This window comes from Kitasatospora sp. NPDC057965 (assembly GCF_042887135.1).
Classification (GTDB): Bacteria; Actinomycetota; Actinomycetes; order Streptomycetales; family Streptomycetaceae; genus Kitasatospora.
Genome location: NZ_JBHVPZ010000008.1, coordinates 1 through 113,104, shown reverse-complemented (window position 1 = coordinate 113,104; position 113,104 = coordinate 1). Strand labels below are relative to the sequence as shown.

101 protein-coding genes and 1 pseudogene (1 of these 102 cut by a window edge) are annotated in these 113,104 nt (G+C 71.7%); 39 read left to right on the top strand and 63 right to left on the bottom strand.

What is annotated here, in order from left to right:
• On the bottom strand, positions 1–518 hold the start of the coding sequence (locus ACFVVU_RS12735) for a prolyl oligopeptidase family serine peptidase (RefSeq protein WP_387789687.1). 1,660 nt of this gene lie to the left of the window's left edge; only the first 518 of its 2,178 coding nucleotides appear in the window; its start codon is at positions 516–518; the stop codon falls past the left edge of the window.
• Positions 519–744: 226 nt separating this feature from the next.
• On the opposite strand from ACFVVU_RS12735, the gene ACFVVU_RS12730 reads away from it, so the two are divergent.
• From ACFVVU_RS12730 to ACFVVU_RS12710, 5 genes are all read left to right on the top strand, one after another.
• A complete protein-coding gene (locus ACFVVU_RS12730; protein WP_344344199.1) occupies positions 745–939 on the top strand; it encodes a DUF2304 family protein in 195 nt (64 codons plus the stop codon).
• Between the two features lie 50 nt (positions 940–989).
• Entirely contained in the window at positions 990–1,925 is a 936-nt protein-coding gene (mshB, locus tag ACFVVU_RS12725) for an N-acetyl-1-D-myo-inositol-2-amino-2-deoxy-alpha-D-glucopyranoside deacetylase (RefSeq protein WP_387789685.1), read from the top strand.
• Positions 1,922–2,383: a DUF6113 family protein gene (locus ACFVVU_RS12720; RefSeq protein ID WP_380687678.1), complete on the top strand. Its 462-nt coding sequence runs from the start codon at positions 1,922–1,924 to the stop codon at positions 2,381–2,383. The genes mshB and ACFVVU_RS12720 overlap by 4 nt, the downstream gene beginning before the upstream one ends.
• Before the next feature lie 236 nt (positions 2,384–2,619).
• On the top strand, positions 2,620–4,836 hold the full coding sequence (locus tag ACFVVU_RS12715) for a hypothetical protein (protein ID WP_387789682.1): 2,217 nt from the start codon (positions 2,620–2,622) through the stop codon (positions 4,834–4,836).
• Positions 4,837–4,951: 115 nt separating this feature from the next.
• Positions 4,952–6,670: an ABC transporter family substrate-binding protein gene (locus ACFVVU_RS12710; protein WP_380683166.1), complete on the top strand. Its 1,719-nt coding sequence runs from the start codon at positions 4,952–4,954 to the stop codon at positions 6,668–6,670.
• A 74-nt stretch (positions 6,671–6,744) separates the two neighbouring features.
• Here the strand turns inward: ACFVVU_RS12710 and ACFVVU_RS12705 are convergent, their stop codons facing one another.
• From ACFVVU_RS12705 to typA, 16 genes are all read right to left on the bottom strand, one after another.
• Positions 6,745–7,764, bottom strand: coding sequence for an ABC transporter ATP-binding protein (locus ACFVVU_RS12705; protein ID WP_380714711.1), 1,020 nt, complete (start codon positions 7,762–7,764; stop codon positions 6,745–6,747).
• The gene (locus tag ACFVVU_RS12700; RefSeq protein ID WP_380684659.1) at positions 7,757–8,851 is read right to left on the bottom strand and encodes an ABC transporter ATP-binding protein; all 1,095 of its coding nucleotides are present in this window, start codon (positions 8,849–8,851) and stop codon (positions 7,757–7,759) included. Before ACFVVU_RS12700 ends, ACFVVU_RS12705 begins: the two co-directional genes overlap by 8 nt.
• 15 nt (positions 8,852–8,866) lie before the next feature.
• Entirely contained in the window at positions 8,867–9,823 is a 957-nt protein-coding gene (locus ACFVVU_RS12695) for an ABC transporter permease (RefSeq protein ID WP_387789679.1), read from the bottom strand.
• Positions 9,816–10,760 (bottom strand): ABC transporter permease, encoded by a 945-nt coding sequence (locus tag ACFVVU_RS12690; protein WP_355370008.1) that lies wholly within the window; start codon positions 10,758–10,760, stop codon positions 9,816–9,818. The genes ACFVVU_RS12695 and ACFVVU_RS12690 overlap by 8 nt, the downstream gene beginning before the upstream one ends.
• A 93-nt stretch (positions 10,761–10,853) precedes the next feature.
• Positions 10,854–12,500 carry an ABC transporter substrate-binding protein gene (locus ACFVVU_RS12685; RefSeq protein WP_387789677.1) on the bottom strand — a complete coding sequence of 549 codons (1,647 nt, stop codon included), beginning with the start codon at positions 12,498–12,500 and terminating at the stop codon, positions 10,854–10,856.
• A 430-nt stretch (positions 12,501–12,930) separates the two neighbouring features.
• The gene (locus ACFVVU_RS12680) at positions 12,931–14,058 is read right to left on the bottom strand and encodes an ABC transporter ATP-binding protein (protein WP_387789675.1); all 1,128 of its coding nucleotides are present in this window, start codon (positions 14,056–14,058) and stop codon (positions 12,931–12,933) included.
• Complete coding sequence (locus tag ACFVVU_RS12675; protein ID WP_380684655.1) at positions 14,048–15,100, bottom strand: ABC transporter ATP-binding protein; 1,053 nt, start codon at positions 15,098–15,100, stop codon at positions 14,048–14,050. The genes ACFVVU_RS12680 and ACFVVU_RS12675 overlap by 11 nt, the downstream gene beginning before the upstream one ends.
• Positions 15,101–15,116: 16 nt before the next feature.
• On the bottom strand, positions 15,117–16,031 hold the full coding sequence (locus ACFVVU_RS12670; RefSeq protein ID WP_380684662.1) for an ABC transporter permease: 915 nt from the start codon (positions 16,029–16,031) through the stop codon (positions 15,117–15,119).
• Between the two features lie 76 nt (positions 16,032–16,107).
• Positions 16,108–17,034, bottom strand: a complete 927-nt coding sequence (locus ACFVVU_RS12665) for an ABC transporter permease (protein ID WP_380684654.1) — start codon at positions 17,032–17,034, stop codon at positions 16,108–16,110.
• 94 nt (positions 17,035–17,128) lie between these two features.
• Positions 17,129–18,757, bottom strand: a complete 1,629-nt coding sequence (locus ACFVVU_RS12660; protein WP_380684653.1) for an ABC transporter substrate-binding protein — start codon at positions 18,755–18,757, stop codon at positions 17,129–17,131.
• Positions 18,758–18,954: 197 nt separating this feature from the next.
• Positions 18,955–19,971, bottom strand: a complete 1,017-nt coding sequence (locus ACFVVU_RS12655; RefSeq protein WP_380714710.1) for an ABC transporter ATP-binding protein — start codon at positions 19,969–19,971, stop codon at positions 18,955–18,957.
• Positions 19,964–21,013, bottom strand: a complete 1,050-nt coding sequence (locus ACFVVU_RS12650; RefSeq protein WP_380683164.1) for an ABC transporter ATP-binding protein — start codon at positions 21,011–21,013, stop codon at positions 19,964–19,966. Before ACFVVU_RS12650 ends, ACFVVU_RS12655 begins: the two co-directional genes overlap by 8 nt.
• Before the next feature lie 19 nt (positions 21,014–21,032).
• On the bottom strand, positions 21,033–21,971 hold the full coding sequence (locus ACFVVU_RS12645) for an ABC transporter permease (protein WP_380683163.1): 939 nt from the start codon (positions 21,969–21,971) through the stop codon (positions 21,033–21,035).
• Complete coding sequence (locus ACFVVU_RS12640; protein WP_350546867.1) at positions 21,964–22,908, bottom strand: ABC transporter permease; 945 nt, start codon at positions 22,906–22,908, stop codon at positions 21,964–21,966. The genes ACFVVU_RS12645 and ACFVVU_RS12640 overlap by 8 nt, the downstream gene beginning before the upstream one ends.
• Positions 22,909–22,999: 91 nt before the next feature.
• The gene (locus tag ACFVVU_RS12635; protein WP_380683162.1) at positions 23,000–24,634 is read right to left on the bottom strand and encodes an ABC transporter substrate-binding protein; all 1,635 of its coding nucleotides are present in this window, start codon (positions 24,632–24,634) and stop codon (positions 23,000–23,002) included.
• A 439-nt stretch (positions 24,635–25,073) separates the two neighbouring features.
• Positions 25,074–26,978 carry a translational GTPase TypA gene (gene typA, locus ACFVVU_RS12630; RefSeq protein WP_380683161.1) on the bottom strand — a complete coding sequence of 635 codons (1,905 nt, stop codon included), beginning with the start codon at positions 26,976–26,978 and terminating at the stop codon, positions 25,074–25,076.
• A gap of 254 nt (positions 26,979–27,232) precedes the next feature.
• Between typA and ACFVVU_RS12625 the strand changes: the two genes are divergently transcribed.
• Complete coding sequence (locus ACFVVU_RS12625; RefSeq protein WP_387789670.1) at positions 27,233–28,369, top strand: hypothetical protein; 1,137 nt, start codon at positions 27,233–27,235, stop codon at positions 28,367–28,369.
• Here ACFVVU_RS12625 and ACFVVU_RS12620 read toward each other — a convergent pair.
• The 8 genes from ACFVVU_RS12620 to ACFVVU_RS12585 form a co-directional block, all read right to left on the bottom strand.
• Entirely contained in the window at positions 28,366–30,102 is a 1,737-nt protein-coding gene (locus tag ACFVVU_RS12620) for an ABC transporter family substrate-binding protein (RefSeq protein ID WP_387789668.1), read from the bottom strand. The two genes, ACFVVU_RS12625 and ACFVVU_RS12620, sit on opposite strands and share 4 nt — an antisense overlap.
• Before the next feature lie 94 nt (positions 30,103–30,196).
• Positions 30,197–32,800: a SpoIIE family protein phosphatase gene (locus tag ACFVVU_RS12615; protein WP_380683158.1), complete on the bottom strand. Its 2,604-nt coding sequence runs from the start codon at positions 32,798–32,800 to the stop codon at positions 30,197–30,199.
• A gap of 233 nt (positions 32,801–33,033) precedes the next feature.
• A complete protein-coding gene (locus ACFVVU_RS12610) occupies positions 33,034–35,835 on the bottom strand; it encodes a SpoIIE family protein phosphatase (protein WP_387789666.1) in 2,802 nt (933 codons plus the stop codon).
• A 253-nt stretch (positions 35,836–36,088) separates the two neighbouring features.
• A complete protein-coding gene (locus ACFVVU_RS12605) occupies positions 36,089–36,526 on the bottom strand; it encodes a (deoxy)nucleoside triphosphate pyrophosphohydrolase (protein WP_380683826.1) in 438 nt (145 codons plus the stop codon).
• 25 nt (positions 36,527–36,551) lie between these two features.
• On the bottom strand, positions 36,552–36,734 hold the full coding sequence (locus ACFVVU_RS12600) for an SPOR domain-containing protein (protein ID WP_380683828.1): 183 nt from the start codon (positions 36,732–36,734) through the stop codon (positions 36,552–36,554).
• 18 nt (positions 36,735–36,752) lie between these two features.
• A complete protein-coding gene (locus ACFVVU_RS12595) occupies positions 36,753–38,219 on the bottom strand; it encodes a DUF4190 domain-containing protein (protein WP_387789663.1) in 1,467 nt (488 codons plus the stop codon).
• A gap of 189 nt (positions 38,220–38,408) precedes the next feature.
• The gene (locus tag ACFVVU_RS12590; protein ID WP_387789661.1) at positions 38,409–39,224 is read right to left on the bottom strand and encodes a methyltransferase domain-containing protein; all 816 of its coding nucleotides are present in this window, start codon (positions 39,222–39,224) and stop codon (positions 38,409–38,411) included.
• A gap of 171 nt (positions 39,225–39,395) precedes the next feature.
• Positions 39,396–40,775, bottom strand: coding sequence for a hypothetical protein (locus ACFVVU_RS12585; RefSeq protein WP_387789659.1), 1,380 nt, complete (start codon positions 40,773–40,775; stop codon positions 39,396–39,398).
• 175 nt (positions 40,776–40,950) lie between these two features.
• Here ACFVVU_RS12585 and ACFVVU_RS12580 point away from each other — a divergent pair.
• Positions 40,951–42,092: pseudogene (locus ACFVVU_RS12580) on the top strand (dihydrofolate reductase family protein).
• A 101-nt stretch (positions 42,093–42,193) separates the two neighbouring features.
• Positions 42,194–42,850 (top strand): HAD-IA family hydrolase, encoded by a 657-nt coding sequence (locus ACFVVU_RS12575; RefSeq protein WP_387789657.1) that lies wholly within the window; start codon positions 42,194–42,196, stop codon positions 42,848–42,850.
• 151 nt (positions 42,851–43,001) lie between these two features.
• On the opposite strand, the gene ACFVVU_RS12570 is transcribed toward ACFVVU_RS12575, so the two are convergent.
• From ACFVVU_RS12570 to ACFVVU_RS12555, 4 genes are all read right to left on the bottom strand, one after another.
• Positions 43,002–43,256, bottom strand: a complete 255-nt coding sequence (locus ACFVVU_RS12570; protein WP_387789655.1) for a Txe/YoeB family addiction module toxin — start codon at positions 43,254–43,256, stop codon at positions 43,002–43,004.
• On the bottom strand, positions 43,253–43,534 hold the full coding sequence (locus ACFVVU_RS12565) for a type II toxin-antitoxin system Phd/YefM family antitoxin (protein WP_380669374.1): 282 nt from the start codon (positions 43,532–43,534) through the stop codon (positions 43,253–43,255). The genes ACFVVU_RS12570 and ACFVVU_RS12565 overlap by 4 nt, the downstream gene beginning before the upstream one ends.
• Positions 43,535–43,829: 295 nt before the next feature.
• Complete coding sequence (locus ACFVVU_RS12560; protein WP_387789653.1) at positions 43,830–44,990, bottom strand: tyrosine-type recombinase/integrase; 1,161 nt, start codon at positions 44,988–44,990, stop codon at positions 43,830–43,832.
• Positions 44,991–45,038: 48 nt separating this feature from the next.
• Positions 45,039–45,614, bottom strand: a complete 576-nt coding sequence (locus tag ACFVVU_RS12555; RefSeq protein WP_387789651.1) for a hypothetical protein — start codon at positions 45,612–45,614, stop codon at positions 45,039–45,041.
• A 187-nt stretch (positions 45,615–45,801) separates the two neighbouring features.
• Between ACFVVU_RS12555 and ACFVVU_RS12550 the strand changes: the two genes are divergently transcribed.
• From ACFVVU_RS12550 to ACFVVU_RS12530, 5 genes are all read left to right on the top strand, one after another.
• A complete protein-coding gene (locus tag ACFVVU_RS12550; RefSeq protein WP_184935819.1) occupies positions 45,802–45,957 on the top strand; it encodes a helix-turn-helix domain-containing protein in 156 nt (51 codons plus the stop codon).
• A gap of 2 nt (positions 45,958–45,959) precedes the next feature.
• Positions 45,960–46,523, top strand: a complete 564-nt coding sequence (locus tag ACFVVU_RS12545) for a hypothetical protein (RefSeq protein WP_387789649.1) — start codon at positions 45,960–45,962, stop codon at positions 46,521–46,523.
• Between the two features lie 339 nt (positions 46,524–46,862).
• Positions 46,863–47,198, top strand: a complete 336-nt coding sequence (locus ACFVVU_RS12540; protein WP_387789647.1) for a helix-turn-helix domain-containing protein — start codon at positions 46,863–46,865, stop codon at positions 47,196–47,198.
• Positions 47,195–47,641, top strand: coding sequence for a hypothetical protein (locus ACFVVU_RS12535; RefSeq protein WP_387789646.1), 447 nt, complete (start codon positions 47,195–47,197; stop codon positions 47,639–47,641). Before ACFVVU_RS12540 ends, ACFVVU_RS12535 begins: the two co-directional genes overlap by 4 nt.
• 10 nt (positions 47,642–47,651) lie before the next feature.
• Positions 47,652–48,593 (top strand): P22 phage major capsid protein family protein, encoded by a 942-nt coding sequence (locus ACFVVU_RS12530; RefSeq protein ID WP_387789644.1) that lies wholly within the window; start codon positions 47,652–47,654, stop codon positions 48,591–48,593.
• Positions 48,594–50,084: 1,491 nt separating this feature from the next.
• On the opposite strand, the gene ACFVVU_RS12525 is transcribed toward ACFVVU_RS12530, so the two are convergent.
• The 8 genes from ACFVVU_RS12525 to ychF form a co-directional block, all read right to left on the bottom strand.
• The gene (locus ACFVVU_RS12525) at positions 50,085–50,930 is read right to left on the bottom strand and encodes a hypothetical protein (protein WP_387789642.1); all 846 of its coding nucleotides are present in this window, start codon (positions 50,928–50,930) and stop codon (positions 50,085–50,087) included.
• Between the two features lie 161 nt (positions 50,931–51,091).
• Entirely contained in the window at positions 51,092–51,544 is a 453-nt protein-coding gene (locus ACFVVU_RS12520) for an NUDIX domain-containing protein (RefSeq protein WP_387789641.1), read from the bottom strand.
• A 118-nt stretch (positions 51,545–51,662) separates the two neighbouring features.
• Positions 51,663–52,085 (bottom strand): hypothetical protein, encoded by a 423-nt coding sequence (locus ACFVVU_RS12515; protein ID WP_387789639.1) that lies wholly within the window; start codon positions 52,083–52,085, stop codon positions 51,663–51,665.
• 132 nt (positions 52,086–52,217) lie between these two features.
• Positions 52,218–53,060, bottom strand: coding sequence for a helix-turn-helix domain-containing protein (locus ACFVVU_RS12510; protein WP_387789637.1), 843 nt, complete (start codon positions 53,058–53,060; stop codon positions 52,218–52,220).
• Positions 53,057–53,569 (bottom strand): DUF6879 family protein, encoded by a 513-nt coding sequence (locus tag ACFVVU_RS12505; protein ID WP_387789635.1) that lies wholly within the window; start codon positions 53,567–53,569, stop codon positions 53,057–53,059. Before ACFVVU_RS12505 ends, ACFVVU_RS12510 begins: the two co-directional genes overlap by 4 nt.
• Positions 53,553–53,774, bottom strand: a complete 222-nt coding sequence (locus ACFVVU_RS12500) for a hypothetical protein (protein WP_387789633.1) — start codon at positions 53,772–53,774, stop codon at positions 53,553–53,555. Before ACFVVU_RS12500 ends, ACFVVU_RS12505 begins: the two co-directional genes overlap by 17 nt.
• Before the next feature lie 115 nt (positions 53,775–53,889).
• On the bottom strand, positions 53,890–54,315 hold the full coding sequence (locus tag ACFVVU_RS12495; RefSeq protein ID WP_387789631.1) for a hypothetical protein: 426 nt from the start codon (positions 54,313–54,315) through the stop codon (positions 53,890–53,892).
• 134 nt (positions 54,316–54,449) lie between these two features.
• Positions 54,450–55,523, bottom strand: a complete 1,074-nt coding sequence (ychF, locus tag ACFVVU_RS12490) for a redox-regulated ATPase YchF (RefSeq protein ID WP_380683834.1) — start codon at positions 55,521–55,523, stop codon at positions 54,450–54,452.
• A 443-nt stretch (positions 55,524–55,966) separates the two neighbouring features.
• On the opposite strand from ychF, the gene ACFVVU_RS12485 reads away from it, so the two are divergent.
• Positions 55,967–56,407: a DUF6542 domain-containing protein gene (locus ACFVVU_RS12485; protein WP_380683835.1), complete on the top strand. Its 441-nt coding sequence runs from the start codon at positions 55,967–55,969 to the stop codon at positions 56,405–56,407.
• A 50-nt stretch (positions 56,408–56,457) separates the two neighbouring features.
• On the opposite strand, the gene ppgK is transcribed toward ACFVVU_RS12485, so the two are convergent.
• On the bottom strand, positions 56,458–57,204 hold the full coding sequence (gene ppgK / locus ACFVVU_RS12480) for a polyphosphate--glucose phosphotransferase (RefSeq protein WP_380683836.1): 747 nt from the start codon (positions 57,202–57,204) through the stop codon (positions 56,458–56,460).
• A gap of 151 nt (positions 57,205–57,355) precedes the next feature.
• Complete coding sequence (locus ACFVVU_RS12475; protein WP_380683837.1) at positions 57,356–58,333, bottom strand: 4-hydroxy-3-methylbut-2-enyl diphosphate reductase; 978 nt, start codon at positions 58,331–58,333, stop codon at positions 57,356–57,358.
• An 87-nt stretch (positions 58,334–58,420) separates the two neighbouring features.
• Between ACFVVU_RS12475 and ACFVVU_RS12470 the strand changes: the two genes are divergently transcribed.
• From ACFVVU_RS12470 to ACFVVU_RS12455, 4 genes are all read left to right on the top strand, one after another.
• Complete coding sequence (locus ACFVVU_RS12470; protein ID WP_387789628.1) at positions 58,421–59,791, top strand: APC family permease; 1,371 nt, start codon at positions 58,421–58,423, stop codon at positions 59,789–59,791.
• 10 nt (positions 59,792–59,801) lie between these two features.
• Entirely contained in the window at positions 59,802–61,013 is a 1,212-nt protein-coding gene (gene xseA / locus ACFVVU_RS12465; RefSeq protein ID WP_380683839.1) for an exodeoxyribonuclease VII large subunit, read from the top strand.
• A gap of 57 nt (positions 61,014–61,070) precedes the next feature.
• Positions 61,071–61,334 carry an exodeoxyribonuclease VII small subunit gene (locus tag ACFVVU_RS12460; protein WP_380683840.1) on the top strand — a complete coding sequence of 88 codons (264 nt, stop codon included), beginning with the start codon at positions 61,071–61,073 and terminating at the stop codon, positions 61,332–61,334.
• A gap of 137 nt (positions 61,335–61,471) precedes the next feature.
• Entirely contained in the window at positions 61,472–62,071 is a 600-nt protein-coding gene (locus ACFVVU_RS12455; RefSeq protein WP_355369954.1) for a malonic semialdehyde reductase, read from the top strand.
• A 76-nt stretch (positions 62,072–62,147) separates the two neighbouring features.
• Here ACFVVU_RS12455 and ACFVVU_RS12450 read toward each other — a convergent pair whose 3' ends face one another.
• Entirely contained in the window at positions 62,148–62,684 is a 537-nt protein-coding gene (locus ACFVVU_RS12450; protein ID WP_380690101.1) for a DUF4245 domain-containing protein, read from the bottom strand.
• A 214-nt stretch (positions 62,685–62,898) separates the two neighbouring features.
• On the opposite strand from ACFVVU_RS12450, the gene glpX reads away from it, so the two are divergent.
• On the top strand, positions 62,899–63,939 hold the full coding sequence (gene glpX / locus ACFVVU_RS12445) for a class II fructose-bisphosphatase (protein WP_355369950.1): 1,041 nt from the start codon (positions 62,899–62,901) through the stop codon (positions 63,937–63,939).
• Positions 63,940–64,041: 102 nt separating this feature from the next.
• Here the strand turns inward: glpX and ACFVVU_RS12440 are convergent, their stop codons facing one another.
• On the bottom strand, positions 64,042–64,398 hold the full coding sequence (locus ACFVVU_RS12440) for a WhiB family transcriptional regulator (RefSeq protein ID WP_355370030.1): 357 nt from the start codon (positions 64,396–64,398) through the stop codon (positions 64,042–64,044).
• 362 nt (positions 64,399–64,760) lie between these two features.
• Positions 64,761–65,492, bottom strand: coding sequence for a DUF1707 domain-containing protein (locus tag ACFVVU_RS12435; RefSeq protein ID WP_387789822.1), 732 nt, complete (start codon positions 65,490–65,492; stop codon positions 64,761–64,763).
• A gap of 212 nt (positions 65,493–65,704) precedes the next feature.
• On the opposite strand from ACFVVU_RS12435, the gene ACFVVU_RS12430 reads away from it, so the two are divergent.
• The gene (locus ACFVVU_RS12430; protein WP_380688670.1) at positions 65,705–67,396 is read left to right on the top strand and encodes a fumarate hydratase; all 1,692 of its coding nucleotides are present in this window, start codon (positions 65,705–65,707) and stop codon (positions 67,394–67,396) included.
• Positions 67,397–67,532: 136 nt separating this feature from the next.
• On the opposite strand, the gene ACFVVU_RS12425 is transcribed toward ACFVVU_RS12430, so the two are convergent.
• Positions 67,533–68,294 (bottom strand): GntR family transcriptional regulator, encoded by a 762-nt coding sequence (locus tag ACFVVU_RS12425; protein WP_380688668.1) that lies wholly within the window; start codon positions 68,292–68,294, stop codon positions 67,533–67,535.
• A 218-nt stretch (positions 68,295–68,512) separates the two neighbouring features.
• On the opposite strand from ACFVVU_RS12425, the gene ACFVVU_RS12420 reads away from it, so the two are divergent.
• A complete protein-coding gene (locus ACFVVU_RS12420) occupies positions 68,513–68,797 on the top strand; it encodes a hypothetical protein (protein WP_380714708.1) in 285 nt (94 codons plus the stop codon).
• Positions 68,798–69,148: 351 nt separating this feature from the next.
• On the opposite strand, the gene ACFVVU_RS12415 is transcribed toward ACFVVU_RS12420, so the two are convergent.
• Positions 69,149–69,391, bottom strand: a complete 243-nt coding sequence (locus ACFVVU_RS12415; protein WP_387789624.1) for a hypothetical protein — start codon at positions 69,389–69,391, stop codon at positions 69,149–69,151.
• Positions 69,392–69,609: 218 nt separating this feature from the next.
• Between ACFVVU_RS12415 and ACFVVU_RS12410 the strand changes: the two genes are divergently transcribed.
• The 3 genes from ACFVVU_RS12410 to ACFVVU_RS12400 all read left to right on the top strand — a co-directional run bounded on the left by ACFVVU_RS12410 (position 69,610) and on the right by ACFVVU_RS12400 (position 75,874).
• Positions 69,610–72,588: a BTAD domain-containing putative transcriptional regulator gene (locus tag ACFVVU_RS12410; RefSeq protein WP_380687264.1), complete on the top strand. Its 2,979-nt coding sequence runs from the start codon at positions 69,610–69,612 to the stop codon at positions 72,586–72,588.
• A 688-nt stretch (positions 72,589–73,276) separates the two neighbouring features.
• The gene (locus ACFVVU_RS12405) at positions 73,277–73,972 is read left to right on the top strand and encodes a class I SAM-dependent methyltransferase (RefSeq protein WP_387789821.1); all 696 of its coding nucleotides are present in this window, start codon (positions 73,277–73,279) and stop codon (positions 73,970–73,972) included.
• Between the two features lie 90 nt (positions 73,973–74,062).
• Positions 74,063–75,874 carry a SpoIIE family protein phosphatase gene (locus tag ACFVVU_RS12400; protein ID WP_380687262.1) on the top strand — a complete coding sequence of 604 codons (1,812 nt, stop codon included), beginning with the start codon at positions 74,063–74,065 and terminating at the stop codon, positions 75,872–75,874.
• Between the two features lie 96 nt (positions 75,875–75,970).
• Here ACFVVU_RS12400 and ACFVVU_RS12395 read toward each other — a convergent pair whose 3' ends face one another.
• Positions 75,971–78,169, bottom strand: coding sequence for an MMPL family transporter (locus tag ACFVVU_RS12395; RefSeq protein WP_387789623.1), 2,199 nt, complete (start codon positions 78,167–78,169; stop codon positions 75,971–75,973).
• Between the two features lie 151 nt (positions 78,170–78,320).
• On the opposite strand from ACFVVU_RS12395, the gene ACFVVU_RS12390 reads away from it, so the two are divergent.
• Positions 78,321–78,944 carry a TetR/AcrR family transcriptional regulator gene (locus ACFVVU_RS12390; protein ID WP_380680196.1) on the top strand — a complete coding sequence of 208 codons (624 nt, stop codon included), beginning with the start codon at positions 78,321–78,323 and terminating at the stop codon, positions 78,942–78,944.
• A 9-nt stretch (positions 78,945–78,953) separates the two neighbouring features.
• Here ACFVVU_RS12390 and ACFVVU_RS12385 read toward each other — a convergent pair whose 3' ends face one another.
• Positions 78,954–79,907 carry a LysR substrate-binding domain-containing protein gene (locus ACFVVU_RS12385; protein WP_380680193.1) on the bottom strand — a complete coding sequence of 318 codons (954 nt, stop codon included), beginning with the start codon at positions 79,905–79,907 and terminating at the stop codon, positions 78,954–78,956.
• A gap of 188 nt (positions 79,908–80,095) precedes the next feature.
• Between ACFVVU_RS12385 and ACFVVU_RS12380 the strand changes: the two genes are divergently transcribed.
• From ACFVVU_RS12380 to ACFVVU_RS12370, 3 genes are all read left to right on the top strand, one after another.
• The gene (locus tag ACFVVU_RS12380; RefSeq protein WP_380680190.1) at positions 80,096–80,647 is read left to right on the top strand and encodes a peroxiredoxin; all 552 of its coding nucleotides are present in this window, start codon (positions 80,096–80,098) and stop codon (positions 80,645–80,647) included.
• 3 nt (positions 80,648–80,650) lie between these two features.
• The gene (locus ACFVVU_RS12375) at positions 80,651–81,193 is read left to right on the top strand and encodes an alkyl hydroperoxide reductase (protein ID WP_380680187.1); all 543 of its coding nucleotides are present in this window, start codon (positions 80,651–80,653) and stop codon (positions 81,191–81,193) included.
• Between the two features lie 449 nt (positions 81,194–81,642).
• Positions 81,643–81,912: a hypothetical protein gene (locus ACFVVU_RS12370; protein WP_387789620.1), complete on the top strand. Its 270-nt coding sequence runs from the start codon at positions 81,643–81,645 to the stop codon at positions 81,910–81,912.
• 46 nt (positions 81,913–81,958) lie between these two features.
• Here the strand turns inward: ACFVVU_RS12370 and ACFVVU_RS12365 are convergent, their stop codons facing one another.
• The 4 genes from ACFVVU_RS12365 to ACFVVU_RS12350 form a co-directional block, all read right to left on the bottom strand.
• On the bottom strand, positions 81,959–83,368 hold the full coding sequence (locus ACFVVU_RS12365) for an AI-2E family transporter (protein ID WP_380680184.1): 1,410 nt from the start codon (positions 83,366–83,368) through the stop codon (positions 81,959–81,961).
• Positions 83,369–83,757: 389 nt separating this feature from the next.
• Positions 83,758–84,531 (bottom strand): lytic transglycosylase domain-containing protein, encoded by a 774-nt coding sequence (locus tag ACFVVU_RS12360; RefSeq protein WP_387789618.1) that lies wholly within the window; start codon positions 84,529–84,531, stop codon positions 83,758–83,760.
• A 455-nt stretch (positions 84,532–84,986) separates the two neighbouring features.
• Positions 84,987–86,321 carry a PhoH family protein gene (locus ACFVVU_RS12355; protein WP_380680179.1) on the bottom strand — a complete coding sequence of 445 codons (1,335 nt, stop codon included), beginning with the start codon at positions 86,319–86,321 and terminating at the stop codon, positions 84,987–84,989.
• A 248-nt stretch (positions 86,322–86,569) separates the two neighbouring features.
• Positions 86,570–87,364, bottom strand: a complete 795-nt coding sequence (locus ACFVVU_RS12350) for an isoprenyl transferase (RefSeq protein ID WP_355369919.1) — start codon at positions 87,362–87,364, stop codon at positions 86,570–86,572.
• Positions 87,365–87,786: 422 nt separating this feature from the next.
• On the opposite strand from ACFVVU_RS12350, the gene ACFVVU_RS12345 reads away from it, so the two are divergent.
• Positions 87,787–89,406 carry a chitinase gene (locus ACFVVU_RS12345; protein ID WP_387789616.1) on the top strand — a complete coding sequence of 540 codons (1,620 nt, stop codon included), beginning with the start codon at positions 87,787–87,789 and terminating at the stop codon, positions 89,404–89,406.
• Positions 89,407–89,545: 139 nt separating this feature from the next.
• Here ACFVVU_RS12345 and ACFVVU_RS12340 read toward each other — a convergent pair whose 3' ends face one another.
• On the bottom strand, positions 89,546–90,262 hold the full coding sequence (locus ACFVVU_RS12340) for a prepilin peptidase (protein WP_387789614.1): 717 nt from the start codon (positions 90,260–90,262) through the stop codon (positions 89,546–89,548).
• Between the two features lie 145 nt (positions 90,263–90,407).
• Between ACFVVU_RS12340 and ACFVVU_RS12335 the strand changes: the two genes are divergently transcribed.
• Positions 90,408–91,181 (top strand): hypothetical protein, encoded by a 774-nt coding sequence (locus ACFVVU_RS12335; protein WP_387789613.1) that lies wholly within the window; start codon positions 90,408–90,410, stop codon positions 91,179–91,181.
• Positions 91,182–91,292: 111 nt separating this feature from the next.
• Entirely contained in the window at positions 91,293–92,507 is a 1,215-nt protein-coding gene (locus tag ACFVVU_RS12330; protein ID WP_380680167.1) for a pyridoxal phosphate-dependent aminotransferase, read from the top strand.
• Between the two features lie 154 nt (positions 92,508–92,661).
• On the opposite strand, the gene ACFVVU_RS12325 is transcribed toward ACFVVU_RS12330, so the two are convergent.
• Positions 92,662–94,503: a phosphoenolpyruvate carboxykinase (GTP) gene (locus ACFVVU_RS12325; protein WP_380680165.1), complete on the bottom strand. Its 1,842-nt coding sequence runs from the start codon at positions 94,501–94,503 to the stop codon at positions 92,662–92,664.
• Between the two features lie 284 nt (positions 94,504–94,787).
• On the opposite strand from ACFVVU_RS12325, the gene ACFVVU_RS12320 reads away from it, so the two are divergent.
• The gene (locus tag ACFVVU_RS12320) at positions 94,788–95,462 is read left to right on the top strand and encodes a hemolysin III family protein (protein ID WP_380680162.1); all 675 of its coding nucleotides are present in this window, start codon (positions 94,788–94,790) and stop codon (positions 95,460–95,462) included.
• Here the strand turns inward: ACFVVU_RS12320 and ACFVVU_RS12315 are convergent.
• Positions 95,433–95,960, bottom strand: coding sequence for a hypothetical protein (locus tag ACFVVU_RS12315; RefSeq protein WP_387789610.1), 528 nt, complete (start codon positions 95,958–95,960; stop codon positions 95,433–95,435). The two genes, ACFVVU_RS12320 and ACFVVU_RS12315, sit on opposite strands and share 30 nt — an antisense overlap.
• Before the next feature lie 309 nt (positions 95,961–96,269).
• Between ACFVVU_RS12315 and ACFVVU_RS12310 the strand changes: the two genes are divergently transcribed.
• Entirely contained in the window at positions 96,270–97,886 is a 1,617-nt protein-coding gene (locus ACFVVU_RS12310; RefSeq protein WP_387789608.1) for an MFS transporter, read from the top strand.
• Positions 97,887–97,894: 8 nt separating this feature from the next.
• The gene (locus ACFVVU_RS12305; RefSeq protein WP_387789606.1) at positions 97,895–98,551 is read left to right on the top strand and encodes a TetR family transcriptional regulator; all 657 of its coding nucleotides are present in this window, start codon (positions 97,895–97,897) and stop codon (positions 98,549–98,551) included.
• Positions 98,552–98,614: 63 nt separating this feature from the next.
• On the opposite strand, the gene ACFVVU_RS12300 is transcribed toward ACFVVU_RS12305, so the two are convergent.
• Together ACFVVU_RS12300 and ACFVVU_RS12295 are read right to left on the bottom strand one after the other, a co-directional pair.
• Positions 98,615–99,496, bottom strand: a complete 882-nt coding sequence (locus ACFVVU_RS12300; protein ID WP_387789604.1) for a hypothetical protein — start codon at positions 99,494–99,496, stop codon at positions 98,615–98,617.
• A gap of 8 nt (positions 99,497–99,504) precedes the next feature.
• Positions 99,505–100,152 carry a papain-like cysteine protease family protein gene (locus ACFVVU_RS12295; RefSeq protein ID WP_380680147.1) on the bottom strand — a complete coding sequence of 216 codons (648 nt, stop codon included), beginning with the start codon at positions 100,150–100,152 and terminating at the stop codon, positions 99,505–99,507.
• A 285-nt stretch (positions 100,153–100,437) separates the two neighbouring features.
• Here ACFVVU_RS12295 and ACFVVU_RS12290 point away from each other — a divergent pair, with 285 nt between their 5' ends.
• On the top strand, positions 100,438–101,370 hold the full coding sequence (locus ACFVVU_RS12290; protein WP_380680144.1) for a hypothetical protein: 933 nt from the start codon (positions 100,438–100,440) through the stop codon (positions 101,368–101,370).
• Between the two features lie 35 nt (positions 101,371–101,405).
• Here ACFVVU_RS12290 and ACFVVU_RS12285 read toward each other — a convergent pair whose 3' ends face one another.
• The 4 genes from ACFVVU_RS12285 to mca all read right to left on the bottom strand — a co-directional run bounded on the left by ACFVVU_RS12285 (position 101,406) and on the right by mca (position 105,626).
• Positions 101,406–102,266 (bottom strand): GNAT family N-acetyltransferase, encoded by an 861-nt coding sequence (locus ACFVVU_RS12285; RefSeq protein WP_387789602.1) that lies wholly within the window; start codon positions 102,264–102,266, stop codon positions 101,406–101,408.
• 95 nt (positions 102,267–102,361) lie between these two features.
• Positions 102,362–104,437, bottom strand: a complete 2,076-nt coding sequence (locus ACFVVU_RS12280) for a thioredoxin domain-containing protein (RefSeq protein ID WP_387789600.1) — start codon at positions 104,435–104,437, stop codon at positions 102,362–102,364.
• Between the two features lie 42 nt (positions 104,438–104,479).
• Positions 104,480–104,671, bottom strand: coding sequence for a hypothetical protein (locus ACFVVU_RS12275; RefSeq protein ID WP_355375040.1), 192 nt, complete (start codon positions 104,669–104,671; stop codon positions 104,480–104,482).
• 49 nt (positions 104,672–104,720) lie between these two features.
• Positions 104,721–105,626, bottom strand: a complete 906-nt coding sequence (mca, locus tag ACFVVU_RS12270; protein ID WP_380680108.1) for a mycothiol conjugate amidase Mca — start codon at positions 105,624–105,626, stop codon at positions 104,721–104,723.
• A gap of 241 nt (positions 105,627–105,867) precedes the next feature.
• Between mca and ACFVVU_RS12265 the strand changes: the two genes are divergently transcribed.
• Both ACFVVU_RS12265 and greA read left to right on the top strand, forming a co-directional pair.
• Positions 105,868–106,278 carry a DUF4307 domain-containing protein gene (locus tag ACFVVU_RS12265; RefSeq protein ID WP_380680105.1) on the top strand — a complete coding sequence of 137 codons (411 nt, stop codon included), beginning with the start codon at positions 105,868–105,870 and terminating at the stop codon, positions 106,276–106,278.
• A gap of 272 nt (positions 106,279–106,550) precedes the next feature.
• Positions 106,551–107,048, top strand: coding sequence for a transcription elongation factor GreA (gene greA, locus ACFVVU_RS12260; RefSeq protein WP_380680102.1), 498 nt, complete (start codon positions 106,551–106,553; stop codon positions 107,046–107,048).
• Between the two features lie 110 nt (positions 107,049–107,158).
• Here greA and ACFVVU_RS12255 read toward each other — a convergent pair whose 3' ends face one another.
• The 3 genes from ACFVVU_RS12255 to ilvA form a co-directional block, all read right to left on the bottom strand.
• Positions 107,159–108,016, bottom strand: a complete 858-nt coding sequence (locus ACFVVU_RS12255) for an ABC transporter permease (protein ID WP_380684033.1) — start codon at positions 108,014–108,016, stop codon at positions 107,159–107,161.
• Position 108,017: 1 nt separating this feature from the next.
• The gene (locus tag ACFVVU_RS12250) at positions 108,018–109,061 is read right to left on the bottom strand and encodes an ATP-binding cassette domain-containing protein (RefSeq protein WP_387789597.1); all 1,044 of its coding nucleotides are present in this window, start codon (positions 109,059–109,061) and stop codon (positions 108,018–108,020) included.
• A gap of 78 nt (positions 109,062–109,139) precedes the next feature.
• Entirely contained in the window at positions 109,140–110,351 is a 1,212-nt protein-coding gene (gene ilvA / locus ACFVVU_RS12245) for a threonine ammonia-lyase (RefSeq protein WP_380684035.1), read from the bottom strand.
• 122 nt (positions 110,352–110,473) lie between these two features.
• Here ilvA and ACFVVU_RS12240 point away from each other — a divergent pair, with 122 nt between their 5' ends.
• Positions 110,474–110,962 (top strand): MarR family winged helix-turn-helix transcriptional regulator, encoded by a 489-nt coding sequence (locus tag ACFVVU_RS12240; protein WP_380684036.1) that lies wholly within the window; start codon positions 110,474–110,476, stop codon positions 110,960–110,962.
• A 21-nt stretch (positions 110,963–110,983) separates the two neighbouring features.
• Here the strand turns inward: ACFVVU_RS12240 and ACFVVU_RS12235 are convergent, their stop codons facing one another.
• Positions 110,984–112,138, bottom strand: coding sequence for a cystathionine gamma-synthase (locus tag ACFVVU_RS12235; protein WP_380684037.1), 1,155 nt, complete (start codon positions 112,136–112,138; stop codon positions 110,984–110,986).
• A 155-nt stretch (positions 112,139–112,293) separates the two neighbouring features.
• Between ACFVVU_RS12235 and msrA the strand changes: the two genes are divergently transcribed.
• Positions 112,294–112,959 (top strand): peptide-methionine (S)-S-oxide reductase MsrA, encoded by a 666-nt coding sequence (gene msrA / locus ACFVVU_RS12230; RefSeq protein ID WP_380684038.1) that lies wholly within the window; start codon positions 112,294–112,296, stop codon positions 112,957–112,959.
• Positions 112,960–113,104 lie beyond the last annotated feature (145 nt).

Genomic DNA, 113,104 nt, shown 5'->3' with positions numbered 1-113,104 from the left:
GTGCCGTCGACCCGGATGAGCCGCAGCTCGCCGGAGGTGGTGGCGTACGCGACGTGGGTGCCGTCCGGGGAGGGGCGCGGGTCGAGCAGCGGGCCCTCGGCGGGCAGCTCGGTGGCGGTGCCGGCGACCAGGTCGGCGACGAACAGCCGGCCGGACAGGGCGAAGGCGGCGAGCCGGCCGGCGCCGTCCAGGGCGTAGCCGACGATGCCCGCCGAGCCCTCGCGGCTGCGCTCGCGGCGGGCCTTCTCGGCCGGGGAGAGGTCCTCCTCGCCGCCGCCGAGCAGCACGACCGGGTCGGCGGCGATCCGCTCCTCACCGGTGGCGGTGTCGAGGGTCCAGAGCAGGTTGGCGCGGCCGCTGCCCTTGGGGGTCCCCCCGGCCGAAGACTGGGGGAGCGAGCGCAGGAAGACGACCCGGGAGCCGTCGGGTGCGACGGAGAACGACCGGGGGGCGCCGACGGTGTAGCGCAGGGTGCGCGCGTACTGCCGCGGGAAGGTGTCCGCAGGGGTGGAGGTCATGGCACCAGACCCTACGACCCGGGGTGGGCGGATGGTGATCACTCGTTCGGAGCATCGGCCGCAAGTACGCCCGGACGGGCTCCGCACCCCCTCCGACCGGCCCATGCGCCCCACGAGTGCGACCGTGCCCCGGGGCATGCGGACTCACCCAGCGTCATGGAGACCTCACTCTTCGGGTATGACTGGTGCACGAGTGCTCGCCAGGCCCCGAGGAGTGTGAGCCGCCATGGCCCTGTCCATCTCCGCCGCCATGCTGATGCTGGTCATCGTGGTGGTGCTGATCCGCCGCTCCGGCCTGAAGCTCGCGCACGCGATCGTCTGCGCGCTGCTCGGCTTCTACCTGGCGTCCAGCTCCATCGCCCCCTCGATCAGCCAGGTCACCAGCAACCTCGCCGGAATGATCAACGGCCTGCGGCTCTGACCCGCCGCGTGCGGTCACCGGGCGGCGCGCCGGTCGTTAGGCTTCCTCCCATGACCGCCACTACCGGCCGCCGCCTGCTCCTGGTGCACGCGCACCCCGACGACGAGTCGATCAACAACGGCGCCACGATGGCCCGGTACGCCGCCGAGGGCGCCCAGGTGACCCTGGTGACCTGCACCCTCGGCGAGGGCGGCGAGGTGATCCCGCCGGAGCTGGCCCATCTGACGGCGGATCGGGAGGACCGGCTCGGCGCGTACCGGATCGGCGAGCTGACGGAGGCGATGGCCGCGCTCGGGGTCACCGACGTCCGCTTCCTCGGCGGCCCGGGCCGCTACCGCGACTCCGGGATGATGGGCGTGCCCGACAACGACGTGCCCGGCTGCTTCTGGCGGGCCGACGTGGACGAGGCGGCCGGCCGGCTGGTGGCCGTGGTCCGCGAGGTGCGCCCGCAGGTGCTGGTCACCTACGACGAGCACGGCGGCTACGGGCACCCCGACCACATCCAGGCGCACCGGGTCGCGACGCGCGCCCACGAGCTGGCCGCCGACCCGGCGTACCGGCCCGAGCTGGGTCCGGCCTGGCGGATCGCCAAGGTCTACTGGAACCGGGTGCCCCGGTCGGTGCTCGAACGGGCCCTCGCCGGGACCGCCGAGAAGGCGCCGTTCCCGGGCGTGGCCGAGCCGGCGGACGTCCCCGGGGTGGTGGACGACGAGCTGGTCACCACGGCGCTGGACGGCGCCGCGTACGCCGGCCGCAAGGCCGCCGCGATGGCCGCGCACGCCACCCAGATCACCGTGGACCCCACCGGCGCGTTCTTCGCGCTCTCCAACCACCTGGGCCAGCCGCTGCTCGTCACCGAGTACTACCAGCTGGTGCACGGCCAGGCCGGGCCGCGGCTGCCGGAGGACGACCTGTTCGCCGGCCTGGAGACCGGCCCCGACGCGGCCGCCGGCCCCGACGCGACCTCCGAGGAGCGTGCCCGATGACCTCGCCCGCCCCCGAGCGGCCCGCGCGCCGCTCGATCCCCGCGGCCGTCCTCGGCACCCGGGACGAGCGGCTGAAGGAGCCCCAGCCCCCGCGCGCCGTACGGATCACGGCCTACGTCCTGCTCTTCCCGCTGGGCTTCGCAGTGTCGGTCTGCGGAGCGTTCGTGCAGGCCCTGTGGCCCCCCGTGGGGGTCCTGCTGGCGCTCGCCGCCACCGCCGCCACCTTCTACGGCGGCCTGCGGGTGACCGGCACCCGGCTCGGCGCGGGCGTCCCGGCGGCCGGCTGGTTCCTGGCGCTGCTGATGGTGATGGTCCCCCGCCCGGAGGGGGACAACGTGCTCTGGACCAACGCCACCTCGCTCGGCTGGCTGTTCGCCGGCTCGATCCTGTGCGTGATCTGCGCCACCCTGCCCACCCGCGCCGGCTGGTTCCCCGGAGTGACCGGCCCACCGCGCTGACCCCGGCGGGCAACCGCGTACGGTGGCCGGTACGACGAGCAGTCAGCACCGCCCGGTCGTACTCTCATACCGGAGGAACCGGACGTATCGGGATCTCTCCGAACCGGTTCACCGGTCGGTTCTTCCCAGTATGGTGGTGCCGCAGAACGCCGTACCCGACGCCGCCCGCCAGGCCCGGCGCAGACGAACCGCGGTCGCGCCGCACGGCCGGCCCGCGAACCCGGAGCAGAGCAGCATTGAGCAGCCGCGAATCTGACAACGCCCACCCGACGCCTCGGCGCACGGGCCCGGACGCCTACCCGTCGGGCACCCCGCCCTACGGCACACCGGGCTTCCCCGGCGGCGACCGCACGGGCGGCGCCGGCGCCGCCAAGGGCTCGGCTCCGGAGGGCGAGGACGAGGGCCCGAAGACCGAGACCACCCTCACCACCCGGGTCCGGATCAACATCCCCGGCTCGCGCCCGATCCCGCCGGTGGTGGTCCGCAGCACCGTCAAGAACGAGGACGGCGGCGACGAGGACACCCCGGCGCCCGCCGCCGAGCCGGCCGGCCCCCGGCACCGCTCCGCCGCGCCCGCCTCCCCGGTGCTCGGCGTGATGGACGGCGGCACCCGCGGCGCCCCGCCGCACCTGCCGCCGGAGTGGCAGATCCCACCGGCCACCTCCGAGGCCGAGTCGACCGGCGCGTGGTTCCGCCCGCGCCAGAAGAAGGCCCCGGCCACCGAGGGCGCCGCCCCGGAGCCGACCGCCACCCCGGCCGCCGGTGGCGCACCGGCCGCCCCGGCCCCGGCCGGCCCGCAGCGCGGCGCCGCCCGGGCGGGCGGTGCTCCCCGCCCGCAGCCGGAGAACCCGCGGACCGGGCGCCCCGCCGCGGCCGCCCCCGGTGCGGCCGTCGCCAACGGCCGCCGGGTGCCCCCGCAGGCCCAGCCGTCCGCGCCGCAGCCGACCGGCGCGCCCGCCTCCCCGTACGGCGCCGCGCCCGAGCTGCCCGCCGACGAGGCCGGCGTCTACACCGACTCCCCCACCGAGCAGTTCGCCGCGCCGGCCCCGGCCGCCCCCTTCGCGCCCGTCGACCCGTTCGCCGTCCAGCGGCCCCCGGCCCCTGGCGGGCCCGGCGCGCCGAGCCCCGAGGACACCTCGGTCGACGGCTTCGCCCCGATCCGCGACGACGCCCCGGCCGCGCCCATACCCGGCGCGCCCACCGGCCCCGCCGCCCCGGACGCCGCCGCCCAGCCCGGTCTCTTCCCCGGTGCCCCGGCCGGTGCCGACCCGTTCGCCGCCCAGCGCCCGGCCGCCGGCGGCCCGAACGGCGCCCCGGCCCCCGGCGGCCTGTTCCCCGGCGCCCCCGGCCGCCAGGGCGAGCCCGCCGCCGCCCCCTTCGACCCCGAGAGCGTGCCCGCCGCCCCGGCCGCCGCCACCGCCCCCGCGGCGGACGGCCCGTCCGGCCCGAAGCCGGCGCCCGCCGCCGCCAAGCCCGCACCGGCCCCCAAGCCCAGGCCGAGCGCCGCCAAGAAGCTGGTCAAGCTCGCCACCTACGCCGTCGCCGGGGTGGGTTTCCTCGGCGCCGCCGCCTACGGCACCGGGCTGATGCTGAACCAGTCCGACGTCCCCAAGGGCACGGTGGTGCTCGGCACGGACATCGGCGGCAGCAGCCGCGACCAGGCCATCCACCAGCTCGACGAGAGCATCGGCAAGGCCGGCCAGCAGCCGGTCAAGCTGAAGGTCGGCGAGCAGACCGTGGACCTCGACCCGACCGCCGCCGGGCTCGCCTTCGACACCACCGCCACCGTGGACAAGCTCGCCCAGCACTCCTACAACCCGATGGACGTCCTCAAGTCGCTCAAGGGCGACGAGAAGGCGGTGCCGCCGGAGGTCAAGGTCGACCGGGCCAAGCTCAAGTCCGCGCTGGAGGCGCTGGCCGGCGGCAGCGGCCAGGGCCTGCAGGAGGGCTACGTCAAGTTCTCCGAGACCGGCGAGGCCGTCGTCGTCCCCGGCAAGGCCGGGCAGGCGGTGGACTCCGCCGCCGCCGTCGACCTGGTCGACGCGGCCTACCGCGACCGCGCCGCGGGCAAGTCCGAGCAGCCCGTCGCGCTGGCGGTGACCGCCGCCCAGCCGAAGACCTCCGCACAGGCCCTCCAGGGCGCGGCGGACACCCTCGGCAAGTCCGTGGTGAACGGCCAGATCCACATCACGGCCGGCGCCAAGAAGTTCGACTTCGGGCCGAAGACCGCGGCCGCGGCCCTCACCCTCGTCCCGGACGCCAACGGCAAGTTCGTGCCCAAGTGGGACCTCGACGCGCTCGGCCGCCAGCTGGCGGCCGCCGGCTTCGACAAGGTGAAGACCAAGAAGAACGGCCAGCTGGTCACGATCACCACGCAGGACGTCGCGGACCAGATCACCGCGCTGCTCGACAAGACCGGCGACCGGGACCGCACCTTCAAGTTCCCGGTCTGACCGAACCGTTATCGGGGGGCGGGCCCGGATCCGGGCCCGCCCCTCGACAACGCCGCTCCCGGGTCAGCAAGATGTGTCGCCTGTCATCCGCCGCGTCCGCCCCGGGAGAACCACCATGGGCCGCCCCCTGTACCGCCGCACGGCCCTGCTCGCCGGCCTCACCGCCGTCTCGCTGTCGCTGTCGCTCTGTTCCTGCGCCCCCGTCGGCGGCTCCGACGGCGGCGCCCGCGCCCTCCCGAGCGCGGTCGAGAGCCCCAAGCTCACCGCCGTCGACATCAATCCGCACGACCGCGCCGAGCTGCGCCAGGGCGGCACCCTGCGGGTGGCGATCCCGCAGTACTCCAGCCAGTGGTCGCCGATCCAGACCGACGGAGGCGAGTCCTCCACCATCGCCGTCAGCAAGCCGCTGCTGCCGACCTTCTTCCGCTCCGACGCGGCCGGCACCCAGACCCCCAACCCCGCCTACCTGCAGGACGCGCACGCCGAACAGCGGGACGGCCGGCAGGTCGTGGTCTGGACGCTGAACCCCAAGGCGCGCTGGTCCGACGGCACGCCGATCACCTGGCGCGACATCGAGGCCAACTGGCGGGCGCTGAACGGCAAGGACCCGGCGTACCGGGCGGCCAGCAGCACCGGCTTCGAGCAGGTCTCGGCGGTCGAGCGCGGCAAGGACGACTACCAGGCCGTGATGACCTTCGAGCGGCCGTACTCCGAGTGGCAGTCGATGTTCAACGGCGCCGCCAACGCCCCGCTGCTGCCGGCGAGCCGGGTCGCCACGCCCGAGTTGTTCAACACCTCCTACCTGGACGCCATCCCGGTCACCGCCGGCCCGTTCAAGGTGGAGAAGATGGACCGGGCCGCGCTGACCGTCACCCTGGTCGCCGACCCGGCCTGGTGGGGCGAGAAGCCGCTGCTGGACCGGATCGTCTTCCGCGCCATGGTGCCCAATACGATGGCCGCCGCCTTCAACAAGGGCGAGCTGGACCTGTTCAACAACGGCCCGGACGTGGCCGGCTACCAGCTGATCCGCAGCACCCCGGGCGCCGCCGTCCGACGGGCCGGCGGGCCCGACTTCCGGCAGTTCACGCTGAACAGCCGCAGCCCCGGGCTCACCGACCCGACCGTGCGCCAGGCGCTGTTCCAGGCGATCAACCGGGACGCCATCACCCGCTCCGACCTGGCCGGGCTCGACTGGCCCACCGTCACCCTCAACAACCACCTGCTGGTGGCCAACCAGAACGCCTACCGGGACAACTCCCTGGGCCTCAGCCGCTACGACCCGGCCGAGGCCGTCCGCAAGCTCGACGCGGCCGGCTGGAAGCTCGACGGCGACGTCCGCCGCAAGGACGGCAAGGAGCTCAACCTGCGGATGGTCATCCCGGCCGGCGTCACCCAGGCCCAGAACGAGGCCGCCGTCACCACCGGCATGCTCAAGGACGTCGGGATCAAGGTCACCACCGTCACCGCCAGCCCCAACGACTTCTTCGACAAGTACGTCAACCGGCGGGACTTCGACATCGCCGCCTACTCGCTGCTGGGCACGCCGTTCCCGGCCAGCGGCAACCGGACCAACTTCGCCACCAACGGCGGTACCAACCACTCCCAGGCCGGCAGCCCGGCGGTGGACGCCGCGTTCGACCGGGCGGGTGCGGCGACCGACGCGGCCGGCGCCTTCGAGGCCATCAACCAGGCCGACGGGGAGCTGTGGAAGGTGGCCGGGATGCTGCCGCTCTACCAGCGCCCGCAGCTCTTCGGCGCCCGCACCGACCTCGCCAACATCGGCGCCCAGGGGCTGTCCGACATCGTCTGGGAGAACGTCGGCTATCTGAAGTGACGTTTCGCCGCGCACGGCGGGGGCCCCGGTGTCCGTGACGACTCCGGGGCCCCGCGGGACCGGCCCGCGCGCGCTCAGCCCGCGCCGATCACGTCCCGCACCTCCGCGAAGTGGCAGGCCGACTCGTGCGCGGCCGGGCCGCTCAGCGCCGACGGCACGGCCAGCAGCGGGACCTCGGTCGAGCAGCGCTCCTCGGCCTTCCAGCAGCGGGTGCGGAAGCGGCAGCCCGACGGCGGGTTGGCCGGCGAGGGGATGTCGCCGCTGAGCAGGATCCGCTCGCGCTGCTCGCGTCCGGTCGGGTCGGGCACCGGGACGGCGGAGAGCAGCGCCTGGGTGTACGGATGGGTCGGGTGGGAGTAGATCTGCTCCTCCGTCCCGATCTCGACCATCGTGCCGAGGTACATCACGCCGACGCGGTCGGAGATGTGCCGGACGATCGAGAGGTCGTGGGCGATGAACATGTAGGAGAGCTGGAAGTCGTTCTGGAGCTGCTCCAGCAGGTTGATCACCTGGGCCTGGACGGACACGTCCAGGGCCGAGACCGGCTCGTCGCAGATGATGATCTCCGGCTTGAGCGCCAGGCCGCGGGCGATGCCGATGCGCTGGCGCTGACCGCCGGAGAACTGGTGCGGATAGCGGTTGATGTACTCGGGGTTGAGGCCGACGACGTCCAGCAGGTCCTGGACGGCCCTGCGGCGGTCGCCCTTGGGAGCCACCTCCGGATGGATCTCGAAGGGCTCGCCGATGATGTCGCCGACCGTCATCCGCGGGTTGAGCGAGGTGTACGGGTCCTGGAACACCATCTGGATGTTGCGCCGCACCGCCTTCAGCCCGGCCCCGGAGAGCCGGGTGATGTCCTCGCCCTTGAACCGCACCTCGCCGGAGGTGGCCTTCTCCAGGTTCATCAGCACCTTGGCCAGCGTCGACTTGCCGCAGCCGGACTCGCCGACGATGCCCAGCGTCTCCCCCTTCGCCAGCCGGAAGGAGACGCCGTCCACCGCCCGCACGGCGCCGACCTGCCGCTTGAAGACGATCCCCTGGGTGAGCGGGTAGTGCTTGACCAGGTCCCTGACCTCCAGGATGGGCTCAGCCATGGAGGGTCTCCTTCCAGAAGTGGCAGGCGCTGCGCCGGCCCGGCAGATCGGCCCCCTGGGCGTCCAGCACCGCCACCAGGCGCGGGAGTTCGGTGCGGCAGACGTCCTGGGCCCGGTCGCAGCGCGGGTTGAACGCGCAGCCGTCCGGGATCCGCAGCAGGCTCGGCGGCAGGCCCTGGATGGCGTAGAGGTTCTGGCCCTTCTGGTCCAGCCGGGGGATCGAGTTGAGCAGGCCCTTGGTGTACGGGTGGGCCGGGCGCGCGTACAGGTCGTGCACGGGGGCGGTCTCGACGATCCGGCCCGCGTACATCACCGCGATCTTGTCCGCGACGTCGGCGACCACGCCGAGGTCGTGGGTGATCAGGATCAGGCCCATGTTGAACTCGGCCTGGAGTTCGGCGAGCAGGTCCATCACCTGGGCCTGCACGGTGACGTCCAGCGCGGTGGTCGGCTCGTCCGCGATGATCAGGTCCGGCTCCAGGGCCAGCGCCATGGCGATCATGATGCGCTGGCGCATGCCCCCGGAGAACTGGTGCGGGTAGTCGTCGACCCGCTGCCGGGCCGCCGGGATCCGCACCCGCTCCATCAGCTCGACGGCCTTCGCCTTGGCCTCCTTGCGGCCGGCGCCCTGGTGCACCCGGAACATCTCGCCGAGCTGGTAGCCGACGCTGAGCACCGGGTTGAGCGAGGAGAGCGCGTCCTGGAAGATCATCGCGATCTTCCGCCCGCGCACCGACCGCCGGGCCCTGGGGCTCATGGTGAGCAGGTCCTCGCCCCGGAACCGGATCGAGCCCGCGGTGATCCGCCCCGGGGGCATGTCGAGGATGCCCATGATCGCCTGCGCGGTCACCGACTTGCCGGAGCCGGACTCGCCGAGCACCGCCAGCGTCTCCCCGGCCGACACCGAGTAGCTCACCCCGTTGACGGCCTTGGCGACGCCGTCCCGGGTGTGGAACTCGATGTGCAGGTCGTCGACCTCCAGCAGCGGGGTGCCGGGCACCAGGCTCTCCCGGCGCGCCCCCAGCACCTCCACCGCGTCCCGGCCCGTGCCGGAGCCGTCCTTCGCCGGTTGGGTCATGTCAGTCATGGTCCGCGGCCCTCCTCAGCGCAGCTTCGGGTCGAGGGCGTCGCGCACCGCGTCGCCGAGCATGATGAACGCCAGCACGGTGATGCTCAGCACGATCGCCGGGAAGAGCAGGACGTGCGGGGCGTTCAGGAAGCGGGACTGGGCGTCACTGATCATCAGGCCCCAGGAGATCGCCGGGGACTGGATGCCGATGCCCAGGTAGGACAGCGCCGCCTCGGCACCGATGTAGACGCCCAGGTTGATGGTGGAGACCACGATCACCGGGGCGACCGCGTTCGGCAGGATGTGCCGGCTGACGATCCGCCCGGTACCGGCGCCCAGCGCGCGGGCCGCCACCACGTAGTCGTTGTGCTTGTTGGCCAGCACCGCCGAACGCATCAGCCGGTAGATCTGTGGCCAGCCGAGCACGGCCATCACCGCGGAGACCGTCCAGGCGTTGCCCTTGCCCCAGGTGGACATGATCAGCATGCCGCCGAGCAGCAGCGGGATGGCGAAGAAGATCTCGGTGACCCGGGAGAGCACGCTGTCGCCGAAACCGCCGATCCAGCCGGCCCACAGGCCCATGGTGCCGCCGACCAGGACCACCAGGGTGGTGGTCATCAGGCCCACGATGATCGAGTTGCGGGCGCCCCAGACGGTGCGGGTGTAGATGTCGCAGCCCTGGACGTCGAAGCCGAACCAGTGGCTGCCGCTGGGCCGCTTCAGCGAGTCGGCCAGGTTGCAGAAGCCGCCGGCGCGCGGGTCGGCGTCGGTGAACAGCTGCGGGACGACGGCGAGCAGCACCATGAAGACGACCAGGAACGCGCCGATCAGGAACAGCGGGCTGCGGCGCAGGTCCGCCCAGGCGTCGCTCCAGAGGCTGGCGACCCGCTCGCCGCCCTTGCCGCCCTTGCCGTTCCTGCCGCCCTTGCCGCTGCCGCGCTGCCCGGGGATCGCCCCGCTCGCGTTCTCGCTCTTCGTCGGCTCACTCATAGCGGATCCTCGGGTCCAGGACGGCGTACAGCAGGTCGACCACCAGGTTGGCGAACAGGTAGACCATCACCAGGGCACTCACGATGCCCACGACGATGGTGCGTTCCCGCAGGTAGACGGACTGGAAGAGCTGGTGTCCGACCCCGGGGATGTTGAAGATGCCCTCGGTGATGACCGCGCCGCCCATCAGGCCGCCGAGGTCCATGCCCAGGAAGGTGACGATCGGGATCAGCGCGTTGCGCAGACCGTGCCGCACCACCACCCGCAGCGGACTGAGGCCCTTGGCGACCGCCGTGCGGACGTAGTCCGCCCGCATGACCTCGATCAGGCTGGTCCGGGTGAGCCGGGCGACGTACGCCAGGGAGGTCGAGGCGAGCACGTAGCCGGGCAGCAGATAGGACCGGAAACCGGCCTCCTCGTTGAAGGAGACCGGGAAGAAGTCGATGCCGTAGTCGGTGTTGAGCTTCACCCCGAGGAGCAGCTGGAGCACGAAGCCGATCACGAAGACCGGGATCGAGATGACCATCAGGGTCGAGATCAGCACCACGTTGTCGATGAACCTGCCGCGCCGCAGGGCCGCGACCACGCCCGCGGTGACACCCACCACCATCTCGATGGCCAGCGCCACCAGCGCCAGGTTGATGGTGTAGGGGAAGGCCCGCTGCATCACGTCGACGACCTGGTTGCCCCGGTAGTCCTCGCCGAAGTCGCCCTTGAACAGGCCGGTCAGATAGTCCCAGTACTGGATGAAGAACGGGTCGTCCAGGTGGTACCGGTCCCGCAGGACCTGGACGACGGCGGGGTCCTGCCGCTTCTCACCGGCCAGTGCCGTGATGGGGTCGCCAGGCAGCAGGAAGACCAGTGCGTAGATCAGGAATGTCGCGCCGAGGATCACAGGTATGGCCTGGATGATCCGGCGGACCACATAGCGGCCCATGCGGTCTCCTCGTGGTCTGGGCACGCCGGAGCCGGGCGGCACGGGGGTGACCCGTGCCGCCCGTCAGGACGCGCCGGTCGGGCTGGGGGGCGGTCAGGCCAGCTCGACGTTGGCCAGGTCGATGCGGTTCTGCGCGTCCACGACCACGTTCTTGACCTTCTTGGTGTAGGCCGCGGAGGTCATGTAGGTGTAGACGGGGATGTACGGCAGGTCCTTGATGAGGACGTCGTCGGCCTGCTGGTACAGCTTCAGGCCCTCCTCCTGGGTCTTCGCCTGGTCGGCCTGCGCCAGCAGGCCCTCGAACTGCTCGTTGACGTAGCCGCCGTAGTTCGAGCCGTTCTCGATGGCGACCTTGGAGAAGATCGGCCGCAGGTAGTTCTCGATCGACGGGTAGTCCATCTGCCAGGCCATCCGGAAGGCCCCGGAGTACTGCTTGGCGCCCAGCTCGTCGAGGATCTTGCCGAACTTCTCGAAGGGCTTGAAGGTCACCTCGACGCCGAGGTTCTTCTTCAGCTGGTTGCCGACCGCCTCGATCCACTCCTTGTGGCCGCCGTCGGCGTTGTAGCCCAGCTCGATGGTGTTGTTCGGGACACCGCCGGCCGTGACGAAGAGCTCCTTGGCCTTGGCCGGGTCGAACTTCGCCGCGTCGCCCATGGCGCCCTTGCGGTAGCCCGGAATGATCGGGCTGATGAAGTCGTCGGCCGGGATGCGGGTGCCCGAGAAGATGTTCTTGGTGATCGACTCGCGGTCGATCGCCATCGAGATCGCCTTGCGGATCTCCGGCTTGCCGTACGCGGCCGGGTTGGTCGCGATCGGGAAGCCGATGAAGCCGACGCCCGACTCCGGCTTGTAGATGTAGCGGTCACCGAATTCCTGGGCGACGGTCGCCATCGCCGAGATCGGGAGCTTGTTGGTGATCTGGATGTTGTCGGCCCGGAGGTCGTTGTAGGCCGTTTCCAGCTTGTCGTAAATCTTGAAGGTGACGGAATCCAGCTTGGCCTTTCCGTCCGACGCCGGGAAGTTGTCGTAGCGCTTCAGCTTGATCTGCTGGTTGTGCTGCCACTTGCCGTCCATCTGGAACGCGCCGTTGCCGATCGGGGCGTCCTCGAAGGCCTTCGGGTCCTGGAAGAAGGCCTTCGGCAGCGGGTAGAAGGCGGTGTAGCCCAGCATGATCTTGAACTGCGAGAACGGCGCGCTCAGGGAGACGGTGAAGGTCTTCTCGTCGACGACCTTCAGGCCCTTGAGCTTGTCGGTGGCCGGCTTCTTGTCCTTGCCCGGCGAGAGGTCCTCGGAGCCCTCGATCTTGGCGAAGAACGGCAGGCCCTCGGCCGCGTTGTCCTGGTTGGCGCCCCAGTTCCAGGCGTCGACGAAGGACTGGGCGGTGACCTTCTCACCGTTGTGGAAGGTGTAGCCGTCCTTCAGCTTGATCGTCCAGACCTTGCTGTCCGGGGACTCGATCGACTCCGCGACGCGCAGCTTCGGCTCGTTGGTCTGGTGGTCGTACTCCACCAGGCCCGCGAACAGCGCGTTCAGGACCTGGGCGCCCTCGGACTCCGCGGTGTTCTGCGGGACCAGCCCGTGCTGCGGCTCACCCGACTGGATACTGATCGAGCCACCCGTCTTGCCCGACCCGTTCGCCCCGTCCGTGGACTTCTTGTCGCTGCTCGTGCTGCAGGCGGAGATCGCGAGCGCGGTGCACGCCGCCAGCGCGGTCCAGCGCATGGTCTTGGTGAGCCTCATTCAACTGCTCCTCGTTTTAGGGGCTTACGAACGAACGGCGCCCCGCCACCCGGTGTGCCGGGCACGGCGGGGGTCGACATCTCAGGGCCGATCCGCACAGCTGGCGAGGTGACCACTGATACGCGCAGAGCAACTATCGATCAACCGACCCCTTCGGTGGAATCGCCGCTACATCTCTTTTCAATTACAGGCCGGGACCAACCCGTGACAATACTCGGCAAATTCCGCCATATCGCGCCCGGAATGACGTGCTCCGTTTTCCGAATAACGAACCGATAGCACCGGTATTCGAATCTTTACGAAGCGTAATGATCTATTTCGAGGACGGCCGGCACCCCCCACAGGAATTACCGCAGGTCGCCGGACGGAAAAGGCGGGAGCGCGCCCTCCGGGAGGAGGACGCGCTCCGTGACGGGGCCGGGCCCCGGTGTCAACCGCTTTCCGGCCCGCCCTCGGCCCGGTCGCCGTCGGCCTGGTCGCCGTCGGCCTGGTCGCGCTCGGCCGCGAAGTGGCAGGCCGACTCATGGGCGGCCGCCCCACTCAGCCAGTCCGGCGCCGCCAGCAGCGGGATCTCCACCGCGCACCGCTCCTGCGCCTTCCAGCAGCGGGTGCGGAAGCGGCAGCCCGACGGCGGGTTGGCCGGCGAGGGCACGTCACCGGTCAGCACGATCCGGTCCCGGTTCTCCCGCGCCGTCGGGTCGGGCACCGGGACGGCGGAGAGCAGCGCCTGGGTGTACGGGTGGGTGGCGTGGTCGTAGATCTCCCGGTCGCTGCCGATCTCGACCAGCTTGCCGAGGTACATCACGCCGACCCGGTCGGAGATGTGCCGGACGATCGAGAGGTCGTGCGCGATGAACATGTACGACAGGTTGAACTCGTTCTGGAGCTGCTCCAGGAGGTTGATCACCTGGGCCTGGACCGAGACGTCCAGGGCCGAGACCGGCTCGTCGCAGATGATGATCTCCGGCTTGAGCGCCAGGCCGCGGGCGATGCCGATGCGCTGGCGCTGACCGCCCGAGAACTGGTGCGGGTACCGGTTGATGTACTCCGGGTTGAGGCCGACGACGTCCAGCAGGTCCTGGACGGCCTTGCGGCGGTCGCCCTTCGGTGCCACCTCCGGATGGATCTCGAAGGGCTCGCCGATGATGTCGCCGACCGTCATCCGCGGGTTGAGCGAGGTGTACGGGTCCTGGAACACCATCTGGATGTTGCGCCGCACCGCCTTCAGCCCGGCCCCGGAGAGCCGGGTGATGTCCTCGCCCTTGTAGCGCACCGAGCCGCCGGTGGCCGGCTCCAGGTTCATCAGCACCTTGGCCAGCGTCGACTTGCCGCAGCCGGACTCGCCGACGACGCCGAGCGTCTCCCCCTGCATGAGGTCGAAGGAGACCCCATCGACCGCCTTCACCGCGCCGACCTGCTTCTTGAACAGCACGCCCCTGGTCAGCGGGAAGTGCTTGACCAGGTCGCGGACTTCGAGGATCGGCTCGCCTCGCGCCACCTCCTGCTCGAAGGCGGCCTCCACCGGCGACTCGACCGCGCCGGGCCCCTCAACGGTCATGGAGGGTCTCCTTCCAGAAGAAGCAGGCGCTGCCCCGCCCGGCCAGCTCGGTGCCGTCGTCCTCGGTGACCGGGAACAGCTCCGGCACCTCCTGCCGGCAGATGTCCTGGGCGCGCGGGCAGCGCGGGTTGAACGCGCAGCCCGGCGGGATCCGCAGCAGGTTGGGCGGCAGGCCCTTGATCGCGTACAGCTCCTGGCCCTTCTGGTCCAGGCGCGGGATCGAGTCCAGCAGCCCGCGGGTGTACGGGTGCGCCGGGCGCGCGTACAGCTCGTGCACGGGGGCGGTCTCCACGATCCGGCCCGCGTACATCACCGCGATCTTGTCCGCGACGTCGGCGACCACGCCGAGGTCGTGGGTGATCAGGATCAGCCCCATGTGGTACTCGGCCTGGAGTTCGGCGAGCAGGTCCATCACCTGGGCCTGCACGGTGACGTCCAGGGCGGTGGTGGGCTCGTCGGCGATGATCAGGTCCGGTTCCAGGGCCAGCGCCATGGCGATCATGATGCGCTGGCGCATGCCCCCGGAGAACTGGTGCGGATAGTCGTTGACCCGCTGCCGGGCCGCCGGGATGCGCACCCGCTCCATCAGCTCGACTGCCTTCTCCTTGGCCGCCTTGCGCGAGCTGCCGTGGTGGGCACGGAACATCTCGCCCAGCTGGAAGCCCACGGTGAGCACCGGGTTGAGCGAGGAGAGCGCGTCCTGGAAGATCATCGCGATCTTCTGGCCGCGGACCTTGCGCCGCGTCTCCTTGTCCATCTTCAGCATGTCCTGGCCCCGGAAGCGGATCTCGCCCCGGGGGATGCGGGCCGGCGGCATGTCGAGGATGCCCATGATCGCCTGCGCGGTCACCGACTTGCCGGAGCCGGACTCGCCGAGCACCGCCAGCGTCTCCCCCGCCCGGACGCTGTAGTTGACCCCGTTGACCGCCTTCGCCACCCCGTCCCGGGTGACGAACTCGACGTGCAGGTCGCGGACGTCGAGCAGCGGGCCCTCGTAGGGCTCCTCCCGCCGGGTCCTCCCGGTATCGACTGCTGTGGTCACGAATGCGTCCCCTCGCTCAGCGCAGCTTCGGGTCGAGGGCGTCGCGCACCGCGTCGCCCAGCATGATGAAGGCCAGCACAGTGATGGAGAGCGCCGCGGCCGGGAAGAACAGGACGAACGGGGCGGTCCGGATAACCTTCTGGGCCGAGGAGATGTCGATGCCCCAGGAGATGGTCGGGTCCTGGAGACCGATGCCGAGGAAGCTCAGCGTCGCCTCGGTGGCGATGTAGCCGCCCAGCGCGATGGTCGCCACCACGATCACCGGGGCGACCGCGTTCGGCAGGATGTGCCGGAACATCAGCCGTCCGGTCCCGGCGCCCAGCGCCCGGCCGGCCACCACGAAGTCGGACTGTTTGACCGTCAGCACCGCGCCGCGCATGACGCGGGCGATCTGCGTCCAGCCGAGCACGCCCAGCGCGACGACCACCGTCCACACCGTGCGGACGGAGAAGGCGTTCAGCAGCACCAGCGCGCCGAGCAGCAGCGGGATGCCGAAGAAGATGTCGATGATCCGGGAGAGCACCGCGTCCACGGTGCCGCCGAAGTAACCGGCCACCATGCCGGTCAGCCCGCCGAGCACGGTCACCATCGCCGTCACGAAGATGCCGACGGTGATCGAGGCCCGGGCGCCGTACACCACCCGGGCGTAGATGGAGCGACCCTGGCCGTCGTAGCCGAACCAGCCGGCGCCGAAGAAGTCCGTCCAGTCCGGCCGTTTGAGGTAGTTGTGGACCAGGTCGGCCTTGCGCGGATCGGCGTCGGTGAACGCCCAGGGGAAGATCGCCATCACGATCAGCAGCACGATCAGCACCGCCGAGATCAGGAAGATCGGCCGCCGCCGCAGATCCCGCCAGGCGTCGCCCCAGAGGCTGCGGGCCGCCTCCCGCTTGTCCGGGTCGCGCTCGATCAGGGTCTCCTGCTCGACCGCCATGCCCTGCTCGCCGGCGTAGTCCAAGTGGTCCACTCCCGGCTTGGGATGCGGCTCGTAGGAGTTCTCGTCGTGGACGTCAGGCATAGCGGATCCTCGGGTCCAGGACCGCGTAGAGCAGGTCGACGACGAGGGAGGCCACCAGGTAGACGATCACCAGCACGGTGACGATGCCGACCACGGTCGGCCCCTCCTTCTGGTTGATCGCCCGGTAGAGGACGTTGCCGACACCCTGCACGTTGAAGATGCCCTCGGTGACGATCGCGCCGCCCATCAGCGCGCCGAGGTCGGTGCCGAGGAAGGTGACCACCGGGATCAGCGAGTTGCGCAGCAGGTGACGGCTGATGATGGTGCGCCGGGGCAGGCCCTTGGCCACCGCGGTGCGCATGTAGTCGGCCCGCAGGTTCTCGCCGATCGAGGTGCGGGTGAGCCGGGCGACGTACGCCAGCGACAGCGAGCCCAGCACGATCGCCGGCAGGATCAGTTGCGAGAGGTCCCTGGAGTCCTGGACGGTCGGGGTGACCCAGCCCAGGTTGGTCGCGAAGACGGTCTGCGCGATGTACGCCAGGACGAACACCGGGATGGAGATCACCAGCAGGGTGAGGACCAGCACCAGGGTGTCCTGGATGCTGCCGCGCTTGAGCCCGGAGACCAGGCCCAGCAGCAGTCCGAAGATCATCTCGAAGGCGAAGGCCATCAGGGCCAGCCGGATGGTCACCGGGAAGGCCTGCGCCATGATGTCCGAGACCGGGCGGCCGGTGAAGCTGGTGCCGAAGTCACCCTGGAAGAGGTTCCCCATGTAGTGCAGGTACTGCTTCCAGATCGGCTGGTCCAGGTAGTACTTGTGCTTGAGATTGGCGACCACGGCGGGGTCCGCGGCCTTCTCCCCGAACAGTGCCGCGACCGGGTCCCCCGGCAGCGTGTAGACCATCAGGAAGATCAGCAGCGTGGTGCCGAAGAACACCGGGATCATCTGCAGCACCCGCCGCAGCACGTAACTGCCCATCCGAGCCTCCTTCCCGGAGAAGTGATCGAGTGCCCGGGCCCCGCCCTCCGTGCGGGAAGGGCGGGGCCCGCGGGGGAACCCAGGCCGTGCCCGGTCAGCCCTTGACCTCGACCTGCGTCCAGGCCGGGTTGCCGAAGGAGTCGAACGTCACGTTCTGGACCTTGGTGGAGTAGCCCGAGTTGGTGCGGTAGTACCAGAGCGGGATGGCCGGCATGCCCTGTGCCAGCACCGCCTCGGCCTGCTGGTAGCCGGTCACCGTGTCGGACACGCTGGCGGCCTCGTCGGCCTGGGTGGCGAGCTGGTCGAACTGCGCGTTGCTGTAGCCGAAGTCGTTGGACGCCGCGCCCGTGCGGTACACGTCGGCGAGGAAGTTGGCGTTCAGCGGGTAGTCCTGGACCCAGCCGGTGCGGAAGGCGCCGTCGATCTGGTGGCCGGTGATCGCCGCGCGGGCGGTCTTGAAGTCCGGCTTCGGGTCCCCGGTGCACTCCACCCCGGTGTTCTGCCGGATCGAGTTGCAGACCGCGTCGACCCACTCCTTGTGGCCGCCGTCGGCGTTGTAGGTGATGGTCATCCTGTTGCCGGGCACGCCGCCGCCCTCGGTGATCAGCTGCTTGGCCTTGGCCGGGTCGAAGGTGCAGTTGTCACCGCACTGACCGGCCTTGTAGCCCTCGACACCCTCGGCGACCCAGGCGCTGGCCGGCTTGCGCGAGCCCTGGAGGACCGTCTTGGTGATGGTGTCGCGGTCGATCGCCATCGACAGGCCCTGGCGGACCTTCGCCTTCTCCGGCGGGGCCCAGTCGGCCTGGTAGAGCGTGAAGCCGATGTTCTGGATGGCGCCCTGCGGGGCGTCGATCGCCCGGTCGCCGAGGTCGCTCTTGTAGGTGGCCAGCGCGGAGGGCGGCACCTGGTCCATCACGTCCAGGTTGTTGGACTGCAGATCGGCGTAGGCGGCCTCGGAGGTGCTGTACATCTTGAAGACGATGCCGCCGTTCTTCGGCTTGTCCACGCCCTGGTAGTCCGGGAAGGCCTTGGTGACCACCTGCTGGTTGTGGTCCCAGCTGACGAACTGGTAGGCGCCGTTGCCGACCGGCTTCTGCCCGTACCCGGTGGGGTCGTTGTAGAAGGCGTCCGGCAGCGGGGAGAAGGCGATGTAGCCGAGCTTGTACTCGAAGTACGAGACCTTGTGGCTCAGCTTGACGGTGAAGTGCAGGTCGTCGGTGACGGTCAGCCCGGACATCTTGGCGGTGGTCGGCTGGCCGCTCTCCGGGTGGACGTCCGCGTAGCCCTCGATGTCGGAGAACCAGGAGCTGTTGATCTGGTTGTTGGTGGTGGTCGCGGCCCAGTTCCAGGCGTCGACGAAGTTCTTGGCGTGCACCGGGGTGCCGTCGTGGAACTTCCAGCCGTCCTTCAGCGTGACGTCGAAGGTCTGCGAGTCGCTGGTGTCGATCTTGTCCGCGACCTGCATCCGGATCTTCGCGTTCGCCGGGTCGTAGTCGACCAGGCCCTTGAAGAGGTTCTGCAGGATGCGCCCGCCGCCGGTCTCGTTGGCGTTGGCCGGTTGCAGCGCGTTCTGCGGCTCGCTGCTCTGGTAGCTGAAGGTCTTGCTGCTGTCCGACGAGCCGCTGCTGCCGCCCCCGCCGCCACTGCTGCTGCATCCGCCGGCCACCAGGGCCACGGACGTCGCTGCGGCGAGGACCCATCGAGCACGGGTGGCCACGGGCATGGAGGTCCCTCCTCAAGGTGTGTGACGCATCACACCCCATGAGAAGCGCGGCCGCCCGGCGGCGCGAGTGCGGTACCCCCGGAAGGGTGCACGGGCCGCGGTGCCGGTTGACGCCCCGGCAGGCCCGGCGCGCGAACGCCGGAGGGGCCCGCGCCGCGAACGGCAGCGGGCCCCTCCGGGCGGGAACGGTCGGGCCGTCAGGCCGCGGCCGTCTCCCGGACGGCGGCGAAGTGGCACGCCGACTGGTGCTTGGCCGGGCCGCTCAGCACCTCGGGCACCGCCAGCAGCGGGACCTCGGTCGAGCAGCGCTCCTCCGCCTTCCAGCAGCGGGTGCGGAAGCGGCAGCCCGACGGCGGGTTGGCCGGCGAGGGGATGTCACCGGTCAGGATGATCCGGTCGCGGTTCGCGCGCGCCTCCGGGTCCGGCACCGGCACCGCGGAGAGCAGCGCCTGGGTGTACGGGTGGGTGGCGTTCTCGTAGATCTCCTCGTCCGAGCCGATCTCGACCAGCTTGCCGAGGTACATCACGCCGACGCGGTCGGAGATGTGCCGGACGATCGAGAGGTCGTGGGCGATGAACATGTAGGAGAGCTCGAAGTCGTTCTGGAGCTGCTCCAGCAGGTTGATCACCTGGGCCTGGACGGACACGTCCAGGGCCGAGACCGGCTCGTCGCAGATGATGATCTCCGGCTTGAGCGCCAGGCCGCGGGCGATGCCGATGCGCTGGCGCTGACCGCCCGAGAACTGGTGCGGGTACCGGTTGATGTACTCCGGGTTGAGGCCGACGACGTCCAGCAGGTCCTGGACGGCCTTGCGGCGGTCGCCCTTGGGAGCCACCTCGGGGTGGATCTCGAAGGGCTCGCCGATGATGTCGCCGACCGTCATGCGCGGGTTGAGCGAGGTGTACGGGTCCTGGAACACCATCTGGATGTTCCGGCGGACGGCCTTGAGGCCCGCGCCGGACAGCTTGGTGATGTCCTCGCCCTTGAACAGGACCTGGCCGGAGGTGGCCGTCTCCAGGTGCATCAGCACCTTGGCCAGCGTCGACTTGCCACAGCCGGACTCGCCGACGATGCCGAGCGTCTCGCCCTTCGCCAGCTCGAAGGAGACGCCGTCGACGGCCTTGACGGCGCCGACCTGCTTCTTGAACAGGATGCCCTGGGTCAGCGGGTAGTGCTTGACCAGGTCCTTGACCTCCAGGATGGGCTCAGCCATGGAGGGTCTCCTTCCAGAGGTGGCACGCGCTGCGGCGGCCGGTGAGCTCCTTGCCGTCCTTGTCGGTCACCTGGTGCAGCTTCGGGATCTCCGTGCGGCACAGGTCGGTGGCGACGTCACAGCGAGGGTTGAACGCGCAGCCGGCCGGGACCTTCAGCAGGTTCGGGGGCAGGCCCTTGATCGCGTACAGCTCCTGGCCCTTCTGGTCCAGGCGCGGGATGGAGCGGAGCAGGCCCTTGGTGTACGGGTGGGCCGGGCGCGCGTACAGGTCGTGCACCGGGGCGGTCTCGACGATCCGGCCGGCGTACATCACGGCGATCTTGTCCGCGACGTCGGCGACCACGCCGAGGTCGTGGGTGATCAGGATCAGGCCCATGTTGTACTCGTCCTGCAGCTCCGCGAGCAGGTCCATCACCTGGGCCTGGACGGTGACGTCCAGGGCGGTGGTGGGCTCGTCGGCGATGATCAGGTCGGGCTCCATGGAGAGCGCCATGGCGATCATGATGCGCTGGCGCATACCGCCGGAGAACTGGTGCGGGTAGTCGCCCACGCGCTGCTTGGCGGCGGGGATGCGCACCCGCTCCATCAGCTCGATGGCCTTCTCCCGGGCCTCCTTCTTGGAGGCGCCGCGGTGCACCCGGAACATCTCGCCCAGCTGCGCGCCGACGGTCATCACCGGGTTCAGCGAGGAGAGCGCGTCCTGGAAGATCATCGCGATCTTCTGGCCGCGGATCTGCCGGCGCTCCTCCTCCTTCATCGCGAGCATGTCCTGCCCGCGGAAGAGGATCTGGCCCTGGCTGATCTTGCCGGGCGGCATGTCGAGGATGCCCATGATGGTCTGGGCGGTCACCGACTTGCCGGAGCCGGACTCGCCGAGCACCGCCAGGGTCTCACCGGCGGCCACGGAGTAGTTGACGCCGTTCACGGCCTTGGCCACGCCGTCCCGGGTGTGGAACTCCACGTGGAGGTCCTTGACCTCCAGCAGCGGGGTGCCAACCTCCAGGCGGCCGTTCTTCTGGTTCTTCTCGATCACGGTGGTCATCGGGTCGTCACCTCTTCTCTCAGCGGAGCTTCGGGTCGAGGGCGTCGCGCACCGCGTCGCCGAGCATGATGAACGCCAGCACGGTGATGCTCAGCACGGCGGCCGGGAAGAGCAGGACGTGCGGGGCGTTCAGGAAGCGGGGCTGGGCGTCGCTGATCATCAGGCCCCAGGAGATCTGCGGGGGCTGGACACCGATGCCCAGGTAGGACAGCGCGGCCTCGGCGCCGATGTAGACACCCAGGGAGATCGCGGCGACGACGATGACCGGCGCGATGGCGTTCGGCAGGATGTGCCGGAAGGTGATCCGGCCGGAGCCGGCGCCCAGGGCGCGGGCCGCCATCACGTAGTCGTTGTTCTTGTTGGCCAGCACCGAGGCGCGCATGATGCGGAAGATCTGCGGCCAGCCGAGCACGGCCATGACCAGCGAGACGGTGTAGGCGTTGCCGGTGCCGAGCATCGACATGATCAGCATGCCGCCGAGCAGCAGCGGGATCGAGAAGAAGATCTCGGTGAAGCGGGACAGGATCGAGTCGACGATCCCGCCCTTCCAGCCGGCCAGCAGGCCGAGCAGGGAGCCCACCACGGTGACCGTCAGGGTGGTCAGCACACCGACGGTGACCGAGTTGCGAGCGCCCCAGATGGTGCGGGTGTAGATGTCGCAGCCCTGGACGTCGAAGCCGAACCAGTGCTCGGCGCTCGGACGCTTCAACGAGTTGTCCAGGTCGCAGGCACCGCCCGCGAACGGGCTGCCGTCGGTGAACAGCTGCGGCACCGCGGAGATGACCAGCAGGCAGAACACCAGCACCGCGCCGATGATGAAGACCGGGTTGCGGCGCAGGTCGCGCAGCGCGTCCGACCAGAGGCTCGCGACGCGCTCGGGCTTCTGGGCCTTCGCCGCGCCCTTCGCGCCGTTGTCGCCGGAAGGGGCCTCGGGGCCCTTGGTGATGGTGTCACTCATAGCGGATCCTCGGGTCGAGCACGGCGTACAGCAGGTCCACGAGCAGGGTGGTGATCAGGTAGATCAGCACCAGCAGCGTGACCACGCCGACGATGATCGTCCCCTGCTTCTGGTACACGGACTGGGCGAGCAGGCCGCCGATGCCGTGGATGTTGAAGATCCGCTCGGTGATGACCGCACCACCCATGAGACCGCCGAGGTCGGCGCCCAGGAAGGTGACGATCGGGATCAGCGCGTTGCGCAGCGCGTGGCGGCCGATCACCCGACGGCGCTTCAGGCCCTTGGCGACCGCGGTGCGGACGTAGTCCGCGCGCATGGTCTCCATCAGGCTGGTGCGGGTCAGACGGGCGACGTACGCGAGCGACATCGAGGCGAGGACGAAGGCCGGCAGCAGGTACGCCCGGAGCCCGTCCTCCTCGTTGAAGGACACCGAGAAGATCTCGATGCCGTAGTCGTTCTTCAGCTTGACGCCGAGCACGAGCTGGAGCACGAAGCCGGTGACGAAGACCGGGATCGAGATGACCAGCAGCGTGCTGATGAGGACCAGCTGGTCCAGGAACTTCCCCTTGCGCAGGGCCGCCATGACACCGGCCGCGACACCGACGACCGCCTCGATGACAAAAGCCACCAGAGCGAGGTTGACGGTGTACGGGAAGGCGTCCCCGATCATCTCACTCACCGAACGGCCGGTGAGGCTCTCTCCCAGGTCGCCCTGGAAGACGCCGGTGATGTAGTTCCAGTACTGAACGAGGAACGGGTCGTTCAGGTGGTACTTCTCGCGGATCATGTCCGCGACGACCGGGTCGGCTCGCTTCTCGCCGGCCAGCGCCTGCACCGGGTCACCGGGCAGGTAGTGGACCAACGCGTAGATCAGCAGCGTCGCGCCGATAAGGACAGGGATCGCCTGTATCAGTCGGCGGATCACATAGCGGCCCATTAGACCTCCACACTTTCGGACAAGGAAGGGAGGCGGGGGGAGCCGGACTGTGGTCCGGTCTCCACCCGCCCCCTAACGTCTGCGTCTCAGATCAGCCGGCGAGCTCGACCTCGGCCAGGTTCATACGACCCTGGGCGTCGGTGTCGAAGTTCTTGATCTTCTTGGAGTACGCGGCGGAGGACATGTAGGTGTAGACCGGGATGTACGGCAGGTCCTCGATCAGGACGTCGTCGGCCTGCTGGTACAGCTTCAGGCCCTCCTCCGGGCTCTTCGCCTGGTCGGCCTGGTCCAGCAGCGCCTCGAACTTGTCGTTGACGTAACCGCCGTAGTTCGAGCCGTTCTCGATGGCGACCTTGGAGAAGATCGGACGCTCGTAGTTCTCGATCGACGGGTAGTCCATCGACCACGCCATGCGGAAGGCACCGGAGTACTGCTTGGCGCCCAGCGCGTCCAGGATCTTGCCGAACTTCTCGAACGGCTTCGTGGTGACCTCGACGCCGAGGTTCTTCTTCAGCTGGTTGGCGACGGCCTCGATCCACTCCTTGTGGCCGCCGTCGGCGTTGTAGCCCAGCTCGATGGTGTTGTTCGGGACGCCGCCGGCGGTGTCCCACAGTTGCTTGGCCTTGGCCGGGTCGAACTTCGCCGCGTCGCCCATGGCGCCCTTGCGGTAGCCCGGGATCAGCGGGTTGATGAAGTCGTCGGCCGGGACGCGGGTACCCGAGAAGATCTGCTTGGTGATCGCCTCGCGGTCGATCGCCATCGAGATCGCCTTGCGGATCTCCGGCTTGCCGTAGGTGGCCGGGTTGGTCGAGATCGGGAAGCCGATGTAACCGACGCCGGACTCCGGCTTGTAGATGTAGCGGTCGCCGAACTCGCCCTTGACGGTGCCCATGGCCGAGATCGGGAGCTTGTCGGTGGCCTGGATGTTGTCGGCGCGCAGGTCGTTGTACGCGGTGTCCAGGTTGTCGTAGATCTTGAAGGTGACGCCCTGCAGCTTCGCCTTGCCGTCAGAGGCCGGGAAGTTGTCGTAGCGCTTGACCTTGATCTGCTTGTTGTGCTCCCACTTGCCGTCCATCTGGAACGGGCCGTTGCCGATCGGGGCGTCCCCGAACGACTTCGGGTCCTGGAAGAAGGCCTTCGGCAGCGGGTAGAACGCGTTGTACCCCAGCATGGTCTTGAACTGGGAGAACGGGTTGGTCAGGGTGACGGTGAAGGTCTTCTCGTCGACGACCTGCAGGCCCTTGAGCTTGTCGGTGGCCGGCTTCTTGTCCTTGCCCGGGGCCAGGTCCTCGGAGCCCTCGATCTTGGCGAAGAACGGCAGGCCCTCGGCCGCGTTGTCCTGGTTGGCGCCCCAGTTCCAGGCGTCGACGAAGGACTGGGCGGTGACCTTCTCACCGTTGTGGAAGGTGTAGCCGTCCTTCAGCTTGATCGTCCAGACCTTGCTGTCCGGGGACTCGATCGACTCCGCGACGCGCAGCTTCGGCTCGTTGGTCTTCCGGTCGTACTCGACCAGGCCGGCGAACAGCTGGCCCAGGACCTCGGCACCCTCGGACTCCGCGGTGTTCTGCGGGACCAGGCCGTGCTGCGGCTCACCGAGCTGAACGGCGATCGAGCCGCCGCCGGAGGCGGCCTTGTCGTCGCTCTTCGAGCTGGTGCTGCAGGCGGTCGCCGCGAGGGCGATCGCGGTCGCCGCGACGATCCACTTGGTCTGGGTTGCACCACGCATGGGGGGATGCCTCCTGAATTCGACTTTCCAACGAGGAGAGCACCGCGGGCGGTTGGTCCGGTCCGCCGTGCCGTCCGCGCTCGTGGTTTCGGCGCGCACCCCTGCGCGTAACCCTTGACCCGAGCCTGACTGCACCCACTATGTGTCACGCACGGACACGAAAGTGACCAATGCCGATCTCAATTAGGTCACATGAACGGTCGGTAAGTTTCGAAAATCGGACATAAGAGACATACTCAGACAGGCATCAACCGGACAGTCGTCATGAATGACGGACTGTCACGTTCGCTCAGCGGACACCTCGGCGTGGTAAGCGCTATTCCGTTTATACGCGCGTCGACAGCGTGGAGTAGTTGAAAAAGTTCGCCCCCCTTCCCATCGGAAAGGGGGGCGAACGAATCCGGCCAAAGCACCGCCGGAAGGGCTCAGAAGGCCTTGATCACGCCTTCTTCGCGCGCGAGGCGGTACGGCCGCGGTCCTTCTGGTCCAGCACGACCTTACGGATGCGAACCGTCTCCGGGGTCACCTCGATGCACTCGTCCTCGCGGCAGAACTCCAGCGACTGCTCCAGCGAGAGCTTGCGCGGCGGGACGATCGACTCGGCGACGTCGGCGTTCGACGACCGCATGTTGGTGAGCTTCTTCTCCTTGGTGATGTTGACGTCCATGTCGTCGGCGCGCGAGTTCTCGCCGACGATCATGCCCTCGTACACCTCGGTGCCCGGGTCGCAGAAGAGCACGCCGCGCTCCTGCAGGTTGGTCATCGCGAAGGCGGTGACCACGCCGGCCCGGTCGGCGACCAGCGAACCGTTGTTGCGGGTCGTCAGGGTGCCGAACCACGGCTCGTGGCCCTCGTGGATCGAGTGCGCGATGCCGGTGCCGCGGGTGTTGGTGAGGAACTCGGTCCGGAAGCCGATCAGACCGCGGGACGGGACGACGAACTCCATCCGGACCCAGCCCGAGCCGTGGTTGGACATGTTGTCCATCCGGCCCTTGCGGATGCCCATGAGCTGGGTGACGGCACCCATGTGCTCCTCGGGCACGTCGACGGTCAGACGCTCGACCGGCTCGTGGGTCTTGCCGTTGACCTCCTTGGTGACCACCTGCGGCTTGCCGACGGTCAGCTCGAAGCCCTCGCGGCGCATGGTCTCGATCAGGATGGCCAGCGCCAGCTCACCGCGGCCCTGCACCTCCCAGGCGTCCGGGCGCTCGGTGTCCAGGACGCGCAGCGAGACGTTACCGATCAGCTCGCGGTCCAGGCGGTCCTTCACCTGGCGGGCGGTGACCTTGCGGTCGACCCGGCCGGCGGACTTGGCGTCCGCGCCCTTGCCGCTGCCGCCCCGGCCGACCAGCGGCGAGGTGTTGGTGCCGATGGTCATCGAGATGGCCGGCTCGTCCACCGTGATCAGCGGCAGCGCGATCGGGTTCTCCGGGTCGGCCAGGGTCTCGCCGATCATGATGTCGGCGATGCCGGCGACGGCGCAGATGTCACCGGGGCCCGCCACCTCGGCCGGCTTGCGGGTGAGCGCCTCGGTCATCAGCAGCTCGGAGATGCGGACGTTCGAGATGGTGCCGTCGCGCTTGATCCAGGCCACCGTCTGGCCCTTGCGCAGCTCGCCCTGCTCGACGCGGAGCAGCGCGATGCGGCCGAGGAAGTTGTCGGCGTCCAGGTTGGTGACGTGGGCCTGCAGCGGGGCGTCCGCGTCGTAGGTCGGGGCCGGGACGTGCTCCAGGATGGTGGAGAAGAACGGCTCCAGGTTGTCGCTGTCCGCGGGAACGGTGCCGTTCTCCGGCTTGGTCAGCGAGGCGACGCCGTCACGCGCGCAGGCGTAGACGATCGGGAACTCGATCTGGTCCTCGTCCGCGTCCAGGTCGAGGAAGAGGTCGTAGGTCTCGTTGATGACCTCGTCGATCCGGGCGTCCGGACGGTCGGTCTTGTTGATGCAGAGGATGACGGGCAGCCGCGCGGTGAGCGCCTTGCGGAGCACGAAGCGGGTCTGCGGCAGCGGGCCCTCGGAGGCGTCGACCAGCAGGACGACCGCGTCCACCATCGACAGACCGCGCTCGACCTCGCCACCGAAGTCGGCGTGGCCCGGGGTGTCGATGATGTTGATGGTGATCGGCGCGCCACCGTCCTTGGGGTGGTACTTGACCGCGGTGTTCTTCGCGAGAATGGTGATGCCCTTCTCGCGCTCCAGGTCGTTGGAGTCCATCATCCGGTCGTCCAGCTGCTGGTGAGCGGCGAAGGCACCGGCCTGCTTGAGCATGGCATCGACCAGGGTGGTCTTGCCGTGGTCGACGTGAGCGACGATGGCGACGTTACGGATGTCGTTGCGCGTGGGCATGCCTAGCGGATTCTCCTGGAATCGTGGGTTAGAGCGCCCGGCTGCGTGACGCGCACTTGCGACCCCTGTCGGCCGCCACCACCCGTTCCGCCTGCTACTACCGGTCCACCCGCCGGGCAGGACATGCCACGGCTTCCTCCTATGGTACGGGGAACCGCCGAGCTCGGCCGAAACGGGCATCACGGGCGGGATCAAGATCACAGCTCGGTCACTCACCCTTCCACCCGGTGTTCCGCCTCCGCCAGGCTTCGGCCGTGATCCACCACCTCCGCTCCGTCCTTCCCCGGATCGTCCTCGTCGCCGGCACCGTGGTTCTGTCCGCCAAGGTCGACCACGGCCTCCCGCCGTGGACCGCGCTCGGCTTCCTGATCGGCACCCTGCTGGGCCAGGAGCCGCTCTCCGACCTCTGGGTCCTCCTCACCCACCGGCTGGGCGGGGGGCGGTTCCTCGGCGTCTCCTACGGGTGCGGGCGGGTGCTGTGGCAGGGAACGGTCGCCGGGGTCCCGGTCAGCCTGGGGCTGCGGCCCACCGGCGGCCCGCGCCTCGACTGGGGCCTGCTGCCCGTGCGGGCCCCGAGGCTGCGGCTCTGGGCCTGCTCGGTCGGCCGGCTCGCCGTGCACGGCGGTCTCGGAGCCTGGCTCGCGCTTTCCTTCACGGGGGCGGCCCGGGGCATCGGGCTCGGCTTGCTCTCCACCCTCGTTCTCCTCGTGCTCCTCGGGGCGCCGTCACCGCTCAACTCGATCTGGGCCGTCCTCGTCCTGCCCTTCCGCCCCCGGGCCCTGGAGCACCACCTCTGGTCGACCCGCGACATCACGGCCGAACGGCTGCTGTGGCGCGGCCGGATCCCCGAGGCACGCGCCGTGCTGGACGGGCCCGCCCCGGCCCGGGCGGTTCGCACCCGCCTCACGGCCGCCGGGGTGGCGCTCGCCGAAGGCCGCCACGACGAGGCCGACCGGATCATCGGGCTGGCCCTGGCGCAAGGCTGCGACCCGCGTGAGGCGCACGCCGTCGCCGCCGCGGTGATCGTGTGCCGCAGCGACAGTGGGGAGCTGACCCCGGCCACGGCCGGTGCGCTGCTGGCCCCGGTCCTGGAGGTGTTCGGCCACGACGAGCGGGCCAAGCTCCGCCACGTCCAGGGGGCGGCCGATCTCGCGCGCTTCAACGGCGATCCCGAGGCGGCCGTCCGCGCCGCCCGCCGCCACGCGGTCGACGCCCGGCTCTCCCCTCACTGGCGGGCTCACGCCGGCTGCACGCTGGCCGCCGCCCTGATCGCGACCGGGAGGCCCGAGCGGGCCGGGGAGGCTCTCGCCCGCGCCCGCCGGGAGTGCCCCGGCCTCACCCGGATCGCCGACGTGGAGCGGATGCTGGAGCGGCCCGTCGAGGTCCGCTAGCCCGCCGCCCAGCCGAGGTCCTGGAGGCGGGGGCGGGCCAGGCCCCGGATTCCGGCGCCGACCAGGCCGTCGCGGACCGCCACCGCCTCCGGGCGCTGGAAGAGCGGGACGGAGTGGCCCAGCTGCCAGATCCGCGCGTCGGTCTCCTGGAGCAGGGCGCGGCGGGCGTCCGGGTCGGGTTCGGCGGCGGCGAGGCCGAAGAGGCGGTCGATCTCGTCCGTCCCGGCCCGCGCGTAGTTGCGGCCGGCCTCCGGAGCGCCGTCCGGGCCGGGGCGGGGCTTGGCGTAGACGGGCCGCTGCTCGTCGGCCGGGGCGGGGCCGGCGGGCCAGGAGAACAGGGCGAGGTCGTAGTCGCCGGTGGCCAGGTGGTCGCGCAGGACGGCGTCCGCCGGCGCCTCCACCACCTGGACGGCCGCCCCGATCGCGCCGAGGTCCGCCGCCACCGCGTCGGCCGCCCGCCGGAGGGTCGCCGAGCCGACCGGGACCAGCAGGGTGAGCGCCAGTTCACGGCCGTCCCGGGCCCGGGTTCCGCCGCTCGCGGGGCGCTTCCAGCCGGCGATGTCCAGCATCCGCCCGGGATCGGCGACGCCCAGCGCGTCGGAGTCGTCCCGGTAGCCGGGCTGGTCGCCCGCCAGCAGGTGGTGGCCGAGCGGCGCGGCGGGCAGTCCGAACGGGGTCAGCGCGGCGTCGGCGGCGTGCCGTCGGTCGACTCCTCGGGCCAGCCCGCGGCGCAGCACCGCGTCGGTGAGCGGTTCGCGGGCGGCGTTCAGGGTGAGCTGGGCGAGGCCGGTCCCGGCTGCCCGGTGCAGGGTGACGCCGGGCAGCGCGGCGGCCCGGCGCAGCGCCTCGGCGGTGTCGGGCCCGGCGTGCTCGACCGCCGCGGTCAACGGGGCGAGGTCGAGCCGGCCCCGGGCCAGCTCCTCGGCGCGGTGCTCGGGCGGGACGGCGAGGAACTCGATCCGGTCCGCCTTGGCCGGCTCGCCCCACCAGAACGGGTTGCGGACCAGGGTGGCCCGGCCGCCCGCCGGGTCGTAGCCGTCGACCAGGAACGGGCCGGCGGTCGGGTGGGCGGTGCCGCCGGGCAGCGGGCGCTCGAAGGCGGCGGGGGTGGCGGTCTCGGCGGCGGGGTAGAGCGGGCCGAACAGGGCCCGCCAGTCGGCGCAGGGCTGTCGGAAGGTGACGCGGACCTCGTGCGGGTCGGCACCCTGGGTGATGGAGTCGACGGCCTCGTACCCGGCGGGGCGGGCGGCGGTGGCGGCGGAGCCGGCGAGCGCGGCCCGCTGGGCGATGAAGTCGGCGGCGGAGAGCGGGGTGCCGTCGCTCCAGACGGCGTGCGGGTTGAGGTGGTAGGTGACCACCTGGGGCAGCCGTCCGGGCGGGGTGGACTCGACGGCGGTCAGGTAGTCCGGGTCCGGCGTCCACTCGCCGTGCGCGTCCGGCCGGAACAGCGCCGGGTAGAGGGCGTGCGCGAGCAGCGCGGAGTCGGCGGTGGCGGCGCCCTGGTAGGCGTTCAGGGTGGCCGGGACGGCGTCGACGGCCCAGCGCAGGGTGCCGCCGTCGCGGACGGCGGCCCGGTCGACCGGGCGGACGTCCCCGGTGACGACGGCCGGGGCGGGCGGCGCGGGGTCGGGGGTGCGGACGGTGCGGGCCGGGTCGGGGCCGCCGAGGCAGCCGGCCGTGGCACCGAGGGCGAGCAGCAGCGCGGCGGCTGCGACGGGGAGGCGGGCGCGCATGGCGGCCATGGAACGCCGCCCCCGCTCGCCCGACGACCCCGACACGGCGGGCCACCGGGGACAGCACCCGATCGGCGGTACCGCCGATCGGGCCCTACAGGCCCAGCTCGAACCAGACGATCTTGCCCTTGGGCGTGCGCCGGCTGCCCCAGCGTTCGGCGAGCAGGCTGACCAGCTGGAGCCCGCGGCCGCCCTCGTCGGTCTCGTGGGCGCGCCGCTGCCGGGGCTGGGCGTAGCCGTCGTCCCAGACCTCGCAGACCATGGTCCGGTCGCGCAGCAGCCGCAGCCGGATCTCGCCCCGGCCGTGCCGCAGCGCGTTGGTGACCAGCTCGCTGACCAGCAGCTCGGTGGTGTCGACCAGCTCGTCCAGGCCCCGGGCGAGCAGCCAGCTGCACGCGAACTCGCGGGCCTTGGCCACCGAGGTGGGCTCGGGCGGCAGGAACCACTGGCCGACCGCGTCCGCCGGAAAGGCGTGCACCTTGGCCATCAGCAGGGCGATGTCGTCCTCGCCGTGGTGCGGGTTGAGCTCACCGAGGACGTGGTCGCAGAGGTCCTCCAGGCCCTTGCCGCCGTCGGAGAGGGCGGTGCGGAAGGCCTTCAGGCCCTCGTCCAGCTGGTGCTTGCGGCTCTCCACCAGGCCGTCGGTGTAGAGGCCGAGCACGGCGCCGTCCGGGAGGGTGAGCTCGACCTCCTCGAAGGGCTCGCCGCCGACGCCGAGCGGCAGGCCGGGCGGGACGTCCAGCATCCGGGCGGGCTCGCCGGGGCCGAGCAGGACGGGCGGCAGGTGGCCGGCGTTGGCGAAGGTGCAGCGCCGGGTGACCGCGTCGTACACGGCGTAGACGCAGGTGGCCAGGTAGACCTCGCGGGCCTCCTCGTCGGCGCTGGAGGTGAGCCGCCCGTACGGGTTGGACCGGCCGGTGGGCGCGGTGTCGTCGCCGAGGCCGCGGGCGATCTCGTCGAGCGCGGAGAGCACCTCGCCGGGTTCCAGGTCGAGCATGGCCAGGGTGCGGACGGCGGTGCGCAGCTGGCCCATGGCGACGGCGGCGCGCAGACCGCGGCCCATGACGTCGCCGATGACCAGGGCGGTGCGGTTGCCGGGCAGCGGGATGACGTCGAACCAGTCGCCGCCGACCTCGGTGTTGTTGTTGCTGGGCAGGTAGCGGCAGGCGATCTCCAGTCCGCTGGCGACCGGGTTGCCCGGGGGCAGCAGGCTGCGCTGGAGGATCAGCGCGCGCTCGTGCTCGCGGCGGTAGAGCCGGGCGTTGTCGATGCAGACGGCGGCGCGGGCGACGAGCTCCTCGGCGATGGCGACGTCGCGGGCGTCGAAGGGCTCGCTGCCGATCGCCCGGGAGAGCTGGACCAGGCCGAGCACCTGGTCGCGGGCGACCAGCGGGACGATCAGGGTGGAGCGCAGCAGCGGGTCGGGCCCGGGCTCGGGGACGACGCTGCGGCCGGTGCGCAGCGCCCGGGCGTGCGGGGAGCGGCGCGGGTAGCAGAGGGTGCCGCCGGCCTCGGCGATGGGCAGGCCGGTGACCGAGCCGAGCACCGAGGAGGCGCCGCCGACCACGCTGGAGACGGCGACCCGGCGCAGTTCGCCGCTGCCGTCGGTGAGCACGGTGTCGCCGAGCCGGCCGGCGGTGGGCACGGTCTCGCCGGAGAGCAGCGCGGTGTAGAGGTCGACGGTGGCGAGGTCGCAGAACGGCGGGACGACGACATCCAGCAGCTCCTTGGCGGTGGTCTCCAGGTCGAGGGTGGAGCCGATGTGGGCGCTGGCCTCGTTGAGCAGGGCGAGGTTGCGGCGCACGCCGTCGGCCTCGCGTTCGGCGACGTGCCGGCTGGTGACGTCGGAGACCTGTCCGGCGACGCCCATCGGCTGGCCGGCCGCGCCGTTGAGGCGGTAGAGCGAGACGGCCCAGAGCCGGTTGCCCTCGCGGGTCGGGACGGCGGCGTGGAAGCGCAGGTCGAAGACGGGCTCGCCGCTGGCGAGCACCTTGCGCAGGGCGGCGGTGAGCCGGTCGGCCTCGGAGCCGGGGAAGATGTCGTGCGGGGTGAGGCCCTCCAGGTCGGTGGGGGCGAGGCCCATCCCGGAGGCGAAGGCGTCGTTGACGCGCTGGAGGCGGAGCCGGTCGTCGAAGAGCACGAAGCCGGTCGGCGTCTGGCCGAAAACCGCCTCGGACGCGGCCAGATCCGTCTCGATCCGGCGGAGCCGGCCGAGGTCGACCGCGAGACAGGTGGCGCCGGCGGTGGGCAGCGCGCTGTCCGGCATGAGGTAGAGCTCGGCGAGGCCCTCGCCGCCGTCGGCGTGCCGGTACGGGGTGGTGCCGACCCACTCCTCGCCCGCCAGGATGCGTTCCAGCCGGGCGCGGCCGCGCCGCCAGAGCTCACGGGGGACGAAGGTGGTCACCGGGTCGGCGCCGACCGCCTCGGCGGCGGGGACGCCGAAGAACTCGGCCGCGCGCTCGCTCCACTGGCTGATCCGGCCGTCGGGGCCGATCGCGAAGGTGGCGACCCGGATGTAGTCGTAGAACGAGCCCGGATCCCCGGCACCCCACCGCTGCTCCTCGGCCGTCGGCCGCGGGGCGCGGGCCGGTACGGGCAGCTGGTGGGCAGGGGCGGGCCGGCGTTGGGCGCCGGCCTGCCCGGGTACAGCGGCATGACCGCTGCTGCTCGGCGCATTGCGCGCCGGGGTGCTGTTCACGGACCGACCCCTCCAAACCCGCGACCGTCCGGATGTCGAGAAGACCGAGTATTCATCATCGAGGGGTACGTTCACACGCCCTCAACATCACAACATCAGATCGGGCGAAGGTTTTTGTCCTACCGCCCGCGCAACCACAATGCCACGCTCGCGCCCCCTGCCGGAGCGCGCGCTCCCCCACGGGCTCCCGATGGCATATGCAGCGGCGTTCTCCCGGACGGCCCGTCCGCCGCTCAACCGCCGGACAACTCCGCCTCGGGGGTGCCCGGCAGCGCCTGCTCGAACCAGACCACCTTGCCCATCCCCTCCGCCCTGGCCCCCCAGTGCAGGGCCAGCAGGTCCACCAGTTCCAGCCCGCGGCCGCCCTCGTCCGCCTCGGCGGCGTGCCGCTCGCGCGGCGGGTCCGGCAGCGGGTCGGAGATCTCCACCAGCAGCGTCTCGCCGAGCGTCAGCCGCACTCCGATCGGCGCGCTCGCGTACCGGACGGCGTTCGTGACCAGCTCGCTGACCAGCAGCTCCGCGGTGTCGGTCAGCTCCTCGACGCCCCACTCGGCCAGCGTCGCGCGGACCAGCCGGCGGGCCCGGGAGACCGCGGTCGGCTCGGCGGGCAGCGTCCAGCCGGCCGTCGGGGTGCCGGCCTGCCCGTGGCCGAGCCGGGCCAGCAGCAGCGCCACGTCGTCCGGCTCGCGGCCCTGCTCCATGGTGTCCAGCACCGCCTCGCAGGCCGCCTGGATGGACGCGTAGGGCTGCTGGAGCACCGTGATCAGCCGGTCCAGGCCGACGTCCAGGTCCTTGTCCCGGGACTCCACCAGGCCGTCGGTGCACAGCGCCAGCAGGCTGCCCTCGGGGATCTTCAGCTCGACGGACTCGAACGGCACGCCGCCGACCCCGAGCGGGGCGCCGGAGGGCAGCTCCAGGATCCGGCCGGCGCCGCCGGGCAGCGGGCCGCCGTTGCGGGTCGGCCCGTCCGCCTCGTTGCCCGGCACCACCAGCACCGGCGGGATGTGGCCGGCCTTGGCGGCGGTCAGGGTCGCCGTGGCCGGGTCGAACACCGCGTAGACGCAGGTGGCGAGCAGCGCCTCGTCCGGCCCCTGGGCGAGGTCGTCGGCCAGCTCGTGGACGTGCCGCAGCAGCACGTCAGGCGGCAGGTCCAGGGCGGCCAGCACCCGGACGGCGGTGCGCAGCCGGCCCATCGTCGCGGCGGCCCGCAGGCCGTGGCCCATCACGTCGCCGACCACCAGCGCGGTCCGGTCGCCGGGCAGCGGGATGACGTCGAACCAGTCGCCGCCGACCTCGGTGCCGCTGCTGCCCGGCACGTAGCGGTAGGCGACCTCCACGCCGGTGGGCTGCGGCACCTGCTGCGGCAGCAGGGTGCGCTGGAGGGTGAGGGCGGCGGTGCGCTCGCGGGCGTACAGCCGGGCGTTGTCCAGCGAGGAGCCGGCCCGGTCCGCCAGCTCGACGGTGAACGCCAGGTCGTCCCGGTCGAAGCCCTCGCGGTAGCCGGCCCGGCTGACCAGCAGCAGGCCGATCACGATGCCCCGGGCCCGCAGCGGCACCACCAGCATCGAGTGCACGCCCAGGTCGTGCGCCGCCTGCATCTTCGGGTCGCCGGCGTAGGTGACGTCACTCAGCTGGTCGGCGCCGGAGAGCAGCTCGGGCACGCCGGTGCGCAGCACCCGGCCGCAGGCGGAGTCCTCGGCGAAGGTGATCCGGGCGCCGCGCCGCAGCATCACCTCCACCTCCGGGCCGTCCTGGACGGAGGCGGTGCCGAGCTGGAGCAGCGAGGTGCGGCGGTCGTGGCCGTGCCGGGGCAGGTCGTCACCGTGCGCGACGGCCTGCAGCAGGATGACGGCGGCGTGGTCGGTCAGCCTGGGCACCACCGCACTGGCCAGCTCCTGCGCGATCCGCGAGGCGTCCAGCAGGTCACCGACCCGGGAGCCGAACTCGTTGAGCAGCGAGAGGCGACGGCGGGCGTGCTCGACCTTGGCCACCGCCCGGTAACGCTCGGTGACGTCCATCACGGTGCCGGAGATGCCGAGAACCCGGCCGGAGCGGTCGGTCATCCGGCTGTAGGAGACCGAGCGGTAACCGGACCTGGCGGTGATCGGCGAGGCCAGGGTGACGTCGATGACCGGCTCGCCGGTGGCCAGCACCTGGCGCTGGATCGAGGTGATCTCGTCGGCGGCCCGCTCCGGCAGGGTCTCGCCGGTGGTGCGGCCGACGTGGTCCTCCGCCGCGACGCCGTTCATCTCGGCGAGGGTCCGGTTGACGGCCGTGTAGCGCAGCTCGGTGTCGAGGATCGCGATGCCCAGCGGGGACTGCTCGAACAGCGCGTCACGCACCGCGAGGTCCCGCTCCACGGCCCGGACGGCCGCCGCCGCGGCCAGGTTGACCTGCAGGAACGGGGTGCCGTCGCCGTCCACCAGGAGCGAGATCCGGGCGTCCACCAGCACCGGGGCGCCCTCGCGGTCGCGCAGCTCGGCCGGGCCGGACCAGCGGCCGTGCCGCAGGGTGTCCTGGATCGCGGCCCGGACCCTGTCCACCTGCTCCTCGTCGGGGACCAGCGAGTCGATCCGGCGGCCGACCAGCAGCTCGCTCGGCCAGCCGAGCAGTTCCTCGGCGGCCGGACTCCAGAGCACCACGCGGCCGGCGGTGTCCAGGATCGCGACGGCCACCCTGACCACGTCGAAGAGGCTGCCGCTCGCACGGCCGCCGCTCCCGGCGGCGGGGACCGCCCCGACGGCGCGCGGGCCGCCCGGGAACGCCCGCCCGGGGCGGCTGCGCATGCCGGCCGACGGGGCCGCGTCGGGCACCGTCAGCGACGGGGCGGGCTGCATCGGCTGGGCGGACGCCGCCCCCTCGGCCCCGCCCTCGCCCCGGCGGCGCCCGGCCGGCCGCTCCCCGGCCGCCCCGGCCGCCCCGGCGCGGCCGTCGATCGCGCGGTCCGCGCCACGACGCAGCCGGGCGCGGGCGGCGGCGCCTCCGCCGGCGCCCGCCCGTCGCGCTCCCCCGCCGCCGTACCCACTGCTCGACACCGACGGGGCCTCCGGCTCTGCTCGGATCGGCGGGGCCGGCTGGGGCGGCTCACCGATGGTGACGAATAGTGCCGAAAAGTGACATACCCAGCAGGACCAAGGCTATCCCGCCGGTCGCGTCGGCTTTTCCGATTTGCCCGATCCGTCGCCCCCACGCGTCGTTCGCGGGCGCGGGGCGGCGGTTCGGCGGTGCGGACCGGTACCATCCGGGCCGCACCGGCCCGGACGCCCGGCCCGGAGGAGTGCCGGCGGGTCAGGGGGCGGCCAGCAGGCGGGCGACCTCGGGGAGGACCTCGCGGTCGTGCTCCAGCCACTCGACGTCGGCCAGCTCGGCGGGGCCGAGCCAGCGCAGCTCGTCGTGGTCCTGCAGCGGGTGCGGCTCGCCGGAGAGCAGTTCGGCCGCCCAGAGCCGCAGCTCCAGGCCCGGGCGCACCAGCCACGCGCCGGGCAGCCGGGTGAGCGCCCGGGCGCGGACGCCCAGCTCCTCCATCAGCTCGCGCTCCAGCGCCTCGGTCTCGGTCTCGCCCGGCTCGGCCTTGCCGCCCGGGAACTCCCAGCGCCCCGCCACCTCGGCGGGCGCGCTCCGCCGGGCGGCGAGCACCCGCCCCCGGTGGATCAGCGCACCGCCGACGACGATCCGGTTCTCCGCTGCGCCGCCGGCGGACGCCGACGGGTCGATGGTCCTGTCCATGGACGTCGACCTTAGGGGCTGTCGGTCAGTCGCGCGGGCCGCGCGCCTCGGAGGCGCCGGCGGACTCGGCCTCCACCCAGTACAGCTGCTTGTGGCCGCGCGCCTCGAACTCGGCCGCGAGCCGCTCGGCCGCCTCCTGGTCGATCCCGCCGACGACCCGGAAGCGGTTGCCGTTGTCGTCCTGCCGCATCACCCGGTAGGTGTCCATGCCGCTCAGGCTAGGGCCTCAGACCCGGATGTCGGAGGCCTGCTCGCCGGTCGACAGCCCCAGCTCGCCGCGGATCTCCACCACGAGCCGGTGGCTCTTGGCGGTCTGCGCCTGCGCCTTCTGCACCTCGTGGTCGAGCGTCTGCTCGTCCGTGGACTTGGCGGCGGCGTCCCAGGCGTTGGCGGCGTCCAGCTGGACCGCGCCCAGCTCGATCAGCTTGGCCTTGGCCCCGCCCGGCCAGTCGGTCCCGCCGGCCGACAGGTCCGTGACCTCCTTGCGGCAGGCGGTGGCCATCGTCTTCGCCCAGGTGCGGTACTTCTCGGGCTCCTCGTCGACGTCGCCCTCCGGCATGCCGGCGAGCGCGCCGTTGTAGGCCTGCGCCGCGTCCAGGTAGGTGCGCTGGGCCTTGGTGAGCTTGCTCCGGTCGGTGCGGACGCTGCCCGTGTGCACCCTCGTCTCGTCCTCGAAGGTGCAGGTCACCCGGCGGTCGTCGGACACCCAGGCGGCCTGGCTCGGGAAGTAGTAGGTCTCCACCACGCCGTCGGGCACGATCCAGGGGTCGAGGGCGTAGTCGTCGTGCACCGGGATGCAGAGCCGCGAGGCCTCCTTGCTGACCTCGTCCCGCCCGGGGTAACGGCCGGGCGCGCCGGCGACGTTGGTGAAGCCGGCGACCTCGCCGTGGTGCGGCGCCGAGCAGGGCACCACGACCACCCAGTAGACGCCCTTGGCGTCGGCGTCCTGCCCGGAGCTGAACGGCGGCCGGTTGAAGCAGTCGCCGGTCACCAGGTCCTCGACGGCCACCGACCCCTTGGGGCCGCGCGGGGAGTCCGCGTACCGCTCCCCCTCGTCCAGGCCGGCCGCGAGGAGGCCGATGAACGCGAACAGGGTGACGACGACCCCGAGGATGCCGGTGATCAGACCGGCGACCGCCATGCCGCGGCCCTTCTCGTTCCGCTTGGGGATCTGGACCAGCGCGACGATCGCGAAGGCGACCGCCAGCGGCCACATGCAGAACAGACCGGTGACCAGCGCGGCGACCGCGAAGCCGTTGGTGACCGTCGGGGCGGGGAGATAGGGGAAACCGGGCTGGAAGCCGGAGTGGGCGGCGGGGGCGACGGCCGCCCAGCCGGTGGCGCGCGGCCGGTCGGGGTCGACGGGCGCCAGCAGCTCGGACGGGGCGGCCCACGGGTCGGCCGCGGGCGGGGCCGCCGCGGCGGCCTGGGCGGAGCCGGGGGCGGGTGTCGCCCAGGGGTCGGGCGCGGGAGCGGCGGGAGCGACGGGGGCGGCGTCGGCGGGCTCGGGCGACACGGCCTCAGGGGTGGTCTCGGGGGCGGGCTCGGACGCGGGAGCGGGCGGCGCGGCGGGCTCCGCGGGGGCAGCCTCCGCGACGGGCTCCGCGACGGCCTCGGGTTCGGCCGCCGGCTTGCTCAACTCGACCCGCTCGACCGGCTCGGGGGCGGGGGCGTCGGACTCGGGCTTGGACACGTACGATCTCCCCCGGCCCGCGGGAGGCGGGCGACAGCTCGGCAGGACGACCCGCGGAGCCCGCGGGCGGATCGCGGCGGGCCGTCGGGAATGGGAACAGGCGCGCGACTCTACCGGATCTTGTGAAACATCCGCGCACCTTTTCCCCGCCGCACGAACCATCCCCTCACCGCACGGTCACGCCCGTGTTCAGCGCCGCGCCAGCACCTCCCCGTGCGGCATCGCGAACCACCCGTCCCCGGCCGCCGCCCACTCCCGCCAGCCGGCCGCGATCCGGGCCAGTTCGGCCTCGTCGGCATCCCCCCGCGCCACCGCCGTCCGCGCGATGGCGGAGCCCGTGATCCGGTCCGCCCACAGCCCGCCCCACCACGCGCGCTGATCGGGCGTCGCGTACGTCCAGGTGCTCGACGTGGCGGTGACGTCGGTGAAGCCGGCCGCCCTGGCCCAGGACAGCAGCCGCCGCCCGGCGTCCGGCTCGCCGCCGTTGCGGCGGGCGATCCGCCGGTACAGCTCCAGCCAGCGGTCCAGTTCGGGCACCTCGGGGTACCAGGCCGTGGTCGCGAAGTCGACGTCCCGGACGGCCACCACGCCGCCCTCGGCGGTGACCCGGCGCAGTTCGCGCAGCGCGCCGACCGGGTCGGCCACGTGCTGCAGCACCTGGTGGGCGTGCACCACGTCGAACTCCCCCTCCGCGTAGGGCAGTCGGTGCACATCGGCGACCTCGAACGCGACATTGGACAGGCCCCGCCCGGCGACGTACGCGGCGGCCTCCTCCAGCACCTCCACCGAGGTGTCGGCGGCCACCACCCGGCCCGTGGGTCCGACCAGTTCGGCCAGGTCCGCGGTGATCGTGCCCGGCCCGCAGCCGATGTCCAGCACGGCCTGCCCGGGCCGCAGCCGGTCGCGCAGGTACGCGGCGGAGTTCTCGACGGTCCGTGAGCGGTGCGAGCGCAGCACGGACTCCTGGTGGCCGTGGGTGTAGACGGCGGGTTTCGGTGCGGTCATGGTGACGCCCCCTCGGGATCGACCGGTTCCTCGACGCCTCCGACGCTACCCCTCGTCCCGCATTTCAAGAAGATTCGTCTCACATTTCGACCACCATGCCGACGGGGACAACAGCGGCCCCCGCCCGGGCGACAGAGGTCCGGACGGGGGCCGAAAGCTCGGCGGCAGCGCCTAGTTGAGGGTGAACCAGGTGGTCCGCGACTTCTTGAACTCCGGCTGGGCGAGGTCCTTCGCCGCGATGCCGTCGTTGTACAGCACGGCCGAACCGTCGTCGGTGATCAGCTGCACCCGGGCACCGGGGGCGCCGAGGTCCGGGATGTCCGCCACGGCCTCCCAGCCGCCCGCGTCGGAGGTCGGCAGGTCGAGCACCTTCACCGGCTGCGAACCGGGCCGGCCGTCCCAGCGGTAGAGCGCGTACGGGTCGGAGTTGTCGTCCGCCGCCCAGGAGCCGGCCACGATCAGGTACTGGCCGAGCGCGTTGCGCCGCAGGTCGCGCACGGAGAGCCCGCCCAGGTCCAGCTCGATCGGCTCGCCGAAGGTGGCGTGCGAACCGCCGAGCAGCGACGGGAAGTCGGTGACCGGCACGATCAGCGCCCGGCCACCGGTAACCGCCGGGGTGAGCGGCGCGCGGAAGCCCACGTACGCGGTGGTGGTGCTGCCCGGCGCGAACTCCAGGCCCTCCACGTTGAAGCCGTTGATCTGCTTGGGCGCCTGCCCGTCCGCCGCGCCGGCCGCGAAGCCGTAGCGGTTGCCGTGCGCGCGGTCCCAGGCGATCAGGTCGTCGCGCAGCCCCCGGTACGAACCGGCCGGCGACAGCTGGGTGGTGACGCCCGAGCCGGTGACGGTGGTGGCGAACACGGTCTGCCGGTCCGGCTTGACCACGCCGTCCTTGTTGTTGCCCAGCGAGCCGGTCCAGTAGATCGTATCGCCGACCCGGGTGGCGGCCTCGATGTCGATCTCCTTGGAGACGCCGAGCGCGGCGGAGAAGTCCCAGGTGCGGACGGGCGCGCCGGAGGCGTTGCGGTCGTACAGCCGCAGCACGTTGGACTCGTCGTCGGCCACCACGATGTACCCGTTGCCCGCGTCCACCGCCGCGGAGGCGTCGCTGGAGCCGGTCAGGTAGCGGCTGTCCGCCGAGAACTGCACCGCCGGCGAGGCCGCGTAGTGCAGCGTCTTCGACGCCGTCCTGCCGCCGAGCCCGGTGACCTTGACGGTGAGGTCGGTGTAGCCGACGCCCTGCGCGGCGACCGCCAGCGTGCGCGCGGAGCCGGTGCCGGCGACGGTGACGTCGGTGGTCCGGGCCACGGCGGTGCGGGTGCTGGCGGTGGCGGCCACGGCGAGGTCGGAGGCCGCCGCGCCGCTCTGGGCCACCGTGACGGTGACCGTCGGGTCGCCGGTGGCCCCGACGGCGCCGGACAGGTAGGCGGCGGAGAACGTGATCGTCGGGGTGCCGTAGGTCACGGCGGCGGCGGGACCGACCGGCAGCGCCAGCAGCGGCAGGGCGACGGCGACGACGGCCGGCGGCAGCAGGCGGCGGGAGGGACGGGACACGGTGACAGCCCTTCGACGTGGTGGGCGGTGCGAGGTCCGGACCAGGGTGGGGCCCGTCGGCGAACGCCGCCCCGACGGCAGCGGGCCGCCCGGCGAACAGCAGCCCTCGTGCGGCCCGCGCTTTCGCCGGCGCCGTACCGTGGACGGGCAGCCGCCTCACAGAACGGTCCCCGCCATGCCCGCGCCGCGCCCCTTCGTCCTGCTGAGCGCCGCCATGTCGCTCGACGGGCACCTCGACGACGCCTCCCCCGAGCGGCTGCTGCTCTCCGGCCCGGCCGACTTCGACCGGGTGGACGCCGAGCGGGCGGCGAGCGACGCGATCCTGGTCGGCGGCAACACCCTGCGCGCGGACAACCCCCGGCTGCTGGTCAACGACCCGGGCCGGCGGGCCGCCCGGCGCGCGGCGGGCCGGCCGGAGCACCCGCTCAAGGTGACGCTCAGCGCGAGCGGCCGGCTGGAGCGCTCGCTGCGGTTCTGGCACACCGGCGGCGAGCGGCTCGCCTACACCACGGACGGCGGGGCCGCCGTGCTGCGCCCGGAACTGGACGGGCTGGCCGAGGTGGTGGCGCTGGGCCCGGCGGTGGAGCTGGGCGCGGTGCTGGACGACCTCGGCGCGCGCGGGGTGCGACGGCTGATGGTCGAGGGCGGCAGCGGGGTGCACACCCAGTTCCTGGCCCAGGGGCTGGCGGACGAGCTCCAGCTGGTGGTGGCCCCGCTGCTGGTCGGCCAGGCGCGGGCGCCGCGGTTCGTCGGCCCGGCGGACTTCCCCGGCGGCCCGGCCCGGCGGATGCGGCTGCTGGAGGCCCGTACGGTGGGCGATGTCGTCCTGCTCAGGTACGCCCCGAAGGAGCCCGCCCCGTGACCGACCCGCGCCCCGCCGACCTGGCCCTCCTCCGCCGGGCCGTCGAGCTCTCCCGCCGCTGCCCGCCCTCGGAGACCGCCTTCTCGGTCGGCGCCGTGGTCGTCGCCGCCGACGGCACGGTGCTGGCCGAGGGGTACAGCCGCGAGACGGACGGCCACGACCACGCCGAGGAGGCGGCGCTCGGCAAGCTCCCGGCCGGCGACCCGCGGCTGCGCGGCGCGACGGTCTACAGCTCGCTGGAGCCCTGCGGGCAGCGCGCCTCCCGTCCGGTGCCGTGCGCCGAACTGCTGATCGCGGCCGGCGTCCCCCGGGTGGTGGTGGCCTGGCGCGAGCCGTCCACCTTCGTCGCCGAGACCAGCGGCGCCGCGCGGCTGATCGCGGCCGGCATCGAACTGGTGGAACTGCCCGAGCTGGCCGAGGAGGCCCGCGCGGTCAACGCGCACCTGTTGGGGTGAGACCGCTCGAAGCGCGGGGCGATCTTTTGTATCCTTAATGAACAATACACTTCACTCACCTGCGTCACGCCCGCTCGCCCCGCGCCCCCTGGAGCCGCCCGATGCCCTCGACGATCTTCACCCCCCGCGCCCTGCTGCTCGACATGGACGGCACCCTGGTCAACTCCGACGCCGTGGTCGAACGCTGCTGGCACCGCTGGGCCGAGGAGTACGGCCTCGACCCGGCCGAGGTGCTGCGCGTCGCCCACGGCCGCCAGGGCCACACCACCATGGCCGTCCTGCTCCCCGACCGCCCGATGGAGGTCAACCTCGCCGAGAACCGGCGGATGCTCGCCGCCGAGAAGGCCGACACCGACGGCGTCGTCCCGGTCCCCGGCGCCCCCGCCTTCCTCACCGCCCTGGCCGGCCTCCCGCACGCCCTGGTCACCTCCGCCGACGCACCGCTCGCCCGGGTCCGGATGGCCGCCGCCGGCCTCCCCCTGCCGCCGGTCCTGATCACCGCCGAATCCGTGGGCGCCGGCAAGCCCGACCCCGAGGGCTTCCTCAAGGGCGCCGCCGCCCTCGGCTTCGCCCCCGCCGACTGCCTCGCCTTCGAGGACTCCGAGGCCGGCATCGCCGCCGCCCACGCCGCCGGCGTCCCGGTCATCGGCATCGGCCCCCGCGCCGCCGCCCACCACCCCACCGCCCACGCCACCACCCTCGAATCCCTCACCATCACCCCGGGCCCCGCCCCCACCTTCACCGTCACCCTCATCTGACCCCCGACGCCGGCCCCGACGACAGCGCCCCGCCGCCGGCGGGCGAGCCGGGCGACGGGGCGCGGCGGGCGACAGCGCAAGCGGGCCGGACTCCGGGGAGTCCGGCCCGCTCGGCACGCGGCGGTGGCCGGGTCGAACTCGCAGTCAGCCATCAGTAGTGGTAGCGGGCGGCCAGAACGATGATCTCCCGGTCCGTCACCAAGTAGACGAGGCGGTGCTCGTCGTCGATCCGCCGGGACCAGGCCCCGGGCAAGTGGTACTTCAGCGGCTCGGGCTTGCCGATGCCGGTGAACGGGTCGCGCAACACGTCCTCGATGAGCCGGTTGATCCGGGCGAGCATCTTGCGGTCGCTCTTGGGCCAGGAGGTGTAGTCCTCCCAGCCGGTCTCCTCGAAGACGAGCCTCACGCGGCACCCTTCTCGCCATCCGCCGCGTCAGGGTCGATGAGCTCCCGCTCGGAAAGCCCCATGCCACCAAGGGCGTTCTCGTACGCCTTGAGCAAGCGGCGGGCGTTCACCGGCGAGCGCAACAGGTAGGAGCCTTCACGCAGGGCGGCGTAGTCCTCGGCCGAGACGAGTACGGCGTTCCCGTGCTTGGAGACGATCTCAATAGCCTCGTGATCGTCGTTGACCTTCTTGATCAACGGGAAGAGAGCCTTGCGCGCCTCGCTGGCAGTGATCGACATCGACTGAACTCCCTCCATGACTGGTACCACATAACGTACCACTCAAGTGGATGCGACGAGCCGGAGAAGTCAGCGCCAAGTCAGCACGGAAAAGGGATCGGGGCCCGCCTCATGGGAGGCGAGCCCCGTCCGACCTGCGCATTCGACAGATCGATCTACCTCAAAGCAATGAAACGATCACACGTTGAAGCGGAACATCGCACGTTGGACCTCCCGCCCAGTGCTCCCAAGGGTTCCGGTGTCTCCGCAGGTCACCACTCACCACGGAGTCACCACGCCGCCAAGTGGTCACCACTCAGGCCACCGCACGAAGGGTGACCTTCGGGCGCAAGGCGGCCTGCATCACCTGACGGCAGCGCTCCGGCGCTTCGGCGGTCAGATGGCCGTAGATGTCAGCCGTGATCTTGATGGACCGGTGACCGAGCCACCGGCTCACTTCGAGGATGGGCACGCCACCGGCAAGGGCCGTACTGGCGAAGAAGTGGCGGAGCGAGTGAGGCGTGTAGCCGCTGCCTTCGAGCCCGGCGGCCTTGAGTGCCTTGTTCCAGTGGTAGCCGAAGGTCGAAGCGGTCGGGATGTACCCCTTGCCGCGCTCGCGCGGCGAGAACAGCACTTCGACGCCTTCCACGGTCACCGTTCCCCAGTGCTCAACGTGAGCGTCGATCTCGTCAGCCAGGAACGGAGCCACAGGAACATCCCGGTACTCGTCCGCCGTCCGGTGCTTGAGCGGCACCAGCCTGGTACGGCAGCCCTTGGTGTTGGCCTTGCTGCTGATCTGCCGACGCAGACGTACGAAGCCGTCACGCTTGCACTCGGCCGAGAAGCCCAGAGCCTCGCTGATCCGCAGCCCGGCCCCGGCCATCAGCCACACCGCCAGCTGGTACTGCGGCGATATGGCCGCAGCGATGGCGTTGACCTCAGCCAGCGTCGGAATCTCGTCCGGGTCCACGGCGTCCGTACCGGCCTTGAGCGGCTTCAAGCCCTTGCACGGGTTCTCGGGGATGCGCTTCTCATCCACGGCCGCGCCCATCATCGCGGACAGCACGCCGAGCCGATCGTTCACCGTGGACGCCGCGAGCTTCTTGGCCATCGTCGCCTGCAACGCCTTCACGTCCGCCAACGTGAGACCGAGGATGGTCTTCCGGCCGAGCGCCGGTATCAGGTGGTTGTCGATGAACCCCTGGTAGTTCCTCCGGGTGGACTCGTTCACCACGTGCCGCGACAGCCAGTCCGCCGACCATACGTGCACCGGGACCTTGCCCCGCTCCGGGTCGAGGAACACTCCCTCGTTCTTGTCGCTCTCCACCTTGAGCGCGAAGGCGTCGGCTTCCTTCTTGAGCCGGAACGACTTCTCACGCTTCCGACCCTGCCTACCTCCCGGCTCCCGGTAGCGGACGGTCCACGGGTGACCGCACTTCGGGGTGTTGCACTCGCACTTCTTCAGGACACTTGCCACTGATGTACTCGCCTTACTCGTGAATCAGATCTTCGGTGACCCTGCCGGTCAGCCGGCCGCCGGAGGATCGCCGAAAGCCGCCAAGAACTCTCTTGCCTTGTCGGTGAGTTCGAGCCCGTCGGCCGCCAGAAGACCGCGACTCCGGGCACGCTTCACGCGCTCGGACATGGTTGCCTTGCCGACACCCAGCCGATCGGCGAGAACCTGTTGCGGGGCGCTGGCGCCGGTGGCCTTGATCCTCGCCAACTCAGCCGCGAGGAGCGCGAAATCCTCGTCCGTAGCGCATCGCTCCGGCACGGGCCAGGGGGCCTCTGGGGATACTTCGGCCACCAGGCGCCGGGCTGTCTGCTTAATCTCGGCGAGCGGCAGACGGCTCAGGAGGGCGGACGGGATGCCGTCGGTCTCCTCCGCCGCGCCCATGGCCTCCTGCGCCGCGCCACCGCCCGCAGCGAGCCACACCTTCATCTCGTACGGGCCACTGAACGGAGCCCCCGGAGAACAGATCATCTCGACCCGCCACGGGCCGTGCTTTTGCCGCCAGACCAGTTCGCCGGTCTCGCGCCGTGACCACCCCGGCGGCAGCGGCTCGGGGCCTGCGCCGGTTGCTGTGAGTGCTTCTGTCATGTGAGAACCATAGGCAGTGAACCTGTCTCGATTCCAGTTCAACACGAGTGAGGTTCCTCATATTGAGCTCAGTTCGCATTGGGTTCAACGCGCCGTAGGGTGAGGGCCGCCGCTGTCACGACACGGCAGCGCTACCCCCGACCAGCCCTGGCCGGCCACCTTCCACCGGAGCACGATGAGCAACCTCATGGACGTACAGCAGGTAGCCAACTACCTGAACAAGCCTCGCAGTTGGGTGTACGAGAACTGGCGCCCCGAGGGCATCCCGTTCAAGAAGATCGGGCAGTCACTGCGGTGCCGACCAGCCGACCTTGAGCGCTGGATCGACCGGCAGGAGGGGTGACGGTGGCAAGCAAACCCCGGTACGCACTCAAGGCGACGTACGACGTCAAGGAGGCTTGGAGTCGCCTCCTCCTCGACGAGTTCGGCCCCGGCGGCTGGATCGCCGAGACGGCCCCGGACTTCAACCGTGAGCACCTTCTATGGGCTCTGTCCCTGCTGCGGCATGTGAACGGCCGAACAGGTGAGGTCTTCATCGGAGACAAGGCGCTCGCCCAGGTGCTCGGCTACACCGGCAACAGCCACCCCGGCACCACTACCCGCCGGACCTTGAAGCGACTCGGACTGCTACACCCCACCGGAAGAGGCAGAGGGAGAGCCGAAGTCGTGCGCCTGTCTGCCCCGGCCTGCCTGGTGAACTCCGAGAAGTACGAGACGCTGCGAGACAGCGTCATCGGTGACCTTGAGAGCCCTTTGATTCCCGCCCCAGCGGGAACTAAGAAGGAAGTAGAAAGAGAAAAGGACGAAGGGAAGAGCTTGGAGGACAAAGCTCCAAGCTCGAAGAAGGAAGAGAAGGGCATGAAGGATCACGTCCGTGATCCATTCTGCGACTGCGGATGCTTCCCTTGAGATCTGCCCCGGCTCTATGGCCGAGGCTTCCTCATTCCCTTCCGGCGTGACCAACACCACGTCTCGCCGCTGCCCGAAATTCGGGCAAGTAACACCTCTCTATAGGTGAGAGAAGGTTCCACCTGAAGTGGAACCCTAAGGCCCCGCCTCTACCGGCGGGGCTTCCTCATTCCCTTCCACGGTGGCCGACGCCACACCTCGCCGGCGCCCCGAATCTAAGTTCGGGGCGCCTCTCTACAAGCGAGAGAAGGTTCCACCCACAGTGGACCCCTAAGGTCCCGCCTCTGCCGGCGGGGCTTCTTTAATTCCCAATCATCTCAACTAGAAGGAGGAATGGATATGTACGATCCGACACGCGCTAAGGCGCGACGAATCGAGATCGGCCTAAGCGTCCGACAGGTGGCCGATCGAGTCGGGGTATCCGAAACCACTGTCTATGCATGGGAGTCTGGAGACCGAACCCCGACGCTTGACCACTACGTGTATCTGGCTCATGCTCTCCGGATTCCGTTCGACGGCCTGATGCGGCAGGCCGAGGAAGCTGGGATGGTTCCTGACCTTCTCGCCGCCGAGTGGTCCCGCAAGAGGACCGCCGATGCTGAGTCGACGATTCGGGATTCCGATGATGCGGATACCCGGCTCTTCGTGGATCAGATCTACGGGAGTCTTCGTTGACCGAGATCACCGTTCCGACGCCAGCCGAGGCGATCCCCGAGGGCATCACCCACCCGGCGACTGAGACCGCCCTTCAAGACGATCTCCGGAGCCAGCTGGAAGCCATTACGGCCGAGCGTGACCAGCTCCGCCAGCAGGCCGAGGAATCCGCCCGCGAGAAGGCCGTGAACGCCCTTCTCGCCGAGCACGGCCTACCGGCCGGCCTGGCCTCCTTCCTCGCCGGAGACGAGGCCACCATGCAGGCCCAGGCCGCCGCGCTGGCCCAGGCCGTGAAGCCAGCCGCACTCCAGTCTCAGCCGGTCGAGGCTCTGCGCTCCGCCGGACAGGCCCCGGACAGTCCTGCCGCGCCGAGCCTTGGAGCGCTCATGTACGGCGCTCGGGATCGCCATACGAGTCCGGTCATGTCCGATGCCCGGAACCGATACTCCTACCATTCCAGCTAAAGGATTCTGAATGCCGCTTTCCACTGGTAACGCCAACCGCTCTGCAATCTCGACCGCCGTTCTGACCGGCGGTCTCGAAGCACTGACCAAGCGTCTCGTTCTCCCCAATCTCGTCACGCGGCAGGGCATCGCGGACTTCCAGCCGGCCCGGGGGAAGACCGTCCTCGTGCGAGTTCCGACCGCGCTCAAGGCGAAGCGGCTCCCGCAGGGTGGAACGGTCGAGGATTCGCCGCTTGTCGAGACTGAGATTCCGGTGATTCTCGATACGCACTCGTACAGCTCCGTGAAGGCTGACAGTTGGGATATCACCGTAAACCTGGAGAGCTTCGCCCAGCAGGTGTTGGCGCCGCAGGTCGACGCCGTCGCTGAGGACGTGGAGCTTCGCGTTGCTACTGAGCTGAACCGTTTCGTTGTGTCGGATGGAAAGACTGATCGTGATGGTCAGGGCCAGCTCATTCCGGCGGCGATCGAATGCGACATGAAGAGCTTTCACGCCGCGCTCGTGAAGGCTGACAAGATTCTGAACAGCAACAGCGTTCCGCTGTCCGGTCGGGTCCTGGTCGTAAACCCGGACTTTCGTGAGGTGATCCTGAACGACCCGTCGTTCGTCAAGGCGGCCGACTTCGGAAATGCAACTCTCATCCAGCGTGGCGGGAGTGAGCGCGAGAAGATGCTGATGGGCGAGATGATCGGATTCACGGTCTACCTCTCGAACTTCGTCACCGGCACTGTCGCCTTTGTCAAGGAAGCCGTCTGCCTGGCGACTGGCGCCCCTGAAGCGCTCCAGTCCGCCGGTTACTCGGGGAGCCTTTCCAAGTCGGGTTACAGCCTCCGCTACACGAAGGGTACCGACATGAATACGCTGTCCGAGCGCTCGGTTGTCGATGCCTTCTCTGGTGCAGTCATCTTCGATGCCCGGCGTGCGATTGGTATCCGCGCCAAGGCTGTCTGACGACTCCAGGTTCCTCCGGCCGGTCCTCCTTTATCGGGGGACCGGCCTTTCGTCTTTGCACAGGGAGGTCATTCAATGGCAGGGGAATGCAGGCGCTCGGGGTGCCGGTTCGGGAGGAGGCGGGACGCGAGGGGGCGCGGGTGGAAGCACTATTGCTCGTGGGGGTGCCAGAGTTGGGGGGAAGTCCGGAAGGGGGTAGCTTCGGGGGCCTATGCCGATCCCATGGGGCGGAGGGAAGTCGAGTCAAGGCTTCGAACCATCGGTGTTCTACTCGACATCCGCACTCATCGCGATGATGCACTACCACACAACTCATTCATCTTTCTCAATGAGAATAGTCGAGAGCTTCGCGCCTCGAATCAATCGCCTAAATGATTCATCGTTCTCGTTCCTTGTATTCGACTCAATGCATGACGTGCATTGGTTCAACCATCACCAATTCGATTCGTTGTTGATCGTTCGTTCCTGTCGAGTGCGTTCGACTCGTCATCGTCGCTCGCCTGTCCAGCCGGGCCGCTCCCGGCCTGCGTCGCGGGTGACTCCCGCCCTGGGGAGTACCTCCTCCTGGCCTTCTCGGGGACGGCTATGGCTGAGCGAAAGCCTCGCTGTACAGGATGTCAGGTTTCGGCCAGCCGGGCTGCTGGCCAGGGTAGATGCCAGCCCATGCGTGGGCGCGCGTGAACGGGCGCGTGTACGCACGCGAGGGAGTCGTTCCCCAGGATGCCCCGTGCAACGGCCCACAGGGCCGGTTGCGTGGTGACGGTCGAGGAACCCCCGTCGAATCACCCTGACGACTTCTCCCGTCACCTTCAGATCTGACCTTTGAAGGGATTTATGACTACCCCTGCGGCCGGTATGCCGGAAACCGTCAACCAGGCCCGAATATGGGAGCGAGTAAAGCGCCGATATGCCGATTCTGGCCTCTGTATTGGCTGTGCCGGCCAGGCTGCCTATGGGCATCAACTCGGATTCGCTCGAATCCATCCGCCGTGCGAATCATGTGCGCCTCTGGTCGCGTCATTCCCAATCGACTCCGGGCATGGGTGGCGACGAATAGCCGATCCCACCCGCCGGACCCCGCGGAAGCACTGGAATTGATTCGCAACGGATTCGACAATGGCCAGCGTCGGGCCAGGCTGCCCGCCGATTGGCCGCAGCGGCGCCTTATCGTCCTCGCCCGGGATCGCTACCTCTGTCGTGCCATTCGGGCCGACACGGGCCGACCGTGCGAGGCCCCGGCGAATCAGGTGGACCACATCCGCCGGGGTGATGACCACGGGTACGCGAACCTGCAAGCGCTCTGTCAGTACCACCACGCCAGCAAGACCGGCAGCGAGGGCGGAAGGGCCGCCAGCGTCGCCCGCAGCAAGCGGGCCAGGCTCCGGCCGCCGGAGCGGCATCCAGGCGCCCTGTAGGCCCGCCTGGGCGTGCTGGTGCCCCGGCCGTCCGCTCCGGGGGGAACGGCGGACAGCCGAGGCGGTCGAGGGCGGCCTACTCGCCCGGGTCGGGACCGGTGTAGGCCGGGGAACGGAAGATGCGGCGGAACGCACCGCGCCCGTGGTGCTGGTCGAGCCAGCCGGTCAGGCCGGACAGGTTGCCGCTGATCATGGCGGCGACTATGAGCCCGTGCAGGGTCTCCGCGTCCGCGCCGCCCATCTCGGTGAGGAAGCGCTGATACCGCGCCCCGACACCGTGTTCGTAACCGGCCATGGCCAGGTGGAAGCGGGTGGCAATACCGGGCTCGGCGTGATCGAAATCGGACGGCTCCAGCCGCCCCGTGGTGTCGCGGAACGCAAGCCGATCGGGCGGTGCGATCCGATCGGCCAGACCGAGGCCATCGGCCACCGTGGCGGCGATCGTCCGGGCCTCCCGGTCGGTCGCCCCCTCCATGATGATGCCCAGGTTGGTCGTGGAACCGGCGTCGTCCTTGTCCCTCGCCGAGTACGTACGCCCTTGGGAATCACGCCAGTTGATCCCGTACCGGCTCCGAACCACCTGCCCGCCGTGGAGCCGGTATTCCCGGAACGACCCCCAATGCAGCGCATCATGCGCGTAGCTTCGGAGGAGGTCGAGCGCCACCAGTTCCGGCGACGCCAGCCGGGGATCACTCAGCCGCCCGTATCGGGTGATCACCGACGCCAGTTGCACGTGCCGGTAACCCTGGTTCGGGTGGTGGAACCCGCCGAACGCGTCGGGCTGGGTCGAGCGCACTCCGACCCACACCCGATCAATCGGCAACAGCTGGTGCAACCCCAACTCCCGGTAACGGTCGGCCAGTAGAGCCGCCCCGCGCCGAAACACCTCCCGCGCCGGCTCGTCCGCCCAGGTGTCAAGCACCCAGTGCAGCAGGCTGAAGGTCGTGTGGGGGTGCGCCTGGTCCAGGGCGGCCGTCGCCCGCCGCCCTGCCAGCAGATGCGCCAGCTCGGCACGCTCGGCCAGATCCCCCGCCAGATGCTCGTTCGGCCCAAGGCACGAGGGTGTGAGCGAGCGACCAAGGGTCAGAAGCGCTGACGACTGATCAGCTGCCGGTGCGAGTCCTGCATCCCCTCGGGGAGATTGTCCGGCGAGAACCATCGAGCCTCCAAGATCTCAAACGAAGCGACCTTGATCCGTCCGCTGACGTACAGCGCCTCGTAGGCGACTTCGACGCGCAGCTTGTATCCGCTCTTGAGGTGCGCCAGCTCGCACACCTTCACCGTGAGCCCGGTCTCTTCCTTGACCTCACGGATGATCGTCTGTTCGAAGCTCTCGCCCTTGTTGGCGTAGCCGGTCGGCAGACCCCACTGCCGACCCTCCGGCCACATCCGGTGCTTGAGCAGCAGCACCCGGCCTTCCTCATCGCGGACGATGCCCGTGACCCCGACCATGAACTTCGAGTGCCACAGCCACAGAACGCGCCACTGCATCGGCCCCCGGATGATCCGCCAGAGCTTCGCAGCGATCTTCTTCATGGGTTTCGCCCCTTCATCGGTGGCCACTCCCGCGCGCCGCTCGCACGGTCGGCCCACACTCCCGCACACCACCCCACCGACACCAAATCCCGTGATCATCAGACCAATTGGGATGGCGTCAGTGCTGGTGCCGGTGCCGCAGACGCTCCGAGCGCATGACCGCTTGTCGGGTCCGCTCGACAGCCACCTGATCGCACATCTCCAGGCCGGTGGGCGGCTCGGCCGGCGCCTCGATGTAGAGGTCGAACAGCAACCAGTCGGCATGCTCCGGCAACGGCTTCTTGCGCTGCTCGGCGCGGACGCGGGTGGTACTCACCGCGTACTGCTTGCGGGTATCGGCCTGCATCAGCCACAGACGGGCGTGATAGGCGTCGGGGAAGGCCAGCAGCACCGATCGGCCGGACGGGTCCGGCAGCGTGCAGAACTCGCCCAAGACCACATCCCGCAGGACGTGAGACCCCGCAGCCTCCACCACCTCATAGCGCATCACCAGGCCCGGCTTCGGCTCCCCGGGCGCCACCATCAGCTCAAGCGGCGGCATTGCGGGCCGCCCTCTGCTCCGTACACCTCGGAATGGACATGCTTTGCTCCCCTTCGCCTGGCGTTGTGGGCGAGGAGTCAAGCTACGGGATTCAAGCCCGCCATTCCAAATTTATTCACGTAGCTGCATAAATTACTGAGCCGAGCCCCGGAAGTCGTCGGACCACTGTTCGAGCAGGCTCCGCATCTCCCCGCCAAAGAGAGCGAATCTCTCCATAGTCGCGAAGGCTTCCAGGTGCATCGCCACGTCTTTTGAGTCCCTGAGAGCCAGAACACCACTGGTTGTTTCGATGGTGACCAAGGATGCGTCATATACCGTGAAAGTGTCCATCGGCGCCACCGGCATAAGCCCCCTCAGAGGGATCACACCGAATCGGACATTGGGAAGCCGTGACACGGAGACGAGTCGATCGAGTTGCATCGCCATGGCCGGCGCAGGGATCAATGGCCACCTCACCGCCATTTCCGACAAGAGAAACGTGAACTTCTTGCTGGTGTCATAGAGGACTTCTTGACGACTCAGCTTCCGCGCAATGAGCTTGCTCTGATCTCCGTCAAGGTGAGCAAGGCTGGCCTTGATGTATTCGGGAGTCGAGAGGAGCCCCGTAATCATCGACAGCAGGAAGAACCTGAACTCCGCAGATGATGACTCCAGGCCGGCAAGCTCTTGTTGCTTGTGATGGAGCCCCTTCCGCCGGAGCGCTCGGAGGCTCTGCCAGTCGGTGTTCGCCAGGCGGGCAAGCTCTGTGACTCTGGCCAGTACCTCCGCCGGGGCCTCCAGGGTGCGGAGGATCTGTTCCACATCCACGAGACTCGCGGGGCTCTTCCCGTTCTCAATCCTGGAAATCTTGGACTGAGACATGTTGCAGCGCGCAGCGAGCCGGGCCCCTGAGAGCCCGGCTCGCTTCCGCAGTTCTTTCAGTGTTGCAGCCAGTTCCTGTTTCGACTGACCCAGCTGCTCAGGGCTGAGCGTCACGACCTGACGTACTCCAAGAACGGGACTGATTCCGCAACGGCCACCCGCTGATACTCGACAAACGGGGCTGGGTCGCCGCCGAAGAGCTCGCGGCTGATCTGCGTTCCGTCCGCCCTGTAGTTCATGAGAACAATCTTGGACTGGTCGAACATCCAGAAGTCCCGCACTGACGGAAGTGGGTTTTCCCTGTCGGTCACGTCAAGGATTCGAATATCCTCGCCAGCCCTCACGTGATGCCGATAGTAGTACTCGAATTCGAAGCGAAGGTAGTCGGAGAGCGGACGGGTAACAATGTGAACGCGACCGACGCGCTTTCCCTCGGCTGTCCACTGCTCTACTTCGTCCATCCACCCGGACCTGTAGTCCTCGGGCGAGCTTTCTCCAGCCAGAAAGCGTGCCAGCTTCTCCGCTTCCTGCGGCATGGTGTAGGTGGGCAGCGTTTCGAGCCGCCACGCCTCCGACTGCATGGAATCGAAGCACTGATTCCAGGCATCACCAGCCAAGAGCACGGAATGCCTCCCGCAGCGTTTCCTCAGGGATCTCAACCAGGCCCTCACCCGACGGCGGGGTGAAGGCGTTGGCCAGGTCGCCCTGGACCAGGAACGATCCCTTCGCCGTGCGGTAGACGTTGGGGCAGTCCTTCTCCCCGCACGTACCGTTGCCGTTCCCGTTGCCGGTGTTGGTCAGGCGGGTCAGCTCTGCGCGATCAGACATGTCAAGCCTCCTTGTCACAAGCCAGGTTGACGAACTAACAGTCAAGCTAGAGGTGCCAGGGGCAGGCCGTCTATGCAAGAACGCGACTATGCACGTCATTGACTAAGGATCATGGTCAGCTCAGTACTGCGCTGTCCAGCTTCGCCAGAACCTCAGCAGGCCACGGACCCGGCTTCCAGTCACCGTCGAAGTGAGTCACTACGCCATCGCGCTCGTGAAGCTCGCCGATGATCGGAACCTCAGCCCTGACAGAGAAGGGCCCGATCCTCACCTGATCGACGTCTTTCCAGCCGAGGGCAAGCTGCGCGAAGGCGCGGGCCTGTTCCAAGGTGCCTGCACAGTAAGACCCCGCAGGCGACCGACTCCGATCCGCCTGGGACTCGGTGACAGCCTCGAAGTAGATCTTGTGGTCATCAAAGCTCATGCTCACGAGGCTACCGGCAGGGTGCGAACCTGGGGGTTGCGGCCAGTGGGCACCCGACAGCAAGGCGGACGGGAAGATCACCTCCACGGTCAGCTGAGAGGCCGTCAGATAGGTCACCACCAAGTCACCACCACGCCGAGGAACACACAGAAACGGCCCGGAACACTCCGAAGAGTGACCGGGCCGCATGGGCTCTGACCTGCTTGTTTGCAGCTATCGACCTGGGGTGATAGAAGCCCCGCCGTTATGCACTAGACGTTGAAGCGGAACTCCACGACGTCGCCGTCCTGCATGATGTACTCCTTGCCCTCGATGCGGGCCTTGCCCTTGGCGCGGGCCTCGGGGAGGGAGCCGGTCTCGACGAGGTCGGCGAAGGAGATGACCTCGGCCTTGATGAAGCCCTTCTGGAAGTCGGTGTGGATCACACCGGCGGCCTCGGGGGCGGTGGCGCCCTTCTTGATGGTCCAGGCGCGGGCTTCCTTGGGACCGGCGGTGAGGTAGGTCTGCAGGCCGAGGGTGTCGAAGCCGACGCGGGCGAGGGTGGCGAGGCCGGGCTCGTCCTGGCCCATCGACTGGAGGAGCTCCAGGGCCTCGGCGTCCTCCAGCTCGATCAGCTCGGACTCGATCTTGGCGTTGAGGAAGATCGCCTCGGCGGGGGCGACCAGCGCGCGCTGGGCCTGCTTGAAGTCCTCGTCGGACAGCTCGTCCTCGTCGACGTTGAAGACGTAGAGGAAGGGCTTGGCGGTCAGCAGGTGCAGCTCGCGGATCGGGGCGGTGTCGAAGCCAGCCTCGAAGAGGGTCTTGCCGGTCTCCAGGATCGCCTGGGCGGCCTCGGCGGCGGCCAGGACGGGGGCGGTGTCCTTCTTGAGGCGCGCCTCCTTCTGGAGCCGGGGCAGCACCTTCTCGATGGTCTGGAGGTCGGCCAGGATCAGCTCGGTGTGGATGGTCTCGATGTCGTCCTTGGGCGACACCTTGCCGTCCACGTGGACCACGTCGGGGTCGGTGAAGGCGCGCACGACCTGGCAGATGGCGTCCGACTCGCGGATGTTGGCGAGGAACTTGTTGCCCAGGCCCTCGCCCTCGCTGGCGCCGCGGACGATGCCCGCGATGTCGACGAAGTCGACGGTGGCCGGGAGGATGCGCTGCGAGCCGAAGATCTCGGCGAGCTTGTTCAGCCGCTCGTCCGGGACGCCGACGACGCCGACGTTGGGCTCGATGGTGGCGAACGGGTAGTTGGCCGCCAGCACGTCGTTCTTGGTCAGGGCGTTGAACAGGGTCGACTTGCCGACGTTCGGCAGGCCGACGATTCCGATCGTGAGCGACATGAAGCGCAGTCCCGTGGGCTTGGAGGAGTTGGGCCGGCCCGGACGCCGGACCGATCCCCCAGTCTACGGGCAGCAGGTCCACCGTCGGCCGCCCCGGCGGCGGCGGTGCAGTTGAGCGGCGGTCACACCAATACGCCGTCCGGGGACACGGACCAAGCCCCGACGGCCCATTACACAGTGTGGCGATGATCGGACCGTACGTTGGGTGGGTGGAGCAGAGCATCCGTACCCAGCCGCCAGGGCCCAGACGCCGACCGCCGAACGGCGCGGCCGGGGCCGCCGTCCCCGGGCCGGGCCGGGCCCGCGAGAGCGCGGGGGGATCGGCCGTTCCCGCCCTCAGGGCCAGGGGGAGAACCGCCGGGAAGGCCGCGGGCAACGCCCCCGGCAAGGCCTCGGCCAAGGCCGCCGGACGGGGCGGCGGCTCGGGGTCCCGGCTACGCGCCGTGTCCGGCCCCCCGGAGCGGCCCCGGATCACCGGGCGGCTCTACGGGCGGCGGCGCAGCGGCCGGCCGGCCCGGCTGACCGCGGTCGGCACCGGGGTGGTCGCGCTGACCGCGACGGTGGCGGTGGCCGGCCTGGACCGGCTGGCCTTCGGCGGGCTCGGGGTGCTGTTCGGCATCGGCTACCTGCTGATCTGCTTCCAGCTGGCGGTCCGGGTCCGGTACGCCGACCTGCTGGCCGCGCCGATCAGCGGGCCGATCGCCTTCGCCGTGGCGCTGCTGGCGTTCGGGCCGGTCACCTCCACCGGGGTGACGGCGCAGGTGGTGGCGCTGGCGACCAACCTGGCCGGCCGGGCCGGCTGGCTGTTCTCCGGCACCGGACTGGCCGCCGTGATCGTGCTGGCCCGGTTCGTGGCCCAGCGCCGGATCCACCGCGCGCGCTGAGGACGCGCCCGGGGAGCCGGCACGAGGGAGCGGCGGGAGGCCCCGGGGGTTCAGGCGGTGGCGCGGGCCGCCGCCATGGCCGCGCCGACGATGCCGGCGTCGTTGCGCAGCTCCGCCGGGACGAGCCGCGCCCGGCGCTCGCGCAGCAGCGGCAGGAACTTCTCGTGCTTGCGGCTCACCCCGCCGCCGATCACCACCAGTTGCGGCGAGAACAGCATCTCCACCAGGTCCAGGTACTCGTCCACCCGTTCGGCCCACTGCGCCCAGCTCAGCCCGTGCCGCTCCTTGGCCGCCGACGAGGCCCGCCGTTCGGCGTCCTTGCCGCGCAGCTCCAGGTGGCCGAGCTCGGTGTTGGGCACCAGCACGCCGTCCACGAACAGGGCGCTGCCGATGCCGGTGCCGAAGGTGAGGACCAGGGCCACCCCCGCCTGCCCGCGGCCGGCGCCGTGCGCGGTCTCGGCGAGGCCGGCCGCGTCGGCGTCGTTGAGCACCACCGCCGGCAGGTCGAGCGCCTCGCGGAACAGGCCGGCGGCGTCCAGACCGACCCAGCCCTTGTCGACGTTGGCGGCGGTCCTGGTGTGCCCGTCGACGACCACGCCGGGGAAGGTCAGGCCGACCGGGCCCCGGTGGCCGAAGTGGCGGACCACCTCGCAGACGGCGTCGACCACGGCCCGGGGGTCGGAGGGCTGCGGGGTGAGGACCTTGTGCCGCTCCTGCGCGAGCGCGCCCCGGGCGAGGTCGACGGGGGCTCCCTTGATGCCCGACCCGCCGATGTCCACACCGAATACCGCCGTCATGACGACCGCCCTCCGCCGAAAGTTCTCCACAGGCCTGTGCACGACCACGGGCCCTGTGCACAGAACCTACGAGAACCCGCCTGCCCCCGCACAGCGGAGGACCCGGCACCCGAACGGGCCACCGGGTCCTCCGCCGGAACGCGGGAAGGTCCTACAGCTTGCCGGCGGCCTCGGCGCGCAGGTCGCGGCGGAGCTCCTTGGGCAGCGAGAAGATCAGGTGCTCCTCGGCCGTCTTCACGATCGAGACCTCGCCGTAGCCGCGCGCGGCCAGCCACTCCAGCACGCCCTCGACCAGGACCTCCGGCACCGAGGCGCCGCTGGTCAGGCCGACCGTGCCGACGCCCTCCAGCCACTCCTCCCGGATCTCCTCGGCGAAGTCCACCAGGTGGGCGGCCTTGGCGCCGTACTCCAGGCCGACCTCGACCAGCCGCACCGAGTTGGAGGAGTTCTTCGAGCCGACCACGATCAGCAGGTCGGCCTCCGGGGCCAGCTGCTTGACGGCGACCTGGCGGTTCTGGGTGGCGTAGCAGATGTCGTCGCTGGGCGGGCTGACCAGCAGCGGGAAGCGCTTCTTCAGCTCGCCGACGGTGGCCATCGTCTCGTCCACCGAGAGCGTGGTCTGGGACAGCCAGACGACCTTGGACTCGTCGCGCACCTGCACCCCGGCGACGTCCTCGGCACCGTCCACCAGGTGGATCCGGTCCGGGGCCTCGCCCATCGTGCCGATGACCTCCTCGTGGCCCTCGTGGCCGACCAGCAGGATGTCGTAGCCCTCGTCGGCGAAGCGCACGGCCTCCTTGTGCACCTTGGTCACCAGCGGGCAGGTGGCGTCGACGGTGGCGAGCCTGCCGGCCCGGGCCTCGTCGTGCACCGAGGGCGCGACACCGTGGGCCGAGAAGACCACGATCGAGCCCTCGGGCACCTCCTCCGTCTCGTCGACGAAGATCGCGCCCTTCTTCTCCAGGGTCTGCACCACGTACTTGTTGTGGACGATCTGCTTGCGGACGTAGATGGGGGCCCCGTACTGCTCCAGGGCCTTCTCCACGGCGATCACGGCGCGGTCGACGCCCGCGCAGTAGCCCCGGGGGGCGGCGAGCAGGACACGGCGCTGCGCGGTGTTGGAGGACATGGCTCCATCGTACGGGCGGAGCGCAGCCGCGCCGACGCGAGCGGCGTTCCCGTCGGAACCGGTCACGGGTGCTCAAATGTGGAAGCTATGAGCGAGCGAGTCGAGCGGGGCGAGCCGGGCGGCCGGGACGGACGGGGCGGGCTGCGGCGCAGCCTGGGCGTGCGCGATCTGGTGGTGTACGGACTGCTGTTCATCGCCCCGATGGCCCCGGTGGGCGTGTTCGGGGTGCTCGACGCCAAGAGCCACGGGGCGGTCGCCGCGGTCTACCTGGTGGCCACCGTGGCGATGGGGTTCACCGCCGTCTCGTACGCCCGGATGGTGCGGGCGGTGCCGCAGACCGGTTCGGTGTACGCCTACGCGCGGGCCGGGCTGGGCGACGCGGCCGGGTTCACGGCCGGCTGGATGGCGATGCTCGACTACCTGCTGATCCCGGCGGTCGCCTACCTGTTCTCCGGCATCGCGCTCAACTCGCTGGTGCCGGACGTCTCGCGCTGGGTGTGGACGGCGCTCGCCGTGCTGCTGACCACCGGGCTCAACCTGGCCGGGGTGCGGACGGCGGCGACGGTGGGCCTCGCGGTGCTGGCGATGGAGCTGGTGGTGCTGGCGGTGTTCGTGGTCGCGGCCGTGGTGGTGCTGGCCAGGGACGGCGCGCAGCGCGACTGGGCGAGCCCGTTCACGGCGGTCGGCGGTTTCTCGACGGCCGCCGTGCTCTCGGCGGTCTCCGTGGCCGTGCTGTCCTACCTGGGCTTCGACGCCATCGCGACCTTCGTGGAGGAGGCGGTCGGCGCCTCGGCGGCGGTGGCCAGGGCGGTGCTGTGGTGCCTGGTGCTGTCCGGCGCGCTGTTCGTGGCGCAGACCTATCTGGCGGCGCTGCTGGAGCCGCTCGCCCCGCAGCAACTGGCGGCCGACCCGGCGGCGCAGGGCTCGGCGTTCTACGACACGGTGGAGGGCTCGGTCGGGCACTGGCTGCACGTGCTGGTCGCGGCGAGCAAGGCGATCGGCGCGGCCTTCGCGGCGCTGGCCGGGCAGGCGGCGGCCGGGCGGCTGCTGTTCGCGATGGGCCGGGACGGACGGCTGCCGCGCTTCCTGGGCGCGGTCGACCCGGGCTCGGCGGTGCCGCGCCGGGCGCTGCTGGTGTCGGCGGCGATCACCATGGCGGCGGCGGTCTGGGCGGCGAACCGGGACGACGGGCTGGACCGGCTGACCTCGGTGGTGAACATCGGCGCGCTCACCGCGTTCACCCTGCTGCACGCCTCGGTGGTGGGCTGGTACGCGGTGAAGCACCGCTCCCGCAGCCCGCTGACGGACGTGGTGGTGCCGGTGCTGGGCGTGGCGGTGATCGGCGCGGTGGTGGCCGAGGCCTCGGGCACCGCGCAGGTGGTGGGGCTGGTCTGGCTGGCCGTCGGACTGCTGGTCCTCCTCGGCCGGCGGGCTTCCGCTGTCGGCGGACGCCGATAGCCTCGTGGGCATGGCCAACCCCAGTTCCCCCGAAGCGCCGCTCCCGGTCGGCAAGGTCTCCGCGCTGATCGGGGGCTGGGTCGACCGGCTCGGCGCGGTCTGGGTGGAGGGGCAGATCACCCAGCTCAGCCGGCGGCCGGGGGCGGGCGTGGTGTTCCTGACGCTGCGCGACCCGCAGGCCGACGTCTCGCTGACCGTGACGTGCTTCCGCTCCGTCTTCGACCAGGTCGCGGACGCGGTGCAGGAGGGCTCGCGGGTCATCGTGCACGCCAAGCCGGAGTGGTACGCGGCGCGCGGCCAGCTGTCGCTGCGGGCCGCCGAGATCCGGCTGGTCGGGCTGGGCGAGCTGCTGGCCAGGCTGGAGCAGCTGAAGCGGCGGCTGGCCGGCGAGGGCCTGTTCGCCGCGGACCGCAAGAAGCCGCTGCCGTTCCTGCCGCAGTGCGTCGGGCTGGTCACCGGCCGAGACTCGGCGGCGGAGCGGGACGTCCTGGAGAACGCCCGGCGGCGCTGGCCGGCGGTCCGCTTCGAGATCCGCAACGTGCCGGTGCAGGGCGTCAGCGCGGTCGAGCGGGTGAGCGCGGCCGTCCGGGAGCTGGACGAGCACCCCGAGGTGGACGTGATCGTCGTGGCCCGCGGCGGCGGCAGCGTCGAGGACCTGCTGCCGTTCTCGGACGAGGGCCTGGTGCGGCTGGTCGCGGCCGCCCGGACGCCGGTGGTCAGCGCGATCGGCCACGAGCCGGACCAGCCGCTGCTGGACTTCGTCGCCGACCTGCGCGCCTCCACGCCCACCGACGCCGCCAAACGGGTGGTTCCGGACGTCGGCGAGGAGCTGGCCAAGGTCCGCCAGCTGCGCGACCGGGCCCGGCGGCACGTGCTGGCCCGGGTGGAGCGCGAGCAGCACGGGCTGGACGGCGTGCGCAGCCGCCCGGTGCTGGCCGCGCCGCAGCGGATGCTGGACGGGCGCGGCCAGGAGGTGGACGGCCTGCTGGAGCGGGCCCGGCGCACGCTGCGCCACCGGCTGGACCACGCGCAGAGCGACCTCGGGCACACCCTGGCCCGGGTGGTGGCGCTCTCCCCGGCGGCCACCCTGGAGCGCGGCTACGCGGTGCTGCAGCGGGGCGACGGCACGGTGGTGACCGATCCGGCGCAGGCCGCGGCGGGCGAGGCGCTGCACGCCCGGGTGGCGGGCGGCGGCTTCGACGTCACGGTGGCCGGCGGCTGAGCGGGCGGGCCCGCGGGGCGGTTCGCGCTGTCGGTGCGGGCCCCTACGCTGGCTGCCATGGCAGATCAGGAGCAGGACGCGACGGCGTCCCCCGTGCAGACCCCGACCCCGGACGACGCGCTCGGCTACGAGCACGCCCGGGACGCGCTGCTGGAGGTGGTCCGGCAGCTGGAGAACGGCGGCACCTCGCTGGAGGAGTCGCTGGCGCTGTGGGAGCGCGGCGAGCAGCTGGCGAAGGTCTGCCAGCGCTGGCTGGACGGCGCGCGGGCCCGGCTGGACGCCGCGCTGGCCGCCGAGGAGGGAGCTCCGCCGCAGGGGTGACGCGCGGGGGGGTGAGACAGGTCACAGTGAGTAGGGGAACAGTTGAATGTTCATCTATGTTGGGAGTCAGTGATCGGCCCCGGCCGCTCACCGACAGACGGACCCCACCGTTCCTTCCTCCCCCGAGGTGCACAGACATGACCACCGACGCCCTGGTTCTCGACGCCGCCGCCCAGGACCTGCTGTTCCGCGAGGCCCGCACCGCCAACACCTTCACCGACGAGCCGGTCTCGGACGAGCAGGTCCAGGCCATCTACGAGCTCGTGAAGTTCGGCCCGACGGCGATGAACCAGCAGCCGCTGCGGGTCGTCCTCGTCCGCTCGGCCGAGGCCCGCGAGCGCCTGGTACAGCACCTCGGCGACGGCAACAAGGCCAAGACCGCCTCCGCCCCGCTGACCGCCATCCTCGCCGTGGACAACGAGTTCCACGAGGAGCTGCCGACCGTCTTCCCGCACTTCCCCGGTGCCAAGGACTTCTTCTCCGAGCGCCCGGTCCGCGAGTCCTCGGCCGCGATGAACGGCGCCCTGCAGGCCGGCTACTTCATCATCGGCGTGCGCGCCGCCGGCCTGGCCGCCGGCCCGATGACCGGCTACGACGCCGAGGGCATCAACAAGGAGTTCTTCGCCGACGGCGAGCACTCGGTGCTGGCCGTCGTGAACATCGGCAAGCCGGGCGAGGGCGCCTGGTACCCGCGCTCCCCGCGCCTGGCCTTCGACGAGGTCGTCACCACCGTCTGAGCCCCAGCGCCCCGGACACCGCGAAAGGGCCCCGCACACGGCGTACGGCGTGTGCGGGGCCCTTTCGCGTTCCGGGCTACTTCAGCGCCTGCGCCAGCTCGGCCAGCTCCTCGTAGGAGGCGGTGCCGGTCAGCAGGGTCGTCGCCCCGCCGGACCGCACGGTCAGCGCCCGCGCCTTGGGACCCTGCACCTTCTCCCAGGTCTGCCCGGCGACGTCCACGGTGCCGTCCGGCTTGGCGTCGGAGACCGCCGCCTTGAGCATGTCCTCCGGCTTGGCGTCGCTCTGCTCCACGGCCGCGTACTGGCCGGAGGGGGTGACGAAGCCCAGGTGCCAGGCGTTGCCCTTGCCGTTGCTCAGCTCCGCCGGGTTGTACGTCACCGAGGTGGCCCGCCACTGCGCGGGCAGGCCCTCCGGGGCGAGCAGCGGGTACGGGGCGGCCCGCTTGGCGGAGGCCGCGGCCACCTTGTACTCGACCGTGCGGACGCCGTCGCCGTCCGCGTCGTGCGGCAGGAACAGGTACCCCACCCAGACCACGACGCCGACCGCCAGCATCGACAGGATCATGTCCCGCACCGTCTGCCGGCCCCTCATGCCCTTGCTCTCTCCAGCCACCCCCACATGGTGACTCATGCCGACGCGCGCCCGCCCACCCGGGGTGTCCACGTCCGGGTGAAGGCCTCGGAACCTGCCGCTCCCGTCCCCGCGGGGGGACCGCGCCACAGACACCCGACCCGGGGGCAGATACGATCGCAACACCCTCACCACGGCGTTCGACCAGGCAGTAGTCGGGCGCTCACTGGCCGTCGCGTACAGAGAGGTAACGACGATGACCACGCAGTACCCGCACCACCTGCCCAGTGCCCTGGAGGTCGCGCCGGAGGCTCCCGACCGGAACCTCGCGCTCGAACTCGTCCGGGTCACCGAGGCCGCGGCGCTCGCGGCCGGCCGCTGGGTCGGCCGGGGCGACAAGAACGGCGCCGACGGCGCGGCCGTCCGGGCCATGCGCACCCTCGTCTCCACCGTTTCGATGAACGGCATCGTCGTCATCGGCGAGGGCGAGAAGGACGAGGCGCCCATGCTCTACAACGGCGAGCGGGTCGGCGACGGCACCGGCGCCGAGTGCGACGTCGCGGTGGACCCGGTCGACGGCACCACCCTCACCGCCAAGGGCATGAACAACGCGGTCGCCGTCCTGGCGGTCGCCGACCGCGGCACCATGTTCGACCCGAGCGCGGTCTTCTACATGGACAAGCTGGTCGCCGGCCCGGAGGCCGCCGACTTCGTCGACATCACCGCTCCGCCGGCCGTCAACATCCGCCGGGTCGCCAAGGCCAAGGGCATCGCCGTCGAGGACGTCACCGTGGTCGTCCTCGACCGCCCGCGCCACGAGGGCCTGGTCCGGGAGATCCGCGAAGCGGGCGCCCGGATCAAGTACATCTCCGACGGCGACGTCGCCGGCGCCATCATGGCCGCCCGCGAGGGCACCGGCGTGGACCTGCTGATGGGCATCGGCGGCACCCCCGAGGGCATCATCGCGGCCTGCGCGATGAAGTGCATGGGCGGCGTGATCCAGGGCAAGCTCTGGCCCAAGGACGAGGCCGAGCGCCAGAAGGCCCTGGACGCCGGGCACGACCTCGACCGGGTGCTCTCCACCGACGACCTGGTCAGCGGCGAGAACGTGTTCTTCGTCGCCACCGGCATCACCGACGGCGAGCTGCTGCGCGGCGTGCACTACCGCCAGGAGACCGCCACCACCAGCTCGCTGGTGATGCGCTCCAAGAGCGGCACCATCCGGCAGATCGACTCCACCCACAAGCTGTCCAAGCTGCGGGCCTACAGCGCGATCGACTTCGACCGCGCCAACTGACCCGGACCCAGGGGTCCGAAGGCACGACTCGGCCCGCGGTCTCGGCGAAATCCCCCTTCGCCGAGACCGCGGGCGGTCTGCTCGCCCCCGGCCCGCGCCGGGTCAGCCCGCGATCCGGCCGCGCGACGCCGGCACCCTGGCCGCCTCGCGCAGCTCGGCGTCCCGGCGGCGGCGACGTGCCAGCACCACCCGGCGCTCGGCCGCCGTCAGTCCGCCCCAGACCCCGTACGGCTCGGGCTGCGCCAGCGCGTGCTCCCGGCAGTCCAGCAGCACCGGGCACCGGGCACACACCTGCTTCGCCTGCTCCTCGCGCGACAGCCGGGCTGCGGTCGGCTCCTTGGACGGCGCGAAGAACAGGCCCACCTCGTCCCGCCGACAGGCCGCGGCGGTGTGCCACGGATTGTCCTCACCCGCCGGCTGCGGGGCCGGGCGCCGCTCCAGCAGCTGGGCCGCGACCACCGGCGAGGCGGCGGCGGACGGCCGCGCGACCGGAGACGGGGCGGCCGGCGCGGGGACGGCGGACGAGGTGGTGCGGGACTCGATCGGATGCAGCACGGCCGTACTCCTGACGAGGCTCTCGGACACGGGGAAGCTCGCTCCCCTGCCCAGCTGCGGGCCCCCGTTCACACCCCCGGGCCGGCCTCAGGCCGCCTCCGGTACGCAGCCGTACAAGAAGCGATGTGCCAGAGGAACTACCCCATGCCCGAGCGATTCATGCACACTGCACGCAACCGACTACAGCGTGCACTCGGCGCCATGACGAGTGCCCGGCCGGGAGTCGCCTCCCGGGCCGGGCAGCGGGCCGGTCGTCCGTGCGCGGCTCAGTCGGCGCCGAGCTGCTTGCGCACCCACTCCTTGAGCTTCTTGCCCCGGCGCGGCTTGGCCTCGCACCCGCCGAACACCGCGGTGCCCTTCACCCGCACCACCGGCGCGTACGGGTCGGCCGCGGTCTGCTCCTTGACGTCGAAGCCGCCGAAGATGCCGACGCCGCCGCCGTGCAGGCTGACGTTCTCCGGCACCTTGATCTCCACCCCGCCGAAGATCGCCACCACGTCGATCACCACCTCGGGCGACTCGAACACGGCGTCGGTCAGATCGATCTCGACCCCGCCGAAGATCGCCACGGCCCGCAGGTGGGAGCCCACCCGCCAGCGGCCCTTGCGGGACGAGCCGCCGAAGACCGCCAGCATGGTCGGCGCCTCGTTGCGGGCCGGCAGCCGCACCGGGCCCTCCGGCCGCGGGCCGGCCGCCGGCTCCGGGGCGCCCAGCGGCGGCTTCTCGAAGGAGATCTCGCGGTGCACCGGGAGGTCCCGGGTCAGCGGCACGAGCTCGCCCAGGGTCTTGGCCGCGTAGGCCGCCTCGATCCGCTCGGCGTGCTCCTCGACGTCCAGCCGCCCCTCGGCGTAGGCATCGCGCAGCAGCTCCGCGACCCGTTCGCGATCGGCGTCCGAGGCCCGCATCTCGGCCTGCGCCACCGGGGCGTGCGCGGGCGGTGCGGGCGGCGCCGCCGCGGGCTTGGTCATCGGTACGGGCCGCTGCCCCTGATCGTCCATCCGCTGGTCCTGCGGGTCCTTCGACGGCGAGTTGTCCACGAGGGCAAGCCTAGTCACCGGGGCAAGCCCCGGGTGACCCTGGTCACGCAGGCGGACCTTCCCGCGTGCGGGAAATCGCCGGGTCCTACCCTTGAGGGTGCTTTCGCCCCTCCAGGGTGCTTCGCCGACGCAGCCGGAACACCGGCACAACTGGACACCTAAGGACCGCCCCCATGGCTCCCACGCCGGACTTCGAGTACAGCGACCTGCTCCCCCTGGGCGCTGACCCGACCCCCTACCGCAAGCTCACCTCCGAAGGCGTCTCCACCTTCGAGGCCGGCGGACGCACGTTCCTGCAGGTCGAGCCCGAGGCCCTGCGGCTGCTCACCGCCGAGGCGATGCACGACATCTCGCACTACCTGCGCCCGGCCCACCTCGCCCAGCTGCGCCGCATCCTGGACGACCCCGAGGCCAGCCCGAACGACCGCTTCGTCGCGCTGGACCTGCTGAAGAACGTCAACATCTCGGCCGGCGGCATCCTGCCGATGTGCCAGGACACCGGCACCGCCATCGTCATGGGCAAGCGCGGCCAGAACGTGCTCACCGAGGGCGGCGACGAGGCCGCCATCGCGCGCGGCGTCTACGACGCGTACACCAAGCTGAACCTGCGGTACTCCCAGATGGCCCCGGTGACCATGTGGGACGAGAAGAACACCGGCAACAACCTGCCGGCGCAGATCGAGCTGTACGCGACCGACGGCGACGCCTACAAGTTCCTCTTCATGGCCAAGGGCGGCGGCTCGGCCAACAAGTCGTACCTGTACCAGGAGACCAAGGCGATCCTGAACGAGGCCGGCATGCTCTCGTTCCTGGAGCAGAAGATCCGCTCGCTGGGCACCGCGGCCTGTCCGCCGTACCACCTGGCGATCGTGATCGGCGGCACCAGCGCCGAGTTCGCGCTGAAGACCGCCAAGTACGCCTCCGCGCACTACCTGGACAACCTGCCGACCTCCGGCGACGCGAAGACCGGCCACGGCTTCCGCGACCTGGAGCTGGAGGCCAAGGTCACCGAGCTGACCCAGAAGATCGGCATCGGCGCCCAGTTCGGCGGCAAGTACTTCTGCCACGACGTGCGCGTGGTCCGCCTCCCGCGCCACGGCGCCTCGCTGCCGGTCGCGATGGCCGTCTCCTGCTCGGCCGACCGCCAGGCGCTCGGCAAGATCACCGCCGAGGGCGTCTTCCTGGAGCAGCTGGAGACCGACCCGGCGAAGTACCTGCCGGACACCACCGACGAGGCCCTGCTGGTCAGCGGCTCCGCCGGGAGCGACGACGGCGTGGTGCGCATCGACCTCGACCAGCCGATGTCCGCGATCCGCGCCGAGCTCTCCAAGTACCCGGTGAAGACCCGCCTCTCGCTCACCGGCACCCTGGTCGTCGCCCGCGACATCGCGCACGCCAAGATCAAGGAGCGCCTGGACGCCGGCGAGGGCATGCCCAAGTACCTCCAGGACCACCCGGTCTACTACGCCGGCCCGGCCAAGACCCCCGAGGGCTTCGCCTCCGGCTCCTTCGGCCCCACCACGGCCGGCCGGATGGACTCCTACGTCGACCAGTTCCAGGCCGCCGGCGGCTCGATGGTCATGCTGGCCAAGGGCAACCGCTCCAAGCAGGTCACCGACGCCTGCGCCCAGCACGGCGGCTTCTACCTCGGCTCCATCGGCGGCCCGGCCGCCCGCCTCGCCCAGGACTGCATCAAGAAGGTCGAGGTCCTGGAGTACGCCGAGCTCGGCATGGAGGCCGTCTGGCGCATCGAGGTCGAGGACTTCCCGGCCTTCATCGTCGTCGACGACAAGGGCAACGACTTCTTCCGCGAGACCACCGAGGGCCCGCTGATCACCAGCCTGCGCGTCCGCTCCAAGGAGTAGTCCGCCCCGCCCCATCCCGGCACCACCCCCGCCCCGGCCGCACCACCGCGCCCGGGGCGGGCCCGTTCGGCGGGGTGGGTGAAGGTCCTCGCGGCCCCGCCACCACGACGGGTGGCGCGGGCAGCCGGTCAGGCGCTCAGGCGTCGAAGTCGTACTCAAGGACGTAGGAGGCGGCGTCCAGGGTCATCTCGTTCAGCTCGACGACCTGGCCCTCGTCGGCGAAGGCGGTGCGGCAGATGAGGATGACGGGGGTGCCGGCGGAGAGTTCGAGGCGGGTGGCCTCCTCGGCGCTCGGCATCCGGGAGCGGACCTCCTCGCGGAAGTGCACCGGCTTGGCGCCGATCTCGGCGAGGCGGGCGTAGGTGCCGCCGGGGCCGGTGTCCTCGCGGGTGATCGCGGTGCCCGCGACCAGGCCCGCCGGGAGGTAGGAGGTCGACAGCAGGACCGGCTTGCCGTCCAGCACGAAGCGCCGGTGGCGCACGCACATCGGCGCGCCCGGGTCGACTCCGAGCACCCGGGCCACGTGCTCCGGCGCGCCCTGCTCGGTGACCGTGACCTGGTCGACGACCAGGCTGCGGCGGTCGATGTCGGCCGACCATATCGAGCGGCCCGAGCCCCACTGTCCCTGGGCGAGCCGCTGGATCCCGCGCCGGCGCAGCGGCCGGAAGTCGCGGACGAAGACGCCCGCCCCGCGGCGGGCCTCGGCGATGCCCTCGCTCTGCAGCACCCCGAGCGCCTGGCGGGCGGTCATCCGGGCCACGCCGTAGGTGTCCATCAGGTCGTTCTCGCCGGGGAGCCGGTCGCCCGGGCGGTACTCGCCGGCGTCGATGGCCGCCTTCAGCGTGTCAGCGATCCGTTGGTACTTGGGCTGCTTCTCGCCGTTGCTGCTGCCGACCATCGCCGTCTCCCTCGTCCCTCGCCGGAAATCGTAGGCGCGCCTTCGGTCTGCGGTAAGCCGATAGGACCGGTTCGACCGTTGACATCTCTAGAGATATTAGCTTCTCTAGAGATGCTGGGTAGTCGCCGAGCAGAGCCGAACCAAGCCAAGCCACGACAGCGACCAGGGCCGGCCACCACCGTCGCCGCGCCCGCACCGGAGCAGCAAGGAGCAGCGCGGTGAGCATCCGAAAGCGCGCCGCCGCGGCCTACCGGCCGCGCGTGGGGGAACCGGTCCTCGACACCAGGACCGGGCGTACCGGCATCTACATGGACACCATCGGTGGGGAGCACTACCTCCGCCCGCCCGAGGGCGGCTGCGAGTGGACCGCCCGCCCCGAGCACGTCACCCCCGCGGCCCCGGCCGGCGGCGGGGCGGCCCGCGAGAGCGCCGCCGCGGCCGAGCCGGCCGGACGGACCGGGCCCGCCCGGCGGGCCGGGCCCTCGGCCGCCCACGCGGCCTGATGCCCGCCCCGGCGGGCAAGCGCACCGGCGAGTTCCGGCCACCGGACGCGAACCGGGCCGCTTTCCCGGCGGCCCGTCGACCATCATCGGCGCACGATCAGAATTCCCGAATACCCGTATTTCCCACCTAATCCCCCGCCCCCCACGACGTGCGCCCCGCACCACCGGGACGGCGGAGTGCGGGGCACACGGGTGCTGGATGGGCTACGGGTGACCGGTGATCACACCAGCGGATGCGCCGGTGGCCGTCACGAGGTAGCCGGTGGTCACCACGATCGTCGAGACGGCGACGACCGCGAGACGACGGAGCCTGGTCAAGCGTTCCCCCCTGGAACCGCTGGTACGACGTGCTTACGGGTGGCTGGAGATGACGCCCTGCGGCTCGCGCTCGGTGGCCGCCCCGCCGTCGGCCGGAACCTCGGTCTCCACCACGTACTGGGCCTCGTCGCCGAAGAAGTCGTCCTCCAGGTCGGCCTTCCGGTCGGCGGAGGGCTCGGCGTAGCCGGCCGCGTCGGAGGTCGCGGCGACCGCGCCCTCGACGGCCTCGTCGGCCTGCACGCTCACCGCGGGGGACTCACTCTGGTCGTTGGCCATGCGTGGGCCGCCTTTCGGTCATCAAACAGTGTTCCGCCCCACCGGATTGGCGGGGGCGCGGGCTCAGTATCGTAGGCTTGATTAAATGTCCGATAAACAACGTGCGGCTGACCGTGCCGTCCGGCAGAGTCGGGCCCCCGCCTAAGCTGATGCCACCACAAGGGCGGAACCGCCGAGCGCCCTACCGGGAAATCGACACCAGGCCATCGGGGGACCACATGGAGTTGCGGGAGACGCCGCCCGCACCGGCGCTGCGCTTCCAGGTACTCGGTCCGGTCCAGGCCTGGCTCGACGACAGGCAGCTCGCCCTCGGTTCGCCGCAGCAGCAGGCCGTGCTGACCATGCTCCTGCTGCACGCCGGGCGCCCGGTCACCACGCAGGACCTCGTCGACGGACTCTGGGGCGAGCGCCCGCCCGCCCAGGCGGTGGCGGCGCTGCGCACCTACGTCTCCCGGCTGCGCACGGTCATCGAACCGCGCCGCGAGGTGCGGCGGCCCGCCGAGTTCCTGGTCTCGGTCGCCGACGGCTACGCCCTGCACATCCCGGGCGGGGCCCTGGACATGACGGTCTTCGAGCAGCTCGCAGCCGAGGCCGCGACCGCCCGCAACACCGGTGACCTGGACAGCGCCCACCGGCTGCTGCTCCGTTCGCTCGCGCTGTTCGCCGGCCGCCCGCTCACCGGCGTCCCCGGCCCGTACGCGGACGCCCAGCGGCTGCGGCTGGCCGAGCGGCAGGTCGCGGTCGCCGAGGAGCGGTGCGCGCTCGCCCTCGACATCGGCCTGCACGCCGACGTGGTGGGCGAGTTGAACTCGCTCACCGCCGAGCACCCGCTGCGCGAGCGGCTGCGCGAACTGCTGATGCTCGCGCTGTACCGCTGCGGCCGGCAGGCGGAGGCGCTCGGTGTCTACACCGACACCCGCAAGCTGCTGATCGACGAGCTGGGCGTCGAACCGGGCGCCGGGCTCTCCACCATGCACTCCCGGATCCTTGCCGCCGACCCGGCGCTGACCCTGCCCACCGCGCCCGCACCGCCCGCCGTCGCCCGCGAGGAGGAGCCGGCCGCCCCGCCCGCTCCGGCCCAACTGCCCGCCGATGTCTCGGACTTCAGCGGCCGCACGGAGATGGTCGCCGACCTCTCGGCCGTGCTGATGAACGCCACCGGCCAGGCCGTGGTCGTCACCTCGCTGGCCGGCATCGGCGGCGTCGGCAAGACCACGCTCGCCGTGCACGTCGCCCACCGGGTGCGCGCGGAGTTCCCGGACGGCCAGCTCTACGTGGACCTGCGCGGCGCCGGCGCCTCGCCCGCCGACCCGGCGGTGGTGCTCGGTGACTTCCTGCACGCCCTGGGCGTCACCGACAACCCGGACTCGCTGGAGCAGCGCGCCGCGCTCTACCGCTCGCTGCTCGCCAGCCGGCGGATGCTGATCCTGCTCGACAACGCCCAGGACGCCGAGCAGATCCGGCCGCTGATCCCCGGGGTCTCCAGCTGTGCGGTGCTCGCCACCAGCCGCTCCCGGCTGGCCGGCATCCCCGGCGCGCACCTGGTGGACGTCGAGGAGCTGACCGAGGAGGAGGCGCTGGCGCTGTTCTCCGCGATCGTCGGCGAGCAGCGCGTCGCCGCCGAACCGGAGGCGGCCATGGCGGTGGTGACCGCCTGCGGCTTCCTGCCGCTCGCCGTCCGGATCGCCGCGGCCCGGCTCGCCAGCCGTCCGCGCTGGAGCGTCTCGGACCTCGCCCGCCGCTTAGCCGATCAGCGCCGGCGCCTGGACGAGCTCCAGCTCGGCAACCTCGCCGTGGAAACCACCATCGGGCTCGGCTACGGACAGCTCTCCCCCGCCGAGGCCCGGGCCTTCCGCCTGCTCTCGGTGGTGGACTCGCCGGACCTGCCGCTGTCGGCGGTGTCGGCCCTGCTCGGCGTGGACGAGACCGAGGCCGAGGACCTCGCCGAGGGGCTCGTCGAGGCCAACATGCTGGAGACCTTCTCCGCGGGCCGCTACCGCTACCACGACCTGCTCCGGCTCTACGCGCAGCGGCAGAACGAGCGGGTGGGGGACGTCGAGGAGCAGCAGGCCGCCGTGCTGCGGCTGCTCGACCTGCTGCTGGCGACGGTCCGCAACGCCGCGCAGGCCATCGAGCCCGACGACCAGCTGCCGGAGCCGCTCAACGTGCCCGGCTCGACCGGCATCGCACTGATCACCAACGCGTTCGCCCGGGAGTGGCTCCGGACCGAGACCGCGCTGCTGCTCAGCTCGGTCGAGGCCGCGGTCCAGGGCCCGGGCCCGCTGCTGCGACCCGCCGTCGACCTGCTGATCATCCTCGGCAGTCTGGTGGAGGACCCGACCCACGGGGCCCGCGTGCGCCGCATGCTGGAAGCGGCGGAGCAGAACGCCGGACGGTACGGGGACTCGGCGGCGCTCGCCCGGATCCACTTCGCCTTCGGGACGCTGCGGTCGATCACCAACGACTTCCAGGGCGCCGAGCACTCGCTCCGCACGAGCCTCGGTCTGCAGGACGCGAACGACATGACCGTTCTGCGGAGCATGGCGGCCAACGACCTCGGCATCGTCCTCAGCCTCGCGAACCGGCCCGCCGAGGCGCTGCCGTTCTTCGAGCAGGCCCTCGCCATCAGCCGCGTGGTGGGCGCGCCGATCGGCGAGGCACGTCTGCTCGGCAACATGGCCCGGGCCCAACTCGGCCTGGGCATGGTCGAGACGGCCGTCCGCTCGGTCACCGAGGCGGTCGCCACCGCGCGCGCCTCCAAGAACGGCCCCTGCCTGGCCGACACCCTGTACCAGCTCGGCGTCGTCCTCTCCTCCGCCGACGACCCCGCGACCGCCGCCGAGCACCTGCGCGAGTCCCACCGGCTCTACCGGTCGCAGCAGAACCGGCTGCGCGAGGGCTACACCCTGGCCCGGCTCTCCTCCGCGCTGCTCGTCGCCGGCCAGCAGGCCGAGGCCGCCGAGGCCGCCGAGGAGTCGCTGGCGATCGGGCTGGAGATGGACTCCGCCTACTGCCAGGGCCTGGCCGACGCCGCGCTGGGCGAGGCTCTGCTCGCCCTCGCCCAGCCCGCGCGCGGCCTGGCGTGTCTGCGCGAGGCACACGCCATCTTCATCCGGCTCGGTGTGCCCGAGGCCTCCCCCGTGGCGAACCTCATCTCCCAGCAGCACACCGAGCCCCTCTCTCCCCCCGCGCCGTGAGGCCTCCGCTCCCCCGTGTCCCCCGTGGAGGCCTTCCCCCGTGAGCGTCCGGCGCTCCCGCAGCCCCCCGGCTGCGGGAACGCCTTCAACGCTTCCCCGGCGCTGGACACCACTGTGCACCGGCCCGATTGACGTTCGATAAACGCCCGATAGTCGGCCCCCGGGACGGGTGGAACCGCAGGTCGGGACGGTTCCGACGGCCCACCGCACGGCGTGCGGGGACCGGCCGCACCACCCCGGCCCGCGCCCCGTGCTTCCGGACGGGGGTACGGCACCGGCCAACCGCCACGAGTTGGCCGGAAACGGACCCCATGGCGGAGTGATCACGCATATTCTCGGAGGCCAGTACACACACGAGTGCACTTCTCCGGTGGAGCAATCCGGAAAAGGCAGCGCGGCGGCGCTCCCGCAGTGCAGAGTGTCTCTGTGCAAAGAGTCTGTGCAAAGTGTCAGCGTGCAGTCAGCGTGGCAATGCAGTCATTGTGACGCGGGGAGCGTGACGTACCGCCACCGGCAGCGGGCCGGCGGGGCAGCGCGGGCGCCGGGAGGAGACGGCGGTCCGGCCTCGCGCCTCGTCCGGCCGACCGGAGGCCCGGCCGAAAGGTGCCTCTCAATCGTGACGACCGGACAGATATCGGATCCGTTCCCCGTCGACGAGGACGCGGGTGGCGACGACGGGTCCGACGTCCTGCGCCGCCGGGCCGAACGCGCCCTCCAGGCGGTCGCCTTCGACACCATCGGCACCGGCTACGCCGAGGCGTTCCCCTCGAAGGACGGCCAGCTGGCCTGCGGGCGCCGGCTGCTGGCCGGACTGGAGCCGGGCGCCACCGTGCTGGACGTCGGCTGCGGCAACGGCGAGCCGACCGTCCGCCAGCTGACCGAGGCCGGGATGCGGGTCACCGGGGTGGACCTCTCCGACGTCATGCTGACCCTGGCCCGGCAGGCCCGTCACCCCGGGCCGCACCCGCCAGCCCTGCACCGCATCGACATGTACGACCTCGCCACCGAGCGCGCCGCCTCCGCCTGGAACCTGCCGCGGCTCGGCCCCGCCGGGCGGGGCAGCTTCGACGCGGTCACCGCCTTCTTCTCGCTGATCCTGCTCCCCCAGGACGAGATCCCCACCGTGCTGGGCCGGTTGCACACCCTGCTGCGGCCCGGCGGGCTGCTGGCGCTCGGTATGGTCGAGGCGGACCTCGACCACGCTCCCCTGCCGTTCCTCGGCCGGGAGCTGCGGATCAGCGGGTACCTGCGGGAGGATCTCGAACGGGTCCTGCTGGCCGCCGGGTTCGTGGTCGAGGAGCGGGAGGGCCGCCCGTACGTGCCCGCCAGCACCTCGCTGCCGCCGGAGGAGCAGCTCTTCCTCCACTGCCGGCGGACCGGCTGACGGGCCGGACCGCAGGCCCAGGCAGTCCCCGGCAGTCCCCGGCAGTCCCCCGACAGACCACAGACCGTACCGATCCCAGGACAGGCACCCGTGCGCGACCAGCTCAAACCCGAGGCCGGACAGCCGCCTGCCCTGCCGACCCCGCGCCGCCCGTCCTCGCCCCCGGAGCAGGTCCCCGAACGCCTGGCCTACCTCGACTCCGCGACCCGGCGGATCAACAGCGCGCTCGACCTGGCCGCCACCCTGCGCAACGCCGGCCGGGTGCTCGTCCCCGCCCTCGCCGACGCCGCCGTCGTCCACCTGCGCGACCCGCTGCCCAACGTCGAACGCGAGCCCGGCTTCCCCGAGCAGCTGCGGATCCACCACAGCCAGGGCACCCGGCTGGGCCGGCGCGGCCGCCCGGCCGGCGACGACCGGCGCGACCGCTACGGCAGCCGGTACGGCGCCCGCTCCACCGCCGACCCCGGCCCCGCCACCCCGGTCACCCGCGGCGGCGCGCTCGCCCACACCCTGCTCAGCCGCCGCCCCGCCGAACCGGTGGTGCTCGGCGCCGCCGAGGACAGCGGCAGCGCCCGCACCACCGAGCTGCTGCGCGAGCTGTACGGTGCCCGCGGCCTGGCCCGGCTCAGCCCCGGGACCTCGGTGCTCGCCCTGCCGCTGCGCGGGCGCAAGGCCGTGCTCGGACTGCTGGTGCTGATCCGGCGCCCGTCCGCCAAGAGCGGCCGGCCCGGCTTCGACGCCACCGACACCGCCACCGCCGCCCACCTCGCCACCCAGGCCGGGCTGGCCGTCGACACCGCGCTGCGCTACGCCCGCGAGTGGGAGATAGCCAACGAGCTCCAGCGCAGCATGCTGCCGCTGCGCCTGCCCCAGCCGCACGGCGTCCGACTCGCCCAGCGCTACCTGCCCGGCGAGCGCGGCGCCCAGGTCGGCGGCGACTGGTACGACGCCGTGCCGCTGCCCGGCAACCGGGTGGCACTGATCGTCGGCGACGTGATGGGCCACTCGCTGACCTCGGCGGCCATCATGGGCCAGCTGCGCACCAGCGCGCAGACCCTGGCCGCGCTCGACCTGCCGCCGCACGAGGTGCTCTACCACCTGGACGAGCAGGCCCAGCGGCTCGGCCGCGAACAGCACCTGGCGACCTGCGTCTACGCCGTCTACGACCCGATCGCCAACCGGGTGGTGCTCGCCAACGCCGGGCACGTGCCGCCGGTGCTCGTCCGGCCGGACGGCGCGGCCGAGCTGCTCGACCTGGAGGCCGGCGCGCCGATCGGCGTCGGCGGGGTGGACTTCTCCTCCGTCGAACTGCCCGCCCCGCCCGGTTCGGCCCTGCTGCTGTTCACCGACGGCCTGGTGGAGACCCGCAACCGGCCGCTCAGCGACGGCCTCGAACTGCTCCGCGCCCGGCTCGCCGGCGCCCAGCGGCACGCGCCCGAGCACCTCTGCCAGGAGGCGCTGCGGATCCTGCCGCCCGGCGACCGGGGCGACGACATCGCGCTGCTGGCCGCCTGCTTCGACGGCATCCCGGCCGGGGACGTCGCGCACTGGTACCTCCAGCCGCGCAACGAGACCCCCGGGCGGGCGCGCCGGCTGGCCGCGCACACCCTGCGCCGCTGGGGGCTGGAGGAGCTGTCCGAGGCGACCGAACTGATGGTCAGCGAGCTGGTCACCAACGCCGTCCAGCACGCCACCCGCCCGGTGACCCTGAGCCTGGTCCGCACCACCCGGCTGCGCTGCGAGGTCGGCGACGACAGTCCGCTGCTGCCCCGGCCCCGCCGGACCGGGCCGGAGGACGAGCGCGGGCGGGGCCTGCAGATAGTGGCCCGGTGCGCCGAGCGCTGGGGCGCGACCCGGCTGGGCACCGGCAAGGTGGTCTGGTTCGAGCAGCGCCTGCCATGACGCCCCCGCTATGACACGCACGCCGTGACGCGCCCGCCGTGACGCGCGAAGGGGCCGCCCCGGCGTGGTTCGCCGGGGCGGCCCCTCGCGATCGGGTCAGACCCGCGCGGGCTCCTTCGCGTCCCGGGCGGCGTCGCCCCCGGTGGACTCCAGCCGGGCCATCAGCTGCTCGCCCTCCATGTCCACCCGCGGCACCACCCGGTCCAGGCTCCTCGGGAACCACCAGGCGGCCCGGCCGAACAGCGTCATCGCGGCCGGCACCAGGGCCATCCGCACCACGAAGGCGTCCACCAGCACGCCCACCGCGAGCGCGAAGCCGATCGGCTGGACGATCGGGTCGTGGCCGAAGACGAACGAGCCGAAGACCGCGATCATGATCAGGGCGGCCGCGGTGACCACCCGGGCGCCGTTCTTCACCCCGGCCACCACCGCCTCGCGCGGAGCCGCGCCGTGCACGTACTGCTCCTTCATCCCGGAGACCAGGAACAGCTCGTAGTCCATCGCCAGCCCGAACAGCACGCCGATCAGCAGGATCGGCACGAAGCTGACCACCGGGCCGACCTTCGGCACGTCGATCAGACCGTCCAGCCAGCCCCACTGGTAGACCGCGACGACGGCGCCGAGCGAGGCCGTGATGGAGAGCAGGAAGCCCGCGACCGCCTTCAGCGGCACCAGGATCGAGCGGAAGGCCAGCGCCAGCAGCACCAGGGCGATGCCCGCGATCACCGCGACGAACGGCGGCAGCGCGTCGGAGAGCTTGGCGGAGACGTCGATGTTGGCGGCGGTGGTGCCGGTGACGTCGATCCGCGCGCCGGTCCCGTCCTGGATCGCGTCCCGCTGGTCGCGGATGTCGGTGACCAGCTGCCGGGTGTCGGCGTGGTCCGGGCCGGTCTTCGGGATCACCGGGACGAGCGCGGTGCGGCTCGGCTGGTCCAGCTGCGGCGGGAGCAGCGTCTGCACGCCGGGCAGGGCGGCGAGCCGGCCCGCCACGCCCTGCACCGCCTGCTCCGGCTGCGCGGCGTCCGCAGCGTCGACCACGACCACCAGCGGGGCGTTGAAGCCGGGGCCGAAGCTGCGGTCGACCAGGTCGTACGCGGTACGGGCGTCGGTGCCCTTGGCCTGCGAGCCGCCGCCGGGCAGGCCGAGGGTCAGGCTCGCGGCGGGCACGGCGAGCGCGACCAGCGCGGCCAGGCCGGCCAGCAGGACGGTGAGCGGACGGCGCACCACGAAGCCCGCCCAGCGCTCGCCCAGCGTCGTGCGCCCGCCGGTCCGCAGCGCGCCCCGCCAGACCGGCAGCCGGTCGATGCCGCGGCCGACGAAGCCGAGCAGGGCGGGCAGCAGGGTGATCGCGACGAGCACCGCGACGACGACCGCGCCGGAGGCGGCCAGGCCCATCACGGTCAGGAAGGGCACCCCGGCGACGGCCAGGCCGGCCAGGGCGACCACGACGGTGAGCCCGGCGAAGACCACGGCACTGCCGGCGGTCGCGTTGGCGCGGGCGGCGGCCTCCTCCGGCTCCAGCCCCTCGGCGAGGTGGCGGCGATGCCGGGAGAGGATGAACAGGGCGTAGTCGATGCCGACCGCGAGGCCCACCATCAGCGCCAGCACCGGCGCGGTGGAGATGATCTCGAACGAGCCCGCCACCGTGAGCACGCCGGCCATCGCGACGCCGACGCCGATCAGGGCGGTGGCCAACGGGAGCCCGGCCGCGACCAGCGAGCCCAGGGTGATCACCAGGACCAGCCCGGCCACCACCAGTCCGATCGCCTCGCCGCCGTCCACCTGGGCCATCTGGTTGTAGGCGTCGCCGCCGAAGGCGACCGTGACCCCGGCCGCGCGGGCCGGGTCCGCCGCCGCCCGGACGGCGTCGCGCTGCTGGTCGGTGATGTCGCCGAGCTTGCCGTCGAAGGAGACCAGGCCCAGCGCCACCTTGCCGTCCGGGGACAGCGCGCCGGTGGCGTACGGGTCGGGGACGCCCGCGACGCCCGGGACGGCGGCGATCCGGGTGACCGCCTCGCCCACCGCCCTGGCGGTCTCGGGGGCGGCGATGCCGCCGGGCGCCTCGGTGGCGAAGACCACCTGGGCGGAGCCGTGGCCCTGCTCGGGGAAGGTGCCCTTGATCCGGTCCAGGGTCGTCTGGGCCTCGGTGCCGGGGACCTTGAACTCCTCGGAGGTCGCGCCGCCGAAGGCCGCCGCCGCGCCGCCGACGGCGATCAGCAGGGCCAGCCAGACGGCGAGCACGGTACGCCTGCGGCGGAAGCAGCGGCGGCCCAGGCGGTACAGGTAGGTGGCCATGCGTCACCTTCGGGTCGGGTCGTTCCGGGCTCGTCGCCCAGTCGTCCGCACCACCGTACGCGCAACTTAGTCGCGTGACAAAGTCAATCGACGAGAGCGTGTGACGCAATCGATCGATCCAGTTGTGCGAACATGGCGATACCCTGGCCCAATGGCTCATGTCCCGGCCGCCGAACGGCGCCCCCAACTCATCCAGGCCGCCATCGACCTGATGGCCCGCGAGGGCGTGGCCGCCGGCAGCACCCGCGCCATCGCGGCCGAGCTGGGCGTGGCGCAGGCGACGGTGCACTACACCTTCGGCACCAAGAAGGACCTCTACCGGGCCGTCGTCGAGCAGCTGACCGCCGACTTCATCGGCCAGGTGCGGGCGTCCGCGCCGGACGAGGGCCCGTTCGGCGAGCAGGTCCGCACGATGGTCTACGCCCTGTGGGACAGCGCCGTCGGCGAGCGCGGCAGGTGCGCCCTGATCACCGAGTTCTCCGCAATGGCGCTGCGCGACCTGGACCTGCAGGAGATCATGCGGGCGGTCCAGCACGAGATCGAGGCCACCGCCGCCGAGCTCCTCACCGGGCTCGCCGCCGCCCACGAACAGCCGCTGACGCTGCCCGCGCAGGAGATCGCGGTGTACTTCCTGGCCGGCTTCAACGGGCTGACCGACCGCTACCTGGTCCTCAAGGCCGCCGGCGAGGACCCCGAGGAGGAGTCCCGCCGGGCGCTCGACCTGCTGGTCGCCACCACGGTCGGCCTCTGCCTCGGCGCCCCCGCCGGGGTCTGAGGACGCGCCCTACGGCTCGACGATCCGGACCGGCAGCTCGGCCAGCACCTCGCGCAGCGTGGCGGCGAAGCGGTCGTACTCGGCGCTGCGGGCCGAGCCCGGCCGGGTGGCGAGGCCGATCCGGCGGCCCGGCGCGGGCGCGGCGAAGCGGACGGCGGCCAGCCGGTCGGCGCGGCCCGCCTCCACGTCCAGCGCCGTGGCGGGCAGCAGGGTCACCCCCAGGCCGCCGGCCACCAGCTGCACCAGGGTCGACAGGCCGGCCGCCCGGGTGGTGGAGCCGGCCGGGTCGGCGCCGACCTCGCGGCAGATGTCGAGGGCCTGGTCGCGCAGGCAGTGGCCCTCCTCCAGCAGCAGCACGTCCAGGTCGAGCAGCACGTCGCGCGGCACGTCGGCCCGGCCGGCCAGCTCGTGGTCGGGCGGGGTGACCAGGACGAAGTCCTCGTCGAACAGCGGGATGTCCCGGGTCGGCGTGCTCCCACCGGCCGGCAGCGCCAGCAGCAGCACATCCAGCCGCCCGGCGGCCAGCCCTTCCAGCAGCGAGGGCGTCCGCTCCTCGTGGACGTGCAGCTCCAGCTCCGGGTAGCGGTCGCGGACCAGCCGCAGCACGGTCGGCAGCAGATAGGGCGCGACGGTCGGAATCACGCCCAGGTGCAGCGGTCCGGTGAACGGGCGGCGGGCGGCCTCCACCTCCTCGGTGAGGGCCTGCAGGGAGGCGAGCACCCGGCGCGAGTGCTCCAGTACGCGCTCCCCCAGTGGAGTGATCATCACCCGGCGCGTCGTACGCTCGACGAGCTGCGCGCCCAGCGACTCCTCCAGCGCCGCGACCGCCCCGGAGAGCGCCGGCTGGCTCGTCCCGGTGGCCGCGGCGGCCTCCCGGAAGTGCCGGTGCTCGGCCACCGCCACGAAGGCCCTGAGCTGGGCGACCGTGGGCGTCCGGGGGCTGCGCGAGGTGGCGTTCGCCACAGTCGCCTCGGGTTTGCGGGCGGGAGCCCTGCGACGGGCGGGGCGGGAGGGGGGCGTGGGACTGTTGATAACTCTCTCCGATCAGACACATCGAGTGTAGCTATTTCCCTGATCAGTCCACGATGTGGAATGGTGGAACCCGTTCCGCAAACCGGACAAACTCCCCACCCCTCACAGGAGAAGCTAACGTGCTGACGATCGGTGACCAGTTCCCGGCCTACAACCTCAAGGGCGTGGAAGGCCCGTCCGCCGACAAGCTGGAGTTCAAGGACTACACCTCGGAGGACCAGAAGGGCTGGAAGGTCGTCTTCTTCTGGCCGATGGACTTCACCTTCGTGTGTCCGACCGAGATCGCCGCGTTCGGCAAGCTGAACGAGGAGTTCGCCGACCGCGACGCCCAGATCCTCGGCGTCTCCGGCGACTCGGAGTTCGTGCACCACGCCTGGCGCAAGGACCACAAGGACCTCAACGACCTGCCGTTCCCGATGCTGGCCGACATCAAGCACGACCTGATGCGCGCCTGCGGCGTCGAGAACGCGGACGGCACCGCCCAGCGCGCCGTCTTCATCGTCGACCCGAACAACGAGGTCCAGTTCGTCATGGTGACCGCCGGCTCCGTCGGCCGTAACCCCAAGGAGGTCCTGCGGGTGCTGGACGCCCTGCAGACCGACGAGCTGTGCCCGTGCAACTGGAACAAGGGCGAGGACACCCTCGACGCCCAGGCCCTCCTGGCGGGCTGATCCATGGCCCTCGACGACCTGAAGTCCGCCCTCCCGGACTACGCCAAGGACCTCAAGCTCAACCTGGGCTCGGTCATCGGCAACTCCGACCTCCCCGCCCAGCAGCTGTGGGGCACCGTCCTCTCCTGCGCGATGGCCACCCGCAGCCCCGCCGTCCTGCGCGAGCTGGAGCCGGAGGCCAAGGCCAACCTCTCCCCGGAGGCGTACAACGCCGCCAAGGGCGCGGCCGCGATCATGGGGATGAACAACGTCTACTACCGGACGCTGCACCTGCTCTCCGACAAGGAGTACAGCAGCATGCGGGCCGGTCTGCGGATGAACATCATCGGCACTCCGGGCGTCGAGAAGGTCGACTTCGAGCTCTGGTGCTTCGCCGTCTCCGCGATCAACGGCTGCGGCCAGTGCCTCGACTCCCACGAGGCCGTCCTGCGCAAGGCCGGCGTCGACCGCGAGGTCGTCCAGGCCTCGATGAAGATCGCCGCGGTCCTCCAGGCCGTCGCCGGTGTCCTCGACTCCGAGGCCGCCCTCGCGACCGTCACCGCCTGACCCGCACCACCCCGAACGGGCCCCTCCCCCGGACTCCCCCGAGTCCCGGCGAGGGGCCCGTTCGCGTACCGGCATTCCCCCCACATCCGCCGCCCTCCCCGGCTACAGTCCGAACCGAACCGAACACGCTTCCCAGAGGAGAGGAAGGACCACATGCCCGGCGCAGGGGGGGAACGCAGGGTTCCAGGTGCGACCTGAGGAACTACAGGCAGCCGGACGCACAGCGGCCGAGATCGCCGCGCTGATACCGAGGGAGACGAAGGCCGTCCTCGACTCGTCGGACGACAGGACGTCCGTGAACAACATCGGGGCAGTCGTCAGTCGGCACGCGGACCAGGTGCGGAGGGTGGCGGTCGATGAATCGGTCCGGTGAGAGGCCCGTTCCGCCTCGGCGGCCCTCACACGCCGGGAGCGGGTGGGCGAGGCTCGCCGTGGTCTATTGGGTGCTGGTGGGACTCGCCGTGGGCGGGTGGGTCGCGATCGCCTCACTCCTCTCGCTGTTCGGGCGGGACGAGGACTGGACGGTGGACCGGGCCGCGCGGGTGGTTCTGCTGCCACTGATCGGGCCGGCGGCGGGCGGCCTGTTGAGTTGGGTGCTGCTGGCCGTGACGCCGGCCCGGCGGTGGGCGCGAACGACCAAGTCGGCGCTGGTGGCGAACGGCGCGCTGATCGGCTGCATGGGTGCGTTGATCTGGGGTGCGGTGCTCGCCGCGCGCTGACCGGACGACCGTGGACGGGCCCCGGGGAGGGGCCCGTCCACGCGGATCAGGGGGCCGGGGGGCGGGTGGCGGCTTCGCGGGCGGCCTCGAGGGCGGTGAAGACGGCCTGGCCGGCCTCGTTGCGGCGGCGGAGGTGGGTGACCACGGTGTTGGTGACGGCGATCAGGGGGACGGCGACGATGGCGCCGCCGATGCCGCCGATGATGGAGCCGGCGGCCACGCCGAGCACGACGCCGAGCGGGTGGACGCGCACCGCGCGGCCGAGGATCAGCGGCTGGAGCACATGACCCTCGATCTGCTGGACGGCGATCAGGACGACCAGCACCATCAGCGCCGTCCACGGCGTCGTGGTGACCAGCGCGATCAGCACCGCGACCGTCCCGGTGACCAGCGCGCCGACCAGCGGGACGAAGGCGCCCAGGAAGATGATCACGGCGAGCGGCAGCGCCATCGGCACCCCGAGCAGCTGGATGCCGGTGCCGATGCAGACCGCGTCGATGAAGGCCACGCAGACGGTGCCGCGGACGTAGGCGGTGAGCGTGGCCCAGGCCTTCGGGCCGGCGCCGGCCATCGCGTAGCGGGAGTGCCGGGGCAGACCGCGCAGCGCCCAGTTCCAGATCCGCTCGCCGTCGTAGAGCAGGAAGAAGGTGGTGAAGAAGGCGAGCAGGACGGCGGTCAGCACCTCGACGGCGATCTGCGCGCCGGTGATGCTGGCCGAGGTGATCTGCTCGGTGTTGGTGCTGATCGCCTTGGTGATCTGGTTGGCGAAGTCGGTGATCTGCTGCTCGGTCAGGTGCAGCGGCCCGGTGATCAGCCAGTCCCGCAGCTGGTCGACACCGGCCTTGACCTTGCTGGTGACGGTCTCCAGGTTGGTGGTCACCTGCCAGACCACGAACCAGCCGACCAGTCCGATGCCGGCCAGTCCGCTCATGAACACCCCGCCGGCGGCCAGCGAGCGCGGGACGCCGTGGCGGCGCAGCCAGGAGACGGTGGGTTCCAGCAGCGCGGATATCAGCAGCGAGGCGAGCACCGCGAAGGCGACCAGCCGCAGCATGTCGACGATGTAGAAGACGACGTACAGCGCGGCGCCGAGCAGCAGCAGCCGCCAGGTGGACTCGGCGGCGACCCGCAGGCCCCACGGCACCGCCTCGGCGGGGGTGGCGGGCCGGCCGAAGTGCCCGTGGGAGGGAACGGGAGGGGGAACCGGAGGGGACGGCGGGGCCGGCGCGGGAGCGGGAGCGGGGACGGCGGGCGCCACCGGAGCGGCCTCGGTCCGTGGCCCCGGCAGCGGGTCCACCGGCAGCGGCCCGGACGGCGGGGGCACCGGGGCGAGCGGCGGTTCGTGGAAGTCGGCCGCCATCGCGGCCCGCCGGCGTCGCTCGATCACGGCCGCCGCGCTCGCCGCCACGGCCATGCCCTTGGCCACGGCCTTGAAGGCCTTTCCGCCCCGCGCCATGCTCGCTACCACTTCTCCCCGCCGGAGCCGCCCGGTGCGGCGGCACGCCGTGGGTCCCGCCACGGCCGTCAGGAAGACGCTACCCGGCCGGGGCGCGGTGAGTCCGCCCCGCGGGCGCGATCCGTGCGGGATCTTCGGGGCCGATTCCGGGGCAAAACGGCATGTCCCGGGTGGTTTCAGACACCCGGTGGCGGGGAGGAGTCGGTCGGGAACCCGGAGCCAACTGTCGGCGGACCGGCCGGCGCGGGGAGCTACCAGGACCCCTCCCCGTCCCCGCGTCCGCACCCGGGTCCGCACCGCCCGCGGGCGCACTGGTCAGCGCGACACGGGCGGCGCGGCCCGTCGGCGAGTCGGAGACACCGCGGCGGCGTTCCCGGTACCGGGTGTTCCTAGTACCAGTGGTGCGACTGCCAGAACGACCAGGCGCCGCAGGGGCTGCCGTAGCGGCTGTTCATGTAGCCGAGACCCCACTTGATCTGGGTGCCCGGGTTGGTGCGCCAGTCGGCGCCGGCCGAGGCCATCTTGGAGCCGGGCAGCGCCTGGACCAGGCCGTACGCGCCGGAGCTCTTGTTGGTGGCGGTGTAGTTCCAGCCGCTCTCACGCTTCACGATCTGGCTGAAGCACTGGAACTGGGCGTCGTTGCCGATGATCTGCTGGGCCAGCTCCTGCACCGAACCGGGGCTGACCGAGACCGCCGGGGCGGACGGCGCGGTGCTGTCCGTGGCGGCCATCGCCGAGCGGGCCTTGGAGCGGTTGGCGGCGGCCTCGTCGGCCTTGCGCTTCTCCTCGGCGGCCTTCGCGGCCTTCTCCGCCTCGGCCTTGGCGGCGGCGTCGGCGGCCTCCTTGGCGGCGGCGTCGGCCTTGGCCTGCGCCTCGGCGGCGGCCTGCTGGCGGGCGGCCTCCTCGGCCGCCTTCTGCTCGGCGGCGGCCTTGGCGGCGGCGTCGGCGGCGGCCTGCTGGGCGGATGCCTGCGTGCCGATGTTGTCGCTGATGGTCTGCGCCTGGGCGCCGGAGGGGACTTCGGCAAGCAGCGTCGCGCCGGCGACATCGACCGTCTGCGTCGTCTTGCCCTCGCTGCCCGACGCCATACCCACCACGGCACCGACAGCGGTGACGGCGGTGGCGGAGGCGACAGCAACTCCCCGGACCGAGATCCGAGTCACATGGATTCCTTCCAGCATCGCCCACGCGTGACCGTACGGGCGCAAGATGCCCCTTGACGCGGCCCTCCGTACGGTGCTGGTCACGGGAGGGACTGACCCGGCGTCCGGCCGAGGTGAGGCGACCGGGCGTTGCGATCGGGCGGCGTACGGCTCGCGGTTTTCAATTGTGCGTCCACCGACCGGAGTTGGTGGACCGTCCGGGCCGGACCCCCGGTCTCCCGGAAGCCCTGCCATGCCGTACGCGGGGCCTGACAGAACCCTCACCATGCCGCACGGGGACCTGTCGACGCAATTCCCCGTTGCGTGGCGGATGTCACAATCACCGAACCGGCGTTCGTCCAACGCGAGGCACTCGATGTGATGAATAGGGCGGAGCCCGCTCCCTCAGGAACGGGCTCCGTGCTAGGAATTGATGCTTTTGTCCGCTGATGTCCGGAACGCCGGACATCGGTGGATCACGGGTTGACGTCCTCCAGCATCTCCGTCACCAGCGCCGCGATCGGCGAACGCTCCGAGCGGGTCAGCGTGATGTGCGCGAAGAGCGGATGCCCCTTCAGCTTCTCCACCACCGCCACCACGCCGTCGTACCGGCCGACCCGGAGGTTGTCCCGCTGCGCCACGTCGTGGGTGAGCACCACCCGCGAGCCCTGGCCGATCCGGGACAGCACCGTCAGCAGGACGTTGCGCTCCAGCGACTGCGCCTCGTCCACGATCACGAAGGCGTCGTGCAGGGAACGCCCGCGGATGTGGGTGAGCGGCAGGACCTCCAGCATGCCCCGGGAGATGACCTCCTCGATCACGTCCGGGGTGGTGACCGCCGAGAGGGTGTCGAAGACCGCCTGGGCCCAGGGGCTCATCTTCTCCGACTCGCTGCCCGGGAGGTAGCCGAGCTCCTGCCCGCCGACCGCGTACAGCGGCCGGAAGACCATCACCTTGCGGTGCTGCTGCCGCTCCAGGACCGCCTCCAGGCCGGCGCACAGCGCCAGCGCGGACTTGCCGGTACCGGCCCGGCCGCCCAGCGAGACGATCCCGACCTCCGGGTCGAGCAGCAGGTCCAGTGCCACCCGCTGCTCGGCGCTGCGCCCGCGCAGGCCGAACGCCTCGCGCTCCCCGCGCACCAGCCGCACCCGGCCGTCCCCGGTCACCCGGCCGAGTGCCTTGCCCCGCTCGGAGGTGAGCACGAGCCCGGTGTGCACCGGCAGCTCGGCGACGCCCTCGACGTCCACCCCGGCGTCGTGGCCGGCCGCGAACAGCGCGTCCACGTCGTCGGCGGGCACGTGCAGCTCGGACATGCCCGTCCAGCCGGAGGTGATCGCCAGCTCGGCCCGGTACTCCTCGGCGAGCAGGCCGACCGAGGACGCCTTGATCCGCAGCGGGAGGTCCTTGGAGACGACGGTGACGTCGTACCCCTCGGCCTGCAGGTTGCGGGCCACCGCCAGGATCCGGGTGTCGGCCTCGCCGCCACCGGCCCGGTAGCCGGCCGGCAGTATCGACGGGTCGGAGTGGTTGAGCTCCACCCTGATGGTGCCGCCGAACTCCCCGACCGGGATCGGCTCGTCGAGGCGGCCGAAGCGGATCCGGTAGTCGTCGAGCAGTCGCAGCGCCTGCCGGGCGAAGTACCCCAGCTCCGGGTGGTGCCGCTTGGCCTCCAGCTCCGTCACCACGACCACCGGGAGGACGACCTCGTGCTCCTCGAAACGGGTCATGGCGAGCGGGTCCGCCAGGAGCACACTGGTGTCGAGAACGTACGTGCGCCGGTCTGGTGTCCGGCGGCTCTTGGAACTGACCACTAGGCCTCCAGGGCGGATGACCCTGCGTCATCCGCGGCAAGCCGGCCCCCGCTGCCCCGGTGGCCTCGGGGCCGGTCTGATCGGAGTATTCCCAGGCGGGGGGCGGTGCATTCGCGCCGTCGGCGAACTGACGGATCATTGCGGGTGAACGTTTGGCCTCGCCCGGCCGCCGGGTAAGCCAGCCCCTACGGTGGTCAATCCGGCGCGCCGCGCCGGCCCGGTCCCCCGGGGCCGCCGTGCGCCCCCGGTCAGAGACCCATCCGCCGGTTGCGCTGCTCGAAGGCGCGCAGCGCCCGCAGGAAGTCGACCTTGCGGAAGGCCGGCCAGTACGCCTCGCAGAAGTAGAACTCGCTGTGCGCGCTCTGCCAGAGCAGGAAGCCGGAGAGCCGCTGCTCCCCCGAGGTGCGGATGACCAGGTCGGGGTCGGGCTGGCCCTTGGTGTAGAGGTGCTCGGCGATGTGCTCGACGTCCAGGATCTCGGCCAGTTCCTCGATCGAGGTGCCCCGGCCGGCGTGCTCCTGGAGCAGCGAGCGGACGGCGTCGGCGATCTCGTGCCGGCCGCCGTAACCGACGGCCACGTTCACGGTGATGCCCTCGATGCCCGCGGTCTCCTCGGCGGCCCGCTTCAGGACGTCCGAGGTGTGCTGCGGCAGCAGGTCCAGGGCGCCGACCGGGTTGATCCGCCAGCGGCGGGCGGCGGCGAGATTGGTGACGGCGTCCTCGATGATGCCGAGCAGCGGGACCAGCTCGTCGGCCGGGCGGTCGAGGTTGTCGGTGGAGAGCATCCACAGGGTGACGACCTTGACGTGCGTCTCGTCGCACCAGCCGAGGAACTCGCTGATCTTGTCCGCGCCGCGCTGGTGGCCGTAGGCGGTGGAGCCGCCGGTCGCGCGGGCCCAGCGGCGGTTGCCGTCGAGGATCACGCCGATGTGGTGCGGGGTGCGGGCGAGGTGCACCTCCACCCGGCGACCGTAGAGGCCGTACATCCCGTCCAGCAGGACGCGCAGACCCGGCGTGCGTTCGACGACATCGCGCAGACCCATGCTTTTCGGCCCCTCCGTGCTCACTTCACCGGGTGCTTCAGAACCCCCGGCGCAGCCTACTCCCGCGTCGTGGTGGCAGGGAAAGCCGCAGGTCGCGGGAGGGTCACGGTCCTATGCGAAGTCTGTCCCGACAGGCGTGCCGGAGGTGGCCTGAACGCGCCGGCACGACGTCCCGGGGACGCTCCGGGGAACGGCCGGCGGCCGGATACGGAACGGTCTCCGATTCCTTAAGGAATCCGTAAGCCGACGGTTCAATGCTTGACGACCCCCAATGGTCTAGTCCAGCTTTTGTTCCCAGGGCGGAACAGAACACCGGACCCGCCCTCGTCAAGGCAGTACTTCGGACGCAATGCCCTCCCCCACACGCGGCCGCCGCGCCCCCCACCGCGGCGGCCGCTCCTCCCCCACAGGAGCGCACCTCCATGGCCCGTACGCTGAACCGGCCCGTGTCGCACAAGCGCCGCCGCGGCCCCGTCCCGGCCCTCGCCGCGGGCGCCACCGCCCTCGCCCTGGCCGGCACCGGCCTCGCCCTCTTCGCCGGCGGCGCCAACGCGGCCGCCGGGAACCTGGTCACCAACGGCGGCTTCGACGGCTCGCTGGGCGGCTGGGTCTGCGCCGGCGCCGCGAGCGCCGTCACCACGCCGGCCCACTCGGGCTCGGGCGCGCTGCAGGCCACCCCGAGCGCCGGGGACACCGCCGAGTGCACCCAGACCATCAGCGTGCTGCCCAACACCAGCTACACCCTGAGCGCCTGGGTCCAGGGCCCGTACGCCTACCTCGGCGCGCGTGGCACCGGCGGCACCGACCCGAGCGTCTGGTCCAACCAGAACAGCTGGAACCAGCTCTCCACCACCTTCACCACCGGTGCGAGCGCCAAGACCGTCACCGTCTACCTGCACGGCTGGTACGGCCAGAGCGCCTACTACGCCGACGACGTCGTGCTGAGCGGCCCGGGCGGCCCCACCACCCCGAGCCCGACCGCGACGGTCACCCCCACCCCGACCGTCACCCCCACGGTCACGCCGACCGCGACCGCCTCGCCGACGGCCACCGCCACGCCGACCCAGACCGTCACGCCGACGCCCACCCAGACGGTCACCCCGACCCCCACGGCGACCAGCACCGGCAACCCCAACACCGGTGTGCCGAAGCACGCGATCACCGGCTACTGGCACAACTTCGACAACAAGGGCAACAACCTCCAGAAGCTGAGCGACGTCCAGAGCGCGTACGACATCATCGCGGTCTCGTTCGCCGACGCCGTCCCCAGCCGCGCGGGCGCCATCACCTTCAAGCTGGACCCGGAGCTCTCCGCCGGCCTCGGCGGCTACACCGACGCCCAGTTCCGCGCCGACGTGAAGGCCAAGCAGGCGGCCGGCAAGAAGGTCATCATCTCGGTCGGCGGCCAGAACGGCGCCATCTCGGTCAACGACGCCACCGCCGCCCAGACCTTCGTCGACACCGCCTACGGCGTCATCAAGGACTACGGCTTCGACGGCATCGACATCGACCTGGAGAACGGGGTCAACCCGACCCACATGGGCAACGCCCTGCACAGCCTCCAGGCCAAGGTCGGCTCCAGCTTCGTCCTGACGATGGCCCCCGAGACCATCGGGATGTACTCCACCGCCGGCGCGTACTTCCAGCTGGCGCTGAACACCAAGGACATCCTGACCGTCGTCAACACCCAGTTCTACAACTCGGGCGGCATGAACGGCTGCGACGGCAAGGTCTACAACCAGGGCACCATCGACTTCATCACCTCGCAGATCTGCACCCAGATCCAGGGCGGTCTGCGGCCCGACCAGGTCGGCATCGGCGTCCCCGCCTCCTCCAAGGCGGCCGGCGGCGGCTACGTCGCGCCGAGCGTCGTCAACAACGCGCTGGACTGCCTCGCCACCGGCAAGAACTGCGGCAGCTTCGTCCCGCCGGCCAAGTGGCCGACCATCCGGGGCGCGATGACCTGGTCCACCAACTGGGACTCCGTCAACGGGAACGCCTTCTCCAACACGGTCGGCCCGTTCGTCCACCAGATGCCGTAACTCCCCCCGGCGCGCCGCTCCTTGAGGGTGGGGCCTGCGCGTCGGCGCCGGGCCCGTCGTACCTACCGGTACGGCGGGCCCGTCCGCTTTCCCGGGCCGTGCACGCCTCGGGCCGGAAGCACCCAGGGCCGTGAGCGCCTCAGGAGTGCCCGAGCACCGCCAGCAGGGTGCCGAGCAGCAGGAACGGGCCCAGCGGCACCTCCCGGCCGCGCACCGGACGGCGGCGCACCAGGGAGGCCAGCAGCACGCCGACCGACCAGAGCCCGGCCAGCAGCACGAAGGCCGCCAGGCCGGCGAAGGCGGTGGACCAGCCGTAGCGGCCGAGCAGCGCGCCGAGGCCGAGCGCCAGCACGGTGTCCCCGCCGCCCACCAGCCCCAGCTGGACCGGGACTTCGAACAGCGCCCCGGCGGCCAGTGCCACCAGCAGGCAGCGCGTCAGCACTCCGGGGGCGCCCTCGGCCAGCTGCACCACCGGCAGCAGCACGGCGAGGCCCGCCGCCAGCGTCCAGGTGAGCGGGTAGGGCAGCCGGTGCACCCGGGCGTCGGTGAAGCCCAGCACCACGCCGGGCCCGGCCAGCCAGAGCAGCAGCAGCGCGTCCGCCGGATGCGCGGCGGCGAGCGCGGCGGCGGCCGCCGCGGCGGTGACCGCCTCCACCAGCCAGGCGCCGGGGCCGAGCCCGCTCCGGCAGCCCGGACACCGGCCGGTGGGCGGCAGGCCGCGCAGCTCCCGCCCGCAGGACGGGCAGGCCAGGCACCACGGTTCGTCCTGCGGCACGGCGTAGCGCACCACCAGACCGCGCAGCACCGGCGCCACCAGCAGACCGGCCAGTACCGCTCCCAGCGCGCTCCCGATCACGGCTCTCCCCCTCCTCGCCCCGGTCCGGCCGCCGACCGGCCGCCGACCGGCCCGGAACCGGCCGGACACCGTCCGCGTCCGACACTCACGGCACCGCGCAACCCGGGTGCCGCACCGACCACATCATCCACGGGGGAGACACACCTTGACGAAGCTTCGGAGCACTCTGCGCGCCGCGGCCCCGGTCGCCGTCCTGGCGCTGGCGCTGACCGCCTGCGGCCCGGAGAACGACGACCCGGCCGTCGTCGCCGCCCCGACCGCGGCGCCGACCACGGCCCCGCCCGCCACCGACACCCCGGCCGCCGCCCCCACCGGCGCCGCGACCTCCGCCCCGACCGCCGCGCCCTCGTCCGCCCCGGCCGGTGGCGCGGGCGGCGCGGGCGGAGCGGCCGGCGGCGCGACGAACCCCGACCCGCTGCCGTCCGCCGCGACCAGCGGCAACCCGATCGGCGGCGCGAGCGGCGGAAAGAGCAAGATCACCTTCGACAGCCCGCTGCCGCTCACCGCCACCGGCAGCTACCTGGGCAAGACCAAGGCCGACGTCACCCCGGTCTCGGTGGTCAAGGGCACCGCCGCCGAGATCGCGCCGTACCGGTTCAAGCCCGCCGACACCGCGGGCATGACCCCTTATTACGTGACGGTCAACTTCACCAACCGGACCGGCACCCCGCTGCAGGACGAGTACTTCATGATGCGGTTCAAGGTGCAGACCGACCCCAAGGGGAGCGGCATCCTGCCCGCCCCGACGATCCTGAAGTCGATCCCGCAGTGCGACACCGGCAAGCAGCCGGGCGTGCTGAACGACGGCCAGAGCCAGCAGCAGTGTGCCGTCTATCTCGTTCCGGACGGCACCCCGCCGCAGTTCCTCGTCTTCGGCAGCGTTCTGGACACCGAGCCGCTGATCTGGAAGGCGAGCTGAGGCCTCCGCCTCCTGATCGAAGGCGGAGCGGAACGACAGCGTCCGGGCGGTCCGACGGGTGTCCCACGACACGCGCCGGGCCGCCCGTTCGTACCCCTAAAGTAGGCAGGCATGCAGGTCATCCAGTCCAGCAAACTCGCCAATGTCTGTTACGACATCCGCGGTCCGGTGCTCGACGAGGCGATGCGGCTGGAGGAACAGGGCCACCGCATCCTGAAGCTCAACACCGGCAATCCCGCGCTGTTCGGCTTCGAAGCGCCGCCGGAGATCCTCCAGGACATCCTGCGCAACCTCTCCACCGCGCACGGCTACGGGGACTCCAAGGGACTGCTCTCCGCGCGCCGCGCCGTGGTGATGCACTACGAGGAGCGCGGCCTGGACGGCCTGACGGTCGAGGACGTCTTCCTCGGCAACGGCGTCTCCGAGCTGATCCAGCTGGCGATGACCGCGCTGCTGGACGACGGCGACGAGGTGCTCGTCCCGGCGCCGGACTACCCGCTGTGGACGGCCTCCGTCTCGCTGGCCGGCGGCACCGCCGTCCACTACCGCTGTGACGAGCAGTCGGAGTGGTACCCGGACCTCGCCGACATCGAGTCCAAGGTCACCGACCGGACCAGGGCACTGGTGGTGATCAACCCCAACAACCCGACCGGCGCGGTCTATCCGCGCGAGGTGCTGGAGGGGCTGGCCGCGATCGCCCGCCGCCACCAACTGGTGGTCTACGCGGACGAGATCTACGACAAGATCCTCTACGACGACGCCGAGCACGTCCCGCTGGCCACCCTGGCGCCCGACCTCTTCTGCGTCACCTTCAACGGCCTGTCCAAGGCCTACCGGGTGGCGGGCTTCCGCTCCGGATGGATGGTGCTCTCCGGCGACCGGAGCCGGGCCCGCAGTTACGTCGAGGGCCTGACCGTGCTCGCCTCGATGCGGCTGTGCGCCAACATGCCGGCCCAGCACGCGGTGGCCGCGGCGCTCGGCGGGCGGCAGTCGATCAAGGACCTGATCCTGCCCGGCGGCCGGCTGCTGGAGTCCCGGGACGCCGCGTTCCGGCTGCTCAACGAGATCCCCGGGGTCAGCTGCGTGAAGCCGAAGGGCGCGCTGTACGCCTTCCCCCGGCTGGACCCCAAGGTGTTCAAGATCAAGGACGACGCCCGGATGGTGCTCGACCTGCTGCGGTCCGAGCGGATCCTGCTGGTCCAGGGCACCGGCTTCAACTGGCCCGAGCCGGACCACTTCCGGCTGGTCACGCTGCCGCGCGCGGAGGAGATCACCGACGCGGTCACCCGGATCGGGATGTTCCTGAGCGGCTACACCCAGCCCTGACGGACGGGTGGAAGAGCTACGGCCGGAGTCCCGGTCGGACGATCTCCTTGGTCGGGGAAAGATCGTCCGTCGGGGCTCCGGCCGTCCTGTCGCCGGCCGGTGCGCGGTTCGTGCAGCGCACCGGCCTCTCTACCGCTCCTGCTGAGGCTCAGGCTCAGCCGAGGCGGGCGACCAGGTCTCGGTACTCGTCCCACAGCTCGGTCGGCGTGTGCTCGCCGAAGAGCTCCAGGTGGGCCGGGACGAGCGCGGCCTCCTGACGCCAGATGTCGGCGTCGACGGTGAAGAGCAGGTCGAGGTCCTCCTTCGCCAGCTCCAGGCCGTCCAGGTCGAAGCCCTCGACGGTCGGCAGCACGCCGATCGGGGTCTCGACGCCCTCGCCGGTGCCCTCCAGGCGCTCGACGACCCACTTCAGCACGCGGCTGTTCTCGCCGTAGCCCGGCCAGACGAACTGGCCGTCGGCGTTCTTGCGGAACCAGTTCACGTAGTAGATCTTCGGCAGCTTGGCGGCGTCCGCCTGGGCACCGATCTTCAGCCAGTGGGCGAAGTAGTCACCCATGTTGTAGCCGCAGAACGGCAGCATCGCGAACGGGTCGCGGCGCAGCTCGCCCACGGTGCCCTCGGCGGCGGCGGTCTTCTCGGAGGCGATGTTGGCACCCAGGAAGACGCCGTGCTGCCAGTTGAAGGACTCCGTCACCAGCGGGACGGCGGTGGCGCGACGGCCGCCGAACAGGATCGCCGAGATCGGCACGCCCGCCGGGTCCTCCCACTCGGGGGCGATGGTCGGGCACTGCGCGGCCGGGACGGCGAAGCGGGCGTTCGGGTGGGCGGCCGGGGTCTCGGACTCCGGCGTCCAGTCGTTGCCGCGCCAGTCGGTGAGGTGGGCCGGCTTCTCGTCGGTGAGACCCTCCCACCAGACGTCACCGTCGTCGGTGAGCGCGACGTTGGTGAAGACGGTGTTGCCCCAGAGGGTGTCGATCGCGTTGGCGTTGGTGTCCACGCCGGTGCCGGGGGCGACGCCGAAGAAGCCCGCCTCGGGGTTGATGGCGTACAGGCGGCCGTCGGCGCCGAAGCGCATCCAGGCGATGTCGTCGCCGATCGTCTCGACCTTCCAGCCCGGGACGGTGGGCTGGAGCATCGCCAGGTTGGTCTTGCCGCAGGCGGACGGGAAGGCCGCCGCGACGTACTTGGGCTCCGCCTCGCCCGCGGGGCCCGCCGGCGGGGTGAGCTTCAGGATGAGCATGTGCTCGGCCAGCCAGCCCTCGTCGCGGGCCATGGTCGAGGCGATCCGCAGCGCGTAGCACTTCTTACCGAGCAGGGCGTTGCCGCCGTAGCCGGAGCCGAAGGACCAGATCTCCCGGCTCTCCGGGAAGTGCGAGATGTACTTGGTGGTGTTGCACGGCCACGGCACGTCCGCCTCGCCCTCGGCGAGCGGGGCGCCGACGGTGTGCACGGCCTTGACGAAGTCGCCGTCCTCGCCGAGCTGGTCGAGCACGGCCCGGCCCATGCGGGTCATCACGCGCATCGACACGGCGACGTAGGCGGAGTCGGTGATCTCGACGCCGTAGGCGGCCAGCGGGGAGCCGACCGGGCCCATCGAGAACGGCACGACGTACATGGTGCGGCCCTTCATGGCGCCGCGGAACAGGCCCTGCTCGCCCTGGAAGATCTCGCGCATCTCGGCGGGAGCCTTCCAGTGGTTCGTCGGGCCGGCGTCCTCCTCCTGCTCGGAGCAGATGAAGGTGCGGTCCTCCACGCGCGCCACGTCCGAGGGGTCGGAGGCGGCGTAGTAGGAGTTGGGTCGCTTCTCCTCGTTGAGCTTCTTGAAAGTGCCCTGGGCGACGAGCAGGTCCGCGAGGCGCTGGTACTCCTCCTCGGAACCGTCGCACCATTCGACGCGGTCCGGCTGGGTGAGCTCCGCGATCTCGCTCACCCAGGCCAGCAGGCGCTGGTGGCGGGTGGGCGCGGCGCTGAGAGCAGCCGAGTTCTCGTTCGACACGATCGCTCCGTTTCACGCCATCCCGGCGGGGAGACGGCGTAGCGGGGGTTGAGGGTGCTTTGAGCGTAGCTCCGGGCCCCCACCCCCAACGCGGCAGAACGGCAGAGTTGACGCATCTTTTACTACAGTACGGATGATTACCAGCCAGTAGGACAACACCTTCGGCACCTCCGGCGGCCGATCGACCCCCCTCCCAATGCTCCAAAACGTCCAAGTCGTGATGAGCGCCACTTCCTACGGCCGGGTAACCTACGGACCCGTAGGTAGCGGGTAGCATGCCGCTCATGACTGCTGAGCTCCTGGAGAGCACGGGGCGTGCCGAGCACAAGCCGAAGTGGCGCGGCTGGCTGCACGCCGGAATGTTCCCCGCCACGGTGGCCGCCGGGATCGTGCTGATCTGCCTGGCCGAACCGGGCCCCGCGAGGATCGCGTGCGCGATCTACTCCGTCAGCGCCTGGCTGCTCTTCGGGGTCAGCGCGGTCTACCACCGCTTCCACTGGGGCCCGCGCGGCGACGCGATCCTGCGCCGGCTGGACCACGCGAACATCTTCCTGATCATCGCGGGCACCTACACCCCGTTCACCATCCTGCTGCTGGACGGCGCCGCCCGGCAGGTGCTGCTCTGGGCGGTCTGGGGCGGCGCGCTGGCGGGGATAGCCTTCCGCGTCTTCTGGGTGGGTGCGCCGCGCTGGCTCTACACGCCGGTGTACCTCGCGCTGGGCTGGGCCGCCGCGTTCTTCCTGCCGGACTTCCTGCACACCGGCGGCGTCGCGGTCCTGGTGCTGATGATCGTCGGCGGCGTGCTCTACAGCATCGGCGGCGTCGTGTACGGGCTCAAACGGCCGAACCCCTCACCGCGCTGGTTCGGCTTCCACGAGGTGTTCCACGCCTTCACCCTCGGGGCCTTCATCACGCAGTACGTCGGGGTCTCACTGGTGGCCTACAGCGCGGCCGGCTGAGCCCGGCGCCCCGTGACGGGCGGTCGGCCGGTCGTGCGACCGGACGGCCGCCCGTTCCGCCGTCCACTCCCGGACCGGGTGCTCGTGCGCCCGGTCGTGCGGCGTGCGGTCGTACGCGGCCCGCTCGTGGGTTCCGTCGTGCCGGCGCTCGCGCGGCCGGTCGAGGCGCTCGTGGGCGTGCGGGACACGGACCGGCCGCCCGGCCTGGCGCGCGTCGATCGCCTCCCGGGCCCGGCGGCAGCGCTCGCAGTGCGCCGCGTCCACCCTGCCCGCGGGCGGCCGCTGCCCGCGGGGGGACGACCGGCGGTCCGGCTCGGACGCCTGGTGGAGCAACTGCCAGCGCCGCCCCACGTAGACCATCAGCAGCAGCACCTCGACCCCGGCGACCACCAGCACCAGCGCGGCGCCGTGGATCAGATAGGCCGCGACCACGGCCAGCGCCGAGCCCACCACCACCACGGCACCCCAGATCTGGGCACCGGACTCCCGAACGGCCATGACGGCTTCTCCTTCCTGCGCCGGGCTCGTGGTCGGCCCCTGCCGCCCCACCCCTTCTCCGCTCTCGGCACGTGCCGGTCCGCACTGACCGACGGCCACATCGTATCTACCGACAGTCACCCGCAGCCGCCGGAAAGCGGCGAACGACAGATCAACGTTGCGTCAATTCCCCGTGCGGAACGAGCACTTCCAGGACACATCACGGAGCGTAATCGAGAGCCGATGCCTTTCGGACATTGACGGCGGCCACCTTTTGGGAGTTACTGTCATTTGACAGAGACTCCCTTCGCTGGTCTCCGGAGGTTTCCCGTGCCAACTCCGCCCGTCGAGCCCGCCGACCCCGTGGAGCCCACCGCGGCGTCGCCCGGCCCGGACCCACGGCGCTGGCTCGCGCTCGTCGCGGTCGCGCTGAGCGTCCTGGTGATCAGCCTCGACATGACGGTGCTGAACGTGGCCCTGCCCACGCTGGCCTCGCAGCTCGGGGCCACCACCGGGCAGCAGCAGTGGATCGTCGACTCCTACACCGTGGTCTTCGCCGCCGTGATGCTCCCCGCCGGGCTGATCGGCGACCGCTTCGGCCGCCGCTTCACCCTCACCCTGGGCCTCGCCCTGTTCGGCCTGGCCTCGGCGGTCGGCATGCCGGCCGACAGCCCGGCCACGCTGATCGCCGCCCGCGCCGCGATGGGCCTGGCCGGCGCGCTGGTGATGCCGATGTCGATGGCGGTGATCCCCGGCCTCTTCCCGCCCGGCGAGCAGCGGCGCGCCACCGCGATCCTGGCCGCCTCGCTGGCCGTCGGCACCCCGCTCGGCCCGCTGATCGGCGGCTTCATCCTCCAGCACTACTGGTGGGGCGCGATCTTCGTGATCAACCTGCCGCTGGTGGCCATCGGCATCACCGCCTGCGTCGTCCTGCTGCCGGAGACCCGCAACCCCGCCGCGCCCCCGATCGACGTGCCCGCCACCCTGCTCGGCGCCGGCGGGCTGGCCGCGCTCACCTACGGCATCATCGAGAGCCCCGAGCGCGGCTGGGCGGACCCGCTGGTGCTCGGCACCGTCGGCGGCGCGCTGGTCGCGCTCACCCTGCTGGTCCTGCGCAGCCGGCGCCGGCCGGCCCCGATGCTCGACCTGTCGCTGCTCGCCGACGCCGCCTTCCGCTGGTCGACGGTGGCCGCGACGCTGGTCTCGCTGGTCCTGTTCGGCGCCTTCTTCGTGCTCCCGCTGTACTTCCAGAGCGTGCTCGGCGCGGACGCCTTCGGCACCGGACTGCGGCTGATGCCGATGATGCTCGGCCTGATGGTGGCCGCCCGGCTCAGCGACAAGCTGGTCGCCCGCAGCAGCCCCCGGACGGTGATCGTGCTGGGGCTGGGCCTGCTGGCCGCCGCCCTGCTCATCGGCAGCCGGACGGAGGTCTCCGACGGCTACGCCCTCGCCGCCGGCTGGCTCACCCTGCTCGGGGTCGGCATGGGCCTGTCCCTGATCACCGCGCAGGCCACCGCCCTGCTCACGCTGCCGCCCGCCCGGGCCGGGGTCGGCTCCGGGCTGCTGCAGACCTTCCGCCAGGTCGGCGGGGCGATCGGGGTGGCCGTCTTCGGCAGCCTGCTCGCCAACGCCTACCGGGGCACGCTGGACACCGGCGGGCTGGCGGCGGGCGCGGCCGAACAGGCCGGCCGGTCGGTGGTCGCGGCCGACGCGATCGCTGCCGCCTCCGGCGACCCGGCGCTCGCCGCCTCCGCGCACGGCGCGTACGTGCACGGGATGACGGTGGTGCTGCTGGTCTCCGGGGCGATCGCGGTGCTGTCTGCGGCGCTGGTCGCGGTGCGGATGCCCGCCGTCGAACCGGCCGGGCCCGCCGGGCCTCCCGCCCCGGAGAGCGGCCCGGAGACCGGCCCGGAGACCGGCCCGGTGCCCGCGACCGATCACGGATAATCGAAGACATGAACGCAACGCGGCCGGCGACGGCACCTCCGGCGGGACCGGGCAATCCGATCCAGGCGATGCTGGAGGCGCCGCTGTCGCTGCGCGAGCGGAAGAAGCTGAAGACCCGCCAGACCATCCGCCGCGAGGCGTACCGGCTGATCGCCGAACAGGGGTACGAGAACACCACGGTGGACCGGATCGCGGCCGCCGCCGAGATCTCCCCGTCCACCTTCTTCCGGTACTTCGCCACCAAGGAGGACCTCGTCCTCACCGACGAGTACGACCCGGCGATGATCGAGGCGCTGCTCGCCCGCCCCTCCGACGAACCGTTTCTGCGCTCCTGCCGGGAGGCCGTCATCGGGATGATCCGGCACCTGCTGGAGCACGAGCGCGAGGAACTGCTCGTCCGGATGCGGCTGGTCAGGGACGTCCCGGCGCTGCGCGCCCGGATGATGGACAGCGCCAACGACCCGCGGCAGCTCTACCTCACGGCGCTGACCCGGCGGGCCGGCGTCCCGGAGCCGACCTTCGCGATGCGGATCGCCGCCACCGCGCTCGCCGCGGCCACCACGGAGGCGGTGCTGCAGTGGGCCGAGTCCGAGGGCGCCGAGGACATCGCCGACCTGGTCGACCGCGCCTTCGCCATCCTGGAGAACGGCTTCGCCGACCTGTAGGGCGCGGGGGACGGCGGGGCCCGGAACCCCGCCGTCCGCTGTCCACTCTCCGACGTCCGCGGGCTACCCGTTCCGCGGGGCCGTCCGCCGGCGCAGGGCCACGCCCGCGCCCGCGAGCGCGGTGGCGCCCAGGGCCGCGGCCGCCGTCACGGCCGGCAGCGCCGTACCGCCCGCCGGACCGCCCGCCGTCCGCTCGGCGGCGGGCTCGTAGCCGCCGCCCCGGCCCGCCCGGTCGTACGCCGAGCCGGGCAGCTTGTCGCCGTACCGCTGCCGGACCAGGCCCTGGTACGCGGCCAGGCTCACCCCGGCCTCGCCCACCGAGCGACGCGCCTCGTCGTCCAGCGGCAGCACCCGGCCGTCCCGCAGCACGTACCAGGCGTTGATCTGCGGCTCGCGGAACGCCGTTCCGCCACCGCCCTCCGCCGCCCGCTGCGCGTAGTCGCCCTCGTCGCCGCCGGTGGCGATGTTGACGACCCGCCAGCCGCCGCCCTGCTTCACCGTCCAGACCGAGGCGACCCGGCCGTCGGCGGCCACCACCCGGCTCGCGGTGAACTCGGCCCGGGCCACCGGGGCGCCCGGCGTGCCGGACACGAAGGCGGCGTCCAGCGTGTACACCGGCACGGTGTCCCCGGCCAGGCGGGGCGCGGTGGCGGCGGGCGCCGCCTCCTCGGCCGCCCCCGGGGCGAGCCGGCCGGTCGGCGGGAGGCCCTTGCGGGCGAAGAAGCGGCCGACCTGGTCGAGCACGGCCGGGTTCTGCACCGCGCCGTGGGCCTCGGCCAGCTCCGCGGCCGGCACCGGCTCGGGCACCCCGGCGCCACCGGACCCGCCGGCGGCACCGGCCGGACCCGCGGCGGACGCGGCCGGCGCGAGCGCCAGACCCAGACCGGCGGCGAGCAGGACGGCCGCCGCGCCGCGGACCAGCGCGGCCCTCTGCATGCTGCTCATGTCGCCCCTCACGCGCCGATCCGGTACAGGGAATGGGTCCAGGAGAACGTGCCGTTCGACACGTAGTAGTTGTAGTCCGCCCAGTTGTAGCGGTAGTTGGACGGCCACGGGTCGCCCCAGTAGACCCAGTTGTTGCCGGTGTCGTAGCCGTACACGACGTGCATGTGGCCGCCGCCGGAGCTCCACTGGATCCGGGTCTCGACCGGCCGGTCGGCGTTCACCTCGGTCTGCACCGTGCTGTAGCGCAGGTAGCCGGTGACGTACGAGCCCGGGCTGATCCCGATCCGGCTCAGGCCGTTCTGCACATCGCCCAGCGTGGCCTGGCTGTTGGGGCAGGCCGAGCTGCCGGAGCGGCCGAACGCGGCGTTGCAGAACTGGTTCTGGCTGTAGTTGTAGCCGTAGAAGGTGGCGATGGTGTTGCCGCTCGCCGCCCAGCACCAGTTGGTCTGCTGTTGCTGCTGCATGGTGATGTCGAGCGTCTTGTAGGTGCCGGCCAGATCGGCCGTGGCACCCGCGGCGGCGGGCCGGACCCGCTGCAGGGGGGCCGCGGGGGCGGCCTGGGCGGGGGTGACGGCCGCGACGCTGAGCGCCGGGCCGAGGACGCCGAGCGCGAGCACCGAGACGGCGCGGCGCAGGCGTATCCGTGTGACGGACATGGGGGATGGCCTCCTTGCGGCAGGCAGAGGAGTCGAGAGGTGTGGGGGTGCGGTCCGGATCGCGCCACCGAGCATCGCGCTGTTGACATGGCCGGTCAACGGTCCTCGGGCCCCGCCCGTCCGGGTGTGAACGGGGCCCACCCCGCTGTGAACGCCGGCCCCGGAACCCCCGCCGGGAGCGTCAGGACCGGTGACAAACCCCCCTCCAGATGTGAATATTCACGACCCGGGCCCACCGCACGGGCCCCCGCCGGGCCGCCCCGCCCCGCCATCCGAGGAGGCCGCATGCAGCGGACCGACCAGCCCGACCTCGTCACCGCGCTGCGCACCGGCCCCTTCGACCTCGCCCTGCGCACCGCCATCGCCACCCGCGGCCTCGCCCTGCACCGCGTCCGCGACCACCTCGCGCAACGCGGCGTCCGCATCGGGGTGACCAGCCTCAGCTACTGGCAGCAGGGCCACCGCCGTCCCGAACGGGCCGAATCGCTGCGCGCGGTACGGGAGTTGGAGAAGGTCCTGGACCTCCCCGCGCACTCCCTCACCCGGCTGCTCGGCCCCCGGCGGGCCGCCCCCACCGCCCCGGCCGGCCCGCCCGTCCGCCCCTACCGCGACCTCATCACCCCGCCCACCGCCGTCGACGACCTGCTCGCCGAGCTGGCCGGCCCGCGCGACAGCGGGCTGCACACCATCACCCACATCGAGCGGATCCGGATCGGCGCCGACCGCCGGCTCCGGCGCCGCGACTCCCAGCACGCCCTGCGCGCCCACCGCGACGGCATCGACCGCTACCTCGCCATCCACCAGGGCGACCCCGGCAGCGACATCACCCGGGTCGGCGTCCGCACCGAGGACAACTGCCGCCCCGGCCGCGTCCGCCGCGACCAGGCCCACGACCTGCTGATCGCCGAACTCCTGCTGGACCGCCGGCTGCGCGCGGGCGACACCCATCTGCTCGGCTACGGCTTCGACGACGCCCCGGCGCCCGAGCCCAGCTGCGAGTACCTCCGCGGCTTCCACTCGGGCGCGGGGCAGTACGTCCTCCAGATCACCTTCCACCCGGACGCGCTGCCCGTGCGCTGCCACCGCTTCGCCCGCCGCTCGCCCGAGGAGAAGCCCTACGAGAGCGAGGAGCTGACCCTCGACGGCCACCACTGCGTGCACCTGGTCGCCACCGCCGTCGGGCCCTGCATCCTGGGCATCGGCTGGGACTGGGAGTAGCCCCCTCCGCAACACCCGGATCGCTCTCTGCTCCGTCAGTCGCCGAAGGCCAGCTCCAGGCAGTCCTCCACCGGCCGGTAGCCGATCTGCTGGTAGATCGAGTTGCTGGTCGGGTTGGAGAGGTCCGTGTACAGCAGCACCTCCGCGGCCCCGTCGGCCAGGGCGGCGGCCGAGGCGGCGGCCGTGACGCCGCTGGCGTACCCCCGGCCGCGGGCCTCGCGCGGCGTGTAGACCGGGCCGATCCGGGACATCCCGGCGACGACCGCGCTGGCCCCGGCCACCGCGACCGCCCGGCCGCCGTTCTCCCACAGGTGCAGCTGACCGGCGGCGGTCCGGTCGTCCACCACCATCGCGGTGTCGGGGATCCGGATGTCCACCTCGGCCGCGAACGCGTCGAACCAGCGGATCAGCAGCTCACGGTCCGCCGCCCCGGCGAGCCGGGGGCGGCCGGCCGGCGGGCGCGGCGGGTCGGTCAGCGCGCCGAGCCGGTAGAGGCGCTCCTCGGTCTTGACGGTCGGGGTGGCCCCGGTGGCCCCGGCCCACGCGTCACCGAACGCCCGCACCGCCGCCACCCCGCCGCCGACCCCGGCGAGCGCGGTGAACCCGGCCCAGGCACCGGCGAGTTCGACGGCCAGTTCGGCCGCCGCCCGCTCGGGCATCAGCCCCAGCCGCGGGGCGAACGGCGGGGTCTGCAGGAACACCCCGGCGACCGGCCCGTCCGGCTCGGGGCGCCACCAGCCGAACACCGGCGCACCGGCGCCGTAGTAGTGGAGGCCGCGGGCCGCCAGCCGGTCCGTGATCGTCAACAGCACGGTGTTCTCGGCCGGGTTGGCGCCGAGGAAGTCGCCGGCCTGGGCGCGGAAGTCGTCGAGGGAGGTACTGAGAGTCCAGGGCATGGCCCATCCTCCCCCGCCTCCCCCGGCGCCGACCACCGCTTTTACCCGGCCTGTCCGTGCTGCCCGTCCCGCACGGCCTGCCCGCCGGACTCGGCCTACTCGGCCTGCCCGGCCTGCCCGGCCGCGAACGCCCCCAGCCGCTCGGCGAGGGCCGCCGGGTCGGTGGTCGGCAGCTCGCAGGCGAAGTTCCGGCAGACGTAGGCGGCGGGCGCGCCGTCGACCAGCGGCCGACCGGCGAGCAGCGGCACCTCGTCGCTGCCGGCGCCCGGCTCGCCGAACGCGACCACGGCGCCGGGCGCGGTGCCGAGCAGCGCGGCCCGGTGCAGCGCGGCCGTCCCGGGGTCGCCGGCCGGGCCGATCACCGCGACCTCGCGCGGCCCGTCGGCCAGTGCCTCGGCGGCGGCCAGGCCCCAGCCGATGAACCGCGGCGCGCGCGAGGCGAGCGCCCCGACGATGCCGAGCGCCCGTTCGGCGGCGGTCCGGTGGCGGTCCGAGCCGGTGTACGCGGCGTAGCCGAGCAGCGCGGCCGCGGCGGCGGTCCAGCCGGACGGGGTCGCGTTGTCGGTCGGGTCCTGCGGGCGCCGGATCAGCTCCTCCGCGTCGTCGGCGGTGTCGTACAGCGCGCCGCTCTCCTCGTCGGCGAAGTGCTTGAGCACGGTGTCGAGCAGCCCCCCGGCCAGCTGGAGCCACTCGGCCTCGCCGGTGACGGCGTACAGCGCGAGGAAGCCCTCGGCGGTGTCGGCGTAGTCCTCCAGCACGCCCGCGTTGGCGCCGGGGCGGCCGTCCCGGGAGGTGCGCAGCAGCCGGCCCTCGGGGGTGAGGTGGACGGCGAGCAGCAGGTCGGCGGCCCGTTCGGCGGCCCGGACCAGGTCGGGGCGCTCCAGCAGAGCACCGGTCTCGGCGAGCGCGGCGATGGCCAGGCCGTTCCAGGCGGCGACCACCTTGTCGTCCCGGGCGGGCGCCGGGCGGGCCGCCCGGGCCGCCAGCAGCCGCTCCCTGATCGCTTCGTACTCGGCGAAGTCCTCGGGGTCGGCTAGGAGTTGGAGGACGGAGCTGCCGTGCTCGAAGGTGCCGTCGGCGGTGACGGAGAACAGCCGGGCGGCGGTGGCCGCGTCGGCGGGGCCGAGCAGGTCGACCAACTGGCCCGGCTCCCAGACGTAGTAGGCGCCCTCGGCGGTGGCCCCGGTCTCCTCGTCGAGGCTGTCGGCGTCCAGCGCGGAGGCGAACGCGCCCTCGGGGGTGCGCAGTTCGCGCAGCAGGAAGTCGGCAGTGGAGAGCGCGACCCGCCGGGCCAGCGGCGAGCCGGTCGCCCGCCACAGGTGCAGGTACGCACGCAGCAGCAGCGCGTTGTCGTAGAGCATCTTCTCGAAGTGCGGCACCACCCAGCCGGCGTCCACCGCGTACCGGGCGAAACCGCCGCCGAGCTGGTCGTGGATGCCGCCGCGGGCCATCGCCTCGCCGGTGCGGACGGCCATCTCCAGCGCGGCCTGCGAGCCGGTCCGGGCGTGGTGGCGCAGCAGGAACTCGATCACCATCGCCGGCGGGAACTTCGGCGCCCCGCCGAAGCCGCCGTGCCGCGGGTCGAAGTCGCGGCTGAGCGCGACGAGCGCCTGGTGCAGGTCGGCCTCCCCGGGCGGCTGGTGCACGCCGCTGCCGACCGCGTAGACGGAGGATCGCTCGGCCAGGTCGGCCCGGATCCGCGCGGCGACCTCGCCGACCTCCTCACGCCGGTCCCGCCAGGCGGCGTGCACACCCTCCAGCACCTGCCGGAACGACGGCATGCCGTGCCGGGGCTCGGACGGGAAGTAGGTCCCGAAGTAGAACGGCTCCTTGCCGGGCGTCAGGAAGACGGTCATCGGCCACCCGCCCTGCCCGGTCGCCGCCTGCACCGCCTCCATGTACACCGCGTCGACGTCCGGCCGCTCCTCCCGGTCGACCTTGACCGCGACGAAACGCTCGTTGAGGTACTCCGCGATGCCCTCGTCCTCGAACGACTCGTGCGCCATCACGTGGCACCAGTGACAAGCCGCGTACCCGACCGACAGCAGCACCGGCACACCGCGTCGCTCCGCCTCCTCGAACGCTTCGGGCCCCCAGGGCCACCAGTCGACCGGATTGTCGGCGTGCTGCTGCAGGTACGGCGACGTCGCGTCGGCGAGGCGGTTCGGCATGCCCCCATCCTTGCGCATCGGCGCGGTGGAGGGGGCACGGCCTCACTCCTTCGGGGACTCCGGTTCCTCGGCGAAGTCCACCCGCTTGAACTGCTTGTTCATCGACTTGGCCAGGAACCAGGTGGCCACGCCGAGGGCGGCGAAGACGAGGAAGCCCAGCAGGCCGGGGGTGACCTTGGCGTCGTCGACGGCGAGCTGGGCGGCGAGGTGGGTGAGGTTCACGGGGGCGCTCATATCTCTATGGTGGCCCGGCTCACGGGGAGCCGGGCCGTCGGGGGGTGCTTCAGTCCCGCGTGTCGGCCGACTCGGCCGTCAGGCTGGGGGTGCGCAGGCCGGCGAACAGGTCGTCCTCCGGCAGGTCCACGTCGACCAGGGTACGGGCGAGCTCGTAGTCCTCGGTGGGCCAGACCGTGCGCTGGACCTCCAGCGGGACGCGGAACCACGGGCCGTCCGGGTCGATCTGGGTGGCGTGCGCGATCAGCGCGCGGTCCCGGGTCTCGAACCAGTCGTCGCAGCGGACCCGGGTGGTGATCTCGCGCTCCGCGCGGCCGCTCTTCTCCCAGCCGGCGATCCACTCGCCGTAGGGGGACTCGTGGCCGTTCTCGGACAGGTACTTGTGCAGAGCGCGGATCCGGCCCATCGGGAAGCCGTGGTTGTAGTACAGCTTCAGCGGCTGCCAGGGCTCGCCGGCCTCGGGGTACGCGTCGGGGTCACCGGCGGCGTCGAAGGCGACCATGGTGATCTTGTGGGTCATGATGTGGTCGGGGTGCGGGTAGCCGCCGTTCTCGTCGTAGGTCGTGATGACCTGCGGCTTGAACTCCCGGATGAGACGGACCAGCGGTTCGGCCGCCTCCTTGACGTCCTGCAGGGCGAAGCAGCCCTCGGGCAGCGGGGGCAGCGGGTCGCCCTCCGGCAGGCCCGAGTCCACGAATCCCAGCCAGGCCTGCTTGATCCCGAGGATCGCGCGGGCCTCGTCCATCTCCTTGCGCCGGACCTCGTGGATGTTCTCCTCGATCTCCGGCTTGCCCTGCAGCTTCGGGTTGAGGACCGAACCGCGTTCCCCCCCGGTGCAGGTGGCCACCAGCACGTCCACCCCGTGGTCGACGTACATGGCCATGGTCGCCGCGCCCTTGCTGGACTCGTCGTCCGGGTGGGCGTGCACCGCCATCAGTCGCAACTGCTCAGTCAACGCGTGCGTTCCTTCCACAAAAATGTCCGGGCGTACCGCGCAAGCCGGTCTGCCCACCGTCTGAGCCGCTCTCGGGGCCGCGTGACCGCGGGGCCGGCCGCCGCGCGGGGCGCCGACACGGCCGAGCCCGCCCCCGCCGGACCGGCCGCGGGCGTGCCCCTCCTATAGTGACGGACTGGAGGAGCACCGCATTCCCCCGCACCACCCGCGCGGCCCCCTCCCCACGAGAGGACTGAGCCCCATGAGCGCCGGCACCCGGACCCCGCAGCTGCCCGAAGACCGTTACGGGCGTCGCGGCGACCGCGAGAGCGACCGCCGACTCAAGGTGGTCGGCGCGGTCTGCGCGGTGGTGATGCTGGGCCTGATCGCCTGGCTGGGCGGCTCCTACCTGATCCGCGAGACGAAGATCAACGGCACCGTGCCGACCTTCCAGGCGCTCTCCGACACCGAGCTCCAACTGCACCTGGCGGTGCGCAAGAGCGACGGCACGGCCGGCAGCTGCACCGTCCGCTCGCAGGGCGAGGACGGCGCGGTGGTCGGGGTGGCCGACTTCCCCGTCCCGGCGGAGGGCTCCGAGTACGACGCGGTGGTGAGTCTGCGGACCACCGCCCGCGGCACCACCGCCGAGCTGCTGGGCTGTACGCCCAAGTAACCGCACCGCAGGCATATTCGCGCAGGGGAACGGGCATCCGTAGGGGAGTCCCACCCACCGATCCTGTACACCTCGGCGCAACGCTGTCGTCAATGGAACGCCAACGACCCTCCCGCTTGTCGGCGGGAGTTGTTAGGCTCGTGGTTTCGCCCCTTCCGCACCAGCTGGTACGGGAGCGGGCGTTGCTTTGTAGTTAAGACCGATATCAGCACCACTCAACACGCTGACGACTCACACCCTCAGCACAGCCCCAGCACCTACGAGGAGCACCCGTGACCCAGACCAGCGAGAACGTGACCTGGCTCACTCAGTCCGGCTACGACCAGCTCAAGGCCGAGCTGGATCACCTGACCGGCCCCTGGCGGATCGAGATCGCGCAGAAGATCGAGGCCGCGCGCGAGGAGGGTGACCTCAAGGAGAACGCCGGCTATCACGCCGCCAAGGAGGAGCAGGGCAAGTACGAGCTGCGGATCCGCCAGCTCACCCAGATCCTGGAGCGTGCCAAGGTCGGCGAGGCCCCGGCGGACTCCGGCGTGGTGGCCCCGGGCATGGTCGTGACGGTCGCCTTCGACGGCGACGAGGACGACACCATGAAGTTCCTGCTGGGCTCGCGCGAGGTCGGCGACGACGACCTGGACATCTACTCGCCGCAGTCGCCGCTGGGTCGCGCGATCGACGGCAAGACGATCGGCGACGAGGCGACCTACGAGCTGCCGAACGGCAAGCAGGCCATGGTCAAGATCGTCGAGGTCAAGCCCTACGCCGGCTGATCACCCCCGACACGCCCGAAGGCGGCCGCGGTTTCCCGCGGCCGCCTTCGCGCACCCGCCTTCGCGCATCCGCCCTCGCGCATGCGCCTGCGCGCGTCCGGGCCGGCGGCTCAGCGGGTGGAGGAGCGGTACTTGCGCACCGACAGCCAGGAGAACACCGCGGTGATCACCACCGACCAGAGCACCGACACCAACTCGGCGTGCTGCATCGGCCACACGTCGTCCACCGGGCCCACCTGGTTGCCGAACAGGTTGCGGCAGGCCTGCACGGTGGCGCTGAACGGGTTCCAGTAGGCGACCCCCTGCAGCCAGCCCGGCATCGAGCTGACCGGCACGAAGGCGTTGGAGACGAAGGTCAGCGGGAAGAGCCAGATCAGCCCGGCCGAGGTGGCCGCCTCCGGGCTGCGCACCGACAGGCCGATCAGCGCCCCGATCCAGGAGAAGGCGTAGCCGAGCAGGAGCAGCAGCCCGAACGCGCCCAGCGCGGACAGCAGCCCGTTGTGGATCCGCCAGCCGACCAGCAGCGCCACCAGGGCCAGCACCACCAGGATGAACGCGGTCTGGCAGAGGTCGGCCAGGGTCCGGCCGACCAGCACCGCCGAACGGGCCATCGGCAGTGAGCGGAACCGGTCGACCAGTCCCTTGGACATGTCCTCGGCGATGCCCGCCGAGGCGCCGGCCACCGCGAAGGTGACGGTCTGGGCGAAGATGCCCGCCATCAGGAACTGGATGTACGCCGAGGAGCTGGACTGCGCCCCGGGGATCTTGATCGCGCCGCCCATGACGTACGAGAACAGCAGCACGAACATGACCGGCTGCATCAGGCCGAACACCAGGATCTCGGGGATCCGGGTCATCCGGCGCAGGTTGCGCCGGGCGACCACCCAGGAGTCGTGCCGCACGGCGTCCACGCCCCGGCGCTGCTTGGGCACCGCCCCGCCGATGGCGTGCTCGGTCGCGCTGGCCATCTCAGATCTCCTTCCCGGCCGGAACGGCCTGCTTGCCGGAGCCGGTGCCGGAGCCGCCGCCCCGCCCGCGTCCCTTGCCCCCGGCGGCGCCCTCCTCGTCCTCGGTCTCGGTGTGGTGGCCGGTGAGCGAGAGGAAGACGTCGTCCAGGGTCGGTCGGCGCAGCCCGATGTCGTCGATCTCGATCGAGCGGGCGTCCAGCTCGCGGATCACGTCGGCGAGCACCCGGGCGCCGCCGCTGACCGGGACGGTGATCCGCCGGGTGTTCTTCTCCACGGCCGGCTCGCCGAGCGCGTGGGCGGAGAGCGCCGCGACCGCCTCGCCGACCAGGTCGGGCCGCTGCACCACGACCTCGATCCGCTCGCCGCCGATCTGCGCCTTGAGCCGGTCGGCGGTGCCGCGCGCGATCACCCTGCCGTGGTCGACCACGGCGATGTCGTGGGCGAGCCGGTCGGCCTCCTCCAGGTACTGGGTGGTGAGCAGCAGCGTGGTGCCCTGCTCCACCAGCGTCTCGATGACCTCCCACAGGGCGAGCCGGTTGCGCGGGTCGAGGCCGGTGGTGGGCTCGTCCAGGAACATCACCGGCGGACGGACGACCAGCGCCGCGGCGAGGTCCAGGCGCCGGCGCATGCCGCCGGAGTAGGTCTTGGCGGTGCGGTCCTTGGCCTCGGTGAGGTTGAACCACTCCAGCAGTTCGAGCGCCCTGGCCTTCGCCGCGCGGGCCGGCATCTGGTACAGCTCGCCGACCATCTGGAGGTTCTCGAAGCCGGTGAGGTACTCGTCGACCGCGGCGTACTGGCCGGAGAGGCCGATCAGGCTGCGGACCCGGTTCGGGTGCTTGAGGACGTCGACGCCGGCCACCGTCGCACCGCCGGAGTCGGGCTGGAGCAGCGTGGTGAGCACGCGCACGGTGGTGGTCTTGCCGGCACCGTTCGGGCCCAGCAGCCCGAGCACCGTGCCCTCGGGGACGTCGAGGCTGACGCCGTCCAGGGCTCGTACGTCACCGAAGGTCTTGACCAGGTTCTCGGCTTGGATGGCTGGCGCCATGGGCCTGCCTCATCTCCTCGGAGGAACGGGCGGAACTGCGTGGTCTGTCCCACTCTGCCCCGAATCCCCCGTTCGGGCCTACCGGGAGACCACGTACCCCGCGCCCCGCAGCTCGCCGAGCACCGCCGCGCAGTGCTCCGGCCCCTTGGTCTCCAGGTGCAGGTCCACCTCCACCTCGGTCAGCCCCAGCTGCGGATCGACCCGCACGTGCGCCACGTCCAGCACATTGGCGTCCACCCTGGTCAGCACCGCCAGCAGGCCCGCCAGCGCGCCCGGCCGGTCGGCCAGCCGCACCCGCAGCGACAGGTACCGGCCGGCCGCCGCCAGGCCGTGCCGCAGCACCCGCTGCATCAGCTGCGGGTCGATGTTGCCGCCGGACAGCACCGCCACCACCGGCCCCTCGAAGGAGTCCGGCCGCTCCAGCAGCGCCGCGACCGGAGCCGCCCCGGCCGGCTCCACCACCAGCTTCAGCCGCTCCAGCCCCAGCAGCAGGGCCCGGGACAGCGAGTCCTCGGAGACCGTCCTCACACCGTCCGCCAGGGTGTTGACGATCTCGAACGGGACGTCCCCCGGCCGGCCGACCATGATCCCGTCCGCCATCGTGGCGAACCGTTCCAGCGAGACCGGGTGCCCCGCCGCCAGCGAGGGCGGGTACGCGGCCGCGGCCGCCGCCTGCACCCCGATCACCCGCACGTCCGGCCGCAGCGGCTTGACCGCCGCCGCGATCCCGGCCAGCAGACCGCCGCCGCCCACCCCGACCAGCACGGTCCGCACCTCGGGGCACTGCTCCAGGATCTCCAGCCCGACGGTGGCCTGTCCGATCACGACGTCCCGGTGGTCGAACGGGTGGATGAAGACCGCGCCGCCCGCCTCCGCGAAGCGCTGCGCCGCCCGCAGCGCCTCGTCGACGGTCGCCCCGTGCAGCCGCACCTCGGCCCCGTACTCCCGGGTCGCCGCGATCTTCGGCAGCGGCGCGGACACCGGCATGAAGACGGTCGAGCGCACCCCGAGCAGCGAGGCGGCCAGCGCCACCCCCTGGGCGTGGTTCCCGGCGCTCGCCGCCACCACGCCGCCCGCCCGCTGCACCGGCGAGAGCCCGGCGATCCGCACGTAGGCGCCGCGCAGCTTGAACGAGCCGGTGCGCTGGAGGTTCTCGCACTTCAGGTGGACCGGCGCACCGACCAGCGCGGAGAGGTGGCGGCTGCTCTCCATCGGCGTCACCCGGGCGATCCCGGCGAGCATCTTCTGGGCGCCGCGGACGTCGTCGAGGGTGATCGGCCAGCTGTGCATGACAGCAGCCTAGAGTCTCGCGACACGTGCTTCGGGGACGTCGGCCCTGTTCCCGGGCCCGCCCGGCCCGCGTACGCTGCTGCTCCTGAGCCTTCCTCACCGCACGACGATCGTGAGCCGCGATGACGACGACCTCGCCCCAGGCCACCGACCTCACCGAACCCGTGCACACCCAACTCCAGTACCAGCTGGCGGTGTTCGCCCGCCGCATGGAACAGGTCCGCGGATCCGACGGGGTGGCCGCCCTGGTCCGCGCGGCCTACCTGCTGCTCGAACGGCTGGAGCGGCTCGGCCCCGCCAACGTCAAGGCGCTGGCCGACGCCCTGGGTGTCGACTCCTCCACCGTCACCCGGCAGGTCGCCCCGCTGGTCGCGGCCGGCCTGGTCGGCCGGGTGCAGGACCCGGCCGACCGGCGCGCCGTCCGGCTCGCGCTGACCCCGCTCGGCGCCGGACGTCTGTCCGAAGTGCGGGCCGGGAGAGCCGAGTTGACCCGCCGGCTGGTGGCCGACTGGCCGCCCGAGGAACAGCGGGCGTTCTGCGCCCTGCTGGCCCGCTTCAACCACTCCATGGAGGAGTACACGGCGGGCCGGCAGGGCCCGGGCGGCGCGTAGCGCGCCGCCCGGGCCAAGGCCTCAGCCCAGCGCCTGCTTGAGGTCGGCCAGCAGGTCGTCGATCGACTCGATGCCGACCGAGACGCGCACCAGGTCGGCCGGCACCTCCAGGGCCGAACCGGCGACCGAGGCGTGGGTCATCCGGCCCGGGTGCTCGATCAGCGACTCCACGCCGCCCAGCGACTCGCCGAGGGTGAAGAGCCGCGCCCGGTTGCAGACCTCGACCGCCGCCTCCTCGCCGCCGTTCACCCGGAACGACACCATGCCGCCGAAGGCCTTCATCTGCTTGGCGGCGATGTCGTGGCCGGGGTGCTCGGCCAGACCCGGGTACAGCACCTGGCTGACCTTGGGGTGGCTCGCGAGCAGCTCGGCGACCTTCTCGGCGTTCGAGCTGTGCCGGTCCATCCGCACGCCGAGGGTCTTGATCCCGCGCAGCACCAGCCAGGCGTCGAACGGGCCGGAGACCGCGCCCATCGCGTTCTGGTGGTAGGCGACCTCCTCGCCGAGTCCCGCCTCGGCGATCACCAGGGCGCCGCCGACCACGTCCGAGTGGCCGCCCATGTACTTGGTGGTCGAGTGCACGACCACGTCGGCGCCGAGCGCGATCGGCTGCTGCAGGTAGGGGCTGGCGAAGGTGTTGTCGACCACCAGCAACGCGCCGGCGCCGTGCGCGATCTCGGCCAGCGCGGCCAGGTCGGTGATGCCCAGCAGCGGGTTGGACGGGGTCTCCACCCAGACCGCGCGGGTGTTGGGGCGCAGCGCCTCGCGGACGGTGGCGAGGTCCTGGGTGTTGGCCACCGAGAACTCGACGCCCCAGCGGGTCAGCACCTTGGCGAAGAGCCGGAAGGTGCCGCCGTAGGCGTCGTTGGGGATGACGATGTGGTCGCCCGGCTTGAGGACGGTGCGCAGCAGGGTGTCCTCGGCGGCGAGGCCGGAGGCGAAGGCGAGGCCGCGGGCGCCGCCCTCCAGCGCGGCGAGGCACTCCTCCAGCGCGGTACGGGTCGGGTTGGCGCTGCGGCTGTACTCGTAACCGCCCCGCAGGCCGCCCACCCCGTCCTGCTTGTAGGTGGACACCTGGTAGATCGGCGTGACGACGGCCCCGGTCTGGGGGTCTGCTTCCTGACCCGCGTGGATGGCGAGGGTCTCGAAGCCCTGGGGAAGCTGGTGCTCGGTCATGCTCCGAGCGTAGTCGGCGAACCGCCGGGTGCCGCCCGGAGGACGCGGGCGCCCGCCGGGTCGCCGGCCCGGTGACCCTGGTGCCGCCCGGAATCCCCGGCCGTCCGGCCGCGTTGGAACCTGCGCAACACTCCCCGAACCCGTTGGAGCAGGCCGTGCTGTTCAACCGCCACAAGACCTCGCTCGTCCCCGCCGACCAGGCCCTGCCCGGCCGGGAGACCCCGGCGTTCACCCTGCGCGAGCCGCACACCGTGCTCGGTCACCCGCTGACCGGCCCGTACCCCGAGGGCCTTGAGGTCGCGGACTTCGGCCTGGGCTGCTTCTGGGGCGCCGAGCGGACGTTCTGGCGGCTGCCCGGCGTCTGGACGACGCTGGTCGGCTACCAGGGCGGCCACACCCCGAACCCGACGTACGAGGAGGTGTGCAGCGGCCTGACCGGGCACACCGAGGCGGTCCGGGTGGTGTACGACCCCGCGGTGGTCTCCTACGAGCGGCTGCTGAAGACCTTCTGGGAGGCGCACGACCCGACCCAGGGCAACCGCCAGGGCAACGACGTGGGCACCCAGTACCGCTCCGCGGTCTACACCCACTCCCCGGCCCAGGCCGCCGCCGCGACCGCCACCCGGGACGCCTTCCAGCCGGCGCTGACCGCGCTCGGCCTCGGCCCGGTCACCACCGAGATCGCCCCGGCCGGCCCGTTCTACCCGGCCGAGCCGTACCACCAGCAGTACCTCTCGGACGCCAAGAACCCCAACGGCTACTGCGGCCTCGGCGGCACCGGCGCCAGCTGCCCGATCGGGGTGGCCCGCACGGACGCCTGAGGCTCCTCGTCACCCAGGGTTCCCGAGCCGGGCCCCGCGGGCGCAGACTGGAAGGACCGGTAGGGGGGGCCCCGGCCCCGGCCCGGGGTGGGGGGCCCCCCCCGGCCCCGGGGCACCCCAAGGGCCGGGGAAGACCCCGGCACAG

What these genes read in the sequence shown, in the direction of transcription:
- ACFVVU_RS12240 (WP_380684036.1), top strand. Translation starts at nt 110,474, where the DNA reads ATGACGACGACCTCGCCCCAGGCCACCGACCTCACCGAACCCGTGCAC.
- ACFVVU_RS12365 (WP_380680184.1), bottom strand. Translation starts at nt 83,368, where the DNA reads ATGGCGCGGGGCGGAAAGGCCTTCAAGGCCGTGGCCAAGGGCATGGCC.
- ACFVVU_RS12695 (WP_387789679.1), bottom strand. Translation starts at nt 9,823, where the DNA reads ATGAGTGAGCCGACGAAGAGCGAGAACGCGAGCGGGGCGATCCCCGGG.
- ACFVVU_RS12650 (WP_380683164.1), bottom strand. Translation starts at nt 21,013, where the DNA reads ATGACCACCGTGATCGAGAAGAACCAGAAGAACGGCCGCCTGGAGGTT.
- typA (WP_380683161.1), bottom strand. Translation starts at nt 26,978, where the DNA reads ATGCCCACGCGCAACGACATCCGTAACGTCGCCATCGTCGCTCACGTC.
- ACFVVU_RS12435 (WP_387789822.1), bottom strand. Translation starts at nt 65,492, where the DNA reads ATGGACGATCAGGGGCAGCGGCCCGTACCGATGACCAAGCCCGCGGCG.
- ACFVVU_RS12540 (WP_387789647.1), top strand. Translation starts at nt 46,863, where the DNA reads ATGTACGATCCGACACGCGCTAAGGCGCGACGAATCGAGATCGGCCTA.
- ACFVVU_RS12300 (WP_387789604.1), bottom strand. Translation starts at nt 99,496, where the DNA reads ATGAGCAGCATGCAGAGGGCCGCGCTGGTCCGCGGCGCGGCGGCCGTC.
- ACFVVU_RS12275 (WP_355375040.1), bottom strand. Translation starts at nt 104,671, where the DNA reads ATGAGCGCCCCCGTGAACCTCACCCACCTCGCCGCCCAGCTCGCCGTC.
- ACFVVU_RS12605 (WP_380683826.1), bottom strand. Translation starts at nt 36,526, where the DNA reads ATGGACAGGACCATCGACCCGTCGGCGTCCGCCGGCGGCGCAGCGGAG.
- ACFVVU_RS12690 (WP_355370008.1), bottom strand. Translation starts at nt 10,760, where the DNA reads ATGGGCCGCTATGTGGTCCGCCGGATCATCCAGGCCATACCTGTGATC.
- mshB (WP_387789685.1), top strand. Translation starts at nt 990, where the DNA reads ATGACCGCCACTACCGGCCGCCGCCTGCTCCTGGTGCACGCGCACCCC.
- ACFVVU_RS12555 (WP_387789651.1), bottom strand. Translation starts at nt 45,614, where the DNA reads ATGACAGAAGCACTCACAGCAACCGGCGCAGGCCCCGAGCCGCTGCCG.
- ACFVVU_RS12250 (WP_387789597.1), bottom strand. Translation starts at nt 109,061, where the DNA reads ATGGCGCCAGCCATCCAAGCCGAGAACCTGGTCAAGACCTTCGGTGAC.
- ACFVVU_RS12620 (WP_387789668.1), bottom strand. Translation starts at nt 30,102, where the DNA reads ATGCGCGCCCGCCTCCCCGTCGCAGCCGCCGCGCTGCTGCTCGCCCTC.
- ACFVVU_RS12550 (WP_184935819.1), top strand. Translation starts at nt 45,802, where the DNA reads ATGGACGTACAGCAGGTAGCCAACTACCTGAACAAGCCTCGCAGTTGG.
- ACFVVU_RS12660 (WP_380684653.1), bottom strand. Translation starts at nt 18,757, where the DNA reads ATGCCCGTGGCCACCCGTGCTCGATGGGTCCTCGCCGCAGCGACGTCC.
- ACFVVU_RS12515 (WP_387789639.1), bottom strand. Translation starts at nt 52,085, where the DNA reads ATGCCGCCGCTTGAGCTGATGGTGGCGCCCGGGGAGCCGAAGCCGGGC.
- ACFVVU_RS12430 (WP_380688670.1), top strand. Translation starts at nt 65,705, where the DNA reads ATGGCTCCCACGCCGGACTTCGAGTACAGCGACCTGCTCCCCCTGGGC.
- ACFVVU_RS12320 (WP_380680162.1), top strand. Translation starts at nt 94,788, where the DNA reads ATGACTGCTGAGCTCCTGGAGAGCACGGGGCGTGCCGAGCACAAGCCG.
- ACFVVU_RS12280 (WP_387789600.1), bottom strand. Translation starts at nt 104,437, where the DNA reads ATGCCGAACCGCCTCGCCGACGCGACGTCGCCGTACCTGCAGCAGCAC.
- ACFVVU_RS12395 (WP_387789623.1), bottom strand. Translation starts at nt 78,169, where the DNA reads ATGGCCACCTACCTGTACCGCCTGGGCCGCCGCTGCTTCCGCCGCAGG.
- ACFVVU_RS12665 (WP_380684654.1), bottom strand. Translation starts at nt 17,034, where the DNA reads ATGGGCAGTTACGTGCTGCGGCGGGTGCTGCAGATGATCCCGGTGTTC.
- ACFVVU_RS12700 (WP_380684659.1), bottom strand. Translation starts at nt 8,851, where the DNA reads ATGACTGACATGACCCAACCGGCGAAGGACGGCTCCGGCACGGGCCGG.
- ACFVVU_RS12565 (WP_380669374.1), bottom strand. Translation starts at nt 43,534, where the DNA reads ATGTCGATCACTGCCAGCGAGGCGCGCAAGGCTCTCTTCCCGTTGATC.
- ACFVVU_RS12295 (WP_380680147.1), bottom strand. Translation starts at nt 100,152, where the DNA reads ATGTCCGTCACACGGATACGCCTGCGCCGCGCCGTCTCGGTGCTCGCG.
- ACFVVU_RS12670 (WP_380684662.1), bottom strand. Translation starts at nt 16,031, where the DNA reads ATGGCGGTCGAGCAGGAGACCCTGATCGAGCGCGACCCGGACAAGCGG.
- ACFVVU_RS12290 (WP_380680144.1), top strand. Translation starts at nt 100,438, where the DNA reads ATGCAGCGGACCGACCAGCCCGACCTCGTCACCGCGCTGCGCACCGGC.
- ACFVVU_RS12330 (WP_380680167.1), top strand. Translation starts at nt 91,293, where the DNA reads ATGCAGGTCATCCAGTCCAGCAAACTCGCCAATGTCTGTTACGACATC.
- ACFVVU_RS12705 (WP_380714711.1), bottom strand. Translation starts at nt 7,764, where the DNA reads ATGGCTGAGCCCATCCTGGAGGTCAGGGACCTGGTCAAGCACTACCCG.
- ACFVVU_RS12640 (WP_350546867.1), bottom strand. Translation starts at nt 22,908, where the DNA reads ATGGGCCGCTATGTGATCCGCCGACTGATACAGGCGATCCCTGTCCTT.
- ACFVVU_RS12255 (WP_380684033.1), bottom strand. Translation starts at nt 108,016, where the DNA reads ATGGCCAGCGCGACCGAGCACGCCATCGGCGGGGCGGTGCCCAAGCAG.
- ACFVVU_RS12315 (WP_387789610.1), bottom strand. Translation starts at nt 95,960, where the DNA reads ATGGCCGTTCGGGAGTCCGGTGCCCAGATCTGGGGTGCCGTGGTGGTG.
- glpX (WP_355369950.1), top strand. Translation starts at nt 62,899, where the DNA reads ATGACCACGCAGTACCCGCACCACCTGCCCAGTGCCCTGGAGGTCGCG.
- ACFVVU_RS12265 (WP_380680105.1), top strand. Translation starts at nt 105,868, where the DNA reads ATGAGCGCCGGCACCCGGACCCCGCAGCTGCCCGAAGACCGTTACGGG.
- ppgK (WP_380683836.1), bottom strand. Translation starts at nt 57,204, where the DNA reads ATGACGGCGGTATTCGGTGTGGACATCGGCGGGTCGGGCATCAAGGGA.
- ACFVVU_RS12530 (WP_387789644.1), top strand. Translation starts at nt 47,652, where the DNA reads ATGCCGCTTTCCACTGGTAACGCCAACCGCTCTGCAATCTCGACCGCC.
- ACFVVU_RS12350 (WP_355369919.1), bottom strand. Translation starts at nt 87,364, where the DNA reads ATGGGTCTGCGCGATGTCGTCGAACGCACGCCGGGTCTGCGCGTCCTG.
- ACFVVU_RS12590 (WP_387789661.1), bottom strand. Translation starts at nt 39,224, where the DNA reads ATGACCGCACCGAAACCCGCCGTCTACACCCACGGCCACCAGGAGTCC.
- ACFVVU_RS12455 (WP_355369954.1), top strand. Translation starts at nt 61,472, where the DNA reads ATGACCACCGACGCCCTGGTTCTCGACGCCGCCGCCCAGGACCTGCTG.
- ACFVVU_RS12575 (WP_387789657.1), top strand. Translation starts at nt 42,194, where the DNA reads ATGCCCTCGACGATCTTCACCCCCCGCGCCCTGCTGCTCGACATGGAC.
- ACFVVU_RS12285 (WP_387789602.1), bottom strand. Translation starts at nt 102,266, where the DNA reads ATGCCCTGGACTCTCAGTACCTCCCTCGACGACTTCCGCGCCCAGGCC.
- ACFVVU_RS12500 (WP_387789633.1), bottom strand. Translation starts at nt 53,774, where the DNA reads ATGTCTGATCGCGCAGAGCTGACCCGCCTGACCAACACCGGCAACGGG.
- ACFVVU_RS12645 (WP_380683163.1), bottom strand. Translation starts at nt 21,971, where the DNA reads ATGAGTGACACCATCACCAAGGGCCCCGAGGCCCCTTCCGGCGACAAC.
- ACFVVU_RS12730 (WP_344344199.1), top strand. Translation starts at nt 745, where the DNA reads ATGGCCCTGTCCATCTCCGCCGCCATGCTGATGCTGGTCATCGTGGTG.
- ilvA (WP_380684035.1), bottom strand. Translation starts at nt 110,351, where the DNA reads ATGCACAGCTGGCCGATCACCCTCGACGACGTCCGCGGCGCCCAGAAG.
- ACFVVU_RS12345 (WP_387789616.1), top strand. Translation starts at nt 87,787, where the DNA reads ATGGCCCGTACGCTGAACCGGCCCGTGTCGCACAAGCGCCGCCGCGGC.
- ACFVVU_RS12305 (WP_387789606.1), top strand. Translation starts at nt 97,895, where the DNA reads ATGAACGCAACGCGGCCGGCGACGGCACCTCCGGCGGGACCGGGCAAT.
- ACFVVU_RS12685 (WP_387789677.1), bottom strand. Translation starts at nt 12,500, where the DNA reads ATGAGGCTCACCAAGACCATGCGCTGGACCGCGCTGGCGGCGTGCACC.
- ACFVVU_RS12475 (WP_380683837.1), bottom strand. Translation starts at nt 58,333, where the DNA reads ATGTCCTCCAACACCGCGCAGCGCCGTGTCCTGCTCGCCGCCCCCCGG.
- ACFVVU_RS12460 (WP_380683840.1), top strand. Translation starts at nt 61,071, where the DNA reads ATGGCAGATCAGGAGCAGGACGCGACGGCGTCCCCCGTGCAGACCCCG.
- ACFVVU_RS12375 (WP_380680187.1), top strand. Translation starts at nt 80,651, where the DNA reads ATGGCCCTCGACGACCTGAAGTCCGCCCTCCCGGACTACGCCAAGGAC.
- ychF (WP_380683834.1), bottom strand. Translation starts at nt 55,523, where the DNA reads ATGTCGCTCACGATCGGAATCGTCGGCCTGCCGAACGTCGGCAAGTCG.
- ACFVVU_RS12390 (WP_380680196.1), top strand. Translation starts at nt 78,321, where the DNA reads ATGGCTCATGTCCCGGCCGCCGAACGGCGCCCCCAACTCATCCAGGCC.
- ACFVVU_RS12655 (WP_380714710.1), bottom strand. Translation starts at nt 19,971, where the DNA reads ATGGCTGAGCCCATCCTGGAGGTCAAGGACCTGGTCAAGCACTACCCG.
- ACFVVU_RS12600 (WP_380683828.1), bottom strand. Translation starts at nt 36,734, where the DNA reads ATGGACACCTACCGGGTGATGCGGCAGGACGACAACGGCAACCGCTTC.
- ACFVVU_RS12520 (WP_387789641.1), bottom strand. Translation starts at nt 51,544, where the DNA reads ATGAAGAAGATCGCTGCGAAGCTCTGGCGGATCATCCGGGGGCCGATG.
- ACFVVU_RS12635 (WP_380683162.1), bottom strand. Translation starts at nt 24,634, where the DNA reads ATGCGTGGTGCAACCCAGACCAAGTGGATCGTCGCGGCGACCGCGATC.
- ACFVVU_RS12235 (WP_380684037.1), bottom strand. Translation starts at nt 112,138, where the DNA reads ATGACCGAGCACCAGCTTCCCCAGGGCTTCGAGACCCTCGCCATCCAC.
- ACFVVU_RS12410 (WP_380687264.1), top strand. Translation starts at nt 69,610, where the DNA reads ATGGAGTTGCGGGAGACGCCGCCCGCACCGGCGCTGCGCTTCCAGGTA.
- ACFVVU_RS12415 (WP_387789624.1), bottom strand. Translation starts at nt 69,391, where the DNA reads ATGGCCAACGACCAGAGTGAGTCCCCCGCGGTGAGCGTGCAGGCCGAC.
- ACFVVU_RS12425 (WP_380688668.1), bottom strand. Translation starts at nt 68,294, where the DNA reads ATGGTCGGCAGCAGCAACGGCGAGAAGCAGCCCAAGTACCAACGGATC.
- ACFVVU_RS12720 (WP_380687678.1), top strand. Translation starts at nt 1,922, where the DNA reads ATGACCTCGCCCGCCCCCGAGCGGCCCGCGCGCCGCTCGATCCCCGCG.
- ACFVVU_RS12470 (WP_387789628.1), top strand. Translation starts at nt 58,421, where the DNA reads ATGAGCGAGCGAGTCGAGCGGGGCGAGCCGGGCGGCCGGGACGGACGG.
- xseA (WP_380683839.1), top strand. Translation starts at nt 59,802, where the DNA reads ATGGCCAACCCCAGTTCCCCCGAAGCGCCGCTCCCGGTCGGCAAGGTC.
- ACFVVU_RS12710 (WP_380683166.1), top strand. Translation starts at nt 4,952, where the DNA reads ATGGGCCGCCCCCTGTACCGCCGCACGGCCCTGCTCGCCGGCCTCACC.
- ACFVVU_RS12680 (WP_387789675.1), bottom strand. Translation starts at nt 14,058, where the DNA reads ATGACCGTTGAGGGGCCCGGCGCGGTCGAGTCGCCGGTGGAGGCCGCC.